103 protein-coding genes are annotated in these 104,316 nt (G+C 64.8%); 53 read left to right on the top strand and 50 right to left on the bottom strand.

Features of this window, described 5'->3' with window-relative positions:
• From QDT69_RS34015 to QDT69_RS34005, 3 genes are all read left to right on the top strand, one after another.
• On the top strand, positions 1 to 238 hold a 238-nt coding region (locus QDT69_RS34015), incomplete at its 5' end, for a hypothetical protein (RefSeq protein WP_279710838.1).
• A 676-nt stretch (positions 239 to 914) separates the two neighbouring features.
• Complete coding sequence (locus QDT69_RS34010; protein ID WP_279710837.1) at positions 915 to 2,876, top strand: PAS domain S-box protein; 1,962 nt, start codon at positions 915 to 917, stop codon at positions 2,874 to 2,876.
• Between the two features lie 138 nt (positions 2,877 to 3,014).
• Positions 3,015 to 3,203, top strand: a complete 189-nt coding sequence (locus QDT69_RS34005) for a hypothetical protein (RefSeq protein WP_279710836.1) — start codon at positions 3,015 to 3,017, stop codon at positions 3,201 to 3,203.
• A 6-nt stretch (positions 3,204 to 3,209) separates the two neighbouring features.
• Here QDT69_RS34005 and QDT69_RS34000 read toward each other — a convergent pair whose 3' ends face one another.
• Positions 3,210 to 3,581 carry an avidin/streptavidin family protein gene (locus QDT69_RS34000; RefSeq protein WP_279710835.1) on the bottom strand — a complete coding sequence of 124 codons (372 nt, stop codon included), beginning with the start codon at positions 3,579 to 3,581 and terminating at the stop codon, positions 3,210 to 3,212.
• 324 nt (positions 3,582 to 3,905) lie between these two features.
• On the opposite strand from QDT69_RS34000, the gene QDT69_RS33995 reads away from it, so the two are divergent.
• A complete protein-coding gene (locus tag QDT69_RS33995; RefSeq protein WP_279710834.1) occupies positions 3,906 to 4,139 on the top strand; it encodes a hypothetical protein in 234 nt (77 codons plus the stop codon).
• Between the two features lie 9 nt (positions 4,140 to 4,148).
• On the opposite strand, the gene QDT69_RS33990 is transcribed toward QDT69_RS33995, so the two are convergent.
• Positions 4,149 to 5,420, bottom strand: a complete 1,272-nt coding sequence (locus QDT69_RS33990; protein ID WP_279710833.1) for an FAD-dependent oxidoreductase — start codon at positions 5,418 to 5,420, stop codon at positions 4,149 to 4,151.
• Positions 5,420 to 7,081, bottom strand: a complete 1,662-nt coding sequence (locus tag QDT69_RS33985) for a thiamine pyrophosphate-binding protein (protein ID WP_279710832.1) — start codon at positions 7,079 to 7,081, stop codon at positions 5,420 to 5,422. Before QDT69_RS33985 ends, QDT69_RS33990 begins: the two co-directional genes overlap by 1 nt.
• A 136-nt stretch (positions 7,082 to 7,217) precedes the next feature.
• Here QDT69_RS33985 and QDT69_RS33980 point away from each other — a divergent pair, with 136 nt between their 5' ends.
• The gene (locus QDT69_RS33980) at positions 7,218 to 7,694 is read left to right on the top strand and encodes a hypothetical protein (protein ID WP_279710831.1); all 477 of its coding nucleotides are present in this window, start codon (positions 7,218 to 7,220) and stop codon (positions 7,692 to 7,694) included.
• Between the two features lie 193 nt (positions 7,695 to 7,887).
• Complete coding sequence (locus QDT69_RS33975; RefSeq protein WP_279710830.1) at positions 7,888 to 9,378, top strand: methyl-accepting chemotaxis protein; 1,491 nt, start codon at positions 7,888 to 7,890, stop codon at positions 9,376 to 9,378.
• Positions 9,379 to 9,493: 115 nt separating this feature from the next.
• Here QDT69_RS33975 and QDT69_RS33970 read toward each other — a convergent pair whose 3' ends face one another.
• The 5 genes from QDT69_RS33970 to QDT69_RS33950 form a co-directional block, all read right to left on the bottom strand.
• Entirely contained in the window at positions 9,494 to 10,639 is a 1,146-nt protein-coding gene (locus tag QDT69_RS33970; RefSeq protein ID WP_279710829.1) for an acyl-CoA dehydrogenase family protein, read from the bottom strand.
• Between the two features lie 209 nt (positions 10,640 to 10,848).
• Positions 10,849 to 11,676 carry an SDR family oxidoreductase gene (locus QDT69_RS33965; protein WP_279710828.1) on the bottom strand — a complete coding sequence of 276 codons (828 nt, stop codon included), beginning with the start codon at positions 11,674 to 11,676 and terminating at the stop codon, positions 10,849 to 10,851.
• Positions 11,677 to 11,684: 8 nt separating this feature from the next.
• A complete protein-coding gene (locus QDT69_RS33960; protein WP_279710827.1) occupies positions 11,685 to 12,092 on the bottom strand; it encodes a MaoC family dehydratase in 408 nt (135 codons plus the stop codon).
• Positions 12,089 to 12,520 carry a MaoC family dehydratase N-terminal domain-containing protein gene (locus tag QDT69_RS33955; protein ID WP_279710826.1) on the bottom strand — a complete coding sequence of 144 codons (432 nt, stop codon included), beginning with the start codon at positions 12,518 to 12,520 and terminating at the stop codon, positions 12,089 to 12,091. Before QDT69_RS33955 ends, QDT69_RS33960 begins: the two co-directional genes overlap by 4 nt.
• 7 nt (positions 12,521 to 12,527) lie before the next feature.
• The gene (locus tag QDT69_RS33950) at positions 12,528 to 13,712 is read right to left on the bottom strand and encodes a lipid-transfer protein (RefSeq protein WP_279710825.1); all 1,185 of its coding nucleotides are present in this window, start codon (positions 13,710 to 13,712) and stop codon (positions 12,528 to 12,530) included.
• 110 nt (positions 13,713 to 13,822) lie between these two features.
• Here QDT69_RS33950 and QDT69_RS33945 point away from each other — a divergent pair, with 110 nt between their 5' ends.
• The 5 genes from QDT69_RS33945 (at position 13,823) to QDT69_RS33925 (ending at position 18,551) form a co-directional block, all read left to right on the top strand.
• Positions 13,823 to 14,620 carry a TetR/AcrR family transcriptional regulator gene (locus tag QDT69_RS33945; RefSeq protein ID WP_279710824.1) on the top strand — a complete coding sequence of 266 codons (798 nt, stop codon included), beginning with the start codon at positions 13,823 to 13,825 and terminating at the stop codon, positions 14,618 to 14,620.
• Complete coding sequence (locus QDT69_RS33940; RefSeq protein WP_279710823.1) at positions 14,550 to 16,106, top strand: long-chain fatty acid--CoA ligase; 1,557 nt, start codon at positions 14,550 to 14,552, stop codon at positions 16,104 to 16,106. Before QDT69_RS33945 ends, QDT69_RS33940 begins: the two co-directional genes overlap by 71 nt.
• 198 nt (positions 16,107 to 16,304) lie before the next feature.
• Positions 16,305 to 16,901 carry a DUF2889 domain-containing protein gene (locus QDT69_RS33935; protein ID WP_279710822.1) on the top strand — a complete coding sequence of 199 codons (597 nt, stop codon included), beginning with the start codon at positions 16,305 to 16,307 and terminating at the stop codon, positions 16,899 to 16,901.
• A gap of 57 nt (positions 16,902 to 16,958) precedes the next feature.
• Positions 16,959 to 17,504, top strand: a complete 546-nt coding sequence (locus QDT69_RS33930; protein WP_279710821.1) for a GrpB family protein — start codon at positions 16,959 to 16,961, stop codon at positions 17,502 to 17,504.
• A gap of 129 nt (positions 17,505 to 17,633) precedes the next feature.
• The gene (locus tag QDT69_RS33925; RefSeq protein WP_279710820.1) at positions 17,634 to 18,551 is read left to right on the top strand and encodes a DMT family transporter; all 918 of its coding nucleotides are present in this window, start codon (positions 17,634 to 17,636) and stop codon (positions 18,549 to 18,551) included.
• 25 nt (positions 18,552 to 18,576) lie between these two features.
• Here the strand turns inward: QDT69_RS33925 and QDT69_RS33920 are convergent, their stop codons facing one another.
• Positions 18,577 to 19,044 (bottom strand): carboxymuconolactone decarboxylase family protein, encoded by a 468-nt coding sequence (locus QDT69_RS33920; RefSeq protein WP_279710819.1) that lies wholly within the window; start codon positions 19,042 to 19,044, stop codon positions 18,577 to 18,579.
• Positions 19,041 to 19,454: a cupin domain-containing protein gene (locus tag QDT69_RS33915; RefSeq protein ID WP_279710818.1), complete on the bottom strand. Its 414-nt coding sequence runs from the start codon at positions 19,452 to 19,454 to the stop codon at positions 19,041 to 19,043. The genes QDT69_RS33920 and QDT69_RS33915 overlap by 4 nt, the downstream gene beginning before the upstream one ends.
• An 88-nt stretch (positions 19,455 to 19,542) precedes the next feature.
• On the opposite strand from QDT69_RS33915, the gene QDT69_RS33910 reads away from it, so the two are divergent.
• Positions 19,543 to 20,997, top strand: a complete 1,455-nt coding sequence (locus tag QDT69_RS33910; RefSeq protein WP_279710817.1) for a PLP-dependent aminotransferase family protein — start codon at positions 19,543 to 19,545, stop codon at positions 20,995 to 20,997.
• Here QDT69_RS33910 and QDT69_RS33905 read toward each other — a convergent pair.
• A complete protein-coding gene (locus QDT69_RS33905; RefSeq protein WP_279710816.1) occupies positions 20,975 to 21,802 on the bottom strand; it encodes an SDR family NAD(P)-dependent oxidoreductase in 828 nt (275 codons plus the stop codon). The two genes, QDT69_RS33910 and QDT69_RS33905, sit on opposite strands and share 23 nt — an antisense overlap.
• Positions 21,803 to 21,857: 55 nt before the next feature.
• On the opposite strand from QDT69_RS33905, the gene QDT69_RS33900 reads away from it, so the two are divergent.
• Both QDT69_RS33900 and QDT69_RS33895 read left to right on the top strand, forming a co-directional pair.
• On the top strand, positions 21,858 to 22,397 hold the full coding sequence (locus QDT69_RS33900; protein WP_279710815.1) for a hypothetical protein: 540 nt from the start codon (positions 21,858 to 21,860) through the stop codon (positions 22,395 to 22,397).
• Between the two features lie 273 nt (positions 22,398 to 22,670).
• On the top strand, positions 22,671 to 23,291 hold the full coding sequence (locus QDT69_RS33895; protein WP_279710814.1) for a TerC family protein: 621 nt from the start codon (positions 22,671 to 22,673) through the stop codon (positions 23,289 to 23,291).
• 64 nt (positions 23,292 to 23,355) lie between these two features.
• On the opposite strand, the gene QDT69_RS33890 is transcribed toward QDT69_RS33895, so the two are convergent.
• From QDT69_RS33890 to QDT69_RS33875, 4 genes are all read right to left on the bottom strand, one after another.
• Positions 23,356 to 24,075 carry an RraA family protein gene (locus QDT69_RS33890; RefSeq protein WP_279710813.1) on the bottom strand — a complete coding sequence of 240 codons (720 nt, stop codon included), beginning with the start codon at positions 24,073 to 24,075 and terminating at the stop codon, positions 23,356 to 23,358.
• A 319-nt stretch (positions 24,076 to 24,394) separates the two neighbouring features.
• The gene (gene pssA, locus QDT69_RS33885) at positions 24,395 to 25,276 is read right to left on the bottom strand and encodes a CDP-diacylglycerol--serine O-phosphatidyltransferase (protein ID WP_279710812.1); all 882 of its coding nucleotides are present in this window, start codon (positions 25,274 to 25,276) and stop codon (positions 24,395 to 24,397) included.
• Between the two features lie 77 nt (positions 25,277 to 25,353).
• Positions 25,354 to 26,052: a phosphatidylserine decarboxylase gene (locus QDT69_RS33880; protein WP_021081990.1), complete on the bottom strand. Its 699-nt coding sequence runs from the start codon at positions 26,050 to 26,052 to the stop codon at positions 25,354 to 25,356.
• A 134-nt stretch (positions 26,053 to 26,186) separates the two neighbouring features.
• Positions 26,187 to 28,154 carry an ABC transporter ATP-binding protein/permease gene (locus tag QDT69_RS33875; RefSeq protein ID WP_279710811.1) on the bottom strand — a complete coding sequence of 656 codons (1,968 nt, stop codon included), beginning with the start codon at positions 28,152 to 28,154 and terminating at the stop codon, positions 26,187 to 26,189.
• A gap of 234 nt (positions 28,155 to 28,388) precedes the next feature.
• Here QDT69_RS33875 and QDT69_RS33870 point away from each other — a divergent pair, with 234 nt between their 5' ends.
• The gene (locus QDT69_RS33870) at positions 28,389 to 28,994 is read left to right on the top strand and encodes a TIGR00730 family Rossman fold protein (RefSeq protein ID WP_279710810.1); all 606 of its coding nucleotides are present in this window, start codon (positions 28,389 to 28,391) and stop codon (positions 28,992 to 28,994) included.
• Positions 28,995 to 29,171: 177 nt separating this feature from the next.
• Here QDT69_RS33870 and QDT69_RS33865 read toward each other — a convergent pair whose 3' ends face one another.
• The 4 genes from QDT69_RS33865 to cysS form a co-directional block, all read right to left on the bottom strand.
• Positions 29,172 to 29,549 (bottom strand): VOC family protein, encoded by a 378-nt coding sequence (locus QDT69_RS33865; protein WP_279710809.1) that lies wholly within the window; start codon positions 29,547 to 29,549, stop codon positions 29,172 to 29,174.
• Between the two features lie 110 nt (positions 29,550 to 29,659).
• A complete protein-coding gene (gene cimA, locus QDT69_RS33860; RefSeq protein ID WP_279710808.1) occupies positions 29,660 to 31,258 on the bottom strand; it encodes a citramalate synthase in 1,599 nt (532 codons plus the stop codon).
• On the bottom strand, positions 31,255 to 31,761 hold the full coding sequence (locus QDT69_RS33855; protein WP_279710807.1) for a GNAT family N-acetyltransferase: 507 nt from the start codon (positions 31,759 to 31,761) through the stop codon (positions 31,255 to 31,257). Before QDT69_RS33855 ends, cimA begins: the two co-directional genes overlap by 4 nt.
• Positions 31,758 to 33,158 carry a cysteine--tRNA ligase gene (gene cysS / locus QDT69_RS33850; RefSeq protein ID WP_279710806.1) on the bottom strand — a complete coding sequence of 467 codons (1,401 nt, stop codon included), beginning with the start codon at positions 33,156 to 33,158 and terminating at the stop codon, positions 31,758 to 31,760. Before cysS ends, QDT69_RS33855 begins: the two co-directional genes overlap by 4 nt.
• A 295-nt stretch (positions 33,159 to 33,453) precedes the next feature.
• Here cysS and QDT69_RS33845 point away from each other — a divergent pair, with 295 nt between their 5' ends.
• The gene (locus QDT69_RS33845; RefSeq protein WP_279710843.1) at positions 33,454 to 33,777 is read left to right on the top strand and encodes a hypothetical protein; all 324 of its coding nucleotides are present in this window, start codon (positions 33,454 to 33,456) and stop codon (positions 33,775 to 33,777) included.
• Positions 33,778 to 33,971: 194 nt separating this feature from the next.
• Positions 33,972 to 35,093, top strand: coding sequence for a DUF2865 domain-containing protein (locus QDT69_RS33840; protein ID WP_279710842.1), 1,122 nt, complete (start codon positions 33,972 to 33,974; stop codon positions 35,091 to 35,093).
• Between the two features lie 75 nt (positions 35,094 to 35,168).
• On the opposite strand, the gene QDT69_RS33835 is transcribed toward QDT69_RS33840, so the two are convergent.
• The 3 genes from QDT69_RS33835 to QDT69_RS33825 all read right to left on the bottom strand — a co-directional run bounded on the left by QDT69_RS33835 (position 35,169) and on the right by QDT69_RS33825 (position 38,854).
• Entirely contained in the window at positions 35,169 to 36,920 is a 1,752-nt protein-coding gene (locus QDT69_RS33835; RefSeq protein WP_279710805.1) for an NAD+ synthase, read from the bottom strand.
• A gap of 148 nt (positions 36,921 to 37,068) precedes the next feature.
• Positions 37,069 to 37,422, bottom strand: a complete 354-nt coding sequence (locus QDT69_RS33830) for a diacylglycerol kinase (RefSeq protein ID WP_076860555.1) — start codon at positions 37,420 to 37,422, stop codon at positions 37,069 to 37,071.
• Between the two features lie 43 nt (positions 37,423 to 37,465).
• Complete coding sequence (locus QDT69_RS33825; protein WP_050418746.1) at positions 37,466 to 38,854, bottom strand: 3-deoxy-7-phosphoheptulonate synthase class II; 1,389 nt, start codon at positions 38,852 to 38,854, stop codon at positions 37,466 to 37,468.
• Positions 38,855 to 39,005: 151 nt separating this feature from the next.
• Here QDT69_RS33825 and QDT69_RS33820 point away from each other — a divergent pair, with 151 nt between their 5' ends.
• Positions 39,006 to 39,932, top strand: a complete 927-nt coding sequence (locus QDT69_RS33820) for an alpha/beta fold hydrolase (protein ID WP_279710804.1) — start codon at positions 39,006 to 39,008, stop codon at positions 39,930 to 39,932.
• A gap of 154 nt (positions 39,933 to 40,086) precedes the next feature.
• Positions 40,087 to 40,680, top strand: coding sequence for a DUF6680 family protein (locus QDT69_RS33815; protein WP_279710803.1), 594 nt, complete (start codon positions 40,087 to 40,089; stop codon positions 40,678 to 40,680).
• A gap of 64 nt (positions 40,681 to 40,744) precedes the next feature.
• Here QDT69_RS33815 and QDT69_RS33810 read toward each other — a convergent pair whose 3' ends face one another.
• The 6 genes from QDT69_RS33810 to QDT69_RS33785 form a co-directional block, all read right to left on the bottom strand.
• Positions 40,745 to 41,098, bottom strand: a complete 354-nt coding sequence (locus QDT69_RS33810; protein ID WP_279710802.1) for a cupin domain-containing protein — start codon at positions 41,096 to 41,098, stop codon at positions 40,745 to 40,747.
• A gap of 57 nt (positions 41,099 to 41,155) precedes the next feature.
• Positions 41,156 to 41,365, bottom strand: a complete 210-nt coding sequence (locus tag QDT69_RS33805) for a DUF2934 domain-containing protein (RefSeq protein ID WP_050421816.1) — start codon at positions 41,363 to 41,365, stop codon at positions 41,156 to 41,158.
• Between the two features lie 674 nt (positions 41,366 to 42,039).
• Positions 42,040 to 43,425, bottom strand: coding sequence for a glutathione-disulfide reductase (gor, locus tag QDT69_RS33800; protein ID WP_279710801.1), 1,386 nt, complete (start codon positions 43,423 to 43,425; stop codon positions 42,040 to 42,042).
• Positions 43,426 to 43,511: 86 nt separating this feature from the next.
• Positions 43,512 to 44,045 carry a DUF2059 domain-containing protein gene (locus QDT69_RS33795; protein WP_279710800.1) on the bottom strand — a complete coding sequence of 178 codons (534 nt, stop codon included), beginning with the start codon at positions 44,043 to 44,045 and terminating at the stop codon, positions 43,512 to 43,514.
• Between the two features lie 23 nt (positions 44,046 to 44,068).
• Positions 44,069 to 44,767: a ribose-5-phosphate isomerase RpiA gene (gene rpiA / locus QDT69_RS33790; RefSeq protein ID WP_279710799.1), complete on the bottom strand. Its 699-nt coding sequence runs from the start codon at positions 44,765 to 44,767 to the stop codon at positions 44,069 to 44,071.
• Positions 44,768 to 44,874: 107 nt separating this feature from the next.
• On the bottom strand, positions 44,875 to 45,708 hold the full coding sequence (locus tag QDT69_RS33785) for an SDR family NAD(P)-dependent oxidoreductase (RefSeq protein ID WP_279710798.1): 834 nt from the start codon (positions 45,706 to 45,708) through the stop codon (positions 44,875 to 44,877).
• 73 nt (positions 45,709 to 45,781) lie between these two features.
• On the opposite strand from QDT69_RS33785, the gene QDT69_RS33780 reads away from it, so the two are divergent.
• From QDT69_RS33780 to QDT69_RS33755, 6 genes are all read left to right on the top strand, one after another.
• On the top strand, positions 45,782 to 46,462 hold the full coding sequence (locus tag QDT69_RS33780; RefSeq protein WP_279710797.1) for an HAD hydrolase-like protein: 681 nt from the start codon (positions 45,782 to 45,784) through the stop codon (positions 46,460 to 46,462).
• 173 nt (positions 46,463 to 46,635) lie between these two features.
• Positions 46,636 to 47,124: a hypothetical protein gene (locus QDT69_RS33775; protein ID WP_279710796.1), complete on the top strand. Its 489-nt coding sequence runs from the start codon at positions 46,636 to 46,638 to the stop codon at positions 47,122 to 47,124.
• 269 nt (positions 47,125 to 47,393) lie between these two features.
• A complete protein-coding gene (gene moaA / locus QDT69_RS33770; RefSeq protein WP_279710795.1) occupies positions 47,394 to 48,428 on the top strand; it encodes a GTP 3',8-cyclase MoaA in 1,035 nt (344 codons plus the stop codon).
• Positions 48,429 to 48,761: 333 nt separating this feature from the next.
• Positions 48,762 to 49,301, top strand: a complete 540-nt coding sequence (locus tag QDT69_RS33765) for a TRAP transporter small permease subunit (protein ID WP_279710794.1) — start codon at positions 48,762 to 48,764, stop codon at positions 49,299 to 49,301.
• Positions 49,298 to 50,899, top strand: coding sequence for a TRAP transporter large permease subunit (locus QDT69_RS33760; RefSeq protein ID WP_279710793.1), 1,602 nt, complete (start codon positions 49,298 to 49,300; stop codon positions 50,897 to 50,899). The genes QDT69_RS33765 and QDT69_RS33760 overlap by 4 nt, the downstream gene beginning before the upstream one ends.
• A 124-nt stretch (positions 50,900 to 51,023) precedes the next feature.
• Positions 51,024 to 52,313: a M20/M25/M40 family metallo-hydrolase gene (locus tag QDT69_RS33755; protein WP_279710792.1), complete on the top strand. Its 1,290-nt coding sequence runs from the start codon at positions 51,024 to 51,026 to the stop codon at positions 52,311 to 52,313.
• Between the two features lie 43 nt (positions 52,314 to 52,356).
• On the opposite strand, the gene QDT69_RS33750 is transcribed toward QDT69_RS33755, so the two are convergent.
• Positions 52,357 to 53,691 (bottom strand): HAMP domain-containing sensor histidine kinase, encoded by a 1,335-nt coding sequence (locus tag QDT69_RS33750; RefSeq protein WP_279710791.1) that lies wholly within the window; start codon positions 53,689 to 53,691, stop codon positions 52,357 to 52,359.
• 134 nt (positions 53,692 to 53,825) lie between these two features.
• Between QDT69_RS33750 and QDT69_RS33745 the strand changes: the two genes are divergently transcribed.
• On the top strand, positions 53,826 to 54,101 hold the full coding sequence (locus QDT69_RS33745; RefSeq protein WP_279710790.1) for a hypothetical protein: 276 nt from the start codon (positions 53,826 to 53,828) through the stop codon (positions 54,099 to 54,101).
• 78 nt (positions 54,102 to 54,179) lie between these two features.
• On the opposite strand, the gene QDT69_RS33740 is transcribed toward QDT69_RS33745, so the two are convergent.
• On the bottom strand, positions 54,180 to 54,854 hold the full coding sequence (locus QDT69_RS33740; RefSeq protein WP_279710789.1) for a response regulator transcription factor: 675 nt from the start codon (positions 54,852 to 54,854) through the stop codon (positions 54,180 to 54,182).
• 404 nt (positions 54,855 to 55,258) lie between these two features.
• On the opposite strand from QDT69_RS33740, the gene QDT69_RS33735 reads away from it, so the two are divergent.
• The 5 genes from QDT69_RS33735 to QDT69_RS33715 all read left to right on the top strand — a co-directional run bounded on the left by QDT69_RS33735 (position 55,259) and on the right by QDT69_RS33715 (position 61,977).
• On the top strand, positions 55,259 to 56,449 hold the full coding sequence (locus tag QDT69_RS33735) for an efflux RND transporter periplasmic adaptor subunit (RefSeq protein WP_279710788.1): 1,191 nt from the start codon (positions 55,259 to 55,261) through the stop codon (positions 56,447 to 56,449).
• Positions 56,450 to 56,507: 58 nt separating this feature from the next.
• Positions 56,508 to 59,756 (top strand): CusA/CzcA family heavy metal efflux RND transporter, encoded by a 3,249-nt coding sequence (locus QDT69_RS33730; protein ID WP_279710787.1) that lies wholly within the window; start codon positions 56,508 to 56,510, stop codon positions 59,754 to 59,756.
• Positions 59,757 to 59,849: 93 nt separating this feature from the next.
• A complete protein-coding gene (locus tag QDT69_RS33725) occupies positions 59,850 to 61,352 on the top strand; it encodes an efflux transporter outer membrane subunit (protein WP_347952183.1) in 1,503 nt (500 codons plus the stop codon).
• Between the two features lie 39 nt (positions 61,353 to 61,391).
• Positions 61,392 to 61,589, top strand: coding sequence for a hypothetical protein (locus tag QDT69_RS33720; protein ID WP_279710786.1), 198 nt, complete (start codon positions 61,392 to 61,394; stop codon positions 61,587 to 61,589).
• A gap of 55 nt (positions 61,590 to 61,644) precedes the next feature.
• On the top strand, positions 61,645 to 61,977 hold the full coding sequence (locus QDT69_RS33715; protein ID WP_279710785.1) for a hypothetical protein: 333 nt from the start codon (positions 61,645 to 61,647) through the stop codon (positions 61,975 to 61,977).
• Between the two features lie 423 nt (positions 61,978 to 62,400).
• Here the strand turns inward: QDT69_RS33715 and QDT69_RS33710 are convergent, their stop codons facing one another.
• The 6 genes from QDT69_RS33710 to QDT69_RS33685 form a co-directional block, all read right to left on the bottom strand.
• Positions 62,401 to 62,673, bottom strand: coding sequence for a hypothetical protein (locus tag QDT69_RS33710; protein ID WP_279710784.1), 273 nt, complete (start codon positions 62,671 to 62,673; stop codon positions 62,401 to 62,403).
• A gap of 155 nt (positions 62,674 to 62,828) precedes the next feature.
• A complete protein-coding gene (locus tag QDT69_RS33705; protein ID WP_279710783.1) occupies positions 62,829 to 63,917 on the bottom strand; it encodes a TRAP transporter substrate-binding protein in 1,089 nt (362 codons plus the stop codon).
• Between the two features lie 246 nt (positions 63,918 to 64,163).
• Entirely contained in the window at positions 64,164 to 65,252 is a 1,089-nt protein-coding gene (locus tag QDT69_RS33700; RefSeq protein ID WP_021082298.1) for a TRAP transporter substrate-binding protein, read from the bottom strand.
• A 310-nt stretch (positions 65,253 to 65,562) separates the two neighbouring features.
• A complete protein-coding gene (locus tag QDT69_RS33695; protein ID WP_279710782.1) occupies positions 65,563 to 65,796 on the bottom strand; it encodes a hypothetical protein in 234 nt (77 codons plus the stop codon).
• Between the two features lie 194 nt (positions 65,797 to 65,990).
• Positions 65,991 to 67,124 carry an Mrp/NBP35 family ATP-binding protein gene (locus tag QDT69_RS33690; protein WP_279710781.1) on the bottom strand — a complete coding sequence of 378 codons (1,134 nt, stop codon included), beginning with the start codon at positions 67,122 to 67,124 and terminating at the stop codon, positions 65,991 to 65,993.
• Positions 67,125 to 67,250: 126 nt separating this feature from the next.
• Positions 67,251 to 67,688: a VOC family protein gene (locus QDT69_RS33685; protein WP_279710780.1), complete on the bottom strand. Its 438-nt coding sequence runs from the start codon at positions 67,686 to 67,688 to the stop codon at positions 67,251 to 67,253.
• Positions 67,689 to 67,860: 172 nt separating this feature from the next.
• On the opposite strand from QDT69_RS33685, the gene QDT69_RS33680 reads away from it, so the two are divergent.
• The 4 genes from QDT69_RS33680 to QDT69_RS33665 all read left to right on the top strand — a co-directional run bounded on the left by QDT69_RS33680 (position 67,861) and on the right by QDT69_RS33665 (position 71,573).
• Positions 67,861 to 68,763, top strand: a complete 903-nt coding sequence (locus QDT69_RS33680; RefSeq protein WP_279710840.1) for an NAD(P)-dependent oxidoreductase — start codon at positions 67,861 to 67,863, stop codon at positions 68,761 to 68,763.
• A 231-nt stretch (positions 68,764 to 68,994) separates the two neighbouring features.
• Entirely contained in the window at positions 68,995 to 70,599 is a 1,605-nt protein-coding gene (locus QDT69_RS33675) for an ATP-binding protein (RefSeq protein ID WP_279710779.1), read from the top strand.
• A 154-nt stretch (positions 70,600 to 70,753) separates the two neighbouring features.
• Positions 70,754 to 70,957: a DUF1289 domain-containing protein gene (locus tag QDT69_RS33670; RefSeq protein ID WP_279710778.1), complete on the top strand. Its 204-nt coding sequence runs from the start codon at positions 70,754 to 70,756 to the stop codon at positions 70,955 to 70,957.
• A gap of 25 nt (positions 70,958 to 70,982) precedes the next feature.
• A complete protein-coding gene (locus QDT69_RS33665) occupies positions 70,983 to 71,573 on the top strand; it encodes a TIGR02281 family clan AA aspartic protease (protein ID WP_279710777.1) in 591 nt (196 codons plus the stop codon).
• A gap of 2 nt (positions 71,574 to 71,575) precedes the next feature.
• Here QDT69_RS33665 and catC read toward each other — a convergent pair whose 3' ends face one another.
• Positions 71,576 to 71,866 (bottom strand): muconolactone Delta-isomerase, encoded by a 291-nt coding sequence (catC, locus tag QDT69_RS33660; RefSeq protein ID WP_279710776.1) that lies wholly within the window; start codon positions 71,864 to 71,866, stop codon positions 71,576 to 71,578.
• Between the two features lie 109 nt (positions 71,867 to 71,975).
• Complete coding sequence (locus QDT69_RS33655) at positions 71,976 to 73,553, bottom strand: 4-hydroxyphenylacetate 3-hydroxylase N-terminal domain-containing protein (RefSeq protein ID WP_279710775.1); 1,578 nt, start codon at positions 73,551 to 73,553, stop codon at positions 71,976 to 71,978.
• Between the two features lie 264 nt (positions 73,554 to 73,817).
• Here QDT69_RS33655 and QDT69_RS33650 point away from each other — a divergent pair, with 264 nt between their 5' ends.
• The 5 genes from QDT69_RS33650 (at position 73,818) to QDT69_RS33630 (ending at position 78,238) form a co-directional block, all read left to right on the top strand.
• On the top strand, positions 73,818 to 74,447 hold the full coding sequence (locus QDT69_RS33650) for an FAD synthetase (RefSeq protein ID WP_279710774.1): 630 nt from the start codon (positions 73,818 to 73,820) through the stop codon (positions 74,445 to 74,447).
• The gene (locus QDT69_RS33645; RefSeq protein WP_279710773.1) at positions 74,444 to 74,968 is read left to right on the top strand and encodes a flavin reductase family protein; all 525 of its coding nucleotides are present in this window, start codon (positions 74,444 to 74,446) and stop codon (positions 74,966 to 74,968) included. The genes QDT69_RS33650 and QDT69_RS33645 overlap by 4 nt, the downstream gene beginning before the upstream one ends.
• 72 nt (positions 74,969 to 75,040) lie before the next feature.
• A complete protein-coding gene (locus QDT69_RS33640; protein WP_279710772.1) occupies positions 75,041 to 75,910 on the top strand; it encodes an intradiol ring-cleavage dioxygenase in 870 nt (289 codons plus the stop codon).
• A 66-nt stretch (positions 75,911 to 75,976) separates the two neighbouring features.
• Positions 75,977 to 77,155 carry a muconate/chloromuconate family cycloisomerase gene (locus QDT69_RS33635; protein WP_279710771.1) on the top strand — a complete coding sequence of 393 codons (1,179 nt, stop codon included), beginning with the start codon at positions 75,977 to 75,979 and terminating at the stop codon, positions 77,153 to 77,155.
• Between the two features lie 186 nt (positions 77,156 to 77,341).
• On the top strand, positions 77,342 to 78,238 hold the full coding sequence (locus QDT69_RS33630; RefSeq protein ID WP_074129285.1) for a LysR family transcriptional regulator: 897 nt from the start codon (positions 77,342 to 77,344) through the stop codon (positions 78,236 to 78,238).
• Positions 78,239 to 78,247: 9 nt separating this feature from the next.
• On the opposite strand, the gene dusA is transcribed toward QDT69_RS33630, so the two are convergent.
• Positions 78,248 to 79,243 carry a tRNA dihydrouridine(20/20a) synthase DusA gene (gene dusA, locus QDT69_RS33625; RefSeq protein WP_279710770.1) on the bottom strand — a complete coding sequence of 332 codons (996 nt, stop codon included), beginning with the start codon at positions 79,241 to 79,243 and terminating at the stop codon, positions 78,248 to 78,250.
• 297 nt (positions 79,244 to 79,540) lie between these two features.
• On the opposite strand from dusA, the gene QDT69_RS33620 reads away from it, so the two are divergent.
• Positions 79,541 to 80,437, top strand: a complete 897-nt coding sequence (locus QDT69_RS33620; protein ID WP_279710769.1) for a LysR family transcriptional regulator — start codon at positions 79,541 to 79,543, stop codon at positions 80,435 to 80,437.
• Positions 80,438 to 80,448: 11 nt separating this feature from the next.
• On the opposite strand, the gene QDT69_RS33615 is transcribed toward QDT69_RS33620, so the two are convergent.
• The 4 genes from QDT69_RS33615 to QDT69_RS33600 form a co-directional block, all read right to left on the bottom strand.
• On the bottom strand, positions 80,449 to 81,528 hold the full coding sequence (locus tag QDT69_RS33615) for an isocitrate/isopropylmalate dehydrogenase family protein (RefSeq protein WP_279710768.1): 1,080 nt from the start codon (positions 81,526 to 81,528) through the stop codon (positions 80,449 to 80,451).
• A 109-nt stretch (positions 81,529 to 81,637) separates the two neighbouring features.
• Positions 81,638 to 83,116: an aldehyde dehydrogenase gene (locus QDT69_RS33610; RefSeq protein ID WP_279710767.1), complete on the bottom strand. Its 1,479-nt coding sequence runs from the start codon at positions 83,114 to 83,116 to the stop codon at positions 81,638 to 81,640.
• A gap of 31 nt (positions 83,117 to 83,147) precedes the next feature.
• Positions 83,148 to 84,050 carry an NAD(P)-dependent oxidoreductase gene (locus QDT69_RS33605; protein WP_279710766.1) on the bottom strand — a complete coding sequence of 301 codons (903 nt, stop codon included), beginning with the start codon at positions 84,048 to 84,050 and terminating at the stop codon, positions 83,148 to 83,150.
• A 404-nt stretch (positions 84,051 to 84,454) separates the two neighbouring features.
• Positions 84,455 to 84,967, bottom strand: coding sequence for an Lrp/AsnC family transcriptional regulator (locus tag QDT69_RS33600; protein WP_279710765.1), 513 nt, complete (start codon positions 84,965 to 84,967; stop codon positions 84,455 to 84,457).
• A gap of 135 nt (positions 84,968 to 85,102) precedes the next feature.
• On the opposite strand from QDT69_RS33600, the gene QDT69_RS33595 reads away from it, so the two are divergent.
• The 6 genes from QDT69_RS33595 (at position 85,103) to QDT69_RS33570 (ending at position 91,114) form a co-directional block, all read left to right on the top strand.
• The gene (locus tag QDT69_RS33595) at positions 85,103 to 85,363 is read left to right on the top strand and encodes a hypothetical protein (RefSeq protein WP_279710764.1); all 261 of its coding nucleotides are present in this window, start codon (positions 85,103 to 85,105) and stop codon (positions 85,361 to 85,363) included.
• A 33-nt stretch (positions 85,364 to 85,396) separates the two neighbouring features.
• Positions 85,397 to 86,629: a 3-methyl-2-oxobutanoate dehydrogenase (2-methylpropanoyl-transferring) subunit alpha gene (locus QDT69_RS33590; RefSeq protein WP_279710763.1), complete on the top strand. Its 1,233-nt coding sequence runs from the start codon at positions 85,397 to 85,399 to the stop codon at positions 86,627 to 86,629.
• A 2-nt stretch (positions 86,630 to 86,631) separates the two neighbouring features.
• Positions 86,632 to 87,645 (top strand): alpha-ketoacid dehydrogenase subunit beta, encoded by a 1,014-nt coding sequence (locus QDT69_RS33585; RefSeq protein WP_279710762.1) that lies wholly within the window; start codon positions 86,632 to 86,634, stop codon positions 87,643 to 87,645.
• A gap of 1 nt (position 87,646) precedes the next feature.
• On the top strand, positions 87,647 to 88,915 hold the full coding sequence (locus QDT69_RS33580; RefSeq protein ID WP_279710761.1) for a dihydrolipoamide acetyltransferase family protein: 1,269 nt from the start codon (positions 87,647 to 87,649) through the stop codon (positions 88,913 to 88,915).
• Positions 88,916 to 88,919: 4 nt separating this feature from the next.
• The gene (lpdA, locus tag QDT69_RS33575; protein WP_279710760.1) at positions 88,920 to 90,317 is read left to right on the top strand and encodes a dihydrolipoyl dehydrogenase; all 1,398 of its coding nucleotides are present in this window, start codon (positions 88,920 to 88,922) and stop codon (positions 90,315 to 90,317) included.
• 452 nt (positions 90,318 to 90,769) lie between these two features.
• Complete coding sequence (locus tag QDT69_RS33570; protein ID WP_279710759.1) at positions 90,770 to 91,114, top strand: MarR family transcriptional regulator; 345 nt, start codon at positions 90,770 to 90,772, stop codon at positions 91,112 to 91,114.
• Positions 91,115 to 91,167: 53 nt separating this feature from the next.
• On the opposite strand, the gene QDT69_RS33565 is transcribed toward QDT69_RS33570, so the two are convergent.
• From QDT69_RS33565 to QDT69_RS33540, 6 genes are read right to left on the bottom strand one after another with little or no spacing between them, the layout of a single operon-like run.
• Positions 91,168 to 92,325 carry an ABC transporter substrate-binding protein gene (locus tag QDT69_RS33565; RefSeq protein WP_279710758.1) on the bottom strand — a complete coding sequence of 386 codons (1,158 nt, stop codon included), beginning with the start codon at positions 92,323 to 92,325 and terminating at the stop codon, positions 91,168 to 91,170.
• 57 nt (positions 92,326 to 92,382) lie between these two features.
• A complete protein-coding gene (locus tag QDT69_RS33560) occupies positions 92,383 to 93,165 on the bottom strand; it encodes a cyclase family protein (protein WP_279710757.1) in 783 nt (260 codons plus the stop codon).
• Between the two features lie 34 nt (positions 93,166 to 93,199).
• Complete coding sequence (locus QDT69_RS33555) at positions 93,200 to 94,441, bottom strand: SDR family NAD(P)-dependent oxidoreductase (protein ID WP_279710755.1); 1,242 nt, start codon at positions 94,439 to 94,441, stop codon at positions 93,200 to 93,202.
• Complete coding sequence (locus tag QDT69_RS33550) at positions 94,438 to 95,616, bottom strand: thiolase family protein (protein WP_279710754.1); 1,179 nt, start codon at positions 95,614 to 95,616, stop codon at positions 94,438 to 94,440. The genes QDT69_RS33555 and QDT69_RS33550 overlap by 4 nt, the downstream gene beginning before the upstream one ends.
• Positions 95,617 to 95,640: 24 nt before the next feature.
• On the bottom strand, positions 95,641 to 96,069 hold the full coding sequence (locus QDT69_RS33545) for an organic hydroperoxide resistance protein (protein WP_347952182.1): 429 nt from the start codon (positions 96,067 to 96,069) through the stop codon (positions 95,641 to 95,643).
• A 32-nt stretch (positions 96,070 to 96,101) separates the two neighbouring features.
• Complete coding sequence (locus QDT69_RS33540) at positions 96,102 to 96,884, bottom strand: aspartate/glutamate racemase family protein (protein WP_279710753.1); 783 nt, start codon at positions 96,882 to 96,884, stop codon at positions 96,102 to 96,104.
• Positions 96,885 to 97,512: 628 nt separating this feature from the next.
• On the opposite strand from QDT69_RS33540, the gene QDT69_RS33535 reads away from it, so the two are divergent.
• Genes QDT69_RS33535 through QDT69_RS33520 form a run of 4 tightly spaced genes read left to right on the top strand, consistent with a single transcriptional unit; the run spans position 97,513 to position 102,226 of the window.
• The gene (locus tag QDT69_RS33535) at positions 97,513 to 98,664 is read left to right on the top strand and encodes an ABC transporter substrate-binding protein (protein ID WP_279710752.1); all 1,152 of its coding nucleotides are present in this window, start codon (positions 97,513 to 97,515) and stop codon (positions 98,662 to 98,664) included.
• A 42-nt stretch (positions 98,665 to 98,706) separates the two neighbouring features.
• Positions 98,707 to 99,750, top strand: a complete 1,044-nt coding sequence (locus tag QDT69_RS33530) for a branched-chain amino acid ABC transporter permease (RefSeq protein ID WP_279710751.1) — start codon at positions 98,707 to 98,709, stop codon at positions 99,748 to 99,750.
• Positions 99,747 to 101,516 (top strand): branched-chain amino acid ABC transporter ATP-binding protein/permease, encoded by a 1,770-nt coding sequence (locus tag QDT69_RS33525; RefSeq protein ID WP_279710750.1) that lies wholly within the window; start codon positions 99,747 to 99,749, stop codon positions 101,514 to 101,516. The genes QDT69_RS33530 and QDT69_RS33525 overlap by 4 nt, the downstream gene beginning before the upstream one ends.
• Positions 101,513 to 102,226: an ABC transporter ATP-binding protein gene (locus QDT69_RS33520; RefSeq protein WP_279710749.1), complete on the top strand. Its 714-nt coding sequence runs from the start codon at positions 101,513 to 101,515 to the stop codon at positions 102,224 to 102,226. Before QDT69_RS33525 ends, QDT69_RS33520 begins: the two co-directional genes overlap by 4 nt.
• Before the next feature lie 130 nt (positions 102,227 to 102,356).
• Here the strand turns inward: QDT69_RS33520 and QDT69_RS33515 are convergent, their stop codons facing one another.
• Positions 102,357 to 102,971, bottom strand: a complete 615-nt coding sequence (locus QDT69_RS33515) for a LysR family transcriptional regulator (protein ID WP_279710748.1) — start codon at positions 102,969 to 102,971, stop codon at positions 102,357 to 102,359.
• A 127-nt stretch (positions 102,972 to 103,098) separates the two neighbouring features.
• Between QDT69_RS33515 and QDT69_RS33510 the strand changes: the two genes are divergently transcribed.
• Together QDT69_RS33510 and QDT69_RS33505 are read left to right on the top strand one after the other, a co-directional pair.
• On the top strand, positions 103,099 to 103,491 hold the full coding sequence (locus QDT69_RS33510) for a RidA family protein (RefSeq protein ID WP_279710747.1): 393 nt from the start codon (positions 103,099 to 103,101) through the stop codon (positions 103,489 to 103,491).
• A 47-nt stretch (positions 103,492 to 103,538) separates the two neighbouring features.
• On the top strand, positions 103,539 to 104,240 hold the full coding sequence (locus QDT69_RS33505; protein WP_279710746.1) for an L-2-amino-thiazoline-4-carboxylic acid hydrolase: 702 nt from the start codon (positions 103,539 to 103,541) through the stop codon (positions 104,238 to 104,240).
• Positions 104,241 to 104,316 lie beyond the last annotated feature (76 nt).

The raw sequence follows: 104,316 nt of genomic DNA, 5'->3' as shown, positions 1-104,316 counted from the left end.
GGGCTTTCGCCAGGACGACGATGGGGATGGCTCTCGATTCAAGATGTCAACACGCGGTGTCATCACCCGCGAAAGCGGGTGTTCCAGTATTCCAGAGGCCGCAGTGCTTGAGTCGAAAGGCCGCGGCGGGCTGGATCGCCCGGTCGAGCCGGGCGATGACAGCGAGAATGGAGACGCAGTTTCGCGTTCTCGCGACATGAATTGTCCGAGCCTTGCTTGTCTTCCCGCCCTCTCTTGAAGAGGGCGCAGGGAAAGCCGGGTGCCGATCGCACCCATGGGCCCCGTGCAAAGGTAGAAAGCACGGGGGCAGGACCACAGGTGTAACCGGAGACAACCCGGCTTTCCCTGCGCGATGGGCTACGGCTTACTTCGTGCTCTCCCCGGCGAGACTGGGTTTTGTTGTCACCGTCTCCGCAACGCGCACCGCGCACCGCGCAATTCGAGAGACACCTACCACTAGGGCGTCAGGACCACACGACTTCACCGTCCGCATCATGCGCACTCGTCAGTTGCGCAATCGGCGTCCACCGCATCTCGACCCGCGTTCGTGACGATCGCGAAGCGCCCCTCGATCGGGCGAGACGGACAAACCATACACCGAGTTTCACTTCTGATAAATCGAAATATTTTTGCCGGGTCGGATTGACAGGTTTTGACTGAGTTGCCCGTCGTGTCGCATGGGCAACAGCGGTCCGAACAATCGAAGGATGGGTAAGCGGTCCCATTCTTGCCCAGTCTCTTCGGGCAATTCCGCGCATTGATGAATTGCAGTTCATTCGGCTCGAGCGCAGGACCCTCCGATTGGTTCCTAATCTGCAGGCTATTGCGGCCGGGAACGAGTTCAATATGCTGACGTTACCGCCTACGTCATCCGATTGCATCGAGGGGGCGGCTCATTTGGGTGTTGTGCGCGAATGCATTCAAACGCAACTGGCTTCACAGACAGTCAACGGCTTCAACTGCTGATCGACGCGATCGTCGACTACGCGATTTATCTGGTCGATCCTGACGGCACGATCGCGAGCTGGAATTCCGGCGCGACCCGAATGAAGGGATATACCGCCGACGAGATCATCGGGCGTCCTTTGTCGATCTTCTATACGCCCGAAGATCAAGCCGCCGGATTGCCGCTGAAGGCGTTGGCGATTGCCACCGAGCAAGGACGATTTAGCTCGGAAGGCTGGCGCGTGCGCAAGGATGGAAGCCGCTTTTGGGCGACCGTGGTGATCGAGGCTGTGCGGGATCACAAGGGATCGCTGATCGGATTCGCCAAGGTCACACGCGACATCACCGAGCGTCAGGAAGCAGGCCAGGCCCTCATAGAGAGCGAACGGCGCTATCGCCGACTGATCGAAGCGGTGGTTGACTATGCCATTTTCCAGCTCGACGCGAAGGGCTCCGTCGTCACCTGGAATCCGGGCGCTGAACGGATCAAGGGGTACGCGCCGGAGGAAATCATCGGCCGGCACTTCTCGCAGTTCTACACGGAGGAGGATCGCGCAAATCGGAAGCCTCAACTCGCGCTCGAGCAAGCCGCGCAAAGCGGTCGGTTCGAAGCCGAAGGATGGCGTGTACGCAAAGACGGCTCGAAGTTCTGGGCGTCGGTCGTCATCGACCGGATCGCGGACGAAAGCGGTGCACTGATCGGGTTTGCCAAAATTACCCGCGACATCACCGAACGGCGCAACGCGCAGGAGGCGTTGGCCAAGATCCAGGATCAATTGCTTGCCTCGCAAAAGCTCGAGGCTGTCGGACAGCTCAGCGGAGGCGTCGCGCACGATTTCAATAATCTGCTGATGATCGTGATCGGCAATTTGGAAACGATGGAGCGGCACGCCAGGCAGCTTGCCAGCAACGCCAATTTTCAGCGCGCCTTATCCCATGCGAAACGCGGCGCCCAGCGTGCAGCGAGCCTGACCAGCCGCCTGCTCGCCTTTTCGCGGCGACAGGCTCTTGCCCCGAAACCGATCGAGCTGAACAACTTCCTCAACGGGCTGCAGGACTTTCTGCAACGGACCCTTGGCGAGCGCGTCGAGGTTCAGACGGTCGGCAGCGCCGGGCTCTGGCAGATTGAAGCGGACCCGAACCATCTCGAATCTGCCATGCTCAACCTTGCGATCAATGCGCGCGATGCGATGCCGGACGGCGGCAAACTGACGATCGAGGCGGTCAACGTATCTGCGGACTATGAGTATTGCCTGCGAAATCCTGAACTCAATCCCGGGCAATATGTGGTGATCAGCGTAACGGACACAGGCCTCGGCATGAGCCGGGACACGCTGGACCACGCATTCGAGCCGTTCTTCACGACCAAGGAAACCGGACAGGGCACGGGTCTCGGCCTCAGTCAAGTATACGGCTTCGTGAAGCAGTCGGGTGGCCATATCAAGATCTACAGCGAGCTCGGTTACGGCACCAACATCAAGATGTACTTCCCCCGCCACCGTGGCCCCGCCGTGGAGCAGGAGGAGATCGACGAACCGATCGCCGAGGCTGAATCGAACAAGGTCGAGACGGTCCTGGTCGTTGAAGACGACGAGGATCTTCGCACCTATGTCAGTGAGCTGCTGCGCGAGCTGAATTATCGTGTTCTGACGGCGGGGAGCGCGCAGGCCGCGTTGACCATCCTGCTGCAGGACCAGCCGCATATCGACCTCGTTCTGACCGACGTGGTGATGCCGGGCATGAACGGTCGCGAACTCGGGAAACGTGCTGCAGAGATGCGGCCGGGACTGAAGATTCTGTACATGACGGGCTATTCGCAAAACGCAGTCATCCACCATGGCAGGCTGGACCAGGGCGTCGATCTCCTGGAGAAGCCGGTCTCACAGGCCAAGCTTGCCTTGCGGGTCCGCGAGATACTCGATCGCCGGTAGTATTCGCAGGATGCGTGGAATGCAGCGATACCCATCTTGCCATTGTCTCCGCTTGAGGTCCGGCGGAAAATTATCACAGGTTATTGTCGCAGGCTTCCATGCCACCTTACCGTTGGAAGCCGCATTCGGGGACCAGAAATGCAGGACATGCTGACGCATCTCGAAAAGCTTCGCACCGACGCGGCGGAGTGCGCGTTGATCCGCGACCTGGCAACGGATGTCCGAAAGCGCGAGCTGTTCAGCAAGCTTGCCGAGCAGCTGAGTGCCCTCGCCGCGGAAATCGAAAGCACCGTTGCCACGGCGCGCAGGGAGGGCGAAACCACCTAATCGGCGCTACATCACCCGTTCAAAGGTATCGATGCTTGTCGTGACCGCTCGCCACCAGTTCAACGGCTTCAGTGTCGCCGGTTCACCCTCCCCGGCTGCAACCAGCGCCTTGTCCGACACCACGAACCACGCCGTTTCCATTTTCCCGTCGCGAAGCAAACCTGCATAGGAGACGACACGATCGCCCGCCGCCGAAGACCCGACCGACGAAAAGCCGATGCAATTGTCCTGGTGGACGCCGACGATCGGGACCGTCTGACCGTAAAAGCCGCTATCGGCAAGCGCGCTACGAAAGGTCCCCTCGATGCGGCCATCCGCCTCGCTGGTGATTTCGACGATCGATCCATACTGGTTCTGCCACTTGCCGACCCACGTCATCTCGGCCTCCCGTCACCGCAGGCTCTCGGCCCCGAAAGAGCGGACAACACATGGAGGAAATCGATGTTCCGGTGGGATGCCAACATCTGGTGCAGCAATCGGCCGATTGGAACCACCGTGGCGTCGGCGTATTGTCATTCGCCCGCCGGTTGAACGGTAATATACTGCTAGCTCCGATATGCGTGGCGAAGCGCGCCTACCCGCCGGGGAAATCAGCCGGCATCTGTTGCACTTCAGGATCTTTCATTTGGCACAAATTGCATCTCCAGCATCCAGCAAGACGTCCCGGTCGCGCGGGCGGACCACTGCCGCCAGAGACGCGCAATGAAGATGGACAAGGCCATCTGGTACGTCTCGTTCGCGCTGAGAGATCCCGACGCCGGACACCACCGCTTCGCGCGCCAGACCCGCACCTTCACGACCGAGCAGGATGCCAAGGCGTTCGCGCGCACCCTGCTCGTTCAGACCCAGGACGTCAGCGCCGGCACGATCAATCCGCACATGCCACGGCGCGTGATCGCGCCGGCGGCGATCACGGCGTGGGCTGGCGAGAGCTGAGGTTTCTTCCTACAAAAATCGCGACGGCGCGAACGGCTGAAGCGGGATCTCCGGCATCTCGCCGCTGAGCAATTGCGCGACCAGCCGGCCGGTGCGGGCCGAGCCGACCAGGCCGACATGGCCGTGGCCAAACGCATAGACCACGTCGCGCGAGGCGCGGCTGTGGCCGATGCAGGGGCGTCCGTCGGGCATGCTCGGGCGATGGCCGAACCAGGTCTTGATGCGCGATGGCGGGATATCCCTCGGCAGCTTCGGGAACATGCTGAAGAGATGCTCGCGCAGGATCTCGGCGCGCTGCCAGTTCGGCTCGGCGTCGAGCCCGGCGATCTCCACCGTGCCGGCGGCGCGCAGGCCCTTGTCGGTCCAGTTGACGACCATCTTGGCGTCCGAGGCCATCATCGAATTGCGCGGTCCGGATTCCGGGCTCTCGATCATGACGTGATAGCCGCGCTCGGTTTCCAGCGGCAGCCGATCGCCGATCGATGCGGTCAGCTGCTTGGAGCGCGCACCGGCGGCGACGACCGCCGCATCGCAGGCGATCTCGCCGTTCTCGGTGACCACGGCAACGAGCCTGTCGCCGGTAAGCCTGAGGCCTGTGGCCTTGGCGGCGACGCGTTCGGCGCCGTTCGCAAGCGCATGCGCGGCGAGCGCCGCGACATAGGCGCCGGGATCGCGGCAGCGTCCGGCCTCTTCCACCACGACGCCGAACTTGTAGCGCGGATGCAGATCGGGCTCGCGCTGACGCATCTCGTCTTCATCGAGCTCCAGCCATTCGATGCCGACGCGCTTGCGGATGCGCCAGCCGAGATCTTTGTCAAAGGGCGCGCGCGAGGGAAACACGTGCATCACCCCGCGCCGCTCGATCAGCTCGGGGACGCCGGCTTCCTCGGCGAGTTGCCGGTGCAGCAGCGGCGCGTCCTTGAGCAGATCGCGCATTGCCCGCGCGGTGGCTTCGACCTGCGCCTCGGTCCAGCTCGACAGCAGATACTTGATGAGCCACGGCAAGGCCTTCGGCAGATAGGACCAGCGGATCGCGAGCGGCCCGAGCGGGTCCATCAGATAGCCCGGCAGCTTCTTCCAGGTGCCGGGTTCAGCCGGCGGGATCACCGAATGCGACGACAGCCAGCCGGCATTGCCGTAGCTCGCCGCCTGCTGACCGCCGGGCTCGCCAGGATCGATCAGCGTGACGCGGTGGCCACAACGCAGCGCCTCGATGGCTGAGATCACGCCGACCGCGCCGGCGCCGATGATCGCAACGTGACGGCCGGCCGATTGCGGCATCAGCGATTAGCCTCTGGGACAAAATCCTTGCCGACCGACAGCGCGCGCTGATCGACCAGGCAGTGCAGGATCGCCGGCTTGCCGGAGGCCAGCGCACGCTCGAAGGCGGGCGCGAAATCCTCGGTGCGCTCGACCCGCTCGCCATGGCCGCCAAACGCCTTGGCGTACAACGCGAAGTCCGGATTCTTGAGCTGGGTGCCGACGACGCGGCCGGGATAATCGCGCTCCTGATGCATGCGGATGGTGCCGTATTGCGCGTTGTCGATGACCACGACGATCAGCGGCGCGTCGTACTGCACGGCGGTGGCGAACTCCTGTCCGTTCATCAGAAAGCAGCCGTCGCCGGCGAAGGCGACGACGACGCGATCCGGATGATGCCGCTTGGCCATCACGGCCGCCGGCACGCCATAGCCCATCGAGCCCGAGGTCGGCGCCAGCTGCGCCGCGAAGCTGTGGAAGCGATGGTGGCGATGAATCCAGCCGGCGTAGTTGCCGGCACCGTTGCAGACGATCGCATCCTTCGGCAGGCGATCACGCAGCCAGGTCACGACCTCGCCATATTGGAAATTGCCCGGCAGCTCGCGCGGCTTGCCGGTCCAGGCCAGATAATCCGCGTGCGCCTTCGCCGCCTCGCCCTTCCAGGCGGGCGCGGCCGCGGGCTTCATGGTCTCAACCGCGGCGGCGAAGGCTGCGGGCGTCGCCTGGATCGCCAGTGCCGGCTGGTAGACGCGGCCGAGCTCTTCGGAGCCGGGATGGACGTGGATCAGCTTCTGGCTCGGTGTGGGAATGTCGAGCAGCGTGTAGGACGACGACGGCATCTCCGACATGCGGCCGCCGATCAAAAGAATGACGTCGGCGCCGGTGATGCGGTCTTTCAGTTTCGGGCTCGGGCCGATGCCGAGATCGCCGGCATAATGCGAGTGATCGGCGTCGATCAGCGAGGCGCGGCGGAACGAAGTTGCGACCGGGAGATCAAAGCGCTCGGCAAAACGCGCGATGCCCTTCGCAGCCTCTGCAGTCCAGCCCGAGCCACCGAGCACCACGATCGGCGCCTTGGCGGATGCGAGCATCGCGCCGAGCCGTTCGAGATCCGAGGGCGCCGGCCAGGTCGCCGCAGGCTCGACCTTCGGCGCGTCGGCGACGGCCGCGGTCTCCGTTAGCATGTTCTCCGGCAGCGAGATCACGACCGGACCGGGACGGCCTTGCAGCGCGACGCGGAAGGCGCGCGCGACCAGCTCCGGAATGCGGTCGGGACGATCGATCTCGACCGCCCATTTCGCCATGGTGCCGAACACCGCCTTGTAGTCGAGCTCCTGGAACGCCTCGCGCTCGCGCATGCCGGTGTCGACCTGGCCGACGAACAGGATCATCGGGGTCGAATCCTGCATCGCGATGTGCACGCCATGGGCGGCGTTGGTCGAGCCCGGGCCACGCGTGACGAAGCAGATGCCGGGACGTCCGGTGAGCTTGCCATAGGCCTCCGCCATCATCGCCGCGCCACCCTCGGCGCGGCAGATCACGACGTCGATCGGGCTGTCATGCAGCGCGTCGAGCGCCGCCAGATAGCTCTCGCCCGGCACGCAGGTGACGCGCTCCACGCCTTGCGCGATCAGCTGGTCGATCAGGATCTGGCCTCCGGTGCGGGCATTGCTTTTGGTCATGAGGGCTCCCTGCGGCTAGTGCCGCGCATTGGCTCGGCGCGGATCGTGGTCCGACGGGGGTATGATAGACCGGAATATGGTGCAAGGCCGAAGCCGCGTCGCGAGGCCGCAGCGGCGTCAAGCCATGCGATAGGCAATGGGCAACGTCGTTTCGTCGTCGATTTCCGCAGAGCGGACGATCGCCGGCTGGATCGCGGCGACCCGGCCGGCGCGCAAGCCAGTCGTCATCGTCCTGCGATCGACAGACACATCGTGCGGCGCCCGGATCAACCTGCGCGAGCTTCTTTCAATGGCTCTATCTGCGATGCAGCAGTGTGCGAGCGAGAAGACGATCCGCGAACTGCACCGTCAGTACCAAGGCGCGCGACGACAACGCGAGACGATTGGCACGATGCACTTTGCGGCGCGCGTGACCACAGCGTGGCACAATCTGCATACACTTTCCGTCAAATGCACACTAACAAACATTAAGTGCGCGCGCGGTTGTTCCCGTAAGACTACGGTGCGACGCGAGGTCACTTCGCAGCTTCTCCACGAGATCGCGCCAATTTCGCAGCAAATCGACGTGCTGCGCGTCGATTTCGGCAGCGTTCATTGCATGCACCACGCGTGATGCCTTGCGCGATCACGCACAGCTCATTGCATGCACTTCTGGATGGAACTCGAATCGCCTACCGTTTCATGCAGTCAGAAATTGCAAATCGTGTATCGCACCTGCCCGTTACGCGGCGGCGGAACGTTTTCTGTTGCCGATCAGGTGCAGCGTTTTTCAGTTCACCAATTGATATCAATGCTGGAGGCAATGCATGTTGGGGATGAAGAGTGTCGCAAGCGTGGTCGGCTCGGATAGCTCATATCGGCTGTTCGACGACATGCCGATCAGTGTCATGCTCTGCGAGCTGGACAATTTCAGGATCACCTACATCAACGAGTCGACGCGGCAGAATCTGAAGAAGATCGAGCATGTGCTGCCGGTGAAGGTCGACGCGCTGATCGGTCAGTCGATCGATATCTTTCACAAGAACCCGCAGCATCAGCGCCGGCTGCTGTCCGATCCGAAGAACCTGCCGCACAAGGCGCGCATCACCATCGGCGGCGAGACGCTCGATCTCACCGTGACGGCGATGACCAACTCGCGCGGCCGCTACACCGGGCCGATGCTGACCTGGGAGCTCGCGACCGAGAAGGCGCGGCTTGAAACCCAGACCGAGCGGCTGTTGCAGATGCTCGACAACATGCCGATCAACATCATGATGTGCGACGCCGATTTCAACATCACCTACATCAACCAGACCAGCCTCAAGACGCTCGACACGGTGAAGCATTTGCTTCCGGTGCGGCCGGACCAGATCCTCGGCAATTCGTTCGACATCTTCCACAAGAACCCGGCGCATCAGCGCCGCATCGTCGGCGATCCCAAGAACCTGCCGCACGCAGCAAAGATCAAGCTCGGCCCGGAAACGCTCGACCTCAGGGTCTCCGGGCTGACCGACAAGCGCGGCAATTATACCGGCGCGATGCTGAGCTGGTCGGTGGTCACCGGCAACGTCAAGCTGGCGGACGATTTCGAGACGAACGTAAAGGGACTTGCGGGCATGCTGGCGTCGGCCTCGACGCAGATGCAGGGTACGGCGCGGTCGCTGACCACAACCGCGGAATTCGTCAATCAGCGCTCGGCGAGCGCGGCGTCCGCATCCGAAGAGCTGTCGTCCTCGGTCAACGAGATCAGCCGCCAGGTGTCCGAGGCGAGCCGCATCGCCCGCATGGCGGTCGAGGAAGCGGAGAAGTCCGACAAGCGGGTGGCGGGCCTCGTGACCATGGCGCAGAAGATCGGCGACGTCGTCGCTTTGATCAGCCAGATCGCCGGCCAGACCAATCTGCTTGCGCTCAACGCGACGATCGAGTCCGCGCGCGCCGGCGAGGCCGGACGCGGCTTTGCCGTGGTGGCATCCGAGGTGAAGGCGCTGGCCAACCAGACCGCCAAGGCCACCGAGGACATTTCGGCGCAGATCAACGAGATGCAGACGGCGACCGGCAACACCGCCACCGCGCTGAAGGCGATCTCGCAAGTCATCGTCCAGATCAGCGAGATCTCGACCGTGATCGCCAGCGCCGTCGAGGAACAGGCCGCGGCCACCAAGGAGGTCACCGCAAACATCAACGGAACCACCAAGGCGATCGACGATGCCAGCAAGGCCGCCGAGAACGTCCTGGCGGCCTCCGGAGAACTCGCCAGCAACGCTTCCGAGCTGGAAGTTCAAGTCGACAAATTCCTCAAGAACGTGCGGGCGATGTAGTGCGGCCCTGCGTCATTCCGGGGCATGCGAAGCATGAACCCGGAATCTCGAGCGGCAACTTCGAGATTCCGGGTTCGATGCTCACGCATCGCCCCGGAATGACGGCGAAGAACGATTACAGCGAGCGCGCGATCAACACCTTCATGATCTCGTTGGTGCCGCCATAGATCTTCTGGATGCGGGAATCGATGAACATCCGCGAGATCGGATATTCCTGCATGTAGCCGTAGCCGCCGTGCAGTTGCAGGCATTCGTCGGCGGTCTCGACCTGCTTCTGCGAGCACCACCATTTCGCCATCGACGCCGTCACGGTGTCGAGGTCGCCGGCGACCAGCCGCTCGACGCACCAGTCGACGAACACGCGGGCGATCATCGCCTCGGTCTTGCGCTCGGCGAGCGTGAACGCCGTGTTCTGGAATTCGATCAGCGGCTTGCCGAACGCGGTGCGCTCCTTGGTGTATTCGGCGGTGATCCTGACCGCACGCTCCATCGAGGCGACGGCGCCGATCGCCAGCGAAAGCCGCTCCTGCGGCAATTGCTGCATCAACTGCACGAAGCCGTCGCCCTCCTCATTGCCGAGCAGGTTCTCCGGCGGCACCGTGACATTGTCGAAGAACAGCTCCGAGGTGTCTGACGCATGCAGGCCGATCTTGTCGAGGTTGCGCCCGCGCCGGTAGCCCTCGGCACCGGCGGTCTCGACGACGATCAGTGAGATGCCCTTGGCGCCCGGCGCACCAGTGCGCGCGACGACGATCACGAGGTCGGCGGCCTGGCCGTTGGTGATAAAAGTCTTCTGGCCGTTGATGACGTAGGAATTGCCCTGCTTTTTGGCTGTGGTCTTGATGCTTTGCAAATCGGAGCCGGTGCCGGGCTCGGTCATCGCGATGGCGCCGACCATCTCGCCCGACGCCATCTTCGGCAGCCAGCGCTTTTTCTGCTCCTCCGAGCCATAGTTGAGGATGTAATGCGCGACGATCGCGCTGTGCACCGAGACACCGGTGGTCAATTCCGGCACGGTGCTCTCGAGGTCGTCGAGCACCGCCGCGTCATAGGCGAAGGTCGTCCCGAGGCCGCCATAGGCCTCGGGCACGCTCGGCAACAGCGCACCCATCTCGCCGAGCGCGCGCCAGGCGGAGCGGTCGACCAGCTTCTGCGCGCGCCAGGTCTCGGCGTGCGGCGCCAGGTCCTTGGCGAGGAATTTGCGGAACTGGTCACGGAACGTGTCCAGCTCCTCGGTCATCCAGGACGATCGGTAGTGCATGTGGTCCTCTCAGTAAATCACTTCTACCGACGTACGACGACCCCATCGCCGTCATTGCGAGCCAACGGGTCGCGCGAACGCGCGCCCGATGACAGGCTCCGCGAAGCAATCCATTGCACCGCATATGCGGACCGATGGATTGCTTCGTCGCTGTCGCTCCTCGCAATGACGGGACTAAGTACCACGTCAGCTACAAAGACGCAGGCAGACTAGATCAAAAGACCGCCGCCGGCGACGATCACCTGGCCGCTGATGTAGTTCGATTCCGGCGCGCAGAACAGATAGACCGCATCCGCCGCCTCCTCCGGCGTGCCGCCGCGGCCGAGCGGGATCATGCGGCCCATCGCCTCCAGCATCTGCGGCTGCACGCCGACCTTGATGTCGCGGCCGGCGACGTCGATGGTCTTCTGCTGGGTTTCGATCGGCTGGGTCAGGCGGGTGTTGATCAGGCCGAACGCCACGCAATTGACGTTGACCTTGTAGCGGCCCCACTCCTTGCACATCGTCCGCGTCAGCCCGATCAGCGAGGCTTTCGCGGAGGAATAGCTCGCCTGCCCGGCATTGCCGTAGAGGCCGGCGATCGAGGAGATGTTGACGACCTTGCGGAACACCTCGCGTCCCGCCTCGGCCTCCTTCTTCGCCATCACCCTGATCGGCTCGGACGCCGCGCGCATGATGCGGAACGGCGCAACCAGATGGACGTCGAGCATCGCCTGGAATTGCTCATCGGTCATCTTTTGGATCGTCGAATCCCAGGTGTAGCCGGCATTGTTGACGATGATGTCGAGGCCGCCGAACTGCTCGATGGCGCTACCTACGAAGCGATCGGCAAAGCCGGCCTCGGTCACGCTGCCATTGACCGCGATGGCTTCGCCGCCCGCGGCCTTGATCTCCGCGGCGACGGCGTTGCCCGGCTCGGCATCGAGGTCGTTGACCACGACGCGCGCGCCCTCGCTCGCAAGCTTCAGCGCAATCGCGCGCCCGATGCCGCGGCCCGATCCGGAGACGAGCGCGACCTTTCCTTGCAGTTTCGACATGATCTCTCCTACAGCGCGATAATGGCTTCGCCGGCGAGCTTGATCTCGCCGTTCTGGTCCTTGGTGGTGAGCGCGAGTTTTGCGCGCTGCTCACCGCCCTGCTCGATCAACTCGGTCACCGTGCCTTCGCAGGTCAGCTTCGCGCCGAGCTGGGTAATCGCGGCAAAGCGGGTCGAAAACGAGCGGATGCGCGACGGCGCGACCGCGTCCGTCAGGGCCTGGCCGAGATAGCCCATCACAAGCATGCCGTGCGCGAACACGTCGGGAAAGCCGGCCGCTTTCGCGAAGTCGATATCGACATGGATCGGGTTGTGATCACCGGAGGCGCCGCAATACAGCGCCAGACGATGCCGGGTGATCGGTGGAAATTCCTTGTGGACGATGATGTCGCCGACCGAGGGAACGCTGCTGCTCATGACGGCCTCGCATTGCGCACCACGATGGTGCGCGAGACATCGGCGACATGGACGCCGTTCTGGTTGGTGACCGGCGTGTCGACCACGATCAGCGTCATCGCGCCACCCTTCTTGTCGGTCACGCTGCTGACACGCGGATGGAAGGTCAGGGTGTCACCCACAACAACGGGCGCGTGATAATCGAAGCGCTGCTCGCCGTGCAGCACGCGGGCAAGATCGATGTCGAGCGCGGTCAGGAACTCGAGCCCATCGGTCGCGTCCATCATCTCGAGGCAGAACAGGTAGGTCGGCGGCACCGGCGCCGCCTCCCCCTCATGATACACCGGGTTGGTCTCGCCGAGCGTTTTGAGGAAGAAGCGCAGGCGTCCCGGCTCGACGCGCGCGGTCACGGGCGTGAACGCACGCCCGACAGCGGATTGATCGACCATGGCAGCCTCAGGCGCGTTCGTAGAGCGTGACGACGCAGGCGCCGCCGAGACCGAGATTGTGCTGCAAGCCGAGCCGCGCGCCCTCCACCTGCGTCGCCGCCGCGGCGCCGCGCAGCTGCCGAGTCAGTTCGTAGCATTGCGCAAGCCCGGTGGCGCCGAGCGGGTGGCCCTTCGACAGCAAGCCGCCGGACGGGTTGGTCACGATCCGGCCGCCATAGCTGTTGTCGCCGTCGTCGATGAATTTCGCCGCCTCGCCCACACCGCACAGGCCGAGCCCCTCATAGGTGATCAGCTCGTTGTGGGCGAAGCAGTCGTGCAGCTCGACGACGTCGAGATCCGCAGGGCCAATGCCGGCGGCCTCATAGACCTTGTTCGCGGCATCGCGCGCCATGTCGTAGCCGACCACCTGCATCATGTCTGACGCACCGAAGGTCGACGGAGTGTCCGTCGTCATCGCCTGCGCCGCGATGCGCACCTGCTTGTTGAGGCCGTGCTGGTCGGCGAATTTCTCCGAGACCAGGATCGCGGCAGCGCCGCCGCAGGTCGGCGGGCACGCCATCAGCCGCGTCATCACGCCGGGCCAGATCACCTGGTCGTTCATCACGTCGTCGGCGGTGACTTCCTTGCGGAACAGCGCCAGCGGATTGTTCTTGGCATGGCGGCTTGCCTTGGCGCGCACTTTGGCGAAGGCAGAGAGCGGCGTGCCGTATTTCTTCATGTGGCTGAGGCCGGCACCGCCGAAATAGCGCAGCGCCAGCGGCACGCCGGGCGCGTCGACCAGCTTGTCGGCCGCGGCGTCGAAATCGTCGAACGCGCTCGGGCGATCGGTGAACACGGCCCCCAGCGCGCCGGGCTTCATCTGCTCGAAGCCGAGCGCCATCACGCAATCGGCCGCACCGGACTCGATCGCCTGCCGCGCCAGGAACAGCGCGGTCGAGCCGGTCGAGCAATTGTTGTTGACGTTGATGATCGGGATGCCGGTCATGCCCACCGGATAGAGCGCGCGCTGGCCGCAGGTGGAGTCGCCATAGACGTAGCCGACATAGGCCTGCTGGACACGGCCATAGTCGAGACCGGCATCGGCGAGCGCGAGCTTCGTCGCCTCGGCGCCCATCACGTGATACGGCGCATTGGCGCCGGGCTTGACGAACGGGATCATGCCGACCCCGGCAACATAGGTGCGTGACGTCATCGCGTGTCCTCCCGAAAATTACCCACTGGACTATTTGTTACCCATGGGTAATATACGGGCCACCACGCAGAGTCAATGCGGCAACGGCTCCACGACACCGGCTTCAAGACATGGACGACGGTCACATCCCCTCCTCCAGCCAATCCCCCTGGCTGCCCTTCGAGAGCCGGCGCCGCGCCCGCGACGAGAAGCGCGAGGCGGTGCTGCGCACGGCCGTAGCCCTATTCCTGGAACAGGGCTACCACGGCGCCACGCTGAACGAGGTCGCCAGGCAGCTCAACATCACCAAGCCGGCGCTGTACAATTACTTTCGCGGCAAGGACGAGATCCTCTACGAATGCTGGTCGATCGGTAATGAGTTGGTCGATGACTGCATCGCCGAGACCTCGGCAAGCACCGGCAGCGGCCTCAGCAAGCTACGCAAGCTGATCGTCCGCTATGCCGAGCTGATGACCGAGGACTACGGCAAGAGCCTGGTCCGCTTCGACCTCCGCGATCTCAGCGAGGACAACCGCAAGATCGTGCAGACGGCCAAGCGACACATCGACCGCGCCTTCCGCGACTATATCGCGCAGGGCGTTGAGGACGGTTCGGTGAAACCGTGCGACGCGAAGCTCGCGGCGTTCGCGATCGCAGGCTCGCTGAATTGGATCGGACACTGGTTCCAGCCCGGCGGTGAGATGACCGGGCGCGCCGTCGCCGAGGAGTTCGCGATCCGCCTCACCGAGGGGATCGCCACGACAGCAACGCGCAAGACAGCGCAGAAAGCAGCCGTTCCGGCTGCAGAGAAGGCGGACAAACCGCCTCGCAACGGAAACGCACCAAGGGAGGACGAGAGTGAACATCACACACGGACTGCGGCGCGCGCTGCAGGTCAATCCAAACGGGCTCGCGGTCGTCTGCGGTGAGCGGCGGCGCAACTGGCGCGAGGTCGGCACCCGCGTCGCCCGCCTCGCCGCCGCCATCCGCGGACTGGGAGCCAAGGACGGCGACCGCGTCGCGATCCTGTCGCTGAATTCCGACCGCTATCTCGAACTATACCTCGCCGTCGGCTGGGCCGGTGCCGTGATCGTACCGCTCAACATCCGCTGGTCGCCGATCGAGAACGAGGATGCGCTGCGCGACTGCCGCGCAACCATCCTGTTCGTCGACAAGGCGTTTGCAGCGGTGGGCACGACGCTGGCAAGCGCCATTCCCGGCCTGAAGCTGATCTATGCCGACGAGGGCGAGACACCCGCCGGGATGGAGAATTACGAGACGCTGATCGCGCGCAGCGAGCCGATGGCGGACGCGATGCGCACGCGCGACGATCTCGCCGGCATCTTCTACACCGGCGGCACCACCGGCCGCTCCAAGGGCGTGATGCTGAGCCACGGCAATCTGATGGCCAATGCGCTGAACGCCCTCGGCGAAGGCCTGTGGCCCAGCAGCACGATCTACCTGCACGCGGCGCCGATGTTCCATCTCGCCAACGGCGCGGCGATGTATTCGGTGCTGCTGTCGGGCGGCTCCAATGTCGTGATCCAGAGCTTCACGCCGGACGGCGTCGCCGCCGCCGTGCAAAAGGAGCGCATCACCGACGTGCTGCTGGTGCCGACGATGATCCAGATGTTCGTCGATCATCCGACGCTCGGCAATTACGACCTGTCGTCGCTGAAGCGGATCTCCTACGGCGCCTCCGTGATCAGCGACGCCGTGCTGATGCGCGCCATGAAGGCGCTGCCGCATGTCGAGTTCACCCAGGCCTATGGCATGACCGAGCTGTCGCCGATCGCGACGCTGCTGCACTGGAAGGAGCATATCGGCGACGGCCGCGCCAAGGGCCGGCACCGCGGCGCAGGTCGCGCCACCCTCGGCGCCGAAGTGAAGATCGTCGACGCTTTGGATCAAGTGGTGCCGCTCGGCACCGTCGGCGAGATCGCGGTGCGCGGCGATATGGTGATGATGGGCTATTGGGAGCGCCCGGAGGAGACCGCGCGCGCCGTGATCGACGGCTGGATGCACACCGGCGACGGCGGCTACATGGACGAAGACGGCTTCGTCTACGTTGTCGATCGCGTCAAGGACATGATCATCTCCGGCGGCGAGAACGTCTATTCGGCCGAGGTCGAGAACGCCCTCGCCCAGCACCCATCGGTGGCGCAATGCGCCGTGATCGGCATCCCGAGCGAACGCTGGGGCGAGCAGGTCCACGCCGTCGTGGTGATGAAGAGTGGCGCCAGCGCCACGCCGGACGAACTGATGGAGCACTGCAAGGCGCTGATCGCCGGCTACAAGTGCCCTCGCAGCGTCGACATCACCTCGACCCCGCTGCCGCTCTCCGGCGCCGGCAAGATCCTGAAGCGCGAGCTGCGCAAGCCGTATTGGGAGAACCGCGAGCGGCGGGTGGGCTGAGGCGCGCGGCACCAAGGTACATGCGCCACCGTCATTCCGGGATGGTCCGAAGGACCAGACCCGGAATCTCGAGATTCCGGGTTCGGTCCTGCGGACCGCCCCGGAATGACGACGTCTCATAACACCATTCTGCCGCGCCCGTTGACATCGCAGCTTGCGGCCGATTGGATCGATTCAGATTCAATCCAGCGAGTTCCGATGTCCGCACCTGATACCAATGCCGACGGCAAGCCCCGCCGCCTGATGCACCGCCGCTCCGTCGAATGTCTCGGCTATCTCCGCGACGACGGGCTGTGGGAGGTCGAGGCGCGGCTGGTCGACACCAAGCCCTATGCGCGGCAGGACAAGCATCGCGGCCTGCAGCAGCCCGAGGATCCCGTGCACGATATCCGGCTGCGGCTTGCGGTCGATGACAGTTTCACGATCCGCGAGACCGGCACCAATATGGCCTCGACGCCCTACCCGTCCTGCCTCGACGTCGAAGGCATCCTACAGCGGCTGGTCGGCGAACGCATCGGCAAGGGCTGGCGCGAGCTGGTCCGCAGCAAGATCGGCAGGCTGGAGACTTGCACCCATCTCGCCGAGCTCTTGGGTCCTGCGGTGACGACGCTGTTCCAGACCGCGACCTCGGGCAAGGACCCACAGGGCCGCGGCGCGCTCGATCACCAGCGCGACGTCACCGAGCCGCCGTTCTTCGTCGGCGGCTGCTATTCATGGCGGCTGGATGGACCCGTCGTCGCCGAGACCTTTCCGCAGTTCGCGAAAAAGCCTGTCGAGGTGAAGCAGGATTCGTGAGTGATGCCCGGCCACCGCCCGCGTGATAGTCTGTGAACGGACGATCAGGAGGTGAGCGTGGAGAAATACGGCGCGGGGTCGATCGTCGTCTCCGACTATGACCCCAACTGGCCCGTCTTGTTCGCGCAGGAGCGCGCGCGGATCGCACAGGCGCTCGGCGTATTCGCGTTGGCCATTGAGCATGTCGGCAGCACGGCCGTGCCGGGTCTCCCGTCGAAGCCGATCATCGACCTCTTGGTTGGCGTGCCGAGCCTCGAAGAGGCCAAGCAACGATGCATCGCGCCGCTTGAGGCGCTTGGCTATATCTACATGCCGGACTACGCGTCGTGGCTGCCCGGTGAACTGTTCTTCCGCAAGGGGCCTCCGGGTCCGTGGACCCACCATCTGCACGTGACGGAGCCGTCGCATCCGCGTTGGGAGGCGTTGGTGGTGTTTCGCGACTATCTTCGCGCACACCCCGAGGCGGCCCGCGCCTACGCCGACATCAAGCGGGGCCTTGCTGCTTCGTCAAAGGACAACATCGGGGCCTATCGAAACGGCAAAACCGCTTTCATCCAGGAGACAACGGCCAAGGCCCTTACATGGCGCGCAGCACGAGATTAAAGCACAAGCGGTCCCCGGCACCTGTACACGCTCGTCGCCCGACATGGGTCTTTGCAATCGGCCACTGCGCCACGCAGCCCTGCATCGCAATGGGTTGATCCACGCTGTGAGCTCACGTAGTCGTCCGGCATGAGCGAACATACGGCCGGCGCCAAGGCCGCAGCCCTTCCAGACACGAAAGCCATACTGCTCGGGGTCGCAACTGGCCTCGGCGCAGCGCTTTGCTGGGCGCTCGGCTTCGTCGCGACCCGGCACGGCCTGAAGGTCGGGTTCACGCCCGTCGACCTCCTGATGCATCGTTTCCTGTGGTCGGGCATCGTCTTCACTCCGCTGGTTCTGCGCGCCGGTCTGAAGGATCTCGGCGGCATCGGGTGGCGCCGTGGCATGGCGCTGATGGTGCTCGGCGGGCCGGTGATGTCGCTGATCAGCTATACTGGCTTCATGTTCGTGCCTCTGGGGCACGGCAGCGTGATCCAGCCTTCCTGCGCGACCCTGGGCGGACTGTTTCTCGCGGTCGTCCTGTTGAAGGAATCGATCTCACTCTCGCGCGTCGCCGGCGCCGTGGCCATCGTGGCCGGGCTTGCGGTGATCGGCAGCGAGTCGATCGGCCATATGGGATCGAGCGCCGTGATGGGCGATTTGATCTTCGTCACGACCGGACTGATGTTCGCAGGCTTCGCCACGCTGGTGCGCTATTGGCGGGTGTCGGCGTTTTCGGTGGCCACGGTCATCAGCGTGCTGTCGCTCTCGCTGTTTCCACTCTACGCCGCATCGGGAGGACTGGCTCGCGATGCGGCCATCGGGCTGAACGAGAATGCGCTGCAAGCGGTCGCCCAGGGCGTCCTGGCCGGCCCCGCAGCCATGTATCTGTTCGCGCTGTCGATCCAGCAGCTCGGCGTTGCCCGCGCTGCGGTCTTTCCTGCGACCGTACCGGTGCTGACCCTGCTGTTGGGGTGGCTATTGATTGGCGAGCCACCAACCACGCTGCAGGCGGCGGGGCTGGTCACCGTGTTGGCCGGATTCTATCTCGCGCAACGCCAAAGTTAGCACACGCGCCGCGCGGCCGACCCAATCACGCCGCGGCGGCATGTTCGGCCACGGCCTGCGGCGGGTTGCGGAAACCGATTGCGATCCGGTTGTAGGTGTTCATCAAACCGATCGCGATGGTCAGGTCGACCAGCTGCTTCTCGTCGAACACCGCGCGCGCAGCCCGGTAATCCTCGTCCGGGATCGCGGTCTCCGCGACGCGCGTAACCGTTTCGGCCCAGGCCAGCGCGGCACGCTCCTCGGCGTCGAACAGCGCCTCCGCCTCGCGCCAGACCTGCAGCAGCGCCAGCTTCTCGGTCCTGACGCCCATCTTCAGAAGCGAGCGCGTGTGCATGTCGAGGCAATAGGCACAGCCGTTGATCTGCGAGATCCGCAGATAGACCAGCTCGACCAGCTGCGCGGAAAGTCCACATTGCGTGAGATAGCCATAGACGCCGCCGAGCGCCTTGATGCCCGCGGGCGCGACTTTGTTGTAGTCGATGCGCATGCTCATTGCTTCTGCCCTTCCTTGTCGTAGACGGTCAGCGCCTTGTCGTTGCTGTCGACGACGAACACCGCGAGCAGCTTCGCCGGCTCAGTCGCGCTGGCGTTGCGTCCGAGTATGTGGTGCGCGCCCGGCAGCTCGAAGAAGCTGTCTCCCGCGCGATAAATGTGCGGCGCGGCCTCGCCTTCCACCTGGCTCTCGATCGCGCCCTGGAGGACGTAGACATAGAGAAAGCCCGACTTGGCGTGATGGTGCGGCGCCGAGGGCTCGCCCGGCGCGAAGTCGACCTCGGCCGCGACCAGCGACTTGCCGGGAATGTTCGGGATCACATGCTCGAATTTCGGCGTCACAGATTCCATCGCCATAGCGGGGGTCGCAACTGCGGCGCAGGCCAGCAAAGTCGTCAATAGGGTCTTCATCTCGTGCCTCCGTTGCTGACCGTTAGATGCGGGCACGGGGGTCCGAAAAGAAGCACCAAGAATGAACCGAATTGGTGTACCACGAGCCATGCCAAAGCCGCTTCCCATCGCGCTCGACCGCTCGGCCAAAACGCCACTCTCGGAGCAGATCAGCAAGGCGATCATGACCGCGATCGACAATGGCGTGCTGGTGCCGGGCGCCCGGCTGCCGTCGTGGCTCGACCTCGCCGCCCAGCTCGGCGTCGCGCGCGGCACGGTGCGGGCGGCCTACGACAGACTGTCGGACGCCCAGCACATCGTGTCGTCGAAGGCGAACGGGACCACCGTTGCGGAACGGCCAAGGAAAGCCGCCAAGCCCGACACACCGGTCGCACCCGGCTCGGTCGTGGAGATGTTCAGGGACCTCACCGGTGAAGGCATCTTCCGGATGGGCGTGCCGGCGCAGGACTCAGTGCCCGCCAAGCTATTGGCGCGGATCCGCGCGCGCGCCGTGCGGGCGGAATTGAGCGCGGTGGCCCGCACCACCGATCCGCGCGGCGAGCTCGAGTTGCGGCGGGAGATCGCGGCGCATCTGGCAATCGCGCGCGGGCTCGAATGCTCGCCCGCGCAGATCGTCATCACGTCAGGCTTCAGCGGCGGCCTTGGCCTCGCGCTGCGCGTGCTCGGCCTCGAAGGCCGCCGCGCATGGATGGAAGATCCGGGATTTCCTCTGACCCGAAAGGGGCTCGAGCTCGCTCGGCTCGAGCTGGTCCCGATCCCTGTCGACGGCAGCGGCGTCGATGTCGACCATGGCCTCAGGCACGCGCCGGACGCCGCGCTGGCGGTGGTGACGCCGGGACAGCAGGCGCCGCTCGGCCCGCCATTGTCGGAGAAGCGCCGCGCACAGCTGCTCGACTGGGCGGCGCAAACCGGCGGCTGGATCATCGAGGACGACTATCTCGGCGAATTGCAGCTCGATGGCCGCGCCGCGCCCGCGCTCGCCTCGCTCGATCGCGCCGGCCGCGTGATCCATCTCGGCTCCTTCAGCAAGACGATCTCGCCGACGCTGCGGCTTGGCTTCCTGGTTGCGCCCGAGCCATTGGCCGCGCAGTTCGCCGATGTCGCGACCTGCCTCGTTCCTGCCCCCGGACCTGCCGTGCAGCTCTCGACCGCAGAGTTCATGCGCGATGGCCACTACATCCGCCATCTCAGGCGAACCAAGCGGGCCTATTGCGACAACCGCGACGCGTTGACATCAGCGCTGCGGCCGTGGAGCAACGACGTCCGGGTTGCCGGCCTCGCCGTGATGCTGACGCTGCCGGACAAGACCTCCGATGTCGAGATCGCGCGGCGGGTGCTGGCGCACGGGCTTGCGCCCGCCCCGCTCTCGCCCTGGTATCTCTCACCGAAGCGAACGCAGCCCGGCCTGCTGCTCGGCATCGCAACGGTGCCGGATCGCGGCGTTCCCGCCGCATGCAAGCGTCTGTTCGAGGCGATCCGCGGCCAAGGTCGTACACAAGGCGCGCCCGTGGCGCGCCGCGTCAGGAAGCCCGCAGACCCGTAAGGGCGAAGCTCAACGTCCGCAGCCGCTGGCGCGCCTCGGCGTCATAGGCCTGCGCATGGGCGCGGGCCTTGCGCTTGCCGTCGAAGAACAGCCCGCTTTGGCCGGCGACGTCTTCGCCCTGGATGAGACGCAGGATGGCATCGCCGCCCTGCTCGACGGTCGAGATCGGCGTGACGCCGCTGGCGCGCACCATCGTGGTGTTCATGTAGGTCGCCGGGTGCAGCGCGTTGACGGTGACGCCGGTGCCTTCCAGCTCGGCGGCAAGGTCGATGGTGAACATGATCTGCGACAGCTTGCTCTGCGCATAGGCGCGGCCGCCGCTGTAGTTCTTCGTGATCATCACGTCGTCGAAATCGATCGGGTGCTGGCCGACCGAGGCGACATTGACGATGCGCGCCGGCGCGCTCGCCTTCAGCCGAGGCAGCAGAAGGTGCGCGAGCAGGAAGCCGGCGAGATAGTTGACGGCAAAGCGCAGCTCATAGCCGTCCTTGCTGGTCTGCCGCGCCGGCCCCTCGTTCTGCGAGCCGATGCCGGCGTTGCTCACGAATACATCGAGGCGCTCCTGATCGTCGAGCACCAGCTGGGCGAACTCGCGGACCTCGGCGAGCGAGGAAAGATCGGCCTGATAGAACATCGGCTCGCGGCCGCTGGCCCGCTTGATCTCGTCGGCGAGGGTCTGCGCCCTCTGCGTATCGCGGCCATGGATCAGGACCCGGGCGCCGGCAGCCGCCAGCTTCAGCGCGACGTAGCGGCCGACGCCATCGGTGGAACCGGTGATCAGCACCGTCTTGCCTGCCATGTTCATCGAACTTGCCTTTCGATCGCTCGCCCAGCGCAGCCACCAAGGATAAATACGCCGCGTGAACTTTGCCATGGCATGCCAGGGCACCATCCGCACCAAAACGGCGTCCGAGATGACTCCGACCACAGCCCTCCTCCATCTCCACAATGCGTACAGCTTGTCGCGCGGCCTGCGGACGCGCGGCGCCGCGCCGCGCGTCAACGTGAGTGGATTCTGGTATCGTCGATATGAACGACAAAGCCAGGATACCGGAATGTCCTCGACCATTCCAGACGGGATCTTGCGGAAGGCTCCCTTGCTGGAGCCATTCGGCATGCTCGTGTTGTTCGGCGTGCTGACCGCGCTGCCGATCGTCCTGACGCTTCGTCTGGTTGAGCCCGCACTCGTGCTGCCCGCGCTCAGCCTGCTGTTGTTCGCGGAGGCAGCCATTGCCGCGCTTGCGGCGCGCGTGATCCACGTGCGCACGAGCGCGGCGAACCTCACGCTGTGGGATTTTGCCGGTGCCTTCACCTTCATGGGGTGTGCAGCGGCGATCCTCGGCGAGCCGGATCAGGCGGCGCTGTTCTTCGAGGAACAGGCGGCGCTTCGTCCGGACTAGCATGATCCGGAAAAGTGTGAAGCGGTTTTCCGAACAGATCATGCTCAAATAAGAAGCTAAAGTGCGATGACGCTTCTCATCGCGCTTTAGCGACCGTAATCCCAGGCCGGGCCCCTCTGGCAGCCACAAGCTGCGATGTCGGACTGGAACTCAGTTGGAGTGGCCCTGCTTCGACCCGCGACGTGACACCGTCGTGGCGGATTTGCCGTCGGCACGACGGCCGCATCTGGATTCGTCGAGACGGTCCGCTCCCCGACCTCAAGGGGATGATTCATGTCCGAACTGCTCTCACTCGAGGCACTCAGCGCCTTGCTGCAAGTCGTCGTCATCGATCTCGTGCTGGCCGGCGACAATGCCGTCGTGATCGGCCTTGCCGCGGCAGGCCTGCCGGCAACGCAACGCGGCAAGGCGATCCTGATCGGCATCGGCGCCGCGACGCTGCTGCGCATCCTGTTCGCGCTCCTCACCACGCAATTGATGCAGATCGTCGGCCTGCTGCTGGCCGGCGGCATCCTCTTGCTGTGGGTGTGCTGGAAGATGTGGCGTGAGCTGCGCGCCAGCGCGCACGGGACCACCGCGTTGGATGGCATCGACGGCGCGGAGGTGCCGCGCAAGACGCTATGGCAGGCGACGACGCAGATCATCGTCGCCGACGTCTCGATGTCGCTCGACAACGTGCTGGCGGTTGCCGGTGCGGCGCGCGAGCAGCCGATCGTGCTGGTGTTCGGCCTTGCGCTCTCGATCGCGATGATGGGCGCGGCCGCCACTTTCATCGCGCGGCTCTTACAGAACCACCGCTGGATCGCCTATGTCGGCCTCGCCGTGATCCTCTATGTCGCCGTCGACATGACCATTCGCGGCGCGTCCGAGATCGCCAAGGTCGCGCCGGCCTGACGACCGACAACAAAACGGCGGGCCTTCCGGCCCGCCGTTCAGCAAATCGAAGACGCGCGTTGCGTCAGTGGATCTCGGCCGAACGCTTCAGCGCGTCCTTCAGCTTCTCGAGCGTGAAGTCCTTGCTGCGTGCGATGTCCAGGATCGGAGTCTCGCGGCGGCCGCAGAGCTCGGCGGCCTCGGGCAGCTTCGCCGCGATCTCATAGGGGATCACGATCGCGCCGTGGCTATCGGCGTGGATCAGGTCGTCGGAGCGCACCGTCATGCCGGCGACGCGGACCTCGCCGCCAAAACTTTCGGCATGCACCCAGGCATGCGACGGGCCGATCGAGCCGGCCAGCGCCTGGAAGCCCGGCGCCCATTGCGGGATGTCGCGGATCGAGCCGTCGGTGATGACGCCGAGGCAGCCGAGCGCCTTGTGTACGGCGCTCTGCACCTCGCCCCAGAACGCGCCATAGCCGACGTCGGGACCGTCGATGTCCTGGATCACAGAGATGCGCGGACCGAAGCCGGTGCCGACATATTCGTAATAGTCGATGCGTCGCTTCGACTGCTCTTCGGCCGAGAGGCCGGATTTCAGCACCGAGCGGATCGCGACCGTGCGCGCATAGCCGACGATCGGCGGCAAGGTCGGGAACGGGCAGACCAGCGGCTTCACGGTGTAGCCGATCAGACGGCGCTCGGGCGCTACGATCTCCATCGCGTTGCAGATCGTCGGCGTGTCATAGCGCGCCAACGCTTCAAGGACAGAGGCAGGAAGCGGGGCGGAAGCGGATGTCGTCACGGCGTTTCTCTCCTGATTTTTGGCGTCAGATTTCTTTGTTTGAGCATGATGCTTTCGGAAAACCGGTTTCCACTTTTCCGGATCATGCTCAAGCGGGCCGCCCCAGCCTATAGCCGAGATCGCTGGCGAACCCAACCGAGGCACGCTCATGGCTGATATTTGCGGAAGTGCTCCATCACCGTCACCCTGAGGAGCGCGGAACGCGCATCTCGAAGGTCGGCGGCCCGTCTGTGGCGGTGCATCCTTCGAGACGCGCTACGCGCTCCTCCAGCGACAAAGGCGAAGCCTTTGCGCGGGGACGACGGATCACACGGGGGCCTTAATGCAGATGCGTCGGACGGTCGTCGTGGTCGCTCTCCGCGACCGGCGCCGCGTAGGAAGCCGCAGGCGATGTCGCCGCCGGCGCGCTCGCGGCTTGCGTCTGCGCCACAAGCTGGCGCTCCTGGTCGCGATAGGACTTCCAGCCCCAGGGCAGGCTGATCAGGTAAGCCACCGAACCCGCCGACAGGATGTGCCAGGGGTAGCCGATCAGCAGCGCGACGAAGAACACCACGGCGACGAACACCGGCAGCACCATCTCCGGCGGCACGCGCATCTTCACGGTCTTGCCGGAGAACACCGGCAGGCGCGACACCATCAGGAAGGCGATCAGCAGCGTGTAGAATGCCGTCAAGGTCGCCGGCGGCATCGGCACGCCGAGGAAGGCGAGATAGATCGGCAGCAGCACGGTGATCGCACCGGCCGGCGCCGGCACGCCGGTAAAGTAATTCGCGGCGAAAGCCGGCTTGTTCGGATCGTCGATCGAGGCATTGAAGCGCGCAAGGCGCAGGCCACCGGAGATCGCGAACACCATCGCGGCAATCCAGCCGCCATTGTTCAATTCGTGCAGCTGCCAGAAATACAGGATCAGGCCCGGCGCGACGCCGAAATTGACGAAGTCGGCGAGGCTGTCGAGCTCGGCGCCGAATTTCGACTGGCCCTTGATCATGCGGGCGACGCGGCCGTCGATGCCGTCGAGGATCGCGGCGAACACGATGGCGGCGACCGCCAGCTCCATCCGCCCTTCCGTCGACAGCCGGATCGCGGTCAGGCCGGCGCAGATCGCCAGCAACGTGATCATGTTCGGCACCAGCATCCGCACCGGGATCGGGCGGAACCGGCGGCGGCGAAGCTCGCTGGAATTGTTATCGAATGGCGTCATGGCCCGATGAATATAGCAAGCATGGCCCCGCTCCGCCATCGGCGCGGGAACCGGCTGATTGGGCTAGCGAAAGAGAGTTAATCGGCGCGGTAGGTGCGGCCAGGATCGGCACCGCGGAAATCCGCCAGGATGGTCTCGCCGGCAACCGCGGTCTGCCCCTCGGAGACCAGCGCCTTGGTACCCTCGGGCAGGTAGACGTCGAGCCGCGAGCCGAACCGGATCAGGCCGAAACGCTCGCCGGCACCGATCGACTGGCCTTCCTTGACGAAGCAGACGATGCGGCGCGCCACGAGGCCCGCGATCTGGACCACGCCGATGCGCCCGTTCGAGCTCGAGATGACCAACGAATTGCGTTCATTGTCCTCGCTCGCCTTGTCGAGCTCGGCATTGATGAACGCGCCGGGCCGGTAGGCGATGCGGTCGATGCGGCCGGCCACCGGGCTGCGGTTCACATGGCAGTTGAACACGCTCATGAACACCGAGACCCGCGGCAGCGGCTTGTCGCCGAGGCCGAGTTCGGCCGGCGGCAGCGCCTGCACCACCATGGAGACGCGGCCGTCGGCCGGCGACACCACGATGCCGTCGCGCAGCGGCGTCACCCGCACGGGGTCGCGGAAGAACAGCGCGCACCAGACCGTGAGCAGCGTCCCGATCCAGCCCAGCGGGGTCCAGATCCAGAACAGGATCAGGCTCGCCAGAGCGAATCCGCCGATGAAGGGATAGCCCTCGGGGTGGATCGGCGGGATCTGCGCGCGGATGGAATTGGCGATCGACATCAGAACTCGCTGTGGTACCCCGCCCCTGCGGCGGGAGACGCCCTAAAGCGCGATCATCGCGCTTTAGTCGGTTGCTTTAGGCATGATCTTTTCGGAAAACCGCTTCGCACTTTTCCGGATCATGCCCTAATCGACTATTCCGCGGCGGTCGGCAAGGGTTTCTCACCCGCGTCAGGGGTGGAATTGTCCGACGACTCCGTGACTGCCGGCGGCAGGCGATTCGGCGCGGTACCGTCCTCGTCGACCTGGGCGAGCCGTTCGCGGGCCTCCTCGGCCTCGCGCTGCCGGTTCCACATGCTGGCGTAGAGGCCGTCGGCGGCCAAAAGCCGCGCGTGGGTGCCGCGCTCGGCGATGCGGCCCTGGTCCAGCACGATGATCTCGTCGGCGCCGACGATGGTCGACAGCCGGTGCGCGATGACCAGCGAGGTGCGGTTGCGCGAGACCCGCTCCAGCGCGCCCTGGATCTCGTGCTCGGTATGGCTGTCGAGCGCGGAGGTCGCCTCGTCCAGCACCAGGATCGGCGGCGCCTTCAAGACCGTGCGCGCGATCGCGACGCGCTGCTTCTCGCCGCCGGAGAGCTTCAGGCCGCGCTCGCCGACCGGCGTCTCATAGCCCTGCGGGGACATCCGGATGAAGCCGTCGATCTGGGCGAGCCGCGCGGCCTCCTCAACCTCCTCATTGCTGGCGTCCCAGCGGCCGTAGCGGATGTTGTAGCGGATGGTGTCGTTGAACAGCACGGTGTCCTGCGGCACCATGCCGATCGAGGCTCGCAGGGACGCCTGCGTCACGCTCTTGATGTCTTGGCCGTCGATCAGGATGCGGCCGCCGGAGACGTCGTAGAGCCGGAACAGGAGCCGCGAGATCGTCGACTTGCCGGCGCCGGAGGGACCGACGATCGCGACCGTCTTGCCGGCCGGCACCTCGAAGCTCAGGCCTTTCAGGATCGGCCGGTCAGGCTCGTAGGAGAAGCGGACGTCCTCGAAGCGCACGCTGCCGGCGGACACCGCGAGCGGCTTGGCGCCGGGCACGTCCTCCACCTCCGGATCGCGCTCCAGCACGTCGAACATCTTCTCGATGTCGATGATCGCCTGCTTGATCTCGCGATAGACCATCCCCATGAAGTTCAGCGGCACGTAGAGCTGGATCATCATCGAATTGATCAGCACGAAATCGCCGACGGTGTGGGTGCCGTTGCGGATGCCGAACGCGCACATCAGCATGGTCGCGGTCAGGCCGGCGGTGAAGATGATCGCCTGCCCGGTGTTGAGCACCGCAAGCGAGGTGTAGGTCTTCACGCTGGCCTGCTCGTAGCGCTGCATCGAGCGGTCGTAGCGGCTCGCCTCGCGCTCCTCGGCGCCGAAATATTTCACCGTCTCGTAGTTCAGCAGCGAGTCGATCGCCTTGGTGTTCGCCTCGGTGTCGGAATCGTTCATCTTGCGGCGGATCTCGATCCGCCACTCGGTCGCGATGTAGGTGAAGTACATGAACACGACGACGGTGAGCAGCACGGCGAGCACGTAGCGCCAGTCGAACTGCCAGAGCAGGATCCCCGCCAGCAGCGTGACCTCGACGATGGTCGGGATCAGCTGCAGGATCACCATCCGCACGATGGTCTCGATGCCGGAGCGGCCGCGCTCCAGGACGCGGGTCAGGCCCCCGGTCTTGCGCTCCAAATGGAAGCGCAGCGACAGCTCGTGCATGTGGACGAAGGTGATGTAGGCGAGCCGCCGCACCGCGTGCATCGCGACGCGGGCGAAGATGCCGTCGCGCCACTGCGTCAGCACCGCCATGATGATGCGCACCGCGCCATAGCTGATCGTCATCAGCACCGGCGAGGCGATCAACCACAGCACCCAGTTCGACGACTCGACCGGCGCCGAGCCCGCGCCATTCAGCGCGTCGATCGCCCATTTGAAGGTGAACGGCACCGACAGCGTCGCGAGCTTGGCGAACAGCAGCAGCACCACCGACCAGATGACACGCATCTTCAGATCGGCGCGATCGCCGGGCCAGATGTAGGGCCAGAGATGAACGAGGGTACCGAGCAGCGTGCCCTTCTCGGCGGCCGGCGGCGTAGCCGTGCGCTGATCGGCAGCGGTCATAGTCGGTTGCGGCGGCACCATCAGGAGCCCGCTCTCGCCGTCATGGCGCGGCGGTCCGCTGCCACATCTTTTCCACGATTTGCCATTGTGCCCGTCATATAGATCGTTTGAACGCGGCGTACAGGCTTATGACGAAAATTGTTCGCGATTCGCGGGAATTTACGGGATTTTTTGGCCCTCAATCCCCATATGCGAGTCTTGACCCTCTTTACGCTGCAGTGCCACAAGGATCGTATGAACCAAATCAAGACCGTCTGTGTTTATTGCGGCTCCGGCCCCGGTAACAATCCCCGCTTCGTTGAAGCTGCCATCGCGCTAGGCAAGGCCTTTGCCGAAAGCAACGTTCGCCTGGTCTATGGCGGCGGCTCGATCGGCCTGATGGGCGCGGTCGCAAAGTCCACGCTTGACCATGGCGGCTCCGTCACCGGCATCATTCCCGAATTCCTGCGGGCGCGCGAGAATGCGCTGACCTCGGTTCAGGAGATGATCGTCACGCCCGACATGCATGAGCGCAAGCGGCTGATGTTCGAGCGCTCGGACGCGTTCGTGGCACTGCCCGGCGGCATCGGCACCTTGGAGGAACTGGTCGAGCAACTGACCTGGCAGCAGCTCGGCCGCCACTCCAAGCCGATCCTGCTCGCCAACATCGACAATTTCTGGGAGCCCCTGCTCTCGCTGCTGAACCACATGCGGATGACCGAGTTCATCCGCCCGACGCTGCCGATCAACGTCCTGATGGCCGACCGCGTCGACGACATCCTGCCGCGGCTGCGGTCGGCGGTGGCCGGCAAGCCGGCAGCCGCGAAGGAGCTCGCCCCCGAAGTGGCGCGGCGGCTGTAGGCGGGCGTATTCGCGCCTGAGTTAGCTCGCGCAGCTCTCTAACCCGTCATCCTGAGGAGCGCGAAGCGCGTCTCGAAGGATGAACGGCCCGGCTGGTGGCCGTGCATCCTTCGAGGCTCGCAAGGGCTCGCACCTCAGGATGACGGGTCGAGGTGAGCGCGCTAGTCCACTGAGCTGCTACTCATTCGGAAACGTCACGGCCTCGATGCGGTTGCCGTCGGGGTCGAGGACGAAGGCCGCATAATAGCGCACACGGTCGTGCGGGCGCAGGCCTGGCGGACCATCGGAGAGACCGCCGGACGCCAGCGCAGCGGCGTGGAAGGCATCGACCTCGGCGGTGGTCTTCGCGCGCAGGCAGATATGGGTGCCGCTCTCATGCGCGACGTGCGCCATCGTGGCGCGCAGATTGATCCAGAATTCGGGATAGGCCTTGCCGAAGCCGATCGTCACCGGCCGCGTGACGAGGCGGCTCAGGCCAAGCGCGGCCAGTGTCGGCTCATAGAATCGCGCGGCGCGCTCGAGATCGCGGACGCCGACGGAAACGTGGTCGATCATGGTGGCAGTCCTTCCGCTTGTCATTCCGGGATGGTCCGAAGGACCAGACCCGGAATCTCGAGATTCCGGGTTCGGTCCTGCGGACCGCCCCGGAATGACGGATCAATTGCTCACGCCTGCGCGCCCGACTTCACCAGCTTGTAGAATACCGAATCCATCAGCGCCTGGAACGAGGCGTCGATGATATTGGGCGAGACGCCGACCGTGGTCCAGCTCTCGCCGGTCTCGTCCTCGCTTTCGATCAGAACCCGCGTGACCGCCTCGGTGCCGCCATTGAGGATACGCACGCGGTAGTCGATCAGCTTCAGGCCATCGATGTATTTCTGGTACTTGCCGAGGTCCTTGCGCAGCGCCACGTCGAGCGCGTTGACCGGGCCGTTGCCTTCGGCGGCCGAGATCAGGTGCTCGCCGTCGACGTCGACCTTCACGACCGCGAGCGCCACGGTGACGCGCTGGCCGTTGGCGTTGTAGCGCTGCTCGACATTGACGTCGAACTGCTCGACCTTGAAATATTCCGGCACCTTGCCGAGCGTGCGGCGCGCCAAGAGGTCGAACGAGGCGTTGGCGGATTCATAGGCGAAGCCCGCGGCCTCGCGCTCCTTCAACTCCTCGACCAGCCGCGTCAGGCGCGGATCGCTCTTGTCATAGGCGATGCCGGCACGGTCGAGCTCGGCCATCACGTTGGAGCGGCCGGCCTGATCCGAGACCAGCACCTTGCGGTGGTTGCCGACGGTCTCCGGCAGCACGTGCTCGTAGGTCTGCGGATCCTTCATGACGGCAGAGGCATGAATGCCGGTCTTGGTGACGAAAGCGCTCTCGCCGACATACGGCGCGTGACGGTTCGGCGCGCGGTTCAGCATGTCGTCGAGCGTGCGTGACACCTTCATCAGCGTCGCCATCTTCTCGGTGGTGACGCCGATCTCGAACTTGTCGGAAAACTCCTGCTTCAGCTTTAGGGTCGGGATCAGTGAGCAGAGATTGGCGTTGCCGCAGCGCTCGCCGAGGCCGTTGAGCGTGCCCTGGATCTGCCGCGCGCCGGCGCGCACCGCGGCGAGCGAGTTGGCGACCGCCTGCTCGGTGTCGTTATGGGCATGAATGCCGACATGGGCGCCGGGCACCTGCGTGACGACATCAGCGACGATGGTCTCGATCTCATGCGGCATGGTGCCGCCATTGGTGTCGCATAGGACCACCCAGCGCGCGCCGGCCTGATAGGCCGCAGTCGCGCAGGCGAGCGCGTAGTCGCGATTCTCCTTGTAGCCGTCGAAGAAATGCTCGCAGTCGACCATCACCTCGCGGCCGAGCGCCTTGGCGGCGGCGACGCTGTCGCGGATCGAGGCGAGGTTCTCCTCATTGGTGGTCTCGAGCGCGACCCGGACCTGGTAGACGGAGGATTTCGCGACGAAGCAGATCGCGTCCGCCTTGGCCTCGAGGATGCCGGCGAGCCCCGGGTCGTTCGAGGCCGAGCGCCCCGGCCGCCGCGTCATGCCGAAGGCGGTGAAGCGGGCGTGGTCGAACGCAGGTTTCCTGCTGAAGAACTCGGTATCGGTCGGATTCGCACCGGGATAGCCGCCCTCGACATAGTCGATGCCGAGCTGGTCGAGCATGCCCGCGATCACCTGCTTGTCCTGCAGCGTGAAGTCGACGCCATTGGTCTGCGCGCCGTCGCGCAGCGTGGTGTCGAACAGATAGAGGCGCTCGCGGCTCATGCGTGGCCTCCGGGCGCGGCAACGCCGTCGAGCGTCTTCTGCATCGTGGTGTTGGCGAGCCATTCGTCGCCGATGGTCACCGAATTGCGCTGCTGTGCGGCGTAGCCGCGCTTGCGGAAGAATTCGAGCGCAGTGTCGCTGGCATCGACCTTCAGGGTCTTGGTGCCGCGGGCGCTCGCGATCTTCTCCAGCGCATCGCACAGCGCGGCGCCGACACCCTGCCCCACGGCACTCGGATGCACGTAGAGCATGTCGACATAGTCGGCGCCCTTCAGCGAGGCGAAGCCGACAGGCGCGCCCTGCAACGTCGCGATCAGCGTCAGTTGCCCGGCGAGCTTCTTGCCGAACGCCGCCTCGTCATCGGCAGCCGCCGCCCAGGCCTCCTGCTGCGCTTCGCTGTAATCGTCGCCGGTCAGGTCCATGATCGACGCCGCGAAGATCGCCGCCAGCAGTGGCGCATCGTCAGGCAGATACGGGCGCAACGCGGGTGCGGAACGGCTCATCGCGCGATCTCCCAGGTGGTGCCTTCCTTGGAGTCCTTGATCACCACGCCCATCGCGGCGAGCTGATCGCGGATCCGGTCGGACTCCTTGAAGTCCTTGCGCGCACGCGCCGCGGTGCGCTCGCCGATCAATGCCTCGACCGCGGCAGCATCGACGCCGCTCGCCTGCTGCTTGCGCGCCTCCCACGCCGCCGCGCTTTCCGACAGGAAGCCGAGCAGCCGCAGCGAACCGGCAAATTCCTTGCGGCCCGCCTCGCTGCTCGCGGCAGCATTCCGCAGGCCGTGCAGCACGGCCATCGCCTGCGCGGTGTTGAGATCGTCGTAGAGCGCCTCGACCATCGCCGGCGACGGCGCGCCGGGCTCGGCATCGGCCGCGACCGCATACCAGTCGTCGAGCGTCCTTGCGGCTTCTTCCGCGCTCTTCAGCGTCCAGTCGAGCGGCGAACGGTAGTGCGTTCGGAGCATGCTGAGCCGCAGCACCTCGCCCGGCCAATCCGCCAGCAGATCGCGGATCGTGAAGAAGTTGCCGAGCGACTTCGACATCTTCTCGCTTTCGATCTGCAGGAAACCGTTGTGCATCCAGACATTGGCCATGCGGTCGGTGTGAAACGCGCAGCAAGTCTGCGCGAGCTCGTTCTCATGGTGCGGGAACACCAGGTCGATGCCGCCGCCATGGATGTCGAACTTCTCGCCGAGATGCTTCCAGGCCATCGCCGAGCATTCGATGTGCCAGCCGGGCCGGCCCTCGACCGCAATGCCTGCCGGCGACGGCCAGGACGGCTCGCCCGGCTTCGACGGCTTCCACAACACGAAGTCGGTGTTGTCGCGCTTGTAGGGCGCAACGTCGACGCGGGCACCCGCGATCATCTCGTCGAGCGAGCGCTTCGACAGCGCGCCGTAGCGCGGCAGCACCGAATTGGCCGCGTTCATCGCCTGCGGCGAGAACAGCACGTGATCTTCGGCGACATAGGCAAAGCCGCCGGCGACCAGCTTCTCGATGATCGCGCGCATCTCCGGGATGTGCTCGGTCGCGCGCGGCTGCACGGTCGGGGTCAAGCAGCCGAGCGCTGCAACGTCATCCTGATACTGCTGGTAGGTCTGCTCGGTGACCTTGCGGATCGCCTCGTTCAGCGGCACGCCGGGATAGTCCCGCGCGGCGCGGACGTTGATCTTGTCGTCGACGTCGGTGATGTTGCGGACATAGGTCACGTGGCCGGCGCCATAGCGATGGCGCAGCGCGCGGAACAGCACGTCGAAGACAATGGCCGCCCGGCCGTTGCCGATATGGGCGAAGTCGTAGACCGTCGGTCCGCAGGCATACATGCGGACATTGTTGGCATCGAGCGGCACGAATGGCCGCTTCTCCCGGGTCAACGTGTCGTAAAGGCGCAATTCCATGGATCACCGTCCCTTGCGGCCGGGCGTCCAGTGATTCTCAGGGGATTGAGAAAAGACGGCCTCAGCCAGCAAATCGCTAGCTCATAATCTCGCGGCAAATGCTGCAGATGGCGAGGTGGCCGTTCATGGTTCCACCATGTCTCATGGCCCCATTATCGCGTCAAGGGGCTGTTTTCAGGCTCTTTGCAACGCGCCGGGTGTCGAAATCACGCCAACGCCCTCATGGTTAATCATTATTAAGGAATTGGGCGTATCCGGACGCCTGCGGATTCCCCGCCATTTTGACCGGTGCACCATGCGGCCCTTTTCAGCATTGATTGCCTGCACGCTCTTCGTTGCCCCTGCCTTCCTTGTCCCCTCGGCCGCGCTGGCCGACAGCCGCGTTTTCATCGTCGCCAACCAGGCCGACGGCTACGGCATCGACCAGTGCCTCGCCCATGGCGACCGTTGCGGCGCGTCCGCCGCCCGCGCCTACTGCCGCTCACGGGATTTTGCGCAGGCCACCAATTACCGCCGCGTCGATCCGGACGAGATCACCGGCGCGGTTCCGGACGCCGCCAACCAGAAATGCACCGGCAATAGCTGCGGCGAATACGTCGCCATCACCTGTCAGCGCTGAGCCAAGCTGCTGGACAAACGGGGTTATTGCCACACCTGCGCCCCGGAAACGACGTGACGCTGCCCCGAGAAAAGGCTATTGCAGCGGCCTTGCCTGCGCGCTTTGGCGTTGCTCGCCGCGCGGCGTCGTTTTAATGGCCGGATATGCCCAATAGCTCCCGTTCTCGCTTCTCCCGCTGGTTTTCGACTTGCGCCCTGTTGGGCGCAATCGCCCTGCCCACCACGGATGCCCTGGCGCAGGTGCCGCCTGGCCCGCCCGGCCCGGCGCCCCAGGGCGCCCAGCCCAATCCGCAGGCCAATCCGATGTGCGTGCGGCTCGAGGGCCAGCTGGCGGCGATCGATCGCGGCGGCGGCAGCGGCGATCCGGCCAAGGACGAGCAGATCCGCCGCTATCAGGACGCGGCAACGCGGCAGCAGGGCGAACTCGATCGCGTGACGGCGCAGGCCCGGCGTATGGGCTGCGACAGCTCCGGGTTCTTTTCGCTGTTCAACAACAATTCGGCGCAGTGCGGACCGGTCAACAACCAGATCCAGCAGATGCGCGCCAATCTCGACCAGATGACCGCCAATCTCGAACGGTTGCGCACCGGCGGGCTCGGCGGCGCCGACCGCGAGAACCAGCGCCGCTCGGTATTGACCGCGCTGGCGCAGAACAATTGCGGCCCGCAATACGCCGCGGCCGCCGCACGTGGCCCCGGCAATTTCATCGAGAACCTGTTCGGCGGCGGTGGCGGCGGCGCCAATCCGAATACGCCGCTGCCCCCGCCCGACGCGCAATATGGCGGGCAGTCCGGCACCTTCCGCACCGTCTGCGTCCGCACCTGCGACGGCGCCTATTTCCCGATTTCGTTCGCGACCTCGTCGGCGCGCTTTGCCGCCGACGAGCAGATCTGCAAGGCGCAGTGCCCGGCCGCGGAGGCCAGCCTGTTCGCCTACCGCAATCCCGGCGAAGACATCAACCAGGCGGTCTCGATCAGCGGCCAGTCCTACTCGTCGCTGCCGAACGCCTTCAAGTACCGCACCGAGTTCAATCCGTCGTGCTCCTGCAGGGCGGCCGGCCAGAGCTGGGCCGAGGCGTTGAAGGCGGTCGACGACCAGACGGCCGCTGCGCAGCAGGGCGACATCATCGTCACCGAGGAGAGCGCGCGGAAGATGCAGCAGCGCGCGCAGACCAAGGCGGCCGCCGGCAAGAAGGGCGCGCCGGCTGCGGCTCAACAGCAGCAGCCCGCCGCCGCTGACGCCACGGCGCCGGCCGCGCCCGCAAGCGACGGTCAAATCCGCACGGTCGGCCCGACCTTCATCCCGAAGCAGAAGTAGAAGTCCATCCGCGAACTCTCTTCACCTCTCCCGCTTGCGGGAGAGGGAGAAGAGCCTCGTGGCACTCGAGAGGGTTCACCCCTCGAACGCCTCCGCCGACGCGCGCGAGGTGCGCGTCAGCAGCTTCTCGTCGGGCTCCGGCAGCGCTTTGCCGAAATCGCGGAAGCGGTTGGTGATGGGATAGCGGCGGTCGCGGCCGAAATTCTTCCGCGTCACTTTCACCCCCGGCGCGGCCTGCCGCCGCTTGTATTCGGCGATGTTGAGCAGGCGGTCAACGCGCGTCACCACGTCGCGATCGAAGCCGGCCTCGATGATGGTCGCAAGCGGCTCCTCGCGCTCCACGAGGCGCTCGAGGATCGCGTCCAGCACCTCGTAGGGCGGCAGCGAATCCTGGTCGGTCTGGTTCTCGCGCAACTCCGCCGTCGGCGGTCGGATGATGATGTTGACCGGGATCACCTCGCCCGACGGCCCGAGCGCACCGTCCGGCTTCCAGGCATTGCGCAGGCTGGACAGGCGGAACACCTCGGTCTTGTAGATGTCCTTGATCGGGTTGAAGCCGCCATTCATGTCGCCGTACAGCGTGGCGTAGCCGACCGACATTTCCGACTTGTTGCCGGTCGTCACCACCATGGCGCCGGTCTTGTTGGAGATCGCCATCAACAGCGTGCCGCGGGCGCGCGCCTGCAAATTCTCCTCGGTGATGTCACGCTCCATGCCAGCAAACACCGGTGCCAGGATTGTCTCGAACCCGTTCACGGCGTCGGCAATCGGCAGGATCTCGTAGCGGATGCCGAGCGCGGCGGCGAGCTTGGCGGCATCGTCGAGCGATACCTGCGCGGTGTAGCGGAACGGCAGCATCACGCCGCGCACCTTGTCGGCACCAAGCGCATCGACCGCGATCGCCGCACACAGCGCCGAGTCGATGCCGCCGGAGACGCCGAGCAGCACGCCGGGAAAGCCGTTCTTGCGGACGTAGTCGCGCAGGCCAAGCACGCAGGCGGCGTAATCGGCCTTGTCGCCCTCGAGCTGCGCCGTGCTCGGCCCGGAGCAGCGCCAGCCGTCCGCGGTCTTGCGCCAGGTCAGCGTCGTGATGTTCTCCTCGAACGCCGGCAGCTGCGCCGCGACCGACAGATCGGCATTCAGCGCGAACGAGGCGCCGTCGAAGATCAGCTCGTCCTGGCCGCCGACCTCGTTGAGATAGACCATCGGGAGCCCGCTCTCGGTGACCCGCGCCACCACGATCGACAGGCGGAGATCGGCCTTGTCGCGGGCATAGGGCGAGCCGTTCGGCACCACGAGGATCTCGGCGCCGGTCTCGGCGAGACATTCGACGACGTTCTCGTATTCCTCGGACTCCTCGAGCCAGATGTCCTCGCAGATCGGCACGCCGATGCGCACGCCGCGCACCGTCACCGGACCCGGCGCCGGGCCGCGCGCGAACAGCCGCTTCTCGTCGAACACGCCGTAATTCGGCAGATTGGCCTTGAAGCGCAGCGCGGCGATGCGGCCGCCGTCGAGCAGCGCGCAGGCATTGTAGAGCTTGCCGTCCTCGACCCAGGGCGTGCCGATCAGCATCGCCGGGCCGCCATCCTTGGTCTCGCGCGCCAGTTCCTCGACCGCGGTGCGGCAGGCCGACTGGAATGCCGGCTTGAGCACCAGATCCTCCGGCGGATAGCCGGCGAGGAACAGCTCCGACAGCACCACGAGGTCGGCGCCGTCGGCCTTTGCTTTCTCGCGCGCGGCACGCGCTTTCGCGGCGTTGCCGGTGACGTCACCGACTGTCGGATTGAGTTGCGCCAGGGTGATCTTGATCTGTTGTTCGCTCATACTGTTATGTTGTCCCGCACAAGCGCCACTTTCAATCTGCCTTCCGGTCATGGTGCGATTGCAGAAATCGCACCATGACCGTCAGTCGTTTGTTTTGAGCATGATTTGATCGGAAAACCGGTTACCACTTTTCCGGATCATGCTCGGATCAGAATGCACCCAAGCGCTCGGCGAGAGCGAACAGCCAGAACAGCCCGGCCATCACAAGCGCGACGCCGACGGCGGCGGAGCCCATGTCCTTGACCCGCCCGATCTGCGGGTCGTGATCCATGGTCAGGCGGTCGGCGAGCTTCTCGATCGCGGTGTTGAGCAGCTCGATCACCAGCACCAGCACCACGGTCGCGACCAGCTCGACCCGGCGCATCACGGTGGCGCCGACCAGCCAGGCCAGCGGCAGCGACAGCACCAGCGCCACCACCTCCTCGCGGATCGCCTGCTCCGAGCGGATGGCGAATGCCAGCCCGTTGCGCGAGTTGATGGTGGCTCGCCAGAACCTCAGCAAGTCACTGCCCTCAAGTCACTGCCCCCAACTCGCCTGCCCCAAATCACAACCCCGCGGCGGCCGGCATCGGTTTGACCTTGCCGGCACGCTCCTGCTTCAAGAGCTCGGCGATCAGGAAGGCCATGTCGATCGACTGTTCGGCGTTGAGACGGGGATCGCAGACCGTGTGATAGCGGTCGTTGAGGTCCTCATCGGTGATGGCGCGCGCGCCGCCGATGCATTCGGTGACGTCCTGCCCAGTCATCTCCAGATGCACGCCGCCGGCATGGGTGCCTTCGGCCGCATGGATCTGGAAGAACGCCTTCACCTCCGACAGCACGCGGTCGAACGGCCGCGTCTTGTAGCCCGTGGTCGAGGTGATGGTGTTGCCGTGCATCGGATCGCACGACCAGACCACGACGCGGCCCTCGCGCTGCACGGCGCGGATCAGGCCGGGCAGATGGTCGCCGACCTTGTCGGCCCCGAAGCGGTTGATCAGGGTCAGGCGTCCCGGCTCGTTGTCGGGATTGAGGATGTCGATCAGCTTCAGCAGTTCGTCCGGCTTGAGCGACGGGCCGCATTTCAGGCCGATCGGATTCTTGATGCCGCGGAAATATTCGACATGGCCGTGATCGAGCTGACGGGTGCGGTCACCGATCCAGATCATGTGGCCGGAGGTCGCATACCAGTCGCCGGTGGTGGAATCGACCCGCGTCATCGCCTGCTCGTAACCGAGCAGCAGCGCCTCGTGGCTGGTGTAGAAATCGGTTGCGCGCAGCTCCGGATGGCTTTCGAGATCGAGGCCGCAGGCGCGCATGAAGTTCAGCGCGTCCGAGATGCGGTCGGCGAGTTCCTTGTAGCGGCGGGACTGCGGCGAATCCTTCAGGAAGCCGAGCATCCACTGATGCACGCTGCCGAGATTGGCGAAGCCGCCGGTCGCGAACGCGCGCAGCAGGTTCAGCGTCGCCGCGGATTGGCGATAGGCCATCAGCTGGCGCTGCGGATCGGGGATGCGCGCTTCCGCGGTGAAGGCGATGTCGTTGACGATGTCGCCGCGATAGCTCGGCAGCTCGACGTCGCCCTGCTTCTCGGTCGGCGACGAGCGCGGTTTGGCAAACTGCCCGGCGATGCGGCCGACCTTCACCACCGGCAGCGCGCCGGCATAGGTCATGACCACGGCCATCTGCAGCAGCACGCGGAAGAAGTCGCGGATGTTGTTGGCGCCGTGCTCGGCAAAGCTCTCGGCGCAGTCGCCGCCCTGCAGCAGGAAAGCCTCGCCCGCGGCCACCCGGCCCAGCGCCTTCTTCAGGCTGCGCGCCTCGCCCGCGAACACCAGCGGCGGAAAGGTCGCCAGCTGGGCCTCGACATCGGCCAATGCCTTGGCATCGGGATAATCGGGCACCTGCAGCACCTTCTTGGCGCGCCAGCTATCGGGTGTCCACCGCTCGGACATGAGGTCAACTCCTGAGCAAAAACCGCAACTTAATCGCGGGCATAAGGAAAGCCGGCTTATACACAGGCCTCCGTCCTCCCGCTAGAAGGATTCCTGCAATTCCGTCAAGCCCTTGCAAGAAAATCCGAATTCGCATTTGGTAGAGCATAGCATGAATGCCGGGGAAATCGCCGTGGCCGCCGCCGCGCTGGACGACGTTTTTAGCGACGACATCGTCGTGCCGGCCGCGGACGGCTATCCGCTCGCCGCGACGCTGTTCCTGCCCCGGGCTAAGAAGCTCCACGCCGTCCTGATCAACTCGGCGACCGCCGTGCCCCGCAAGGTCTATCGCGGCTTCGCCGGCTACCTCGCCCGCCGCGGCTCGGCGGTCCTGACCTACGATTACCGCGGCACCGGCGATAGCAGGCCGATGGCGGCGACCGGCCTGAACAAGCAGAAGTCGCTGGCCGGCTTCAAGGCCACGATGGCGGACTGGGCCGCGCTCGACACCACCGCCGCCGTGCACTGGATGCGCGAGCGCTACCGCGACCTGCCCTTTGCCTATGTCGGCCACTCCTTCGGCGGCCAGGCGCTCGGCCTGTTGCCGAACAACGCCGAGATCCCGCGCGCGCTCTTGATCGCCTCGCAGGCCGCGCATTGGAAGCTGATGGCCTCGCCCGAGCGCTACCGCGTCGTCGCCTTCATGAACGGCATCGGCCTGCCGCTGGCGCGCACGCTCGGCTATGTGCCGGGCTGGGCCGGCCTCGGCATGGACCTGCCGCGCGGCGTGTTCGAGCAATGGCGCGGCTGGGTGATGCGCGAACGCTATCTGCTCGACGATGCCACGCTGACGGCGCGCGAGAATTTTCCGAACTTCAAGGGCAAGCTCCGCGCGCTCACCATCACCGACGACACCTGGGCGACGCGGCCGGCGGTCGAACTGCTCTGCTCCGCGTTCACCTCGATCACGCCTGAGATCATCGCGATCAGTCCCGCGGACGCCGGCGTGCCGAAGATCGGCCATTTCGGCTTCTTCCGCAGCGAACACCGCGACGCCCTGTGGCGCGGCGCCGCGGAGTGGCTCGAGGCGGAGGGGTAAGGGCCACACTCTCCGCTGTCGTCCCTGCGAGAATGTGATCGCGTTGTCCGGGAGAGCAACTTTTAAGTGGGGATATGCGAGCCCTCTACCTTGGCAATCTGCATCCTATCGTCCCAAGCTTCGCGACCACAGAGGCTTTCGGGAGAGAAGAGTCGTGGCAGAAGCGGACACCTTCATCAAATTTAGCGATATCGTTATTGCCACCGCTACGCTGTTAGGGCCGATCTTGGCGGTGCAAGCCCAGAAGTGGCTTGAGGCAGGAAGAGAGAAACAGGCACGCAAACTCACAGTCTTCCGCACATTGATGGCGACACGCGCTACAGCACTCAGCCCTGCCCATGTGGAAGCGCTGAACGCTGTGCCTATCGACTTTTATGAACGTAAGAAGGTGGTGGACGTTTGGGAGGCCTACGTCCAGCATCTCAGCAGCACAGGACCCGCCAATGAAGTCTGGCAGCAAAAGCGCTCAGATCTATTGATTGATCTGTTGACAACCATCGGCAATGACGTCGGCTACAAGTTCAACTCGGCGCAAATGCACAACGTCTACTTCCCTCAAGGCCACGGTGCCCGAAACGAAGATGCTGACGCCATACAGATCGGCATGGCCGCGATATTGAGAGGGAAAGCCAGCTTCCCGATAGAGGTGAAAGTTGCGCCAGAGCTAGCCGCTCTCCAAGGGACTATACTGAAGGGCTTGGACAAGGTGGTCAACGAAGGCGGTACGCTGAACGTGAAGGTGCAATGATCTCCCGTGGAGGCAATGTCAGGCGCGTTGAGCTTCGCGCCCCAGGGATCGCCGCCCCGCGCCCTCACACCACCTTCCGCCCCGCAGCCGTCGCCGCATCCCCCGTATTCGGCGTTCCCGTCGGCTCGATCATCAACAGATGCACTTCTTCCCGCGCGACGGGGCGGTGCTCGACGCCCTTCGGCACGATGTACATCTGGCCTTCCGTTAGCGTGACGGTGCGGTCGCGCAGCTCGATGTCGAGCACGCCTTTCAACACCAGGAAGAAGTCGTCGGTGTCGTCGTGCTTGTGCCAGACGAACTCGCCCTGCACCTTCACCACCATGACGTCGCAGGCGTTGAATTGCGCGACGGTGCGCGGCGACCAGTGGTCGGAGAACGTCGACAGTTTCTGCGAGAGATCGATCGCGTCGCTCATGATGCCTCCGGGTCCGGGCCAGCTTGCCCGGCTCGTTAGCTCAGCGGCGCGACACACTCAATGCACGCCCCTCAACTTCGCCGGATATGGTGTCGGCTCGTTGTGCCCGTTGATATCGCAATGCGTTTCGCCGTTGGCGGCCTTGCGCTCCAGCAGTTCCCGTTCGGCCTTATACCAGAGCTGATCCATCTGGCCTCGCGGCTCGCCGGCGTCCTTCCACAGCTCGTAGGCGCGGGTCCGGATCTCCTGCTCGGTGGGACCTCTCATGGGCGGCTCCCTCAATTTGAGACATCAAACTGTTTGAGAGTGGAACAGCCAGCATAGCGCAAGGTTCCAAGGCGCGCGAGATGCCGCACTGCCAACAGCACGCGCCATCTGTGCACAAGCCCATGGCGCGGGCCATTGGCCTGAAACTGGACTTGATTTGAGCGAGCCCAAGGAAAGGCCCCAGCCAAGGGGGGCACGGGCTGAGGCCAAAGTTCTCACCAATGAAGTCGAAGCGTCACGCGATCAGCAGCCAGGCCACGCCGACGATGAGGGCGATGAACGACGCCCCGGCAAAGCCGAGGAAGCCGTAGTCCAAGCTGTCCATGTGATCCGGTCGGAACATGCCCGCAGTCTGAGCCCGTAGAGGCCCGGCAGCATTCACATATGCATGTCAGCAAGGGTGCCCTAATTTCTTCTGCATCGGAACGAATGGCCGCAGCGAAGGAGCATGTTCTGCGGCAACGCGCTCCATGTTGCGGCGGCAAGCTACCCCTTCGGAGGTATGAAACCTTTGCGGCTCCACGCAGACCAACCCTCATCAGGATTTTGCCACGACCCTCCTGGGGCTAGAGACAGCGCCGCTCGCAGGCATTTTAAGCGGGCGGCGTTGGGCTGTCAGGCAGGCCTCGTTTCCTGATCGAGGATCAGAGCCGGCTGCTTTGCGCGGACCATCCCTACTCCGCCGCCTGGCGAACGTGGCGCGCGGTCGGGGTGCGCATCGTCACCAGCTCTTCGGACGCGGTCGGATGCAGCGCGATCGTGGCGTCGAAGTCGGCCTTGGTCGCCTTCATCTTCACCGCGATCGCGACCGCCTGGGTGATTTCGGCGGCGGCATCGCCGACGATGTGGCAGCCGAGCACGCGATCGCTCGCGCCGTCGACCACGAGCTTCATCAGCACGCGGGTGTCACGGCCGGACATCGTCGCCTTGATCGGGCGGAAATCGGTCTTGTAGATGTCGACGTGGGCAAACTGCGCCCGCGCCTCCTGCTCCGTCAGGCCGACGGTGCCGACCTCGGGCTGCGAGAACACCGCGGTCGGGATCGTCGCGTGGTCGACCTGCACCGGGCGCTTGCCGAACACGGTGTCGGCGAAGGCATGGCCCTCGCGGATCGCGACCGGGGTCAGATTGGTGCGGTGGGTGACGTCGCCGACCGCATAGATGTTGTCGACCGAGGTCTTCGACCAGCCGTCGACCTGGATGCCGCCATTGGCGGGATTGATGGCGACACCTGCGCTCTCGAGCCCGAGATTGGCGACGTTGGGATGCCGGCCGATCGCGAACATCACCTGGTCGGCGGCGATGCTCGAGCCGCCGGATAGATGCGCGGTAAAATCACGGCCGTGCTTGTCGACCTTGGTCACCGTGGAGCCAGTGATGATGGTGATGCCGCGCTTCTCCATCTCGGCGCGGACATGCTTACGCACGTCCTCGTCGAAGCCGCGCAGGATGTTGTCGCCGCGGTAAATCACGGACACGTCGGAGCCGAAGCCGGCAAAGATGCCGGCGAATTCCAGCGCGATGTAGCCGCCGCCCTGGATCACGATCCGCTTCGGCAGCTCCTTCAGATGAAACGCCTCGTTGGACGAGATCACGTGCTCGATGCCGGGAACGGCCGGCCCGTGATTAGGCGCGCCGCCGGTCGCGATCAGGATGTACTTCGCCGTCACCTTCTCGCCGGTGGCGAGGCGGATGGTGTGGGCATCCTCCAGCACCGCACGGGTCTTCACGATCTTGGCGCCCGACTTCTCGACGTTGGTGGTGTAGGCGCCCTCGAGCCGGGCGATCTCCTTGTCCTTGTTGGCGACGAGGGTAGCCCAGTCGAACGAGACCTGGCCGATGCTCCAGCCGAAGCCGGCCGCATCCTCGATCTCCTGATGGACGTGGCTGCCGATCACGAACAGCTTCTTCGGCACGCAGCCGCGGATCACGCAGGTGCCGCCCATCCGGTACTCTTCGGCCACCATGACCTTCGCGCCGTAATTGGCGGCGATGCGGGCGGCACGGACGCCGCCCGAACCACCACCGATGACAAACAGGTCGACGTCAAACTCGGCCATGGGTACCTCTCTCTTCGACCTCGCCCCGCAAGCGGGGCGAGGTCACACGGAGCGCATCAGAGCGCTCGAAAACGCATTGGAAATCCTTAGATATCCTTGCCGCGCTTCTTCATCTCGGCCTTGAACTGGCCGTTGACGATCACGCCGAACTGCTGCGCCCACTGCTGCATATATTGCAGCGAGCCGTTGATTGCAGTGGGCTCCGCGGTCAAAAGCTTCTGGCCGAGCGGCGTCTTGTAGAACGTCACGAGGTCCTTGAGCTCCTGCTCGGTGAACTCGGCGGCGTAGATCTGCGCCATGCCGTCGCCGATCTCCTTCTCGCCGCCCGCGAACTGCTTGGCGACGATCACCGCGACCTCGTCGAGATCCTTCTGGTAGTTCAGGTACTGCTGCAGCAGGCCGGTCTTGGTCTTCTCGATGATTCCCGTAACGGCGCCGGAATACATCACCGCCACGTTCTTCATGGTCAGGATTTCCTTGGCGGCCGCGATCGCCGCGGGGGTCGACTGCTTGACCTTGGGCATGGGGGGCAATTGCTGCTGCGCCATGGCCGGTGCCGCCGCGAGCGCCAGTCCAGCCGCCAGGGCCGCTGCCGACAAAAGTCCCGAAAAACGCTTCATTCCAAGTCTCCTTGCTTGCGGCGCTATCGCCGTTCAACAACCCGAATTCCCTGTGCGCCGGCCAGGACGGCGACGCTGCCAAGCCCGATGAACAGGCCATGTTCGACCACGCCCGGAATGACACTGAGCAGACCCGCAAGACGCGGCGGGTCGCCGATCCGGCCGAGATGCGCATCGAGGATCCAGTGGCCGCCATCGGTGACAAAAACGTGACCGTCCTTGCCCTTGCGGATGATCATTTGGCCGGACACGCCGGCCTCACGGAACGCCCGCGCCATCGCGGCCTGCGTCGCGGCGAGCCCGAACGGGATCACCTCGACCGGCAGCGGGAAGCGGCCGAGCGTCTCGACCCATTTGCTGTCGTCGGCGATCACGATCATGCGATCACTGGCGGCCGCGACGATCTTCTCGCGCAGCAGCGCGCCGCCGCCGCCCTTGATCAGATTGAGCGCGGGATCGATCTCGTCGGCGCCGTCGATGGTGAGGTCGAGATGGTCGATCTCGTCCAGCGTGGTCAGCGGCACGCCGCAGCGGATCGCATCCGCCCGGGTCGCCTCCGAGGTCGGCACGCCGATCACCTTCATGCCGGCGCGGACCTTCTCGCCGAGCAACTCGACGAAGTGCTTGGCGGTCGATCCGGTGCCGAGCCCGAGCTTCATGCCGTCGCGCACCTCTTCGAGCGCGCGCGCCGCCGCCTGGCGTTTCAGTGCATCCATGTCCACGGCCGATAGCCCCTCGGTTGTCCGTTACGGGCGCGCCATCGGGCGGCCCGGCGGGCGCATATCTAGCCTCGATTCACGGACAGGAATAGCGCCATCCGTGCCCGTCTTTAGGCCGAAACGGCGTCCATCGCGGCCAAAATCGCCGCAAAACGGTCCTCGACCTCGGCTCTCATCCCAGGGTGGGTGAAAATGTAGAACTGGTCGTCGCGGATCGCGGCCAGCACCTTAGCAGCAACCAACGACGGGTCGAGACCGGCCTCCAGGCGGCGCGCGATCTCGGCGATGAGCGCGGCTGCGGGGCTGTCCGGAGCGTGCTGGCGCGGCGGGCCGTATTGCTCCGGGCGGTTGCGCCCGCTCTCGCCGATCCGGGTCTGCACAAAACTCGGACAGAGTACGCTGACGCCGATCCCGAGCGGCCTGAGCTGCATGGCAAGTCCTTCGGAGAGGCTGACGACGGCGAATTTGGACGCCGAATACGGGCTCAAGCCGAGCCCCGCATTCATGCCGGCCATCGACGCCGTGTTGACGATATGGCCGCCCTCGCCGTGCGCGCGGATGTGCGGCAGGAAGCTCCGGATGCCATGCACCACGCCCATCAAATTGACGTCGATCACCCAGCGCCAGTCGTCGACGGAGATCTGGTCGATGCCGCCGCCACCTGCGACGCCAGCATTGTTGCAGACGACATGGACCTTCCCGAAAGCGAGGAACGCGGCCTGCGCCGCGCCGTCGACGCTGCCGGGGTCAGAGACGTCGCACACCACGCCACGGACATCTGCGCCGCCGGCGCGCAGCGCAGCGACGGCCTGGTCGAGCGCGCCGGTTTCGATGTCGGCGAGCATCACCTTCATGCCCTCGCGCGCGAACGCGGTTGCCATGGCCAGTCCGATTCCGCTGGCCGCGCCGGTGACAAAAGCGGCTTTTCCGGCAAGTTCCCGCATCCGAGCCTCCTTTTTTGCGCAACGCTAGCATCTTCTCTTGCATCGTGCGGCCCTGCCCGATAGCGAGAGACAGATGTCCGCCTCCCCTCCCCCCATCATTGTGTTCGATCTCGACGGCACGCTGGTCGACACTGCGCCTGACCTGATCAGCGCGCTGAACCATGTGCTCGGCCGCGAGGGTCTGCAGCCGGTGCCGCTGTCGGCGGCGCGCAACATGATCGGCGCCGGCGCGCGCAAGCTGCTCGAGCGCGGGCTCGAGGTGGACGGACGCGTGGTCAGCCTCGCTGACCTCGATCGCCTGACCAAGGATTTCGTCGACTTCTACGCCGAGCACATCGCCGACGGCTCACGTCCGTTCGACGGGCTCGAGGCCGCGCTCGACCGGCTCGCGTCGAAGGGCCACCGCTTTGCGGTCTGCACCAACAAGCTGGAATGGCTGTCGAAGCTGTTGCTCGACCGGCTCGGTTTGGCGCCGCGCTTTGCCGCGATCTGCGGCCAGGACACGTTCGGCGTCGCCAAGCCCGATCCGGCGATCCTGCGCGAGACGGTGGCCCGCGCCGGTGGCCGGCTGCCCGGCGCCATCATGGTCGGCGACGCCGGCCCAGATGTCGGCGTCGCGCGGCGCGCCAACGTCCCGGTGATCGGGGTCGATTTCGGCTATACCGACGTCCCGATGACCGAGCTGAAGCCGGACCGGCTGATCAGCCATATGCGCGATCTGCCGGACGCCGTCGCCAGCCTCCTCGCGGCATAAATTCGCGGCATAAATTTTTCACAACACACTGATATCGCTTGGTAATATTTTGCCATGCGATTTTGCGATTAACCATCCTTTAACGAACAGGCCTCCCCCTGTTGCGCCTCTGTTCCGACGCCCCTATGGTCGGTTCGGGGATTGTGGCTGATTGCCGCAGTAGAGTGTGGATCATGCGTCGTATCATCGTGTTTGCGGCCGCCGGGCTGAGCCTGGCCGGCTGCTCCTCCTTCTCATTGGATTCGTTCAAGTCAGCGCCGCCGCCAATGCAGGTGCAGCTGGATTCGAACCCGCAAGGCGCCGACGCCGTGACGTCGATCGGACCGGGCTGCAAGACGCCCTGCTCCGTGTCGATCCCGGCGCCGGAGAGCAACTTCACCGTCACCTTCAACATGCCCAAGTTCCAGCCGGCGACGGTGCCGGTGACCGTGACCCGCACGCCGGGCGACTTCACCAGCCCAGCCACCACCACGCTCGATCCGAGCCCGGTGTTCGCCGAGTTGCAGCCCGCCGGTCCGCCGCCGCGCGCGCACAAGCCGCGGCCGAAGCGGAAGAAGCCGAAGCCGGCTGCTGCTGCTGCTGCGGCGCCTGCCGGCGCGCCGGACGCGGCGTTCCCCGCTCCGGCTGCCGCGCCGCCGGCCGCCGCGGCTCCGACGCGCTAGCAACTGCGCTCTTTGCACTGCACAAGAACCCGGCCCAAGGCCGGGTTTTTGGTTTTGGTCGAGACACATCGGCGATTGCGATCATGCATCGCGCGATATGGCTCACCTATCGCGCGCAATCAGCTTTGCATGTTGCGGATCATCCTTAGGGACGCATTGTGACGGCGCGCCAACATGCATAGATTGCGTGTACCGAGCCCGTGGCGGCTCGGTACACTGGGAACAGTCGCAAGGCTTAGGTTGCAGATTGGCTTGAAGGCTTGGGTTGAATGAACGGATCCACGCAGGCGCATTCCGACACGCTGTTTCGTCCGATGACCGATCCGTTCGGCCGGACCATCCGTTATCTGCGCGTCTCCGTCACCGACCGCTGCGACCTGCGCTGCTTCTATTGCATGTCGGAGGACATGACCTTCCTGCCGAAGGCCGATCTGCTGACGCTGGAGGAACTCGACCGTCTCTGCTCGGCCTTTGTCGCCAAGGGCGTGCGCAAGATCCGCCTCACCGGCGGCGAGCCGCTGGTCCGCCGCAACGTGATGGGTCTGGTGCGTTCGCTGTCGCGGCACCTTTCGACCGGCGCGCTCGACGAGTTGACGCTGACCACCAACGGCTCGCAGCTCGCGCGGTTCGCGCAGGAGCTGGCCGATTGCGGCGTGCGCCGCGTCAACGTCTCGCTCGACACGCTCGACCCCGTAAAATTCCGGGCCATCACCCGCTGGGGCGACATCGACAAGGTGCTGTCGGGCATCGAGGCGGCCCGATCCGCGGGGCTCGCGGTCAAGATCAACGCGGTCGCGCTGAAGAACGTGAACGAGGACGAGATTCCCGCGCTGATGGAATGGGCGCATGGCAAGGGCATGGGCCTGACCTTGATCGAAGTGATGCCGATGGGCGACATCGGCGAGGGCCGCATCGATCAATACGTGCCGCTGTCGCTGCTGCGCGCGCGGCTCGAGAAGCACTACACGCTGACCGACCTCGCGGACGACACCGGCGGTCCTGCCCGCTACGTCCGGGTCGCCGAGACCGGCGGCAAGCTCGGCTTCATCACGCCGATGACTCACAATTTCTGCGAATCCTGCAACCGGGTGCGGATCACCTGCACCGGCACGCTGCACACCTGCCTCGGCCATGAGGACGCTTCCGACCTGCGCCGGCCGCTGCGCGCTTCGCCGGACAATGATTTGCTGTCGGCAGCCATCGACCGGGCCATCGGACTGAAGCCGAAGGGGCACGATTTCATCATCGACCGCCGCCACAACCGGCCGAGCGTCAGCCGCCACATGAGCGTGACCGGCGGCTAGTCTGCCGCCCTCTCCCGACGCCTGCGTCGTCCCCCGATTACCAAGGCGGGACAACGGTTTGCCGTGGCGTCAATTTGCCCATTTTCCGATTGACGGCGTTCCACGGCGCTGATTTGGTGCCCCGGCTTTCACGCTAGCCAGGCCGGACAGGCCGCTGCCCCGTCGGCGACCGCCGACGATCCGGCAGCCAAGAACGGCGGAAGCGCATTTCGGGGGAGGATGAACGTTTGCAACTGCTCCTGAAAGTGAGCCGTGGCTCCGTGCGCGTATGCGCGGCGGCCAGATGATGCTTGAAATATTCGGCGCGCCGATGGCGCGGCCACGGAGATCTTGATGCGCCCATTGTTGGCACTCAGTACGGCCATCGACCGACTGAACGAGAAGATCGGCTACATCTGCAACCTGCTCGTGCTGATCGCCTGCCTGGTCAGCGCCGGCAATGCCATGATCCGCTACGCGTTCAGCTACTCCTCGAACGGCTGGCTCGAGGCGCAGTGGTACATGTTCGCGATCCTCGTGATGTTCGGCGCCTCCTACACCTTCAAGCGCAACGAGCATGTCCGCGTCGAGATACTCTATCTGATGCTGTCCGAGCGCGGCCAGCTCTGGCTCGACATGATCGGCACATTGTTCTTCCTGATCCCGGCCTGTCTGCTGCTCGCCTATCTGTCCTGGCCGTTCTTCTACCAGGCCTATGCGGTCGGCGAGATGAGCGGCAATGCCGGCGGCCTGCTGCGCTGGCCGATCAAGTTCGTTATCCCGTCCGGCTTCGTGATGCTTGCGTTGCAAGGCGTCTCAGAGGTGATCAAGCGGATCGCCGCGCTGCAGGGCTATGTGACCATCGACGCGAAGTATGAGAGGCCGACGCAATGATCACGCTGGAGATGATGCCGCCGCTGATGTTCGGCGGCCTGATCATTGCAATGCTGATCGGCTATCCGGTGGCGTTCACGCTCGCCGCGGTCGGCCTGTCGTTCGGGTTCCTGTCGATCTATCTCGGCTTCTTCGACCTCAACTTCCTGCAGGCGATCCCGGGCCGCATCTTCGGCAGCGTGCTGTCCAACGAACTCCTGCTCGCGATCCCGTTCTTCACCTTCATGGGCGCGATATTGGAGAGATGCGGGCTCGCCGAGGACATGCTGGATTCGATGGGCCAGTTGTTCGGCCCGATCCGCGGCGGCCTCGGCTATTCCGTGATCATCGTCGGCTTCATCCTCGGCGCCATCACCGGCACGGTGGCGGCGCAGGTGATCGCGATGGCGCTGATCTCGATGCCGGTGATGATCCGCTACGGCTACAACATCCGCTACATCACGGGCGTGCTCGCCGCCTCCGGCACCATCACGCAACTTGTCCCGCCCTCTCTCGTCCTGATCGTGCTCGCCGACCAGCTCGGCAAGTCGGTCGGCGACATGTATCTCGGCGCCTGGGGCCCGTCGGTGTTCCAGATCCTGCTGTTCGCCGGCTACACCTTCCTGCTCGGCATCTTCAAGCCGAGCCACGTGCCTGCGGTGCCGATCGAGGCCCGCACGCTGACCGGCTGGGCGCTGTGGAAGAAGTGCCTGCTCGGCATCATCCCCTCCGCCGTGCTGATCTTCGTCGTGCTCGGCACCATGATGATGGGTCTCGCGACCCCGACCGAAGCCGGCGCCATGGGCGCGGTCGGCGCCATCGTGCTCGCCGCGATCCACCACAAGGATTTCAGCGCGGCCGGCCGCAAGGTGCTGATCGTAGGCGTGATCGCCGGCGGCATCGGCACCATCATCGCGATGCTCTACACCGAGAACCTGATCTTCAAGCTCGCCTTCGCGATCACCTATCTCGCGGTGGTGTGGATCTGCATCGAGGCCGTGAAGATCCCGGACCTGCGCGACCTGATCAAGCAGGGCTACGAGACCACCATGCGGATCACCTGCATGGTCACCTTCATCCTGATCGGATCGACCTGCTTCTCGGTGGTGTTCCTCGGCGTGTCCGGCGGCACCTGGCTGGAGCACCATCTGACCTCGCTGCCCGGCGGCGTCTGGGGCTTCCTGATCTTCATCAACCTGTTCATCTTCTTCCTGGCGTTCTTCCTCGACTTCTTCGAGATCGCCTTCATCATCCTGCCGATGATCGCGCCGATCGCGCAGAAGGTGCTGGCACCCGTGGTCGGCCCCGATGCCGCGCTGATCTGGTTCGGCGTGATGCTCTGCGTCAACATGCAGACCTCATTCCTACACCCGCCGTTCGGCTTCGCACTGTTCTATCTGCGCGGCGTGGCGCCGAAGGAAGTGAAGAGCTCCGACATCTATTGGGGCGCAATGCCCTGGATCGGCCTGCAGGCGATCATGGTGGCGCTGGTGATCGCATTCCCAGTCGTCGTCACCGGCCTGCTCGACAAGCCGCTCGATGTCGACCTCAACAAGGTCAAGATCGAGGTGCCGCAGATCGAGCTGCCGCCGCTCGATTTCGGCCAGCCGAAGCAGTAGCCGGCATTCGGCCTCATTCAGGCATGTCTCGCGGGAGCGAGGCATGCTGCGGCTGTTGACGGCGGCCAAGCAGCCTGTGAATAGACGAGGTACGGATCGTCCTCGAACTCACAGATCGCCGCCCATGCCCCAATCGCGCCCCACCCGCTCGTTCGTTCGCCCGCTCGTCGCATCCCTTGCCCTGGCCTTTGCCGCGACCGTCGCGAATGCGGCTCCGGCGGCCGATGTTCGCGCGCTGGCGCAACAGGAGCAGCAGCCGCTGCTCGACACCCTGCGCGACCTCGTGCAGATCGAATCCGGCAGCAAGGACATCGACGGCCTCAACCAGATCGCCGCGCGCGTCGCCGGCCAGCTCAAGCAGCTCGGCGGCACCGTCGACATCCTGCAGACCACCGACATCTACCGGCTGGACGACACGCCGGAGAAGATCGGTCCGGCCGTGCAGGCCGTCTTCAAGGGCACCGGCAGCGCCAAGATCATGCTGATCGCGCACATGGACACGGTCTATCTCAAGGGCATGCTGAAGGACCAGCCGTTCCGCATCGACGGCGACAAGGCCTACGGGCTCGGCATCGCCGACGACAAGCAAGGTATCGCCACCATCATCCACACCGTGGCGCTGCTGCAGAAGCTGAACTTCAAGGACTACGGCACGCTCACCGTGCTCATCAATGGCGACGAGGAGATCTCTTCGCCCGGCTGGCGCAGCACCATCACTCGCCTCGCCGCGGAGCAAGACACCGTATTTTCGTTCGAAGGCAGCGACGCCAACGGCACGCTCCGCCTCGCCACCAGCGGCATCGGCTCGGCCTATCTCACGGTGCACGGCAAGTCGTCGCATGCGGGGGCAAGGCCCGAGGGCGGCGTGAACGCGCTCTACGAACTGTCGCACCAGGTGCTGCAGATGAAGGACCTGTCCAAGCCCGAGCAGGGCCTGAAGCTGAACTGGACGGTTTCCAAGTCCGGCACCAACCGCAACGTGATCCCCGCCGAAGCCACGGCCCAGGCCGATGCGCGTGCGCTCAAGGTGTCCGATTTCAACGAGCTCGAGCAAGCCCTACAGGACAAGATCAAGAACCGCCTGCTGCCCGAGTCCAAGGTGGACGTGAAGTTCGAGGTCCGCCGCCCGCCGCTCGAGGCCAACGACGCTTCACGTCGCGTCGCAGCTCACGGCAAGACCATCTATCAAGAGCTCGGCATGTCGATGAACGTCGCCGAAAGGGCCACGGGCGGCGGCACCGACGCAGCCTTCGCCGCGCTCAAGACCAAGGGCGCCGTGGTCGAAGGCATGGGTCTGTCGGGTTTCGGCGCGCACTCCAACGATGCCGAATACGTGCAGATCAACAGCATCGTGCCGCGCCTCTATCTGACCACGCGCATGATCATGGACCTGTCCGACGGCAAGGTGAAATAGGCCGGCCGGCCCGCGGCACGACGGGCGCAACGGGCCAGGCCTCTCAGGCGGTCGCCGGCTCCGCCTTGGCAAGGCGGAAGCTCAGCGTGAACTGGGCGCCGCCGGACGGCAGGTTCTCGACCTTGATCGTCGCGTCGTGATCGTCGACGACGCCGCGGACGATCGAGAGCCCGAGCCCTGCACCATCGGTGCGGTGGCGCTGACGATCGCCGCGCCAGAAGCGCTGGAACACCAGGCCCTGCTCGGCAGGCGCGATGCCGGGCCCGCAATCGCGCACCTGCACCGAACCGTCCTCATGCACCTCGACATCGACCGAGGTCGCGTCGGCGGTGTATTTGATGGCGTTCTCCGCCAGGTTGAAGATGGCGCGCTGCAGCATCTCGGCATTGCCCTTGACCCGCACCGGACCGTCGGTGCCGCGCAGCGCGATATCCTTCTGCTGCGCCAGGGCGTAGGGCGCGATCGAGCCGACCACCTCGGCGCACACGGCGCGCAGGTCCGCGGTCTCGCCGGGGTCCAGCACCAGCGTATCGAGCTCGGCGATCTCGAGCAGCTGGCTGACGATACGGCTCATGCTCTCGATATCGGAATGCAGCTCCTTGGTCCCCTTGCTGATATCCAGCGTCTCGATCCGGGTCCTCAGGATCGCGAGCGGCGTGCGCAGCTGATGCGCGGCATCGGCCGTGAACTGGCGCTGCACGTGAAATCCATCCTCCAGACGGTCGAAGGCCTGGTTGACGGCCGTCACCAGCGGCAGGATCTCGCTCGGAATCCCGTCCGTCGGAAGGCGGATGTCGGTCCTGGCCGGCCCAATGCTCCTCGCCTCCTCCGATGCCCGCAGCAGCGGGATCACGGCGCGGCGGAAGATCAGGATATCGGTCGCGAGCAGGATCAGGAGGATCGGGATGGTGATCCAGCCAACCCGCCGGAAGAAATTGGAGACGATGTCGTCGATGATGACGTCGCGATGCGACAGGTCCTCGGCGACCTGGATGCGCAGCGTCTCGCCACCGACGAGCTGGGTGACGCTGGCGCCGGCAATCCGGTCCGCCGCTACCGGCAGCCGCGGCGCAGTGCGATGCGACGAAAACAGCAGATTGTCGTCCGCATCGTAGATGTCGTAGCGGTAGCGGCCATAGGCGTCGGAATAGAGCCCTCTCAGGCTGTCCGGCAGATTGAGCACGACCTTGCCGGCGGAATCGACCGTGAGGTTCTGGCCGAGATCGGCCGCCTGATCGCGCATCGCTTCGCGATGCAGCTGGTTGATCTCCGAGTTCAAGAGCCAAAGCAGCAGCAGCGGCAGGAAGATCGCGGCGACCGCGACCGCCACGATGTGCAGAAACACGATCCGCGAGGTCAGCGACGTGAAGCGGAACATGCTGGGTTCTCCTCGGCCGTCAGGACCGCTGGCGACGAGCCGGGACCGCTCGGGTAAAGGCCTGTAAGGCTTGTGTAAGCTGGGCCCAATACTATCGCCCGACCCGTTGTCGCGACAAGTCGTCGCGGGGTCGATTGTTTCGTGCTTGGCTTCGCGACAACAACCTCCGTTCCGTATCCATGCGCATTGATACAGCTCGCTGGATTTCCTTCATATCCGCATGCATCGCCAGCGTGCTTGCGTTGCAGGTTGCGCTGGCGCTCGGTCTCTTCGCGTGGAACGGCGAGCCGAACGCGATCGTAGATCTCAGCTCGCAGTCGCGGGAAGCCGGGGTCGCGGCGGCGGCGGCAATCGTTTCGGTCATTGCGCAGATCATTGCGAGAGCTCCCCGATCGGACAAGCGCAAATAGGCCGGATCGGTCGCGCGTCCGCAGTGCGCGCGGCACGATCGCGAAGGCCGTGACCAAGTCGCGAAAGTGCGCTCCGCGCTACTTCTCCTCGGCCATCAAGTAGCCGACACCGCGGATGGTGTGGATCACGATCTTGGCGTTGTGCTCGCTGAGCAGCTTGCGCAGCCGCGACACGTAAACCTCGACCGCATTCGAGGCGACCTCGCCTGACAGACCAAAGATATGATCCTCGACATTCTTTTTCGGCACCACCCGTCCCTGCCGCCGCAGCAGGATCTCGAGCACCGACGTCTCTCGCGCCGAGAACACGTGCGGCGCGCCGTCGACGAACACCTGCTTGCTCTCGGTGTCGTAGACGAGATTGGCGAGCTTCAGCGACGAGCCGAGCAGCTGGCCGGGCCGGCGCAGGATAGCTTCGAGCCGCGCCACCAGCTCTTCCAGCGCGAACGGCTTCGCCAGATAGTCGTCCGCGCCGGTACGCAAGCCGTTGACCCGGTCCTGCAGGCCGTTGCGCGCGGTCAGCACCAGGACCGGCAGCGGGTCGTTCTTGCGGCGCAGCTCCGACAGCACCGACAGGCCATCGCCGTCAGGCAGGCTGAGGTCGAGGATCATGGCAGCATAGCTGACGCTGCGCAGCGCATCGCGCGCCTCGGCGACGCTGTTAACGATATCGGACTCATATCCCGCCGCCATCAGCCCGCTGGCAAGCAGTCGCGAGAGCTCGACGTTATCCTCGACGATCAGAAGGCGCATCGCGGCATTCCTGTCTTCATCCAGACACGCCTGTTCGCACACCCGAATGCGATAGGCCAGCCATTCCCGAAATGCCGGGACAGGCCGCTTCGCGGGCAACCGCATCGTGCAAACGACGCGCATTTCGGCAGACCGCCCCGGCCACGCAAATTAGGCTATGTTTTTTCTATGGACGGCCCGGTCCGCGCCTACAAGAAATAGATAAAAGCGCTTATGCTGCAACGGAAATTCGTTTGTCGCCGCCGTCGTTTGTGCAGAGCAATGTAAGGCTGGCGTAAGCTGGTCCTGATAACAGGTTCCTGGCCCCGTCGAGACCAATATTCCTGTCCGCGATGCGGTTAGTTTTTTGGGTTCTTCTGCGGCCTCTCCAATCTCGGCGAATCGGGCGGACGATGTCATTTCGGATGAAGTATGCGGGTTATTTTGCACTGCCCCTGCTGGCTGGGCTGCTCGCGGGCGGATGGCTGCTGGTGCGGGCCAACGGCGTCGAGAGTGTCAAGGCGGCAGCGCCGACCAACACGCCGCCCGATGTCAACATCGAGCAGCAGTATGTCGTCCTGACCGAAAAGCAGGCGGCCGGGTTCAAGATCATGCCCGCCGAACAGCGCTCCTTCAGGACACTGAAGAACGCGGTGGGCTCGATCGACTTCAATCAGAACATGCTGGTGCAGGCGTTCACGCCGAATCCGGGACGAATCGTCGATACGTTCTTCAACGTCGGCGACGAAGTGACGAAGGGCGACACGCTGTTCACCATCGACAGTCCCGACCTGCTCCAGGCCGAATCCGGGCTGCTGGCATCGGCCGGCGTGCTGGAGCTGCAGACGAGAACGCTCGCGCGGGTCAAGCAGCTGCTCAAGACCGGTGGCGGCGCGCAGAAGGACGTCGATCAGGCCACTTCGGATCAGCAGACCGCCGAAGGCAACTACAAGGCGGGGCGCAACGCGGTGCGCATCTTCGGCAAGACCGACGCCGAGATCGACCGCATCGTCGCCGATCGCAAGGTCGACTCCATCCTGGTGGTGCCGAGCCCGATCTCCGGCCGGATCATTGCGCGCAATGCCGCGCCGGGCCTCTACGTGCAACCCGGTAACGCCCCGGCGCCCTATTCGCTGGCCGACATCTCCACGATGTGGATGGTCGCCAATGTGATCGAAACCGACGCGCCCTCCTACCGGATCGGCCAGCCGGTCGAGGTGCGCGTGCCGGCCTATCCTGGCGAGGTGTTTCGCGGCCGGGTGACGACGCTCGGCCTCAACATCGATCCCAACTCGCACCGCCAGCTGGTGCGCTCGGTGATCGACGATCCCCAGCACAAGCTGCGCGCCGGCATGCTTGCGAGCTTCACCATCGAAACCGAACCGCCGAAGATGTCGGTCAGCGTGCCGCTCGAGGCGATCGTGCGCGAAGGTGACGGAACGATGACAGTATGGGTCACGACCGATGGCAAGCGATTCGACCGGCGGTCGGTGAAGATCGGAATGGAGCAGGACGGTTGGCGTCAGATCCTCGACGGCATTGCCGCCGACGAGAAGATCGCTTCCACCGGCGCGGTTTTCCTCAGCAACAAATTCGCCAACGCGGCTACGGGATAGCCGCGACTTGCGAGATTAACCGCGCCTTCCGCCGTTCAACACCAAGTGCAGTAGTCCATTGATCAAGAGCATCCTCCAGTTTGGCCTGACACGAAGCGCCGTCATTGTGCTCGGCCTTGCGGTGTTTTGCGCCGCCGGCATTGCCGCATTCTACAAGCTGAACATCGAGGCCTATCCCAATCCGGCGCCGGTGATCCTCGAGATCACGGCGCAGGCGGCCGGCCTCTCCGCCGAGGAGATGGAGAAGTATTATACGATCCCGATGGAGGTCGGGCTGTACTCGACGCCGGGCGTCATCAACATCCGCTCGACCTCGTTCTACGGCCTGTCGTTCGTGCGGGTCACCTTCAAATACGGCGTCGACTACTATTTCGCGCTCTCGCAGGCCACCAACAACCTCACGCAGAACGTCCAGCTTCCCGGCAATCAGATCCCGCAAATCCAGCAATCGAGCCTCGTCGGCGAGATTTTTCGCTACCAGCTCGTCGGCCCGCCGAACTTTGGGCTGACCAACCTCAGGACATTGCAGGACTATGTCGTCGCCCGCCGGCTGATGACGATACCGGGCGTGGTGCAGATCAACTCATGGGGCGGCACGACCAAGCAGTTCAACGTCGACGCCGACCTCGAGAAGCTCGAGGCCTATAACATCACCGTGCCGCAGCTGATCAGCGCGCTCGGCAACGCGAACATCAACGTCGGTGGCCGCGAAATCGCGATCGGCCAGCAATCCGTCAACATCCGCGGCATCGGGCTGATCAATTCCGGCGGCGAAGACGACGTCACCAAAGGCTACAGGGTCCGGGACATCGAGAATGTCGTGCTGACCCAGTCGAACGGGTTGCCGATCCAGATCAAGGACGTCGCCAAGGTCTCGGTCGGCTTTGTGCCGCGGCTCGGCATCGCAGGAAAGGACAAGGACGACGACGTCGCGGCGGCGATCGTCGTCATGGGACGCACGCAGCATACCAACGACATCGTCCCCAAGGTCGAGGAGGAAGTCGCCAAGATCAACAGCGACGGCACCCTGCCTCCCGGCGTCAAGATCGCGCCCTACTACGATCGCACCTCGCTGGTCAGCGTCACGACGCATACGGTGCTGCACAACCTGGTATTCGGCTGCCTTCTGGTGTTCGTGATCCAGTGGATATTCCTCGGCGACCTGCGCAGCGCGCTGATCGTCAGCGCCAACATCCCGTTCGCGCTGTTCTTCGCCATCATCATTCTGGTGCTGCAGGGCGAGGACGCCAACCTGCTGTCGCTCGGTGCGGTCGATTTCGGCATCATCGTCGATTCCGCCGTCATCATGATGGAGAACATCTTCCGCAACTTCCAGTCCGCGCCCGAGAACCGGCTCCGCGTGCTGCAACACCTTGCGCAGGGCTATTGGGGCGCCGATCCGACCACGTCGCCGAGCGGCCAGCCCGCGCCGGGCTGGACCGAACGGCTGCGGATGATCTTCGTCAGCGCATTGCAGGTCGACAAGGCGGTGTTCTTCACCGCGGCCATCACGGTCACCGCGTTCGTGCCGCTGTTCACCATGCAGGGCGTCGAAGGCCAGATCTTCGGACCGATGGCGCGAACCTACGGCTACGCGCTCGCAGGCGCGCTGCTGGCAACCTTCACGGTGACACCGGTGCTCGCCTCGCTGCTGCTGCCGAAGCATATCGAGGAGACCGAAACCGTCATCGTGCGCTCGCTGCGCAAGGCCTACACGCCAGTGCTGCGCTGGTCGCTGTCGCATCTGAGGGTCGCGGTCGCGGCAGGCATCGTCTTCCTCGGGCTCAGCGGTCTTGCCGCGAGCCGGCTCGGCAGCGAATTCCTGCCCGCGCTCGAGGAAGGCAATTTCTGGATCCGCGCGTCGATGCCGCCGACCATGTCGCTCAATGCCGGCACCGAGCCGACGCGCAAGATGCGCGAGATCCTGCTGCGCCACCCCGAGGTCGTCACCGTGGTGTCGCAGCACGGCCGTCCCGACAATGGCAGCGACGCGTCCGCTTTCTCCAACGTCGAGCTGTTCGCGCCGATCAAGCCGTTCGACCAATGGCCGCCCGGCCTGACCAAGGAGAAGCTCACCGAGGAGCTGCAGAAGGAGTTCGACGAGGAATTGCCGGGGGTCACCTTCAATTTCTCGCAATACATCCAGGACAACGTCGAGGAGGCGCTGTCGGGGGTCAAGGGCGCGAACTCGGTCAAGGTCATCGGTCCGAACCTTGCCGTGCTTGAACAGCTCGCGGGCAAGGTCGCGCAGGAGATGGCCAAGATCCGCGGCGTTACCGACCTCGGCATCTTCCATCTGGTCGGGCAGCCCAACCTCAACATCAAGGTCAACAGGGAGAAGACCGCGCGCTACGGTCTCAATACCGGCGACGTCACCACCGTGGTCCAGGCCGCACTCGGCGGCTCCAGCGCCACGACGGTGCTCGAGGGCGACCGGCAGTTCGGCGTGGTGGTGCGGCTCGATCCCAAGTTCCGCCAGAGCATCGACGAGGTGCGCGAGATCAAGGTCGCCTACCAGACGCCATCCGGTACCAACGCCTACATCCCGCTGAGCGAGCTCGCCGACATCTCGCTCGATACCGGCGCCTCGTTCATCTATCGCGAGCGCAGCCAGCGCTATATCCCGATCAAGTTCAGCGTACGCGGCCGCGATCTCGGCAGCACGGTGGCGGAGGCGCAGACGCGCGTTGCCGAGGCCGTGCAGCTTCCGACCGGTTACCGGATGATCTGGTCCGGCGAGTTCGACAATCTCCAGGCCGCCAAGGCGCGCCTGTTGATCGTCGTGCCCGTGACGCTGCTGCTGATCTTCGTGCTGCTCTACAGCCTGTTCAACTCGCTGCGCGACAGCCTGCTGTCGCTGGCCGGAATTCCCTTCGCGGTCGGCGGCGGCCTGATCGCGCTGTTCCTCGCCGGGCTCGATTTCTCGATCTCGGCCGCGATCGGCTTCATCTCGCTGTTCGGCGTCGCGGTCATGGACGGCATCCTCAACATCACATATTACCGCGAGTTGCGGGCCTCCGGCATGAGCATCGCAGAGGCGGTGTTCAACGGCGCCGAGCAACGCATGCGGCCGATGCTGATGACCGCGCTGTCCGCGGGCGTCGGCCTGTTCCCGGCCGCGCTGTCGCATGGTATCGGTAGCCAGGTGCAACGGCCGCTTGCGACGGTCGTAGTCGGCGGCATGTTCATCGGTCCGCTGTTGCTCTTGATCGTCGCACCGGCGTTGCGCAAGATATTCCTGTCGCGCGAGCGTGTCGCTTCGCCCGACGAGACGGCTGCCGCGGCGCCGCCCGAAGCAGCGCATTAGAGGCGCCCAGTCATGCACGCCCTCAGCGCAAGAATGTCTCGCCACGCAGCCGCCGTCCCCATGCGCGCGCTGGCGGTAGCGGCCGGAGCCCTCATGCTTGCGAGCTGCGCGGTCGGTCCGAATTTCGTCCCGCCGACGGCTCCTGACGTCGATCGCTACACAGCGGAGAAGCTAGCTTCCCCCAGCACCAACGCCGGGGGCCCCAGCGTGCCGAAGCAGCATTTCGTCAGCGGCGAGGACGTGTCGCTGCGATGGTGGACGGCGTTCCGGTCGAAGCCGCTCGACGAGTTGATCAAAATGTCGGTCGCGCACAACCCCTCCCTGCAGGCGGCCGAAGCGTCGATCAGGATCGCGCAATACAACGCACTGGCCCAGCGCGGGCTATTCTTCCCGCAGATCGGCGCAAACTACACGCCCTCCCAACAGCAGATTTCCGGCGCATCGAGCTCTGGGCCGGGCGGCCAGTCCCCTTCGGTATTCTCGCTGCATACCGCGCAATTGAACGTCAGTTTCGTGCCTGACATCTGGGGCCAGAATGTTCGCGCGGTCGAGAGTCTCGACGCGATCTCCGAGCAACAATTGTTCCAGCTGGAAGCGGCCTACCTGACGCTGACGGCCAACGTCGTCACCGCGGCAATCCAGGAAGCGTCACTTCGGGGCCAGATCGGCGCGATCCAGCGCGTCGTGAAGATCGAACGCGGCATCCTGGAGATCGTGAAGAACCAGTTCAAGGCCGGCAGCGCCGCCCAGGTCGACGTGCTGGCGCAGGAGGCCGCGCTGGCCCAGTCCGAGCAGTTGCTCCCGCCGCTGGAAAAGCAGCTCACGGTTCAGCGCGATCTGCTGACCTCGCTGGCCGGGCAATTCTCGGCTGACGAGATCCTGCAAAAGTTTACGCTCGACCGTCTGACGCTCCCCGCAAACCTGCCGGTGAGCCTGCCGAGCAAGATGATACGCCAGCGTCCGGACGTCAGGGCCGCGGAGGCGCTGCTGCATTCGACGAACGCCCAGATCGGCGTGGCGATCGCGGCGCGACTGCCCAACATCACGATATCAGGGAATGCCGGATCCACCGCCTTCACCCTGGCCGAATTGTTCACGCCGGGAACCAGCTTCTACGCCATCGCGGCGAGCGCGACCCAGCCGATCTTCGATGGCCTGACGCTCTACCACAAGCAGAAGGCCGCGGAGGCCGCGGTGGACCAGGCCGACGCGCTGTATCGGCAGGCCGTGGTCACGGCGATGCAGAACGTCGCCGACGCCCTGCGGAGCCTGCAGGCCGACGCGCGCGCCTTGCAGGCTGCGGTCAAGGCCGAACTCGCCGCCAAGGCCAGTCTCGATATCATTCAGAAGCAGCTTGCCCTCGGGCAGGTCAACCAGGTGGTCGTGCTCAATGCCCAGCAAGTCTATCTGACCGCCGCGGTGGTCCGCGTCCAGGCCCAGGCGACGCGCCTCTCGGACAGCGCCGCCCTGTTCATGGCGCTCGGCGGCGGTTGGCCGACCAACTGCGCATCCGACGACTGGCGCAAATGCGCCCTGGAGGACGTCCCCGCGCCCACCCCGCAGCAGGTCAGCGAAAACAGGCCTCCCGCCCGCTGACCAACGCGGCACACGAGACACGAACTGGAGGATCCGGCGATGAAAAACATGTTCACTTTGGCGGCAATCCTGCTCGCGATCTGGGCAGGATCCGCGGCCGCACAGAGCGCGGTCGGCGGCCCGAAAAAGCCAAGCAATCTCGGCGGGCCGACCGTCCAGCAGAACCCGGTGGTCCCGGCTCCGAAGGCGAGCGCACCAACGCCGCCCCCACCATCGCCGCCAAAACCGAAGAAATAGCGGCACGCTTCCGCAATTGAGTTGGCTCCCGGGATTCACGCTGATCGGCTCGAATATGAAAAGCGCAACGCTGTTGTTTCTCATCGCCGCGGCTGTCGCCGTGATGGCATCGGACGCCTGCGCGGCGCCCTTGCACGTCACGAGGCTGTCGTCGCAACACCCCGCAGGCGCCGTCCGGGTGCGGCTTGCTTGCGACCAGGACTGCCGCTGCTGGCGCACGCGCTATCAGCAGCGGAGCACGCGCCGGACGATCGACGATCAGGCGCGCCAGGATCCGAACTACTGCCCGAGCGGCGGGCACTATAACGGCCATTACCGCACCGGACCGGCCATCGGATTGGGCTTCGAGAGCCGCGTCCCCGTGCGCGCGTTCCCGTTTCCGTTTTGATCGGCGGGATCGCGCCAATGGCAACCGCCCGGCACCGTGTCAGGCCAACGCCTTGTGAAGGACACACGCCATGAAACGCGCTGCCTTGGGCGTCGTGTCGTTGACCGCAGCGCTATGGCTGGGCGCCCCGTCGAACGCCGAGGCCTCTCCCGCCAGCCCGAACGATTGCGCGGTCAGGGTTCTGCATGCTGAAGAGCTGCCCTACGCGCCGATCGGATACTGGCTTGTGAAGGTGACCTTCGAGGTCACCCCACCGAACGGGCCACGATTTGTAAGAACGCGGCTGGACAATATTCCGTTGCGGAAATCGTCCCCCAGACGGGGCGACACCTACCGCTTGAGGTGCAGCTCGGTTGACGGGCTCGGTTACTGACGGCCGCGCCGGTCTCGGCCGTCAGTGCCCGAGACAACCCGCGAAGGCGCCTACCAGATGACGGCTGCGCAGAGCAGCGCCAGCGGAAGCGCGGCCCCCCCGATGACGACCCACCTGCGCATATCAGCCGGATCTCTGGAATACGTGAATATCTGAGCGGCGACGAACAGGCAGACCGCGGCGCCCAGGAGGGTGCGAAAGAAATCGGCCGGCGTGTCGTAGGCTGACCAGATGGTTTCGTTTTGCGGGCTGGCGACGCGTGCAGTGACGACCACCACAACGATCAGAAACAGCGTCCGAAGGAAAAGACCGAGGAAACGCATATGGCGCCCTGATTCATGCTCCTGCGCAACGCTAGCACGAATCTGGCAAAAAAAGCATTCATCTGGCCAAAAAGCATTCAGCCTGCTCTCGCCAACTTTCAACAAAACCCCGGGGCTCTGCCCGGGGTTTCTGCTTGAACTGAACGTGCGTGGCGTCAGGCCTGAGAATGCCGCGCCATGAAACTGTCATATCCGACTTCGGCGACCTGGAACCACTGATAGCCGTTGTTGGAGAACGACGTCAGCGAGTCATAGACCTTCTTGAAATTGGCATTGCCCGCCGCGACCTCGGCATGCAGCTCCTTGGCGGCCTTGAAGGAGGCCTCCATCACCGCAGAAGGGAACGGGCGCAGCTTGGTGCCGACCGCGAGCAGCTTCTTCAGTGCGAGCGGGTTGGCCTGGTCGTAGCGCGCCATCATCCAGTTGTTGGCGAGATGGCCGGCCTGTTCGAGTACGTGCTGGTAGTATTTCGGCAGCGCGTTCCATTTGTCGAGGTTGATCATTGCCACCAGCATCGGGCCGCCTTCCCACCAGCCGGGGAAGTAATAGTTCGGCGCGACCTTGTAGAAGCCGAGCTTCTCGTCGTCGTAGGGACCGACCCACTCCGCCGCATCGATGGTGCCTTTTTCCAGCGCCGGATAGATGTCGCCGCCGGCGAGTTGCTGCGGCACCGCGCCGAGTTTTTGCATCACCCTTCCGGCAAAGCCGCCGATGCGGAATTTGAGGCCCTTGAGATCGTCGACGCTGTTGATCTCCTTGCGGAACCAACCACCCATCTGGCAACCGGTGTTGCCGGCAAGCAGCGAGGTGACGTTGTAGCTCTTGTAGAACTCGTTGAGCAGCTCCTTGCCGCCGCCCAGCATGAACCAAGCCTGGTTGAGGCGCATGTTCGGCCCGAACGGCACCGAGGAGCCGAAGGTGAAGGTCGGGTCCTTGCCGAAATAGTAATATGGCGCGGTGTGGCCCATCTCGACCGTGCCGTTCTGCACGGCGTCAAGCACCTGCAGGCCCGGCACGATCTCGCCGGCGGCAAAGGTCTGGATCTGGAACTTGTTGTCGGTGGCCTCGCCGACCGCCTTCGCCATCAGCTCGGCGCCGCCGTGCAGCGTGTCGAGCGACTTCGGCCAGCTCGTGGTCAGGCGCCACTTGAGCTCCGGCATCGACTGCGCGATCGCGGGAGCTGCGACCGCTGCCGCACCCGCGACGCCGAGGCCCGTGACCTTGATGAAATCTCTTCGCTTCATTTGAATCCCACCCTGTATGATTGTGTTGTCCGAGCGTCGACTGCTTGCGATCGTCGCGCTGCTTTTCTTTGCCGTCATGACCGGTGACCGATCACGCGCCGCCTTCGTGCCGAGGCTTCGGCGGCGAGCATGGAACATCCCCCCGGCGAATGCCAGACGCAAAAAACCCGGTCCCCTTGCGGGGGCCGGGCTACTTAAGTCGAAGCCTTTTGGCGCGTTCTCGTCTCGCGAACGCTCGAAGCGCTCTTAGCCGCGGGTGCGGGAGCGGATCATGAAGCTGTCAAAGGTGTACTCGGCGACCTGCCACCACAGATACTGGTCGGATCGGTACGCCTGCATGGCATCGATCGACTTCTTGAAGTCGGCGTTCTTGGCCGAGATTTCACCCCACAGCTCGTTGGTCGCCTTGAGGCAGGCCTCGAGCACCTCGTTGGTGAACGGACGCAGCTGCGTACCGCTGGCAACCAGCCGCTTCAGCGCCGAGGGGTTCTGCATGTCGTAGCGCGCAGCCATCCAGCTGTTGGCGTTGGCGGTCGCGTTGGTCAGGATCGCCTGGTAGTTCTTCGGCAGCGCGTTCCACTTCTCGAGGTTGCAATAGGCGTGCACGGTCGGGCCGCCTTCCCAGAAGCCCGGGTAGTAGTAGTACTTGGCGACCTTCTGGAAGCCGAGCTTCTCGTCGTCATAGGGACCGACCCACTCGGCGGCGTCGATGGTGCCCTTTTCCAGCGCCGGATAGATGTCGCCGCCGGCGAGCTGCTGCGGCACCACGCCGACCTTCTGCAGCACCTGGCCGGCAATGCCGCCGATGCGGAATTTGAGGCCGGAGAGATCGGCGACGGTCTTGATCTCCTTGCGGAACCAGCCGCCCATCTGGGTGCCGGTGTTGCCGCAGGGGAATCCGATCACGCCGAACTTCTTGAAGAACTCGTTGCCGAGCGCCTCACCGCCGCCCTGGTACCACCAGGAATTCTGCATGCGGGCGTTGAGGCCGAACGGCACCGACGCGTAGATCGCAAAGGTCGGGTCCTTGCCGACATAGTAGTAAGACACGGTGTGGCACATCTCGACCGTGCCGTTCGACGTCGCGTCCAGCGCCTGCAGGCCGGGGACGATTTCACCGGCCGCGAACACCTGGATCTGGAACTTGTTGTCGGTCATTTCGGCGACGTACTTCGCCACCTGGTCGGCGCCGCCATAGATGGTGTCCAGCGACTTCGGAAAGCTCGAGGTCAGGCGCCACTTGATTTCAGGCGAGGACTGCGCGATCGCCGGCGCGGCAACCGCCGTCGCGGCAGCACCGGCCGCAGAAACTTTCAAAAAATCACGACGCTTCATCGTAAGGCTTCTCCTTGAGGGGCGTTTCCCAGTGACCGCAAGCAATTCTCCGGCAGGACGGTTGCAAAGGCCCGCCGAGGCGCTCTGGGTCGGCCCTTTAACACGGAAGGCGGCCCCACGGAAACGCGACAATGGCATGACCGCGCCAATTAAACGAAAGTCTGATGATGCGGAAAATCTGCCGAAAAATAGGGGCCAGGCGGTGGCGACGTCGCCTTGAGGCGGCGCGCGGACCTTGCCGCCGATCGCGCGGTAAATCGCCGCGCACGGGCCGTCCGGCTGCTTTTCAACCACCGGATTACCGGGGCAATCAGCGCCGCGCCGCCTCCCGCGATTTCTTGGCTTTATCGGCCAAATGCTTCCCGCGCCGGATCCAGCTTTGCGCGGTTGTTTTGCTGACGCCATACATCTTCGAGATCGTCGCCGCAGCTTCGCCGATGGACTCGGACTTCTTCGCAACGTTGAACGCCACCCGGGAGGCCTCTTCGCGCTTCTCCCGCGTCAGATGTTTGCGTTCTTTGTCTGCTTCGCGTGATGCTGCCATGTCGATGGTCGCCCCACGACCCTTCCCGCGGTTTCGGCTTCATCCCTTGGCCGCCTTCATTGATCGAAGGGCATGATTCGGCCGGTCCCGCACAAACATACAGGGCGGAACCGATTCAGCAATCGCCCGCGAGCGACCGGCCTGTGAAGAAGGCCCGCCCGGGCGCCTCGGCTCACAGAGACAACCGCGCGGGCTCAGGCGGCGGCGATCACGCCCTGCAGCTGCTCGCGAACCTTGCTGCCGATCGCGCGGTAAATCGCCGCGTGCGGGCCGTCCGGCTCACTCTCGACCACCGGATTGCCGGAGTCAGAGGCGGTGCGGATCGCGATGTGCAGGGGGACCTCGCCGAGGAACGGCACCCCGAGCTTCTCGGCCTCGTGGCGGGCGCCGCCATGGCCAAAGATGTCCGAGCGCGTGCCGCAATGCGGGCACTGGAAATAGCTCATGTTCTCGACGATGCCGAGCACCGGCACATTGACCTTCTTGAACATCGCAAGCCCGCGCCGCGCGTCGATCAGCGAAAGGTCCTGCGGCGTCGAGATGATGACGGCGCCCTTGAGCGGGACGTTCTGCGCCAGCGTAAGCTGCGCGTCGCCGGTGCCCGGCGGCATGTCGACGACCAGCACGTCGAGCGTACCCCAGGCCACGTCGCGCAGCATCTGGGTGATCGCGGACATCACCATCGGCCCGCGCCAGATCATCGCGGTGTCCTCTTCGACCAGGAAACCGATCGACATGATCGACAGGCCGAAGCGCACCAGCGGGACCATCTTCTTGTCGTCGTTGAGCTGCGGCTTCTCGCGGATGCCGGTCAGCCGCGGCACCGACGGGCCGTAGATATCGGCGTCAAGCAACCCGACGCGTAGGCCGAGGTCACGGAGGCCGAGCGCGAGGTTGAGCGCCGTGGTCGACTTGCCGACCCCGCCCTTGCCGGAGGCAACCGCGATGACGGCGGCGATGCCGGGGATCTCGGCCTGGCGCGCCATCGGCGATTGCGCACCGGGCGGATGCGGATGACGGTGCGCGGACGCCGGCTGGACGCCGCCTGCCGGCCGCGGCGCGGGCGCCGCCGCGCTGCCCGCCTTGCGCTCCGCGGTCAGCGCGATCATCGCGACGCTGACGCCGGGAATGGCGCGCACGGCGTTCTCGGCCTGCGCACGCACGCTCTCCCACGCGCGGGCTTCCGCGGCATCGACGTTGATCGAGAAGAACACCTTGCCGTCGGTGACCGCGATCGCCGACAGCACATTGGCGTTGGTCAAGGGGACGCCGCGCGGCGACATCACCTTGGCAAGGCAATCGAGAACCTGTTGCTGCGTCACGCTCACCGCGCATCTCCTGGCTTTTTAGCGGGGCGTGATCTCCGCGCAAACGCGTCGCGTTTGTCGCGCCGGAAAACCTCATTTCCGGATCACGCCCAGGAGACCTCCCATAGAGCGTTGCAGCGCAAAAGGCTACCTCGCTCCGACGTCGTCCCGCCGCTCGGCCGGGGCTGCCGAGCCGCCTTCCTTGGCGGCCTCGTAGTTCAGCTCGATCATGACCCCGTTGGGGTCGTTCACGAAGATCTGCCAGAGATCGCCGCCGGGAACCTGGCGCGAGTCGAATTCCATGCCCTTGGATTGCAGCCGCTTCCGCATCCCGTCGAAGCCCTGGCTGGCAAAGGCGACGTGGTGGACGACGCCCGAGTCCGGCTTTTGTGCCTCGTCGGTCGCGGAAATATCGACCAGATGCACGACCGCCTTGCCCTCGCTGTACATCCACGCACCGGGGAACGCGAAGTTCGGCCGCGCACCCTTTTCCAGGCCCAGAATGTCCTCATAGAACCGCACCGTGGCGGAGAGATTCCGGGTCCGGATATTGAAATGATCGAGCACACCGACGCTCATGCCCATGCGATACACTCCCTTTTTTGTGAGCTTCTTAGGTAGCCCGATCCTAGCACAAAACCGGGGTCTGCCATCCAACGAAGCCGTTGCCCTCCGCTGCGCAGGGGGTATGGTGCGGCTCCTTCCATGGACGGAATGCCCTGCCCGCCGCGACGTTTTCCGGCGGTCCCAAGGGGCGATCACCACGGCAAATCACAAGGTATCAGACATGGCTAAAGTCGCTTTCCTCGGTCTCGGCGTAATGGGTTTCCCGATGGCGGGACACCTCGTGAAAAAGGGCGGCCATGAGGTCACCGTTTACAACCGGACCGCGGCGAAGGCGAAGGAATGGGCCGACAAGTTCGGCGGCAAGACCGCGCCGACCCCGAAGGCCGCCGCCGAAGGTCAGGACTTCGTGATGTGCTGCGTCGGCAACGACAACGACCTGCGCTCGGTCACGATCGGCCCCGACGGCGCCTTTGCCGGGATCAGGAAGGGCGCGACCTTCGTCGATCACACCACCGCCTCCGCCGAGGTCGCCCGCGAGCTCGATGCCGCCGCCACCAAGGCCGGCTTCAAGTTCGTCGACGCGCCGGTGTCGGGCGGCCAGGCCGGCGCCGAGAACCGCGTGCTGACGGTGATGTGTGGCGGCGCCGAGGACGCCTATGCGGGCGCGGAGCCGATCATCACCGGCGCCTATGCGCGGATGTGCAAGTTGCTCGGGCCGGCAGGCGCCGGCCAGCTCACCAAGATGGTCAACCAGATCTGCATCGCAGGCTTGGTTCAAGGTCTGTCCGAGGGCATCCACTTCGCCAAGAAGAGCGGCCTCGACGTCGCCGCCGTGATCGAAACCATCTCCAAGGGCGCAGCGCAGTCCTGGCAGATGGAAAACCGCTACAAGACCATGAACGAAGGCAAGTACGATTTCGGCTTTGCCGTCGAGTGGATGCGCAAGGACCTCTCGATCGCGCTGGCGGAAGCCCGCCTAAACGGCGCCACCTTGCCCGCGACCGCCCTCGTCGATCAGTTCTATGCCGAGGTCGAGAAGATGGGCGGCAAGCGCTGGGATACGTCGAGCCTGCTGGCCCGTTTGCAGCGCTGAGATCTAGTACGGAGCGAACGGTAAGGGCGCGGCTCAGCCGCGCCCTTTTTGCAGGCGATCGAACACCCCTGCGCAACACTGCCGGCGGTTCGTCGGGCGCGCCGCCAAAAGTTAATTTAACCTCCGGTTAACGAGTTTCTTTAGCTTCTTAAGTCATCGCTTAATGATTTGGCGTCACAGATAGACAATGCAAAAGGCCCGCGCGGTTCGCTGGCAGGATTTGTGTTGTTTATGAGTAATCCCGCAGAAAAGCCTGAAGTTGTAGCGCTTCCGGCAGGACCTCAGGTAGCGGCGCCGGTGAACAGCCGGCGTGTCGCTGCGCAGCGGGTGCGCGAGGCGCGGGATCGGTTAACGTCAACCAGTGGAACCCGCCCGGCGTTCGACGCCGAACTGCTTCGCCAATACGCCCAGACCCGGATCTCGGCGTCCTACGTCGTGATGCTGCTCGTGGTGGCAACCGGCGTCCTGTTCGGCCTCTGGATGAAGCCGATCGTGGCCGGCGCCTGGACGATCGGCATCCTCTGTGTCCATCTCCTGATCATCCGCAGCTGCTCCCGCTTCCTCGCCGAGCCGACCTCGGTCGCGGTGACCCGCAAGTGGCGAACCCGCTTCGTGCTGCTCGACCTGCTCTACGGCCTGTGCTGGACTGCGATCCTGATCCACCCTGCCGGGCGCGATCTCGCTTCCAACACGCTGATGATGTTTTTGATGCTGCTGGTGATCGCGGTCTCCAGCATGCTGGCGGCGAGCCTGCCGATCGCAGCGCTCGCGGCGACCGTTCCGGTGACGGTCGGGATCGCGCTCGACCTCGTGCTCAACGGCGCGTTCGACAATTACGTGCTGGCGCTGCTCGCGCTTGCCGCCGAGGGCTATTTCGCGCTGCTGGCGCACCGCCTGCATTCGACCACGCTGGCGACGCTGGAAGCCCGCGCCGAAAAGGACGCACTGATCGGCGAACTGGAACAGGCCAAGGCGATCTCCGACGAGGCGCGGCACCGTGCCGAGTCCGCCAACGTCGCCAAGTCGCGCTTCCTGGCCCAGATGAGCCACGAGCTGCGTACGCCGCTCAACGCCATCCTCGGCTTTTCCGAGGTGATGAAGAGCGAGATCTTTGGCGCGCACGCCGTGCCGGTCTACAAGGAATATTCCGCCGACATCCATAATTCCGGCGTGCACCTGCTCAATCTCATCAACGAGATCCTGGACTTGTCGCGCATCGAGGCCGGCCGCTACGAGCTGAACGAAGAGGCCGTGGCGCTGGTGCATGTCGTCGCCGACTGCCATCATTTGCTGAAGCTGCGCGCCTCCAGCCGCGGCATCACCATCCACGAAGTGTTCGAGCACGGCATGCCGAGGATCTGGGGCGACGAGCGCGCCATCCGCCAGGTCGTGCTCAATCTGCTCTCCAATTCGATCAAGTTCACGCCGCAGGGCGGCGAGATCTGGCTGAAGGTCGGCTGGACGGCGTCGGGCGGGCAATATCTGAGCGTGAAAGATACCGGAAGCGGCATCGCCGAGGACGAGATTCCGGTGGTGCTGGCCTCGTTCGGCCAGGGCTCCAACTCGATCAAGTCGGCGGAACAGGGTGCGGGCCTTGGACTGCCGATCGCGAAGAGCCTGATCGACATGCATGGCGGCACCTTCACGCTGAAATCGAAGCTACGCATCGGTACCGAGGTGATCGTGACCCTGCCGCCGGAGCGGGTGATGAGCGCGCTGGCGCCGATGGCGGAAGAAGCGCCGCCGATGCAGCCGGAGCCCGCCGAGCCCACGATGGGCGCCGACCGGAAACGCGTGCGCCGCAAGTCGATCATGAGTGCCGGCACCGGATTGTAGAGCATGTCGCGGACAAACGTGACGCGGGTTTCGCTGCCAACAAACGCAAGGCGTTCGCGCCGGGACCATGCTTGCGACAAAAAGCCGGGGCGTGATGCAGCATCCCGCGCCGCTCGGCTTGCGCTGGCAGCCGAAACGGTTCAACAGTTGAAGAATGAGCTCAGAAACGCCGTGTATCGCAGTCTGCATGATGGACCCCAGGACCAAGCTCTGCTTCGGCTGCGGTCGCACGCTTCCGGAGATCGCGCGTTGGCACAAGATGGACCGCACGGAGCGGCTATCTGTCATGGCGAATTTGCCGGCGCGCATGGCCGAAGCTGGGCTCGAGCGCTTGGAGCCGCGCCCGAAGCGCGCCTAGTCACCGCCGCGACCGGAGGTGCATTGTGACCCGCATCCTCCTTGTCATCCTGCTGCTGATGGCAACCGCCTGCGCCGTCGTCGCCTATGGCGATCCCAATCAGATCGCGCGCGCCAGGGAGAATCTGACCCAGATTTTCGGCCGCACCGTCGCCGCCTCGGCCTCCAGCACCACCTCCGCCCCCGCGGTGCAGATCGCGCGCAGCCAGGGCGGTGAGTTCGCGTTCCGCGCCAAGATCAACGGCGTCAGCGCGCCGATGGTGATCGACACCGGGGCAACCTCGGTCGTGCTGACCTGGGAAACCGCCAAGGCGATCGGGCTGCCGACCGACATGCTGGAATACAATGTCGACCTGGAGACCGCCGGCGGTCACACCAAGGCGGCGCGGCTGACGCTCGATCGTCTCGCGGTCGGCAAGCTGGTCGAGAAATCGGTCCCGGCGCTGGTGGTCCAGCGCGGGCAGATGAAGACCAATTTGCTCGGCATGAGCTTCCTCGACCGGCTGGAAAGCTGGGGCGTCCGCTCCGATACGCTGTCGCTGACCGGCTATCCCGACGTCACCGGCAGCATCAGCACCTCGAGCCGCCACCGGCGCCCGCGCACGGTCGTCGACTAGCGCTATCTATCGTCGTCGTGGATCGACGACGGATGCCGGCACAACGGGGTGACCCTTATCTCCATGAAGGGAAACAGCGGCAGGCCGGACAGGATGTCGTGCAACTCCTGCGCGCCGGATACGTCGAAGATGCTGACATTGGCGTAGCGTCCGGCCACCCGCCATAGATGGCGCCAGGCGCCCGTGCGCTGCAGCTCCATCGCGCGTACGCGTTCCGCCTGCTTCAGCGCGTCGACCTTTTCGGCCGCGATGTCATGTGGAATCCGTACATCCATCTCGACGTGGAACAGCATGGCGTTGAACTCTTTCTGCAAGGATGAGGCGAGACTGCAAAACGGCGAGGAGCCGCCGCGCGATCGCGGCGGCTCCATTGATCTGTCTAGCAGATCGTCAGCCTTGTCGTCAGCCTTGCACCAGACCGCGGCTGACGAGGTTGATGTCATCAGGATTGACGAGGTCCTTCGCCGTCCAACCGGAGACGTCGTAGTCGCTCATGCAATTGCGCACGAAATCCTGCATGGCGCCGAGGTCGCCGGTGGCGCTCGCGGCCATCAATGTCTCGACGCGCAGGTTCTCGTAATTGCCCGCATAGTTGCGCTCGTAGAGCTCGTGCCGGCCACCGAACTCGGAGCCGACCGCATCCCACAGCAACTTCAGCAGCTTGATCCGGTCAATCGCGGCATAGCCGTTGGAGCCGCGCACGAAGCGATCGAGATAGGGCCGGATGGCCTCGCTCTCGAGGTCTGCCGAGCTCGACGGCAGATAGATCAAACCGCTCGCGACGTGACGCTCGATCAATTCCTTGATCCGCGGATAGGCCATCGGCGCGAACACGCGATAGGCCAGCCCGTAGTTCAGATTGGGCAGATTGTAGCCCTCGGTGCCCTGCCAAGCTATCGGCGACTTCACCATGGCATCGGCAATGCCGTGGAACAGATTGCGCCAGGCGATCACCTCTCCGACGGCGGTCTGCACGCCGCGGAAATCCTTCGAGCCGGTCGCCTCCACCGCCATCGAGAACAGGCCGGCGATGAAGTCGAGCTTCACCGCAAGCCGCGTCACGCCGTGCAGCGTGAAGCGCGGGATGAAACCCGACGCCGGGAAGAACTGATTGATCTTGTCGACGTCGCCATAGATGAAGACGTTCTCCCAGGGCACCAGCACCTTGTCGAACACGAGGATCGAATCGTTCTCGTCGAAGCGGCTCGACAACGGATAGTCGAACGGCGAGCCGGTCGCGGCTGCAGTGAACTCGTAGGACGAGCGCGCGATCAGCTTGATGCCCTTGGCATCCATCGGCGCCGTGAAGATCAGCGCGAACGACTTGTCCTTGATCGGAATGCCGTAATGCGCAATGAAATTATAGTGCGTCAGCGCCGAGCCGGTCGCGACCACCTTCGCGCCTGACACGATCAGGCCGGCGTCGGTCTCCTTCTCGACATGCATGAAAACGTCGCGAACCTCCTCGATGGCGCGATCGCGATCGATCGGCGGATTGACGATGGCGTGATTCCAGAAGTCGAGCCGCTCCTGGGTCCGGGCGTACCACTTCTTCGCATTGCCGGCATATTCGCCATAGAAGCCCGAATTCGCACCCAGCGTGCCAAGGAACGCCGCCTTGTAATCCGGAGAGCGGCCCATCCAGCCGAACGCGACCTTCTGCAGTTCGGCGATTGCATCGCGGCCCTTGATCAGGTCCTCGGCGGTTCGCGAGCCGAGGAAGAACGGATGGGTGATCTGTCCCGAGCCGGTATCCGTAAGAACGCCGATCTGATCCTTCTTCTCGTGGAAACGGTCGTACCAGCGCGCCACCATCCGGGCCGAGTTGCGAAACGCGGGATGCTCGGTGACGTTCTTGACGCGCTCGCCGTAGATGTAGATTTCACGGCCGTCCTGGATGCTGTCTAGGAATTCCGCGCCGGTATAGACGCTGGTGGTTGACGCAGGTGCATCGGCCCGCAGGGCTGCTGCTGTAGTCATGGGTTTCTCCTCCGCTTGTGTCGCCCGACCGGCGGACGTCGCCGCATTGGCCTGGACCATCTCGTCACGCTCTTGGTCGGCGTGACATCGGAGGAAACGCTACGCGCTCGGGAGGAGCCGGCGAAAGGTATCACACCATACCGCGCAGACCGCCGCGGCTCGGGCTATGACAAGATGGCACGGACCCGACGGCAATGATCGTTCGGCCGATGCCAGCACCGCAGCTGACGCAGCAATCGCACAGCACGGCAAAGGGAGCGAACCATGGACAAGGATTTGGCCAAGGGTTTTGACAGCACCGCTGTCGCTTTCCATCGCGACGGGGGATTGGCCCTCACGGCGAGCGTCGTCACCATCGGCGCATTCGACGGCGTCCACCGCGGCCATCAGGAACTTCTCCGGCAGACCATTGCGGCGGCGCAACGCCGCGGCGTTCCTGCCGTGGTCTACACTTTCGATCCGCCGCCAAAGGTGTATTTCGGCCAGGCCGAGGCGCTGATCTCGCTCGACGAAAAGCTCGATCGCATCGCAACATTCGCGCCTGACCATGTCGTCGTCGCGGACTTCAACCAGATCTACGTCAGCCGCACCGCGGCCGATTTTCTCGCCGAGTTGCAGCTTCTGCATCCTCGCGAGGTGATCGTCGGCGAGGATTTCCGCTTCGGGTCCTGCAAGGGCGGCACCGCGCAGCTGCTGCGGCAACACTTCAACACGCGCATTCTGCCACCGGTGCGCTGCGGCAACGGCGAGATCGTCTCCAGCAGCCGGATCCGCTCGCTTCGGCAATCCGGCCTTGCCGCCGCAGCGTCAGCGCTGGAAAACTGGCGAGAGATCGTGATTGCGTCACCGGCCACTCGATCAAGCCTGGCCCAACTCGAGGTCATCAACCAATGACCGCTATCGATCCGCGTGAGCTGCGCAACGCCTGTGGCCAGTTCGGTACCGGCGTCACCATCATCACGACGCATTGCGAGGGACGCGATCACGGCATGACGGCCAATGCCTTCATGTCGGTGTCGCTCGATCCGCCGCTGGTTGCGATCTCGATCGCAAAAAGCGCGAAGATGCTTTGCAACATCCAGAACACCGGCCGCTTTGCGGTCAGCGTGCTCGCTGAGGGGATGGAAGATCTCGCCTGGCACTTCGCAGGCAGGCCCAAGCTCGACCTCTGCGACGTTTTCGAACGCCGCCGCGAGCTACCCGTCATCGCCCATGCCGCGGCGTACTTCGTGACCGATCTCGCCGATGAGATCATCGCGGGCGACCACACCATCTTCCTCGGCCATGTCCGCGAGATGGCGCTGGAGCCGAGCAAGAAGCCGCTGCTGTTCTTCCGCGGCCGGTTCGGCGGCCTTGCCGACCCGCACCCTGCGCCCGCGATGCTGGAGAATGCGGCTTACGAATTTGTCTGGTGAAGCGACCAGCCGAGATTCCCGAAACCGGGGATGCAAGTTTGCTCAAAACTGCAAGAAAAGGAGGAAACGACCATGCTGAACGTCAACAAGGACACCATCACCGACCACGTGATCGCCGCGCTCTCACCGGACATCCCGGATCGCAACCGCCAGATCATGACGAGCCTGATCCGCCACATGCACGCCTTCTGCAAGGAGGTCGACCTGACCTTCGCCGAATGGTTTGCCGCCTGCGAATTCCTGCGCCGCGCCGGCGACATCTCGGACGAGAAGCGCAACGAGTTCATCCTGATCGCTGACATTCTCGGCGTCGAGGTGCTGGTCGACATGCTCGACCACCGGGTCACCGACGGCGAGAGCGAATCCACCGTGCTCGGGCCGTTCTACCGCGAGAACCCACCGGTGCTGCCGAAGGGCGCCTCCATCATCAAGAAGACGTTCAACAACGCGCAGACCGTCAAGGTCAGCGGGCGCATCAGCGACACCGCGGGCCGGCCGATCGAGGGCGTCACCATCGACGTCTGGGAAGACGCGCCGAACGGGCTCTACGATCTGCAAGACCCCGAGCAGCCGGCGTACAATCTGCGCGGCCGGTTCACGACCGATGCCAACGGCGAATATGCCTTCGTGGCGCTGCGCCCCGAGCCTTACCCGATCCCCTATGACGGCGCCGGCGGCGAGCTGTTGAAGTACATGGGCCACCATCCCTGGCGCCCGGGTCACATCCACTTCATGCTCTCCAAGGACGGCTATCAATCGCTGATCTCGCAGATCTACGATTCCGAGACCAAGTATCTAGACAACGACTCGGTGTTCGCCGTGAAGCAGAGCCTGATCGGCACGTTCGCCAAGGCTCCGGCCGGCGCCGACACCGATCTCGTTCTCGCCTTCGACTTCAAGCTCAAGAAGGCGGCGGTCGAGCGGCTTGTCGCAGCCGAGTGATGCGTAGCAAGCCCGCCGGACCTCGAAGGCCCGGCGGGCTCAACTTGAACTGACCTGTGAGGACTTATGAGTCGTGCCGTGATCGAAATCGCCGAGCCCGTGGAGCAAGTGCAGCCGCTCGCAAGAGACACTGCGATCCGCAGTATCCGCGCCACCATCGTGGAGGCGCCGACGCGACGGCGGCACAAGCTGTCGAACACGGAAGTCACCCATCAGGGCTACGTGCTGGTGCGCGTGCTGCTCGACAACGGCGTGACGGGGATCGGCGAAGCCTCGACGCTCGGCGGACCGCGCTGGGCCGAGGAGAGCGTGGAATCGATCAAGGCCGCGGTCACGAACTACCTGGCGCCGGCGCTGCTCGGGCAGCCTGCCCTCGCCTTCGAGGCCAACGCCTTGCGCATGAGCAAGGCCGCCACCCGCAATTTCGCGGCCAGGGGCGCGATCGAATCCGCCCTGCTCGACGCTGCCGGCAAGACGCTCGGCCTTCCCGCCAGCGCGCTGCTCGGCGGCGCCGTACGCGAGCGCATGGAGGTGATCTGGGCACTGGCCTCAGGCGACAGCGGCCAGGAGCTGGAGGAAGCCAAAGAGAAGCTGCGGCGCCGCGAACACCGTCAGTTCAAGATCAAGTTCGGCTTCAACCGGCCGCAGGCGGATCTGAAGCGCCTGCAGACGCTACGCGCCGGCCTCGGCGACGAGGTGCGCCTGATCGTCGATGTCAATCAGGGCTGGACCGAGGCCGAGTGCATCCGCTTCATGCCGGCGCTTGAGGAGCTGGATGTCGCGCTCGTCGAACAACCGGTGTCGGCGCTGCAGCTGGAAAGCATGGCGCGTGTCGCGGCGCGCACCTCGATCCCGTTGCTGGTCGACGAAGCCGCCTTCACCAAGGAGGAAATCGCTCGCGCCGCCGCGATGGGTTGCGGCAGCGTCTATTCGCTGAAGCTCGTGAAGAGCGGCGGCCTGTTCGAGATGAAGCGCGCCGCCGCGGTCGCCGGCGCACACGGCCTCGAGCTCTACGGCGGCTGCCTGCTGGAGAGCAGCATCGGCGCGGCCGCGCATCTCGCCGCCTTCGCCACGCTGCCCAGGCTCGAATGGGGCACCGAGCATTTCGGTCCGCGGATTCTCGTGGAGGATCTGGTCGCCAACCCGATCAGATTCGACGAGTTCGAGATCTGCGTCCCTGATGGTCCGGGTCTCGGCGTCGAGGTCGACGAGGACAAGATCCGTGCCTTCGCCCGCAAGGACTAGTCAGATGATGTTGTCCCTGCGGACAATTGACAATCCGGGGACCCACGCCCAGTCTTCGCACGGAAACCATCGTCTCGAACGCGCGCTGATGACCACGCGGCAGCAAACCCGGCCAGCCCTTCCCGCAGCTTCCCCGGAAGCGCGCCGACAAACGTCCGGCTGACCGTGACCGATCGCGACGACGTCATGGATCTCAGGCGACTGGTCTATTTCGTCGCCGTCGCCGAGGAATTGCATTTCGGCCGTGCTGCCTCGCGGCTCGCGATCGCGCAGCCGCCGCTGAGCCGGCAGATCGCGCAGCTCGAGAGCGATCTCGGCGTCATGCTGATCGACCGCAGCCGCAGCCAGATCCGGCTGACTCAGGCCGGCAGCGTCCTCTTGGAACGTGCGCGCGACGTGCTGGAGCGGCTCGACCGCACCCACCGCGAGATCAAGCGGATCGGAGAAGGCTTTTCGGGGCACCTGCGCGTCGCCTTCGTCGGATCGGCGACCTATGGCGTGCTGCCCAACGTGATCAAGGCGTTCCGCTCGGCCTATCCTGATGTCGAGCTCGCATTGTCGGCGATGAACAATGCCGAGCAGAAGCGCGCGGTGATCCAGCGCGAGATCGATATCGCCGTCGCGCGGCCCTCGCTCGAGGACGAGGAATTGAAGTCGGAGCCGTTGCTGCAGGAGCCGCTGATCCTCGCACTATCGGACACCTCGCCGCTGCTCGAGCAGCAGGTCACGCGGCTGGCGGCGCTGAAGGCGGAGACGTTCGTGCTCTACCCGCGCAAGCCGCGCCCGAGCTTCGCCGACCACATCCTCAACATCTGCCTCGAAGAGGGCTTCATTCCAAAATCGCAGGTGCTGGCGCAGGATTATCAGACCGCGATCAGCCTGGTGTCGGTCGGCGTCGGGATCGCGCTGGTGCCGAAATCAGTCTCACAGGCGGAGCGCCCCGGCGTCGCCTACCGCGCCTATGAGGGGCACAATCCGGGGACCGCGCTGTCGCTGAACTACCGGCGCGACAACCGGATGCCGCACCTCTTCAACTTCCTCAAGGTCGCACAAGACGTCGTGCGGCGTCAGCGCAAGCCGTAATCCGTCACGTCAGGCGGCCACCGCCGTGCGTGCGCGATCGTCGACCAGCGCGATCGCATCGCATAGCACGTTGATATCAGCGCCCGGCCGAACGCCGTTCTCCGCGAGGTGCCTGCGGAACGCACGCGCGCCGGGGACGCCATGAAAGGCACCGACGAAGTGACGCGTGATCGAATGCAGTCGCGTGCCTTCGGCCAGTTGCCGCTCGATATAGGGCAGCATCGCCGCGAACACGTCCTTCATCGTCGCGTGCGGCGACGTCTCGCCGAACAGCTCGGAATCTACGGTAAGCAGCCGCCACGGCTCCTGATACGCCGCCCGCCCCAGCATCACGCCATCGACATGCGCCAGATGCTGCTTCGCTTCGGCAAGACTCGTGATGCCGCCATTGATGATGACAGGCACATCCGGCAACACTGCCTTGAGACGATAGACCCGATCATAGTCGAGCGGCGGGATGTCGCGGTTCTCCTTCGGCGACAACCCGTTGAGCCAGGCCTTGCGCGCGTGCACGACGAGCACATCCGCACCCGCGGCAATCACGCCGCGCGCCAGCGTGTCGAGCGCGACTTCCGGATCCTGGTCGTCGATGCCGATCCGGCACTTCACCGTGACAGGCACCTTCACCGCGCGCTTCATCGCCGCAACGCCTTCGGCGACCAGCGCCGGCTCTGCCATCAGGCAGGCGCCGAAGCGGCCGTCCTTCACCCGGTCGGACGGACAGCCGACATTGAGGTTGATCTCGTCATAGCCAAAATCCTCGCCGATCTGCGCGGCGGTCGCGAGATCGCGCGGATCGGAACCGCCGAGCTGCAGCGCCACCGGGTGCTCGCTGGCATCGAAGCCGAGCAGCCGCGCCCGGTCGCCATGGATCACGGCGCCGGTGGTCAGCATCTCCGTATAGAGCCGTGCCCGCCGCGACATCAGGCGATGGAAGACCCGGCAATGCCGGTCCGTCCAATCCATCATCGGCGCAACGGTGAATCTCCAGCACAAGTCATTCATATCATTGATCTATTTTAACTCGCTCGATCCCATATATTATTGGACCGACTGAGACATTTGGCTCGACCACGCTACCGCAGCTTGGTTCTTCTAGGCTTTTCCAGGCTCGAAATGGAAGCGAAAATCGCGATTTCGGATCTCGGTGCATACGTGCTGCACGCGAGGACACGCATGCACACGCCTCCACACTCTGTCTTCACCAAGACGACGGCCTCTCCAGCCAGATATACAAGTTGAACGGCGCGCGGTTCACTGCGCAACGTCGCGCGCATAGGCGCCGCACCGAGGTATTCGAACTTGTCGAACATCAATCTCAAGCTTCTCCATACTTTCCTGCTCGCGGCCGAGCACGAAAGCTTCCGGAAAGCTGCCGAGGAATCCAACCGGTCTCCCTCTGCGGTCAGCATGCAGGTTCGGGACTTGGAGGAGCAGATCGGCGTCCTGCTGTTTCGCAGGACGCCACAGAAGGTGTTGCTCACGCCAGAGGGCCGGATCCTGTTCGAGCAGGCGAAGCGCGCCCTTCAGGAAGTCCAGTCTGGGCTGGATATGCTGACGGAATCCGCGCAGTCCCGCAGCCGTCACATTCGAATGGCCTGCGTCCCGACACTTGCGTCCGGATGGCTTCCCAACATCCTGGCGACCTTCAAGGTTCGATATCCACGGAGCCAGGTGCAACTCATGGAGATATCCACGGCGCCCATGCTTGAACTGCTGAAGCGCCAGGATGTCGAGTTCGGAATTGGTCCGGAAGTCCCCGACATGGGGGATTATGAGTTCGAGCCGATCCTTGAGGATCCGCTGTTCGCTTGCGTACCGCCGGTGTTCGATGAGGGGCAATCAAGCACCGGTTTCGCCGATCTCGTCGAAAAGCCGGTTATCCTGCTGTCGAAGACGACGGCGGTTCGAGGGCTGATCGACGAGACGCTGGAAACGCTCGCCGTCCGTCTCGATGTGCAATTCGAAGTCCAGGCGGCCACGACAGCGCTAGCTCTGGCAGCCTCCGGCCTCGGCATTGCGATCGTACCGCGGGTCGCTCTGGTGCAGGCCGGCGTGCAGCAGTTTCGCGTGGTCCCGATCTCCGACCACGTCAAGCTTCGTCAGATCGGCTTGATCACCGCGCGCGGCCCGGTCCGGCGCCCGAACACCGAGCAACTGATTTCATTGATCCGCTCGAGTCTGGCCCAGCTTCGCTGACGGCTTCGCGCTCACAGCAACTTCAGAAGCGCATCGACGACCTGATCGGTCGTCGCATTGCCGCCGATGTCGCGCGTCCTCAACGCAGCGTCCTCGAGCCCGGCACGCACCGCAGCTTCAATCCTGTCGGCACCAAGCCGCAGCCGGGTGTCGCGGTAGCGGTGATCCAGACGCCTCAGCATCAGGATCGATGCCAGAATCGTTCCATAGGGATTGGCGAGGCCCTTGCCTGCGATGTCCGGAGCCGAGCCATGCGAGGCCTGGAAGAAACCGATGCCGTCACCGACTTCTTCCGACGGGGACATGCCCATGCCGCCGACCGTCGCCGCACCGAGATCGGAAATGATATCGCCGAACATGTTCTCGGTGACGATGACGTCGAAATGGGATGGCTTGTTGACGAGATGAACCGTCATCGCGTCGACAAGCACGTGCTCGGCTTCTATATCGGGATAGTCCTTGGCAACCTCATCGAAGACGGAGCGGAAGAACGCATAGGTGCGCAGGACATTGGCCTTGTCGCAGCAAGTCACCCGGCGCCGGCCGTCCTTCGGTGAGCCGTTTCGCGATCTCGCCAGTTCGAACGCGAACCGGACAATACGTTCGATACCCTTCCGGGTCTGAACCAGCGTGTCGACCGCAACCTCTTCCCTTAGCAGCGCGCCTGCTCCGCGAGCCGCATAGAGCCCCTCGCTGTTCTCTCTGACGATCACGTAGTCGATCGAACCCGGGCGCCCGAGGGGAGACGGCACGCCCTTGTAGAGCTTGATGGGCCGCACGTTGGCGAACAGGTCCAGCTTGAAGCGGAGCGTCAGCGTGAAATCCAGCCCAGCCTCGGTTCCATCACGATGAACCACACCAGGCAGACCGGCCGCCCCGTGGAGAATGGCGTCGGCGGCGCGACAGCCCTCAAACGTGGTTGCCGGGAAAGAGTCTCCGGTTTCGAGAAAGTGAGTAGCCCCCGCCGGATATTCCACAAACCGGAGCGTGCCAGCCTGGACACCGGCTTGCAGCACCGCGACCGCTGCGCGAGCGACTTCAGGTCCAATGCCGTCTCCATGCACGACGGCAATCTTGTAAATATCCTTCATGATGCTCGCTCGACCTGTTGTCTCTTGTGGTAGTGACGTCGCTTCCCTCGCGGCAGGGCATGCACGACGTCGTATGCCCCGCCCCGGCCACCCCAGTGAATCGTCCGGATCAATCCAGCTTGATCCAGACCCCCTTCGTGTTCAGGTATTCATCGAGCTGCTCGGTGCCGCCTTCACGGCCATATCCGCTCATCTTGTAGCCGCCGAACGGCAGTGCGGGATCGATGGCGTGATAGGTGTTCACCCAAACCGATCCGGCGCGGAGACTGCGCGAGATGGTGTGGGCCTTGCTCACGTCGCGCGTGAACACACCTGCCGCGAGACCGTACGGCGTTGCGTTGGCGCGCGTCACGGCCTCATCGAGCGTGTCGAACGGCAGCGCGGAAATCACCGGACCAAAGATTTCGTCGCGGGCGATCTGCATGGTGTCGGAGACGCCGGCAAATACCGTCGGCTCGACGAAGTTGCCTTTCGCAAAGCCACCCTCCTTCAATCTGCGGCCACCAGTCACGACCTTCGCGCCCTCGTCGCGCCCGCTCCGCAGGAAGCCCTCGACCTTGTCGAGCTGGCGCTCGGACACGATCGGCCCGATCTCCGTCGTGGGATCGGCGCCGTCGCCGATCTTCAGGCTGGAAGCGAACTTCCCGAGTCGTTCGACCAGCTCGTCATGGATCGATCGCTCGACGAACAGGCGGGAGCCCGCGATACAGATCTGGCCTGTATTGGCGAACGCGGCCATCGCCGCAATCGGCACCGCCTTGTCGAGGTCCGCGTCGGCGCAGACGATGACCGGTGACTTTCCGCCAAGCTCGAGCGATACCCGCTTGAGGTTGCCGGCCGAGGCGCGAACAATGGCCTGTCCGGTCGCTGTCGAGCCGGTGAAGACGATCTTGTCGACACCGGAATGCTCGGCCAGCGGCGCGCCGGCTTCCGAACCCGTCCCGGTCACGACGTTGACGACGCCGGCGGGCACGCCGGCCTCGTTCATCAGATCCGCGATCAGCAACGGCGTCAGCGGCGCCTCTTCAGACGGCTTGAGCACGATGGTGCAGCCGGTCGCAAGCGCAGGCCCGATCTTCCAGACCGACGCAGCTGTGGGTGCATTCCAGGGGATGATCGCGCCGACGACGCCGACCGGCTCCTTCCGCGTGAAGGAAACAATGTCGCCCGGCAGCGAATTGTCGATCGTCTGGCCATGGATGGCGGTCGCCATGCCGGCGTAGTATCTGAGCATGCCGAGCACGCGAAGCTTGTTTGCCCGCGTCCTGACGATCGGCATTCCCATATCCGCCGTATCGGACTGGCTGATCTCCTCCCAGTGCTTCTCGAACAGGTCGGCGATCCGCAGCAGCAGCGCCTGTCGCTCGAACGGCTTGAAGCGGCTCCACGGTCCTTCGAACGCACGACGGGCCGCGGTAACGGCCGCGCCGATGTCGGCCGCATCGCCACGCGGCACGCGGCCGATCACCTCGCCGGTTGCCGGGTTGCGCGTCTCGAAAACCTGCCCCGAGCGGGCTTCGACCCACGCGCCATCAACGAACATCTTTCGCGTTCGTCCGTCGACTGGAAATCGGAAATCGGTTGTCATTGGGTTACCCTTCTCTGTCTCGATCGTCATTCTAGGCCGTGGGCTTCGTTTTTCGAAGCAGCCGCGCCAGTTCGGAAATGTAGGCCTGGCCGTGGCCGCTCTCGACCACTGCCGAGATGGCCGCGGCAACACCGTCGGCGATCGTCCTGGATGCTCCGGAGCTACTCGCCATGGTCCGGTAGTAGGCGATGTCCTTCAAGGCGTTGCCGATGAAGAACGGAACCGTGCCGACGTCGTCCATCACGATGGCAGGCGCCATTCGCTGGAGCGCAACGCCAGCCCCTCCTCCCTTGGCGAGGACATCGACGAAGATCGCCGGATCGACACCTGTATCGGCAGCCTGCGCAGCAGCCTCGCCGAGCAGTGCCATGAAGCCGATCGACACGTAGTTGTGGAGCAGTTTGAGCCTATGGCCAAAACTCACGGGGCCGACGTGTTCGACACCCTCGGTGAACGAGGCAAGGACGGCGCGGACGCTTCGAAGGTCGGCTTCGTCGCCGCCAACCAGAAGGTTCAGCGTTCCCTCTTCCGCTTGCTTCGCCGTGCGCGTCATCGGCGCATCGAGGAAGCGGCCACCTGCTGCCTGGACCGCGGCGGCCATCCGCAGCGTCGAGTCCGGCAGCGCCGTCGAGCAATCGACGACGATGGTACCGCTGCGGAGGCGGGACAGAACGCCCTCCTCGCCGGTGAGGATCGCTTCGACCTGGGGCGAGCCTGTCACGCAGAGGATGATCACATCCGACGCGTCTGCCACCTCTCCGGGAGTCTTGCAGGCCGTGGCGCCGAGGCCAACGAGGTCGTCGACGGGCTGATTGCCCGGATGGTCGAGAAAGACCAGGGGAAAGCCGCCCCTTGCGAGGACGTTCTTCGCGATTCCATGGCCCATCAGGCCTACACCGACAATTCCAACCTTCATCGCAATCATCTCATTCATCTAGTGGACGGCGGCGTACATGATCTGCTGCTCGGTCGCGTCGGAGGCCTTGATCTCCTCGACGATCTTGCCGCGCTTGGCGACCAAAATGCGGTCCGAGAGTGCAAGCACGCCGACGTCACCTGAGCTTGACGCACGACCGAGCCGAGCTCTCGCGCAGAATTGACCGCTCGCCACCATCGTTTCCTGCCTATAGCAGGCTTGCATTTTGATGACGCAAGATGAGCGACGTCACCCCGCCTCATGCAAGGCGCTTTTTCTGACCCCCTATTTGGTTTTTCTGATCTACCGGCATTCTCGCTGACGCCAGGAGCACCACGAAGTCGCTCGCGTCGCGCGCGTCAACGTCCAGGTCACCGTTGAGAAAAGCTGACACCCTGTCCAGAAATACTGCGCTTCGCCTGCTAGACCTGCACCGAGGTCAGCTTCTTCAGGCAACGCAGCGCGAACGACGACCGGCTGTGGCGGATGCCCGGGATGCGATAGAGCTTCTCGCGCAGGAACCGTTCGTAGCCAGCGGTGCTTTCGACCGCGACCTTCACGACGTAGTCGTAGTCGCCGGTTGTGAGATAGGCTTCGATCACCTCCGGCAAGTCCGTGAGCAGTTGGCCAAAGCGCTCGAGCATCTCCTCATCGTGGCGGTCGAGTGTCACCTCTATGATGACGGTTTCAGGCAGGCCGAGCTTCTCCTGATTGAGCAGCGCGACGTAACCATCGATATAGCCCTGCGTCTCGAGCCGCTTCAACCTGTTCCAGCATGGCGTGGTGGAAAGCCCGATCTTGTCCGCGAGCTGTGCCGTGGTCAGCCGCGCATCCTGCTGCAAGGCGCGCAGAATCTTGCGGTCGATCTCGTCAAGGCGAAGCGAGTCCTTGCGGGGTCCCCTGACCGGCCTCTTGCCACGCCCGACCTTCACCATATCGAGAATCCCATGCTGTATTTTCGATTTATACCCAGAATATCTTTATCGTAGACCGTTGATAAGCCCAGATAATCGGAACGACAATCCCGGATATTGCCAGTACAAATATCCTTACAAGACGAGGCCCGATCCGTGTTCCTTCTCGAGCTCCATTCCCGCGACATGCACGCCGCGCTCGGCCGCCTGCTCGACCAGGCGCGGGTCGCGGGCCTTCGGCTGACCGCCGTCAGCGCACGCGCGGTCGCCGACGAGTGCCGGATCTCCGCGTCGATCGATATCGACGACCGCGACGCGGTCGACCGGCTCGCGCGCCGCGTCGGCACCATGTTCTGCATCGGCAGCGTGGAGGTGCGGCGCGAATGCGACGCCGCGATGCAGGGCGCCGCGCCGTGATCGCAGCGAAGCCTCGGAGCTGAGGTGACCCACATGACCGACTACGCCCCGCTTTCCCTCCACGTCCCCGAGCCCGCGGTGCGCCCTGGCGGCACGCCGGACTTCTCCAACATCCGCATCCCGCGCGCCGGTCAGGTCGCCCGCCCCGAGGTCGACGTCGACGCCGAGGCGATCCGCGATCTCGCCTTCTCCGTGATCCGCGTTCTCAATCGCGACGGCGAAGCCGTCGGCCCCTGGGCTGGCTCGCTCTCAGAGGATGAATTGCTCGAAGGCCTGCGCCACATGATGACGCTGCGCGCCTTTGACGCACGCATGCAGATGGCCCAGCGCCAGGGCAAGACGTCGTTCTACATGCAGCACATGGGTGAGGAGGCCGTGAGCTGCGCGTTTCGCAAGGCGCTCAAGCCGGGCGACATGAATTTCCCGACCTATCGGCAGGCCGGGCTGCTGATCGCCGGCGGCTATTCGCTGGTCGAGATGGCCTGCCAGATCTACTCCAACACGCATGATCCGCTGAAGGGGCGCCAGCTGCCCGTGATGTATTCCTCCCGGGAGCACGGCTTCTTCTCCATCTCGGGCAATCTCGCCACCCAGTACATCCAGGCCGTCGGCTGGGCGATGGCCTCGGCGATCAAGAACGACAGCAAGATCGCGGTCGGCTGGATCGGCGACGGCGCCACGGCAGAGTCGGATTTCCACGCTGCGCTGGTGTTCGCCTCGACCTATCGTGCGCCGGTCGTGCTCAGCATCGTCAACAACCAATGGGCCATCTCGACCTTCCAGGGCATCGCACGCGGCGGCTCCGGCACCTTCGCGGCACGCGGCCTCGGCTTCGGCATTCCGGCGCTGCGGGTCGACGGCAACGACTACCTCGCGGTGCATGCGGTGGCGCAATGGGCATGCGAGCGCGCACGCCGCAACCTCGGCCCAACGTTGATCGAGCACGTGACCTATCGCGTCGGCGCCCATTCCACGTCGGACGATCCTGCGGGCTATCGGCCGAAGACGGAATCCGAGGCATGGCCGCTGGGAGATCCCGTCATCCGGCTGAAGAACCACCTGATCGTGCGCGGTGCCTGGTCGGAGGAGCGGCACAAGCAGACCGAGGCCGAGATCCTGGACACCGTGATCGCAGCGCAGAAGGAGGCCGAGAGCCACGGCACGCTGCATTCCCGCGAGCATGCCTCTGCGCGCGACATGTTCGAGGGGGTGTTTTCGCAGATGCCGCCACATCTGCGCCGGCAGCGCCAGGAAGCCGGAGTATAGCCATGGCGCAGCGAACCATGATCGAGGCGATCCGCGACGCCATGGACGTGATGATGTCGCGCGATGACGACGTCGTGGTGTTCGGCGAGGATGTCGGCTATTTCGGCGGCGTGTTTCGCGCCAGCCAAGGACTGCAGGCGAAATATGGCAAGAGCCGCTGCTTCGACACGCCGATCAGCGAGCTCGGCATCGTCGGCGCCGCCGTCGGCATGGCCGCCTATGGCCTGAAGCCATGCGTAGAGATCCAGTTTGCCGATTACATGTATCCGGCCTACGACCAGATCGTCTCGGAAGCCGCGCGGCTGCGCTATCGCTCCAACGGCCAGTTCACCTGTTCGCTCGTCGTGCGCATGCCGACTGGAGGCGGCATCTTTGGCGGACAGACGCACAGTCAGAGCCCGGAGGCGCTGTTCACCCATGTCTGCGGCATCAAGACGGTGGTGCCGTCGAACCCGAGTGACGCCAAAGGTCTCCTTATCGCCGCCATCGAGGATCCCGACCCCGTGATCTTCCTCGAGCCGAAGCGGCTCTACAACGGCCCGTTCGACGGCCATCACGATCGGCCGGTGACGCCATGGTCGAAGCACGATCTCGGCGAAGTTGCCGACGGGCATTTTGCCATTCCGCTCGGCCGCGCCGCGATCCGCCGGCCCGGCAACGCCGTCACCGTGCTCGCTTACGGGACGATGGTCCATGTCGCCGCGAGCGCCGTGGCCGAGACCGGGGTCGACGCCGAGATCATCGATCTCCGCACCCTGCTGCCGCTCGATCTCGACACGATTGAAGCCTCGGTCAAGAAGACCGGGCGCTGCGTGATCGTGCATGAGGCAACATTGACCTCGGGCTTCGGCGCCGAGTTGTGCGCGCTGGTGCAGGCGCGCTGCTTCTATCATCTGGAAGCGCCAATCGCGCGCGTCGCCGGCTGGGACACGCCCTACCCGCACGCACAGGAATGGGACTACTTCCCGGGTCCGGCACGGCTAGGCCGCGCGCTGATCGAAACGCTGGAGGCTTGAGATGGCCGAGCGCGTCGTCAAGCTGCCCGATGTCGGCGAGGGCATCGCCGAAGCCGAGCTGGTGGAGTGGCAGGTCAAGGTCGGCGATCTCGTGCGCGAGGACGCCGTGCTCGGCGCGGTCATGACCGACAAGGCAACCGTCGAGATTCCTTCACCGGCCGAAGGACGCGTGGTCTGGCTTGCCGGCGAGGTCGGCGACATCATCGCCATCGGCTCGGACTTCGTTCGGCTGGACGTGGACGGTAAGGGCGAGGCATCGACCGCGGCGGCGGCACCGGCGGCGCAAACGGCAAGCATATCGGCGCAAAAGACGGAACGCGCCGCGAGGACGGCAACTGAACCAACCGTCGCGCCAACGCATGCTGCGCCGTCCTTGCAGCCGCGGGGAACGCAGCCCCACCGCGGCGGCGAGCGGCCATTGGCTGCCCCCGCCGTCCGGCTGCGCGCGCGCGAGGCCGGAATTGACCTGCGCCAATTGCACGGCTCCGGCCCGGCCGGGCGGATCACCCATGACGATCTCGACCGCTATCTGGCGCGCGGAACGACAGCCGCGGAGCGTTACCCGAACGACGCCGTCACCGACGTCAAGATCGTCGGCCTGCGCCGCAGGATCGCCGAGCGGATGTCGATCGCGAACACGCGGATCCCCCACATCACCTATGTCGAAGAGGTCGACGTCACTGCGCTGGAGGACCTCCGCGCAAAACTCAATGAGCAGAAGCGCGCCGACAGACCCAGGCTGACGCTGTTGCCGTTCCTGATGCGCGCCATCGTGCGCGCAGTCGCCGCGCAGCCCGATCTCAACGCCCATTTCGACGACGAAGCCGGAACCATTCATCAATACGCCGCCGTCCATATCGGGATCGCGACACAAACCGGGCCCGGACTCGTGGTGCCGGTGGTCCGGCATGCGGAAGCCCGCGATCTCTTCGACGGCGCGGCGGAGATGATCCGCGTCACCGAAGCCGCGCGAAACGGCACGGCGACCCGCGAGGAACTCACTGGCTCGACCATCACGATCACGTCGCTCGGCGCCCTGGGCGGGCTCGTGACGACGCCCATCATCAATCATCCGGAGGTCGCGATCGTCGGCATCAACCGGATCGCGATCCGTCCGCATTGGGACGGCACGGCGTTCATCCCGCGCAAGATGATGAACCTGTCGTCGAGCTTCGATCATCGCGTGATCGACGGCTTCGATGCCGCGCGGTTCGTGCAGCGGATCAAGGCGCAGCTCGAAACGCCCGCCATGATCTTCATTGACGCGTAGGGCCATGGACGAACTCTCCTGCAAGCTTCTGGTGATTGGCGCGGGCCCCGGCGGCTATGCCTGCGCAATCCGGGCCGGCCAGCTCGGCATCGATACGATCGTCGTCGAGGCCCAAAAGCCTGGTGGCACCTGCCTCAATATCGGCTGTATCCCCTCGAAGGCGCTGATCCATGCCGCCGACGCGTACGAGACGGTCGCATGCGCCGCCGAGGGCAAAAGCGCCCTCGGCATCTCCGCGGCTAAACCATCACTCGACTTCGCCAGGACGATCGCCTGGAAGGACGACATCGTCCGCCGCCTCAATGGCGGCGTGGCGGGCCTGTTGAAGCGCGCCGGCGTCAGGTCCGTGGCCGGGCGTGCCAGCTTTCACGACGGCAAGACCGTCGAGGTTCGGATGGCAAACGGCATTCAGCTGATCCATGCCGAAGCGATCGTGATCGCGACGGGGGCGTTGCCGATCGAGCTGCCGTCGCTTCCGTTCGGTGGCCGCGTCATCTCATCGACGGAGGCGCTGGCACTTGCCGAAGTGCCAAAGCGGCTGGTTGTAGTGGGCGGCGGCTATATCGGGCTCGAGCTCGGTACCGCCTTCGCCAAATTCGGGGCCGCCGTCACCGTGGTCGAGGCCGCACCGCGCATCCTGCCACAATATGATGGAGAGATCAGCGAACCCGTTGCCAGGCGACTACGCGCGCTGGGCGTGACGGTTCTCACGAGCGCAAAAGCCAAGGCGCTTGCCGCGGGCGGCGCTGGGCTTGAAGTCGAGACCGGCGATGGCGGACAGGCGACGCTCGAAGCCGACAATATCCTCGTCACCGTCGGTCGCAAACCGGCGACCTCGGGCTTCGGCCTCGAACTGCTTGACCTCGACATGGACGGCCCCTTCATCCGCATCGATGATCGATGCCGGACCTCGATGCGCGGCGTTTTTGCGATCGGAGACGTCACGGGCGAGCCGATGCTGGCGCATCGCGCGATGGCGCAAGGCGAGATGGTGGCCGAGATCATCGCCGGGCACCGCCGCGCCTGGGACCGGGTTTCGATTCCGGCGATCTGCTTCACCGACCCTGAGATCGTCACTGTCGGCCTGTCACCGAGCGAAGCGAGCCGGACCGGTTTCAGCATCAAGACCGATCTGTTTCCGTTCAAGGCCAACGGACGTGCACTGACCCTGGATCGGGAGGACGGCTTCATCCGGACCGTGGCGCGCGCCGACAACCATGTCCTGCTCGGAATCCAGGGCGTCGGTGCGGGCATTGCCGAGCTTTCGGCAGCCTTCAGCCTCGCGCTGGAGATGGGCGCGCGCCTCGAGGATATCGCCGCGACAATCCATGCGCATCCGACCCAAAGCGAAGGCTTTCACGAAGCCGCGCTCAGATCGCTAGGGCACGCAATTCATATTTGACGTGCGGGCAATCACACCCGCGCCGGCTGCAGCACCCGGTGCCGCGGGTAGCGATGCTCGGTTTTTATTTTAAACATAAAACATCTGTGCCTGCCAGGGATCGCCAGAGCACTTGCCGGGAAACTGCGTAGACCGCCTTCCGGCATGCCGCGCACCGCAAAATTCCGTACGCCGCAGAGCCGATCCGTGTCCCCTGAACGAGCCTTGAATTTACTTTTGGCACGAACTATCTTGCGGACGACATCGAGGCCGTCACCTTCAACGGGCCCGGATGCCTCAGGAGATTTGATTTGGCAGTCGCGAAGGCGTCCCCGCCTGTTTCACCCAGGAACGGGGGTGATCAGGAGGCCGAGTACAAGGCTCAGACACGGCTTTGGCTTCGGCTGCTCGCCTGCACAACCCTGATCGAGGGCGAGCTGCGGCGCCGGTTCCGCGAGGAATTCGATTTCACGATGCCGCGCTTCGACGTCCTTGCCCAGCTTGATCGCGAGCCGAGCGGATTGGTGCTGGGCGAGCTGCCGAAGCGGCTGATGGTCTCTGCCGGCAATCTGACACCGATTGTCGATCGGCTAGTCGAGGACGGCTTTATCACCCGCACGCCTTCAAACCTGGATCGGCGCGTGCAGATCGTTTGCATGACCGTCGAGGGCCGGAAAGCCTTCAGGCGCATGGCCAAGAGCCACGGCTCATGGCTGGCCGAACTGCTGGCGGGATTCCCCGCTGACCGGCTCGATGGGTTGACCCGCGAACTCGACGAGCTCAAGGGCGCCGTCAGGGACGCGATGCAGAAGCCGTGAAGTGACGGTGCGACCGGCGCCGCAGCGGAATGCCCTCCGGCGCATCCTGCCGCTCAGGGCAGCAGCTTGTACTTCCCGTCCTCGATCTGAACCAGGATGCGCGAGCGGGCATCGACTCCATGCCGATCCGCCGGTGTGTAGGAGTAGACGCCCTGTGTCCCCGCCAGCTCCTTGGTGGTGAATAGCGCCTGGCGAAGAGCGATGCGGAATTCCGGCGAGCCCGGTTTGGCGCCGGTCGCCATCGCGCGCTTGGCCGCATCGACGAGCACCAGCCAGCCATCGAAGGAATAGGACGAGAACGAGTCGGTCGGCGGCTCACCGTTTGCCTTCTCGAAGGCGGCGCGGAAATCCAGCGCAATCTTCTGGATCGGATTGCTGGCCGGAAGCTGCTCGGCCGCGGTCACCGGCCCGGTCGGGCAAATGATTCCGTTGGCGGCCTTGCCGGCGAGCCTCAGGAAGTCGGCGCTGATCAGCCCATGGTTGCCGTAGAGCGGCCCCTTGTATCCGCGTTCGGACAGAGCGATCACCGGCAGCGCACCCGGCGTTCCCGTGCCGCCAAGCATGATGGCGTCGGGCCGCGCCGCCAACGCGCGCAGCACCTGAGCCGTCACCGACGAATCCGATCGGGCGTATCGCTCGTTGGCGATGACCTTGATGTCGGCCGCCTTGGCGCTTTGCGACAGCGAGTCGTACATGAGGTCGCCGAAGGCATCCGAGAAGCCGATGAACGCGACGGTCTTCAACCCGCGCGCCTTCATGTGATCGACGATGCCCTGGACCAGAAGCGGCGTCGGCTGCGGCGTCTGCACGACCCAAGGCCCGCCATCGCCTGATGGTACCGGTGCGATCGGCGACACCGCGATCATCGGAATCTTCATCTCGATCGCGGCCGTCGCCATCGCCAGCGTCTGCGGCGCGCCTGATGTGCCGATCAGGATGTCGACCTTCTCCTGCTCGACGAGCTTGCGCGCGTTGCGCGCCGACGCCGTGGGATCGGAAGCGTCGTCGAGCTGAATGACGCGGAGCTTCTCACCGCCGACTTCGCCGACATAGGCCTCACCGGCCGCGATCCCCTTTGCATTGGGAATCCCGATCGACGACACCGGCCCGCTGAGGCCGGTGACGAACCCGACGAGGATCTCCGCCTGCCCGACCTGCGGAACGGCGACAAGCAACGCGGCCGAGGCCAGCAGGGTCTTCATCGAGATCACGGCACCTGTCTTTCTTGATTTTGCGTTTCTTCCGTGGGCAAGCGCCATCCGCTCAGCTCAGTCCGCCGAGACCAAAGCGATCACGCGCAGCGGGCTGCCGGAACCGTTCCGGATCTTCAAGGGCGAAGCCACGATGACAGCCCCGGTGGCGGGAAGCTGATCGAGGTTGCACAGACACTGCAGGCCATAGCGGCCGGCGCCATGCAGGAAGTGATGCGCCGGATAAGGCGGCTCGAAATGGCCGGCCTGCCCCGCGTCGGTGCCGATCGTCTCGGTGCCGAAGCCGATGATGCCGCGCTCCTCCACCAGCCATTTCATGACGGCCGGATTCGGGCCCGGCGTGTGCGCGCCGTCATCCCTGAGATTGGCGTAGTCGCGCCAGCCCTTCTTCGACCAGTCGGTACGCAGCAGCACCCAATGCCGCTCGGGAATCCGTCCGTGCTTTGCCTCCCAGGCTTCGACGAGCGGGACCGTGAGCACGAAATCAGGATCCTTTGCCGCGCCTGCCGAGCAGTCGATCACGCAGGCCGGCGCGATCATGTCCTTGACAGGCATCGTGTCGACCGAATTGTTCGGCAGGTCCTTGCCGGTGAACCAGTGAATCGGCGCGTCGAAATGCGTGCCGGTGTGCTCGCCGAACGTCACGTTGTTCCAGTACCAGGCCGGACCGCGACCGTCATAGCGCGATATCTCCTGGATCCGGACCGGAGCCGCCTGGCCGAACTCCGGCGGCAGCACGATGACCGGGAAATCCGGACTGAGCGTGAAGGTCAGATCGACGACGCGCACCGCGCCGGACGAAATTGCACCAGCCAGCTCCAGGAGATTCTTGCCTTGCATTGTGACGTCCTCCCGCTTTGTTGAGATCCTGATTTTATCTGTCGAGCTCGCGCTCGAGCGCTTTCGGATTGGCGGCAAGACGCTGCCTGATTTCCTCGGCGACGTCCCCGACATAGATCTCCTCGAGCCCCCCCTTGAGCCCGGACACGATCGCCTGCGCAACAGCGCGCGGTGCGACCTTGGGCGGCGGCACGGTCTGGAACCACTCGGTGTCGACCGGCCCCGTGAACAGGTTCATCACCTTGACGCCGCCGGGCCGAAGTTCCGCGCGAAGACAATGCGACAGCGACAGACAGGCGGCTTGCGATGCCGAGTAGGCGCCGAAAGCGGGCCAGTTCGCCAGCGCATGGACCGACAGGATATTGACCCAGGCGGCGCTGCTGTTGATGCCATCAGCGCCCCGCATCCGCATCGTGGGACCGAAGGCCTGCGCAAGGTTGATGAAGCCGAGATAGGCCTGGTCGATCTCGTCGCGCGCGATGCTCGTGCCCCTACGGTCGAGCAGGCCGCCGGGCCGTACATATTCCGTCGTGTTGACGAGGATATCGACCTTGCCGCCGATGTCGGCTGCGAGATCAGCCGCCGACTTTTCGTCGGCCGCGTCGAGCGTCACGACTTCGATCCCTTGTTGTCCGCGCAACAGCTGCTCACCGGCAAAAGGCCGCCACGGTTCGGAAACGCCGACGAACACCGTCTTCGCGCCCGCGGCCTTCAGCGCCGCAACGGCCTCCTTGCCGATCAGGCTGCGGCCGTTGGTCACCAGCACACGCCGGAATTTCGGATCGGCGGTCATTTCCCGCCATTGCCGGTCGTCTGCCATGTTGGGAGTCTCCCTCTCGGGTCGGGCAAAGGCCACCGCCTGACCGCTCTTGTCGAGCTGAAACGACATCATGACGGGCGCGCCCTCGACACAGTCGGCATGCAGATGCGCCACCATCGTCGGACCGCAGTCCATCCTGACGAGACCGATGCGCCAGGGCGCCCGCTCGCGGAAGTAAACGTCGCTCGGCACCCGCGCCGTGGTTTCGGCCAGCAGCGCGCCGCGGCGCGGCGCATCGACGAAGGTAAGAGCCGCCGACAGGCAGGCGGGGCACGCCTCGCGTGCCGGATAGGCGAAAGCGCCGCACGCCTCGCAGCGTTGCAGCATGAAGCGTCCTTCGGCGGCAGCGCGCGTGAACCCGTGCGATGTCCTGCTGCGCGGCCGCGGCGGCGACGCCGGAAGCCGCGTCCGCAGCAGCGGGTTCTTGCGCCGGGGTGACTCAATCGGATCGATCATCGCGCAGGCCCTGCAAAGATCGCGGCACCGGAGGCCAGGCCGCGGTCATAGTTGATCATACCGAAGCCGGCGGCCAGACCGAGCTTTGCATCCTTGACCTGCGTCGAACCGGCTTGTCCCAGCACCTGCCGCAATCCTTCGACCAGCCCGAGATAGGCGCCGGCGGCGCCGGCCTGCCCGGCAGACAGTTGGCCGCCCGAGGTGTTGTGCGGGAAGTCGCCGTCAATCGTCAGGTCGTGCTGACGCACGAAGGCCGCGCCCTCACCCTTGTTGCAGAAGCCGAGATCCTCGAATTGCATCATCGTGATGACCGGATAGTCATCATAGGTCTGCACGACATCGAGATCGTCAGGCTTCACGCCGGCCATCGCGTAGAGCTCGCCGATATCCATCGCCCAGCCGCCGCGCACCTGCATCGGATCGTCGGCGAAGGCATTGTGCCGCTCGATGGTCGACAGCAATCGCGCGGCCGGCAAGCCCAGCGATGCCGCGGTCTCGTCCCGCATCACGAGGAAGGCCTCGGCCCCGGCACATGGCATCACGCAATCGAACAGATGAATGGGATCGGAAATCGGACGCGCCGCCAGATACTGCTCGATCGTCAATGGCGCCTTCATCAGTGCATGCGGGTTGCGCAGCGCGTTGGCGCGCTGGGCGACTGCGATCCTGCCGACATCCTCTCGCGTGACGCCATACGTCCGCATGTAGTTGCGCGCAATCAGCGCGAAGCTCGCATTGGCGCCGCCTGCACCATAGGGATAGACCGCGTCCTGGTTGAAGCGCGAGAAATTCTCGAGCGTCAGGCGGAACGAATCGACGTGGTTGGTATCGCCGGCCACGCAGGCCACGATATCGGCATCGCGTGCCTGCACCGCGCGCGCTGCCTTCCGCAACGCCGCGATGGCGCTGGCGCCGCCGAGCGGGATCGTGTCCAGCCATCTGACGCAAAGCCCGAAATGCTGCGTCAGTCCAATCCCGCTGTCAGTCCCCATGGTGAAGCTGGAAACGCACAGGCCGTCGATGTCCGACGCCTTGATGCCGGCCTTCGCGACCAGCGCGCTCAGCGCGCGTCCAATCCACCATTGCGCGCTCTCGATGGAGTAGCGCGCATAGGGGATCGTGACGGGAGCCGCCATCACGATGCCGTCATACGGTGTGCGCAGCGAATTTTTCACCAGCCGCCTGCCTTACCTGCCGCCTCAGATCACCGTCAGCTTGACGTCGATATTGCCACGAGTCGCATTCGAATAGGGGCAGCGCTCGTGCGCGCCCGCGACGATCTCCTCCGCCACCGCCCTCTCGACGCCGGGCAGATTGACCTTCAGCTCGACCGCGAGCGCATAGCCGACGGGGACCGGTCCCATGGCAACCTTCGCAAAGACGGATGGCTCGGCAGAGGGCGCGATCTTCCTGGTGCGCGCCACGAGCTTGACCGCGCCAAGAAAGCACGCGGCATGGCCGGCTGCAAAGAGCTGCTCCGGGTTGGTCCCCTCGCCACCGGGTCCGCCCAGCGATTTCGGCACGGACAGCGACACCGACAGCAGGCCGTCGGCACTGGCGGCCTTGCCGTCGCGGCCCCCCGTCGCCGTCACCTCGGTCTCGTACAGGATCTTCTCGGGTCTCATCATGTCTAGCTCTCCAGAACTCAGCGGCGTTCGCGTTAGCGCTTGTTGCGCGCGAGCATCGCCCGGAAATCGTCACGGGCGAGCGCGCTGGCGCGTTTGAAGCTCGGCCCGCGGCTCGGCTCGGTGCCGTTGAGCTGCCTGAGCTGCACCCACATCTCGGCGCTCTTCAATGCCACCGCCGCGCAGTTCACGACCGGCGCGTGCCCGACCTTCAGGCCATGCTCGCGCCCAATCAGGAGGCCCGGCAGCACGCCGGCGGGGATCACCACATCGGCTCCGCGCTCCACCAGTGGAAGGGCGCAAGCCAGGAAATCCTCGATCATCCGGGCATAGGCAGCCTGATCGCCCGCGAACGCATGTGCGAAATCCTCCGGTTTGCAACCGAGGCCGGTCACGTGGACGACGCGATCACCTAGGCCGTAACGTTCGGCCTGCTCGTAGTGCCAGACCTCGAAGACGAGATCGAGCGTCACGAGGCCGAGGCGCCGGCCGAGCTGCGAGGCTGCCAGCAACGTCGCCTCGCCGGTGCCGATCACGGGAATGTCGAGCGTCGAGCGGAGCTCGTAAAGTCCGGGATCCTGGAAGTGGCCCATCACGAAGGCGTCGAACCCGTTCTCTTCCGCCGCGATGCCGTTGTCGATCGCCTGAACCGCACAGCGCAATTCGGCGAGCCGGCCGAACTCCCGATCGGGCGGCGAAATGCCCTCGACCTGAACCGTCGTGCCGGGCGCGGCAATATTGTTTAGATACTCCGACAGCCGCGCCATATAGGGCGCGTTCACGCTCGCCTCGACGAAACTCTGCCAGAAGATGCGCATCGCCCTTCTCCTCGAACGGTGACGGGAGCGTCGGCCGTCGGCCTGCCGACGGAGATATTTCAACCATAAACTAATTGACGCGTCAAATGCGCGCGGCGGAGCCCGCCAAGGCGACCGCTCTATCGCAACCAGAGGGCCCGTTTTTCGGGACAAAGAAATGAAGGAAAATGGCGCGCGCGGACGAAATTGTATGCAGCAACATTTTTTTCTGACAGCCCCGTGACACGTGTTGACGGCGCCACGGAGAATACTTTAGGCTTTAAGTAATCGACCACCGGCCGCTACCGGTGGCCATGACGATGATGTTGCAGGGCACCGATTTTGAGAAACTCGATCGCGTGGACTAGCGTCGGGCCGCAACGGCCGGCAGCAGCATCGCCGACCGCGCAGCGCGGCGGCGGCATTCGTCTTCTTTCGCTTCGACAGATACCCGCGGGCTGCAGTCGCCCCGCCCGCTATTCGAGCGGCACGCCTCGCCATGGCCGCTGACGCCCCGGCCCAGCAAAACTTCCCCTCGCCGCGCCCAGCGTCTGGCGCTGCAGCAATGCCTTCAATCGGTTCGTTCGCGGCTCGGGCCCCTGCCCGGCTTCCAGACTTTCGTACCCAGCATCAACGGAGGACAACGCAAATGCGGCAGAAGACTCTGGGGTTACTCGCACTCGTCGCGGGCATCTTCGCGGCGCCGGCGGCGCAGGCCGACATCACGATCGGCTTCGTCACCTCGCTGAGCGGCAACGGCGCATCGATCGGCATCCCCTATGGGCGCGGCATCAATGCCGCCTATGAATACAAGAAGACGATCAACGGCGAGACCATCCGCCTGATCCAGCTCGACGACGGCTCCGATCCGTCGGCCGCGACGCGCAACGCGCGCAAGCTCGTCGAGGAGGAGAAGGTCGACCTCATCATCGGCACCGCGACGACCCCCTCGACCATTGCCATGGCGGCCGTCGCCAGCGAATTGAAGGTGCCGATGATCGCGATCTCGCCCCTCGGCAAGCTTCCTGACTCGCCGGAGCAATGGGTCGTCGCGGTGCCGCAGCCGGCTTCGCTGCTGGTCAAGATCGTCGCGGACCGGATGAAGCGCGACGGCATGAAGAACATCGGCTATATCGGCTTCTCCGATGCGTGGGGCGACCTCGTCTACAACGGCGCCAAGGCCGCCGAGCCGACCGACGGCATCAAGGTGCAGACCAACGAGCGCTATGCCCGCACCGATACCTCGGTGACTGCGCAGATCCTGAAGGTCATGGCCGCACGTCCCGACGCCGTCCTGATCGGCGGCTCCGGCACGCAGGGCGCGCTGCCGCTCATCACGCTCTCCGAGCGCGGCTTCAAGGGCAATACCTACGGCACCGTGGCGCTGGTCAATCCGGACTTCGTCACCGTGGGCGGCAAGGCCGCCGAGGGCATTCAGGTGTCCGCCGGCCCCGTGATCGTGGCCGAACAGCTTCCGGACGACCACTTCGCCAAGAAGATCGCGCTCGACTTCCGCGCGGTCTACCAGAAGACCCACAACATTCCGACCACCGACGGGTTCTCGGCCTACTCCTTCGATGCCTGGCTGATCTTTGCCAACGCCGCCGAGCGGGCGCTGAAGACCGCGAAGCCCGGCACGGCGGAATTCCGCACCGCGCTGCGCGACGCCATCCTCAGCACCAAGGAACTGCCGGGCGTGCATGCCGTCTACAACTTCAAGCCCGGTGCGGTGACCGGCGTCGACGAGCGCTCGCTGGTCGTGGTCCGCCTGACCGGCGGCGCCTGGAAATACGCGCCATAGTCGGAAGATGGCAGGCGGCCAGAACGGGGGAACGGCGTCTCAATGACGAGCGACATCGCGGCTATTCTTGGGATCGACGGAATCGCCACTGGCGCAGTCTACGCGCTGGTGGCGATCGGAACCGTGCTCATCTTCACGGTGACCCGGGTCATCTTCATTCCGTTCGGCGACATCGCCGCCTTCACCGCGCTGACGCTTGCGGCGCTCGATGCCAAGCGCTTTCCCGGGACCGGCGCGCTGGTCGTGGTGCTGGCGTGCCTTGCGACCTTGATCGAGGTCATTTCGCTCGTTCGCAGCGGCGATATCCGCCTGCTGCCGCGCGCGCTGCTGTTCTATCTCGCCATTCCCTTGGCGGTGGTCGGCATCGCCTGGCTCGCCATGCGGATAGACCCGCCGCTCGCGGTCCGGTTGCTGCTGGCGCTGATGCTGATCACGCCGATTGCCCCGCTGCTCGACCGGATCGTGTTCCGTCCGATCGCCGACGGCACGGTGCTGTTGCTGCTGACGGTCTCCGTGGCGCTGCACTTCGCGCTGGTCGGTCTTGGCCTGCTGTTCTTCGGCCCTGAAGGGGTCCGGACCGAGCCGTTGACGTCGTTCTCGACGGAGTTCGCCGGCGTCCTGATCTCGGGTCAGACCATGCTGATCGTGATCGCCGCGCTGGTCTTCAGCGGCCTGCTCTATCTGTTCTTTGACTTCACTCTGGTCGGCAAATCGCTGCGCGCCACCGCGGTGAACCGGACCGGCTCCCGCCTGATGGGCATCCGGCCGGCGCGCGCCGGCACCATCGCCTACCTGCTCGGTTCGCTGATGGCCGGCGTATCGGGCATCCTGATCGCGCCGGTCAATACCGTGTTCTACGATTCCGGTTTCCTGATCGGCCTGAAAGCGTTCGTCGGTGCCATCGTCGGCGGCATGACGAGCTATCCCGGCGCCGCGATCGGCGCGGTCGGGGTCGGCATCCTCGAAAGCTTCGCATCGTTCCAGAGCAGTGCGCTGAAAGACGTGATCGTGTTCTCGCTGCTGATTCCGATCCTGATCTGGCGATCCCTCGCCTCGCTGCATTCCGAGGAGGAGATCGAGGAATGACGCGCCTTCATGTTCAGCTCGCTGCCGCCGCGGCGCTCGCGTGCCTCGCACTCGCGCCCGTCGTCCTGAGCCCGTTCAGCATCACGCTGATGAACTATATCGGCATCTATTCGCTCGTCGCCATTGGCCTCGCGCTGCTCACCGGCGTCGGCGGCATCGTGTCGTTCGGACAGGCTGCATTCGTCGGCATCGCGGCCTATGCGACGGCGTGGGTCTCTGCGCTGAACGGGCAATCGCCCTGGCTCGGCCTGCTGTTCGGGGTCGTGCTGACCTGCAGCGTTGCGGCCATCCTCGGCGTCGTCACCTTGCGCCTGCAGGGCCATTTCCTCTCGCTCTCGACCGTCGCCTGGGGCCTTGCGATCGGCTTCCTGTTCGGCAACGTCGACGGGCTCGGCCGCTTCAACGGCATCTCGTCGATACCGCCGATCAGGCTCGGCTCCTTCGCGCTCGTCTCCAGCGGGCAAATCTATTACCTGATCTGGGGCATCGTCGCCCTGGTGCTCCTGCTCGGCTACAATCTCTTGGACTCGCGGCTCGGCCGCGCCATGCGGGCGCTGCGCGGTGGCAACACGCTCGTCGAGAGCCTCGGCATCAACGCCTTCCGGATCAAGCTCGTGACGTTCGTGATCGCGGCGTTCCTGGCCTCGCTCTCCGGATGGCTCTACTCGCATATGAGCCGCTTCATCAGCCCGGGTCCGTTCGATGCCAGCATGGGCATCGAATATCTGATGATGACGATGGTCGGCGGCGCCGGCAGCCTGCTTGGCGGGGTCGTCGGTGCGGCCATCGTCACCCTGCTGAAGAACAGCGTGCAGGATTATCTGCCGCTGATCGCCAAGGGCGCGTCCGGACAGCTCGAGATCGTCGCCTTCTCCGCGCTGTTCATCCTGTTCCTGCAATGGGCGCGGCAGGGCATCGTTCCCACGATCGCGCGCTACCTGCCGAAGATCCGGCGCGAGCGGCCAAAGCCGGCGCCGCCGCTGCCGCGCCGCCCGCAGCCGACGCCGGGCGAGCTGCTTCTGAAGGTTGATGGCGCCGAGCGCCGGTTCGGCGGCCTGGTTGCGGTCAACAATGTCAGCTTCGAGGTGAGGTCGGGCGAAATCCTCGCCGTGATCGGTCCGAACGGCGCCGGCAAGAGCACGATGTTCAACTGCCTGACCGGCGCGCTGCGGGTCAGCAAGGGCGACATCGTCTTCGCGGGACGCACGATCACGCGCGATCCGCAATCCCGCATCGCCAAGGCCGGCGTCGCCCGGACTTTCCAGCATGTCAAGCTGCGGCCGCGCATGAGCCTGCTGGAGAACGTCATGCTCGGCACCCACAGCCGAACCAGCAGCGGCCTGTTCGCCGGCGCGTTTCGCCTCAATCGGCGCGAGGAAGCCAGCGCCCGGCACGAGGCGCTGATGCAGCTCGAGCGCGTCGGGCTCGGCGACAAGCCGTTCGAGCTCGCGGGCAACCTTCCGCTCGGCAACCAGCGCATCCTCGAGATCGCGCGCGCCCTCGCCGCCGATCCCGCGCTGCTGGTGCTGGACGAGCCGGCGGCGGGCCTGCGTCGACAGGAAAAGCTGCGACTGGCGGAGCTGCTCCGCTCGCTGCGGGCGGATCACCTGACCATCCTGATCGTCGAGCACGACATGGAGTTCGTGATGTCGCTGGTCGATCGCATCGTGGTGCTCGACTTCGGCTCCAAGCTTTGCGAGGGCGCTCCAAGCGCGATCCGCAGCGACGAGCGGGTGCAAGAGGCCTATCTCGGAGGCGTCGCGTGAGCCAGATGTTGTCCATGACCGACGTCACCGTCTGCTACGACAACGTCGAGGCCGTCCGCAACGTCTCGCTGTCGGTCGACGAGGGACAGATCGTCACCGTGATCGGCCCGAACGGCGCCGGCAAGACCACGCTGCTGATGGCTGCCATCGGCCTGCTCGCATCGCGCGGCAGCATGGTGTTCCGCGGCAGCGACATCCGGAAAATGTCGGTCGAGGACCGCGTCGAGCGCAGGCTCTGCCTGGTTCCGGAGAAGCGCGAGCTGTTCTCCGACATGTCGGTCGCCGACAACCTTCTGCTCGGCTCCTACAGCCTGCGTGATCGCTCCGGCGTCCAGAAGACGCTGGACGAGGTCTATGATCGCTTTCCCCGGCTCAGGGAGCGGCAGCGTCAGGCCGCCGGCACGCTCTCCGGCGGCGAGCGCCAGATGCTCGCGCTCGGGCGCGCGCTGATGGCAAAGCCCGCGCTGCTGATGCTCGACGAGCCCAGCCTCGGCCTCGCGCCGCTGATCGTGCGCGAGATCTTCCGCACCATCGCCTCGCTCCGCGACCTCGGCGTCTCGATCCTGCTGGTCGAGCAGAACGCCCGCGCTGCGCTCGAGACGGCCGATTACGGCTACGTGCTGGAGACCGGCGAGGTCGTGCAATCGGGCCCCGCCAAGGACCTCATCCACGATCCCCGGCTGATCACCGCCTACCTCGGCGGGCACTGACACCAAAATATCGAAAACAACCCCATGCAAAGCAGCCGGCGGGTGTCGAGGTCGAATTCGTTTTTTACGAAATCGACTTGACACGTCGGGCAAATCAGGGGTGTACTGCCATTATCGCAGCGCAAGTCCGCTATCCGACCAGACGAGGTCGGCGATTTGCGAGCGGGTTCTCGGCCTGCACGGCGCGCAGCCATTCGCGGAAGCTGACGACCTCCGGACAATCTGCGGTGCCTTCAGGCGCAATCAGCCAATCACCCAAACCGGATCCCTCATTGAGCCGGTCGCAGCGATGGCCCGGATGGTGGCCTAGGCCGCGGGCTATCAGCAGGTCGACCTTACCCTCGGCCAACTCGTGCAGGCCCGCGGGCTGCAGCACCTGCAAACCGATTTCGAGATGCGCGCTGCGAAACTCCGCCAATTTGAGGCGGCGCAGGTCGAAGCTGCCATGGACCCCCAATTGCAGCAGCACCGCACCTGCCGGTTTCAATTGCGCGGTCGCGTCCGCGATCTGGCGAAAGCCTTCGGAGACCCCGGGCAGATAGGCCTGACCGGCCGCGGTCAGGATCAACTGCTTATGCAGCCGCTCGAACAACTGCACGCCGAGGCGCGCCTCCAGCGCTTTCACCTGCTGCCCCACGGCGGCAGGCGTCACGTGCAGCTCGTGTGCGGCCAGTTTGAAGCTGAGATGCCGCGCGGCGGCCTCGAAGGCACGGAGCGCGTTGAGAGGTGGAAGGGCGTAGGTCATCGCGCGGGAGTTTGACACCGACAGGCGGTGGCCTTGCAATAGATTTTCTTGCGCTGAACCTCAGCAAACATGCTTTGCGCCGCGGCGACACCGCCGGATACGGTCAGGCCGCAATCCGGAGACGCCCATGCCCGCAGCTCACATCGTCAGCCACAATCCCGCAACCGTCCACCCTCCCGCCGGCGGATACTGCATGGGACTTGAATTGACGCAGCATCGCCGCCTGCTGTTCATCAGCGGCCAGGTGCCCGAGAGATCCGACGGCACGGTGCCCGAGGGTTTTGCGGCCCAATGCGAGCAGACCTGGCGCAATGTCATGGAGGTGCTCGCAGCCGCAGGCCTGCGCGTCGAGCATCTGGTCAAGGTCACCACGTTCCTGACCGATCAGGATCAGCTCGTGGCCAACCGCACCATTCGTCGCAGGATGCTCGGCGAGCATCAGCCCGCGCTGACGGTCGTGATCGCCGGGACCGTCGACAGCAAATGGCTGCTGGAGATCGAGGCGATCGCCGCCGCGTGAAACCAGTTTCCCCGACGTCACAACGATCCAACCGTGTCAGGTATCCAATGACTGAGACCATCCACCCGTTTTACGAGTCGCACCGCGGCGCCATGGAGGCCGCCATGCGCCATCGCCTCGACCTTGCCGAAGCGATGTTGCGCGAGCGCGCGCATCTCGCCGATATCGATCGCATTCGGCAGGAGGTGATGGACGAATTCCAGATCGTGCTCACCCAAATGCCCTATGTCGGAGGCGCCACAAGTCGCATGAGCGATTTCTTCATGCGCCTCACCGGCTTCATGGCCATCAGCCGGGTGCTCCGGCGGCACGGCGTGTCGCCTTCCATGATCGGCGAAATCGAACGGGAAACCTACAAGGCGCAATTGCTCACCGAGCCCGAGGCGGAGCGCCTTGCCTCAGGGCGTCAAATCATGTCGCCCGAGAATCAGGCTTTTCTGCGCGAACAGGCGACAAAAAGCGCTACAGCGAGTCATCAGAACGAGTTTCCGGAAGATTTCGTCTACGATTTCGTCGAACCGGGCCCGGGCGACGAGTTTGAATTCGGCATCAATTACAGGGCCTGCGGCTTTTGCAAGTTCGCGGCTCGCCACGGCGACAAGGAAATCCTGCCGAACATTTGCGGGCTTGATTTCGACGCCTATGCGGCGCGCGGCATCCGCCTGGAAAGAACGCAAACATTGGCCGGCGGCGCGAGCCACTGCAATTTCCGATTCTCGCGACTTCGCCCCCGTCACCATGTTGGCTAATGCTCTGAATTGCCTTCCGCTTCCGGTGGCGCAGCGGACGTGACCGGACTCGCTGCTCGCTCGCCTCAGTCGCGAA

Origin of the sequence: Bradyrhizobium sp. CER78 (assembly GCF_029846235.1) — a bacterium.
GTDB lineage: Bacteria > Pseudomonadota > Alphaproteobacteria > Rhizobiales > Xanthobacteraceae > Bradyrhizobium.
This window is presented reverse-complemented; position numbering and strand designations above follow the sequence as displayed.

Excerpts from the sequence above, each read along its gene's own strand:
- QDT69_RS33670 (WP_279710778.1), top strand. The coding sequence starts at position 70,754 with ATGAGCTCAGAAACGCCGTGTATCGCAGTCTGCATGATGGACCCCAGG.
- QDT69_RS33915 (WP_279710818.1), bottom strand. The coding sequence starts at position 19,454 with ATGAAGACCCTATTGACGACTTTGCTGGCCTGCGCCGCAGTTGCGACC.
- QDT69_RS33805 (WP_050421816.1), bottom strand. The coding sequence starts at position 41,365 with ATGAGAGGTCCCACCGAGCAGGAGATCCGGACCCGCGCCTACGAGCTG.
- QDT69_RS33970 (WP_279710829.1), bottom strand. The coding sequence starts at position 10,639 with ATGCACTACCGATCGTCCTGGATGACCGAGGAGCTGGACACGTTCCGT.
- dusA (WP_279710770.1), bottom strand. The coding sequence starts at position 79,243 with ATGAATGACTTGTGCTGGAGATTCACCGTTGCGCCGATGATGGATTGG.
- QDT69_RS33760 (WP_279710793.1), top strand. The coding sequence starts at position 49,298 with ATGATCACGCTGGAGATGATGCCGCCGCTGATGTTCGGCGGCCTGATC.
- QDT69_RS33955 (WP_279710826.1), bottom strand. The coding sequence starts at position 12,520 with ATGGTCGATCAATCCGCTGTCGGGCGTGCGTTCACGCCCGTGACCGCG.
- QDT69_RS33990 (WP_279710833.1), bottom strand. The coding sequence starts at position 5,420 with ATGCCGCAATCGGCCGGCCGTCACGTTGCGATCATCGGCGCCGGCGCG.
- QDT69_RS33650 (WP_279710774.1), top strand. The coding sequence starts at position 73,818 with ATGGACAAGGATTTGGCCAAGGGTTTTGACAGCACCGCTGTCGCTTTC.
- QDT69_RS33765 (WP_279710794.1), top strand. The coding sequence starts at position 48,762 with ATGCGCCCATTGTTGGCACTCAGTACGGCCATCGACCGACTGAACGAG.
- QDT69_RS33560 (WP_279710757.1), bottom strand. The coding sequence starts at position 93,165 with ATGCAAGGCAAGAATCTCCTGGAGCTGGCTGGTGCAATTTCGTCCGGC.
- QDT69_RS33530 (WP_279710751.1), top strand. The coding sequence starts at position 98,707 with ATGACGAGCGACATCGCGGCTATTCTTGGGATCGACGGAATCGCCACT.
- QDT69_RS34005 (WP_279710836.1), top strand. The coding sequence starts at position 3,015 with ATGCAGGACATGCTGACGCATCTCGAAAAGCTTCGCACCGACGCGGCG.
- QDT69_RS33510 (WP_279710747.1), top strand. The coding sequence starts at position 103,099 with ATGCCCGCAGCTCACATCGTCAGCCACAATCCCGCAACCGTCCACCCT.
- QDT69_RS33980 (WP_279710831.1), top strand. The coding sequence starts at position 7,218 with ATGGGCAACGTCGTTTCGTCGTCGATTTCCGCAGAGCGGACGATCGCC.
- QDT69_RS33925 (WP_279710820.1), top strand. The coding sequence starts at position 17,634 with ATGAGCGAACATACGGCCGGCGCCAAGGCCGCAGCCCTTCCAGACACG.
- QDT69_RS33935 (WP_279710822.1), top strand. The coding sequence starts at position 16,305 with ATGTCCGCACCTGATACCAATGCCGACGGCAAGCCCCGCCGCCTGATG.
- QDT69_RS33655 (WP_279710775.1), bottom strand. The coding sequence starts at position 73,553 with ATGACTACAGCAGCAGCCCTGCGGGCCGATGCACCTGCGTCAACCACC.
- QDT69_RS33590 (WP_279710763.1), top strand. The coding sequence starts at position 85,397 with ATGACCGACTACGCCCCGCTTTCCCTCCACGTCCCCGAGCCCGCGGTG.
- QDT69_RS33605 (WP_279710766.1), bottom strand. The coding sequence starts at position 84,050 with ATGAATGAGATGATTGCGATGAAGGTTGGAATTGTCGGTGTAGGCCTG.
- QDT69_RS33610 (WP_279710767.1), bottom strand. The coding sequence starts at position 83,116 with ATGACAACCGATTTCCGATTTCCAGTCGACGGACGAACGCGAAAGATG.
- QDT69_RS33775 (WP_279710796.1), top strand. The coding sequence starts at position 46,636 with ATGCGTCGTATCATCGTGTTTGCGGCCGCCGGGCTGAGCCTGGCCGGC.
- QDT69_RS33740 (WP_279710789.1), bottom strand. The coding sequence starts at position 54,854 with ATGCGCCTTCTGATCGTCGAGGATAACGTCGAGCTCTCGCGACTGCTT.
- QDT69_RS33545 (WP_347952182.1), bottom strand. The coding sequence starts at position 96,069 with ATGATGAGACCCGAGAAGATCCTGTACGAGACCGAGGTGACGGCGACG.
- QDT69_RS33525 (WP_279710750.1), top strand. The coding sequence starts at position 99,747 with ATGACGCGCCTTCATGTTCAGCTCGCTGCCGCCGCGGCGCTCGCGTGC.
- QDT69_RS33505 (WP_279710746.1), top strand. The coding sequence starts at position 103,539 with ATGACTGAGACCATCCACCCGTTTTACGAGTCGCACCGCGGCGCCATG.
- QDT69_RS33645 (WP_279710773.1), top strand. The coding sequence starts at position 74,444 with ATGACCGCTATCGATCCGCGTGAGCTGCGCAACGCCTGTGGCCAGTTC.
- QDT69_RS33825 (WP_050418746.1), bottom strand. The coding sequence starts at position 38,854 with ATGTCCGAGCGGTGGACACCCGATAGCTGGCGCGCCAAGAAGGTGCTG.
- QDT69_RS33975 (WP_279710830.1), top strand. The coding sequence starts at position 7,888 with ATGTTGGGGATGAAGAGTGTCGCAAGCGTGGTCGGCTCGGATAGCTCA.
- QDT69_RS33580 (WP_279710761.1), top strand. The coding sequence starts at position 87,647 with ATGGCCGAGCGCGTCGTCAAGCTGCCCGATGTCGGCGAGGGCATCGCC.
- QDT69_RS33750 (WP_279710791.1), bottom strand. The coding sequence starts at position 53,691 with ATGTTCCGCTTCACGTCGCTGACCTCGCGGATCGTGTTTCTGCACATC.
- QDT69_RS33570 (WP_279710759.1), top strand. The coding sequence starts at position 90,770 with ATGCCGCGCTTCGACGTCCTTGCCCAGCTTGATCGCGAGCCGAGCGGA.
- QDT69_RS33910 (WP_279710817.1), top strand. The coding sequence starts at position 19,543 with ATGCCAAAGCCGCTTCCCATCGCGCTCGACCGCTCGGCCAAAACGCCA.
- QDT69_RS33995 (WP_279710834.1), top strand. The coding sequence starts at position 3,906 with ATGAAGATGGACAAGGCCATCTGGTACGTCTCGTTCGCGCTGAGAGAT.
- QDT69_RS33785 (WP_279710798.1), bottom strand. The coding sequence starts at position 45,708 with ATGCGGGAACTTGCCGGAAAAGCCGCTTTTGTCACCGGCGCGGCCAGC.
- QDT69_RS33865 (WP_279710809.1), bottom strand. The coding sequence starts at position 29,549 with ATGATCGACCACGTTTCCGTCGGCGTCCGCGATCTCGAGCGCGCCGCG.
- QDT69_RS33870 (WP_279710810.1), top strand. The coding sequence starts at position 28,389 with ATGAACCAAATCAAGACCGTCTGTGTTTATTGCGGCTCCGGCCCCGGT.
- QDT69_RS33835 (WP_279710805.1), bottom strand. The coding sequence starts at position 36,920 with ATGAGCGAACAACAGATCAAGATCACCCTGGCGCAACTCAATCCGACA.
- QDT69_RS33715 (WP_279710785.1), top strand. The coding sequence starts at position 61,645 with ATGAAAAGCGCAACGCTGTTGTTTCTCATCGCCGCGGCTGTCGCCGTG.
- QDT69_RS33755 (WP_279710792.1), top strand. The coding sequence starts at position 51,024 with ATGCCCCAATCGCGCCCCACCCGCTCGTTCGTTCGCCCGCTCGTCGCA.
- QDT69_RS33905 (WP_279710816.1), bottom strand. The coding sequence starts at position 21,802 with ATGAACATGGCAGGCAAGACGGTGCTGATCACCGGTTCCACCGATGGC.
- QDT69_RS33615 (WP_279710768.1), bottom strand. The coding sequence starts at position 81,528 with ATGAAGGATATTTACAAGATTGCCGTCGTGCATGGAGACGGCATTGGA.
- QDT69_RS33985 (WP_279710832.1), bottom strand. The coding sequence starts at position 7,081 with ATGACCAAAAGCAATGCCCGCACCGGAGGCCAGATCCTGATCGACCAG.
- QDT69_RS33960 (WP_279710827.1), bottom strand. The coding sequence starts at position 12,092 with ATGAGCAGCAGCGTTCCCTCGGTCGGCGACATCATCGTCCACAAGGAA.
- QDT69_RS33600 (WP_279710765.1), bottom strand. The coding sequence starts at position 84,967 with ATGGTGAAGGTCGGGCGTGGCAAGAGGCCGGTCAGGGGACCCCGCAAG.
- QDT69_RS33780 (WP_279710797.1), top strand. The coding sequence starts at position 45,782 with ATGTCCGCCTCCCCTCCCCCCATCATTGTGTTCGATCTCGACGGCACG.
- QDT69_RS33710 (WP_279710784.1), bottom strand. The coding sequence starts at position 62,673 with ATGCGTTTCCTCGGTCTTTTCCTTCGGACGCTGTTTCTGATCGTTGTG.
- QDT69_RS33820 (WP_279710804.1), top strand. The coding sequence starts at position 39,006 with ATGAATGCCGGGGAAATCGCCGTGGCCGCCGCCGCGCTGGACGACGTT.
- pssA (WP_279710812.1), bottom strand. The coding sequence starts at position 25,276 with ATGACGCCATTCGATAACAATTCCAGCGAGCTTCGCCGCCGCCGGTTC.
- QDT69_RS33845 (WP_279710843.1), top strand. The coding sequence starts at position 33,454 with ATGCGGCCCTTTTCAGCATTGATTGCCTGCACGCTCTTCGTTGCCCCT.
- moaA (WP_279710795.1), top strand. The coding sequence starts at position 47,394 with ATGAACGGATCCACGCAGGCGCATTCCGACACGCTGTTTCGTCCGATG.
- QDT69_RS33880 (WP_021081990.1), bottom strand. The coding sequence starts at position 26,052 with ATGTCGATCGCCAATTCCATCCGCGCGCAGATCCCGCCGATCCACCCC.
- QDT69_RS33585 (WP_279710762.1), top strand. The coding sequence starts at position 86,632 with ATGGCGCAGCGAACCATGATCGAGGCGATCCGCGACGCCATGGACGTG.
- QDT69_RS33855 (WP_279710807.1), bottom strand. The coding sequence starts at position 31,761 with ATGAGCCGTTCCGCACCCGCGTTGCGCCCGTATCTGCCTGACGATGCG.
- QDT69_RS33675 (WP_279710779.1), top strand. The coding sequence starts at position 68,995 with ATGAGTAATCCCGCAGAAAAGCCTGAAGTTGTAGCGCTTCCGGCAGGA.
- QDT69_RS33695 (WP_279710782.1), bottom strand. The coding sequence starts at position 65,796 with ATGGCAGCATCACGCGAAGCAGACAAAGAACGCAAACATCTGACGCGG.
- QDT69_RS33515 (WP_279710748.1), bottom strand. The coding sequence starts at position 102,971 with ATGACCTACGCCCTTCCACCTCTCAACGCGCTCCGTGCCTTCGAGGCC.
- QDT69_RS33555 (WP_279710755.1), bottom strand. The coding sequence starts at position 94,441 with ATGATCGATCCGATTGAGTCACCCCGGCGCAAGAACCCGCTGCTGCGG.
- QDT69_RS33965 (WP_279710828.1), bottom strand. The coding sequence starts at position 11,676 with ATGTCGAAACTGCAAGGAAAGGTCGCGCTCGTCTCCGGATCGGGCCGC.
- cysS (WP_279710806.1), bottom strand. The coding sequence starts at position 33,158 with ATGGAATTGCGCCTTTACGACACGTTGACCCGGGAGAAGCGGCCATTC.
- QDT69_RS34010 (WP_279710837.1), top strand. The coding sequence starts at position 915 with ATGCATTCAAACGCAACTGGCTTCACAGACAGTCAACGGCTTCAACTG.
- catC (WP_279710776.1), bottom strand. The coding sequence starts at position 71,866 with ATGCTGTTCCACGTCGAGATGGATGTACGGATTCCACATGACATCGCG.
- QDT69_RS33720 (WP_279710786.1), top strand. The coding sequence starts at position 61,392 with ATGAAAAACATGTTCACTTTGGCGGCAATCCTGCTCGCGATCTGGGCA.
- QDT69_RS33700 (WP_021082298.1), bottom strand. The coding sequence starts at position 65,252 with ATGAAGCGTCGTGATTTTTTGAAAGTTTCTGCGGCCGGTGCTGCCGCG.
- QDT69_RS33635 (WP_279710771.1), top strand. The coding sequence starts at position 75,977 with ATGAGTCGTGCCGTGATCGAAATCGCCGAGCCCGTGGAGCAAGTGCAG.
- QDT69_RS33535 (WP_279710752.1), top strand. The coding sequence starts at position 97,513 with ATGCGGCAGAAGACTCTGGGGTTACTCGCACTCGTCGCGGGCATCTTC.
- QDT69_RS33640 (WP_279710772.1), top strand. The coding sequence starts at position 75,041 with ATGCTGAACGTCAACAAGGACACCATCACCGACCACGTGATCGCCGCG.
- QDT69_RS33630 (WP_074129285.1), top strand. The coding sequence starts at position 77,342 with ATGGATCTCAGGCGACTGGTCTATTTCGTCGCCGTCGCCGAGGAATTG.
- QDT69_RS33540 (WP_279710753.1), bottom strand. The coding sequence starts at position 96,884 with ATGCGCATCTTCTGGCAGAGTTTCGTCGAGGCGAGCGTGAACGCGCCC.
- QDT69_RS33795 (WP_279710800.1), bottom strand. The coding sequence starts at position 44,045 with ATGAAGCGTTTTTCGGGACTTTTGTCGGCAGCGGCCCTGGCGGCTGGA.
- QDT69_RS33950 (WP_279710825.1), bottom strand. The coding sequence starts at position 13,712 with ATGACGTCACGCACCTATGTTGCCGGGGTCGGCATGATCCCGTTCGTC.
- QDT69_RS33685 (WP_279710780.1), bottom strand. The coding sequence starts at position 67,688 with ATGGGCATGAGCGTCGGTGTGCTCGATCATTTCAATATCCGGACCCGG.
- lpdA (WP_279710760.1), top strand. The coding sequence starts at position 88,920 with ATGGACGAACTCTCCTGCAAGCTTCTGGTGATTGGCGCGGGCCCCGGC.
- QDT69_RS33705 (WP_279710783.1), bottom strand. The coding sequence starts at position 63,917 with ATGAAGCGAAGAGATTTCATCAAGGTCACGGGCCTCGGCGTCGCGGGT.
- QDT69_RS34000 (WP_279710835.1), bottom strand. The coding sequence starts at position 3,581 with ATGACGTGGGTCGGCAAGTGGCAGAACCAGTATGGATCGATCGTCGAA.
- QDT69_RS33920 (WP_279710819.1), bottom strand. The coding sequence starts at position 19,044 with ATGAGCATGCGCATCGACTACAACAAAGTCGCGCCCGCGGGCATCAAG.
- QDT69_RS33735 (WP_279710788.1), top strand. The coding sequence starts at position 55,259 with ATGAAGTATGCGGGTTATTTTGCACTGCCCCTGCTGGCTGGGCTGCTC.
- QDT69_RS33945 (WP_279710824.1), top strand. The coding sequence starts at position 13,823 with ATGGACGACGGTCACATCCCCTCCTCCAGCCAATCCCCCTGGCTGCCC.
- gor (WP_279710801.1), bottom strand. The coding sequence starts at position 43,425 with ATGGCCGAGTTTGACGTCGACCTGTTTGTCATCGGTGGTGGTTCGGGC.
- QDT69_RS33895 (WP_279710814.1), top strand. The coding sequence starts at position 22,671 with ATGTCCGAACTGCTCTCACTCGAGGCACTCAGCGCCTTGCTGCAAGTC.
- cimA (WP_279710808.1), bottom strand. The coding sequence starts at position 31,258 with ATGAGCCGCGAGCGCCTCTATCTGTTCGACACCACGCTGCGCGACGGC.
- QDT69_RS33810 (WP_279710802.1), bottom strand. The coding sequence starts at position 41,098 with ATGAGCGACGCGATCGATCTCTCGCAGAAACTGTCGACGTTCTCCGAC.
- QDT69_RS33875 (WP_279710811.1), bottom strand. The coding sequence starts at position 28,154 with ATGACCGCTGCCGATCAGCGCACGGCTACGCCGCCGGCCGCCGAGAAG.
- QDT69_RS33725 (WP_347952183.1), top strand. The coding sequence starts at position 59,850 with ATGCTTGCGAGCTGCGCGGTCGGTCCGAATTTCGTCCCGCCGACGGCT.